Annotated in this window: 107 protein-coding genes, 17 tRNA genes, 3 rRNA genes, 1 pseudogene and 1 riboswitch (2 of these 129 cut by a window edge); of the genes and pseudogenes, 91 read left to right on the forward strand and 37 right to left on the reverse strand. The window is 44.6% G+C overall.

The features are described 5' to 3' along the window. Nucleotides 1–2,540 carry the 3' portion of a YfhO family protein gene (locus M1D98_RS04540; RefSeq protein ID WP_456280045.1) on the forward strand. Its footprint begins 46 nt before the window's first position, so 2,540 of the gene's 2,586 nt are visible here — the last part of the coding sequence; its start codon lies off the left edge, out of view; the stop codon is at nt 2,538–2,540. Here M1D98_RS04540 and M1D98_RS04545 read toward each other — a convergent pair. Beyond that, nucleotides 2,533–3,516: a metal-dependent hydrolase gene (locus tag M1D98_RS04545; RefSeq protein ID WP_010330860.1), complete on the reverse strand. Its 984-nt coding sequence runs from the start codon at nt 3,514–3,516 to the stop codon at nt 2,533–2,535. The two genes, M1D98_RS04540 and M1D98_RS04545, sit on opposite strands and share 8 nt — an antisense overlap. A gap of 216 nt (nt 3,517–3,732) precedes the next feature. On the opposite strand from M1D98_RS04545, the gene mutY reads away from it, so the two are divergent. Further along, nucleotides 3,733–4,842 carry an A/G-specific adenine glycosylase gene (gene mutY / locus M1D98_RS04550; protein ID WP_456280046.1) on the forward strand — a complete coding sequence of 370 codons (1,110 nt, stop codon included), beginning with the start codon at nt 3,733–3,735 and terminating at the stop codon, nt 4,840–4,842. Between the two features lie 6 nt (nt 4,843–4,848). Here mutY and M1D98_RS04555 read toward each other — a convergent pair whose 3' ends face one another. Then, nucleotides 4,849–5,073, reverse strand: coding sequence for a hypothetical protein (locus M1D98_RS04555; RefSeq protein ID WP_039076261.1), 225 nt, complete (start codon nt 5,071–5,073; stop codon nt 4,849–4,851). Nucleotides 5,074–5,153: 80 nt separating this feature from the next. Between M1D98_RS04555 and fabL the strand changes: the two genes are divergently transcribed. The 5 genes from fabL to M1D98_RS04580 all read left to right on the forward strand — a co-directional run bounded on the left by fabL (nt 5,154) and on the right by M1D98_RS04580 (nt 9,164). Next, nucleotides 5,154–5,906, forward strand: coding sequence for an enoyl-[acyl-carrier-protein] reductase FabL (gene fabL / locus M1D98_RS04560; protein WP_010330857.1), 753 nt, complete (start codon nt 5,154–5,156; stop codon nt 5,904–5,906). Between the two features lie 67 nt (nt 5,907–5,973). Further along, the gene (locus tag M1D98_RS04565) at nt 5,974–6,228 is read left to right on the forward strand and encodes a gamma-type small acid-soluble spore protein (RefSeq protein WP_121642184.1); all 255 of its coding nucleotides are present in this window, start codon (nt 5,974–5,976) and stop codon (nt 6,226–6,228) included. 173 nt (nt 6,229–6,401) lie between these two features. Next, entirely contained in the window at nt 6,402–6,662 is a 261-nt protein-coding gene (locus tag M1D98_RS04570; protein ID WP_010331499.1) for a YgaB family protein, read from the forward strand. A gap of 143 nt (nt 6,663–6,805) precedes the next feature. Next, complete coding sequence (gene ntdP / locus M1D98_RS04575; RefSeq protein WP_010331498.1) at nt 6,806–7,336, forward strand: nucleoside tri-diphosphate phosphatase; 531 nt, start codon at nt 6,806–6,808, stop codon at nt 7,334–7,336. Nucleotides 7,337–7,421: 85 nt separating this feature from the next. Beyond that, on the forward strand, nt 7,422–9,164 hold the full coding sequence (locus M1D98_RS04580) for an ABC transporter ATP-binding protein (RefSeq protein WP_010331497.1): 1,743 nt from the start codon (nt 7,422–7,424) through the stop codon (nt 9,162–9,164). A gap of 73 nt (nt 9,165–9,237) precedes the next feature. Here the strand turns inward: M1D98_RS04580 and M1D98_RS04585 are convergent, their stop codons facing one another. Both M1D98_RS04585 and M1D98_RS04590 read right to left on the reverse strand, forming a co-directional pair. Then, complete coding sequence (locus M1D98_RS04585) at nt 9,238–10,299, reverse strand: aromatic acid exporter family protein (protein ID WP_039076265.1); 1,062 nt, start codon at nt 10,297–10,299, stop codon at nt 9,238–9,240. Between the two features lie 217 nt (nt 10,300–10,516). Then, the gene (locus M1D98_RS04590; RefSeq protein WP_456280047.1) at nt 10,517–11,806 is read right to left on the reverse strand and encodes a glutamate-1-semialdehyde 2,1-aminomutase; all 1,290 of its coding nucleotides are present in this window, start codon (nt 11,804–11,806) and stop codon (nt 10,517–10,519) included. Nucleotides 11,807–11,960: 154 nt separating this feature from the next. Here M1D98_RS04590 and bcp point away from each other — a divergent pair, with 154 nt between their 5' ends. Continuing rightward, complete coding sequence (bcp, locus tag M1D98_RS04595; RefSeq protein WP_121642186.1) at nt 11,961–12,434, forward strand: thioredoxin-dependent thiol peroxidase; 474 nt, start codon at nt 11,961–11,963, stop codon at nt 12,432–12,434. Between the two features lie 132 nt (nt 12,435–12,566). Further along, nucleotides 12,567–13,004 (forward strand): peroxide-responsive transcriptional repressor PerR, encoded by a 438-nt coding sequence (gene perR, locus M1D98_RS04600; protein WP_003223285.1) that lies wholly within the window; start codon nt 12,567–12,569, stop codon nt 13,002–13,004. Nucleotides 13,005–13,038: 34 nt separating this feature from the next. Here perR and M1D98_RS04605 read toward each other — a convergent pair whose 3' ends face one another. Beyond that, nucleotides 13,039–13,392, reverse strand: coding sequence for a YgzB family protein (locus M1D98_RS04605; RefSeq protein ID WP_010331493.1), 354 nt, complete (start codon nt 13,390–13,392; stop codon nt 13,039–13,041). A 207-nt stretch (nt 13,393–13,599) separates the two neighbouring features. Between M1D98_RS04605 and M1D98_RS04610 the strand changes: the two genes are divergently transcribed. The 20 genes from M1D98_RS04610 (at nt 13,600) to M1D98_RS04705 (ending at nt 21,503) form a co-directional block, all read left to right on the forward strand. Beyond that, on the forward strand, nt 13,600–14,484 hold the full coding sequence (locus tag M1D98_RS04610) for a nucleotidyltransferase-like protein (RefSeq protein ID WP_121642187.1): 885 nt from the start codon (nt 13,600–13,602) through the stop codon (nt 14,482–14,484). A 286-nt stretch (nt 14,485–14,770) separates the two neighbouring features. Further along, nucleotides 14,771–16,320: ribosomal RNA gene (locus M1D98_RS04615) — 16S ribosomal RNA — on the forward strand. Between the two features lie 232 nt (nt 16,321–16,552). Continuing rightward, nucleotides 16,553–19,480, forward strand: a 23S ribosomal RNA gene (locus tag M1D98_RS04620). 111 nt (nt 19,481–19,591) lie between these two features. Next, nucleotides 19,592–19,707: ribosomal RNA gene (gene rrf, locus M1D98_RS04625) — 5S ribosomal RNA — on the forward strand. The 16S, 23S and 5S rRNA genes sit together here with 16 tRNA genes alongside, the layout of an rRNA operon. A 9-nt stretch (nt 19,708–19,716) precedes the next feature. Then, nucleotides 19,717–19,791: transfer RNA gene (locus M1D98_RS04630), tRNA-Asn, on the forward strand. 5 nt (nt 19,792–19,796) lie between these two features. Further along, nucleotides 19,797–19,888, forward strand: a tRNA-Ser gene (locus M1D98_RS04635). A gap of 34 nt (nt 19,889–19,922) precedes the next feature. Next, nucleotides 19,923–19,994: transfer RNA gene (locus M1D98_RS04640), tRNA-Glu, on the forward strand. A gap of 9 nt (nt 19,995–20,003) precedes the next feature. Further along, a tRNA-Val gene (locus M1D98_RS04645) sits at nt 20,004–20,079 on the forward strand. A 7-nt stretch (nt 20,080–20,086) separates the two neighbouring features. Further along, nucleotides 20,087–20,163: transfer RNA gene (locus tag M1D98_RS04650), tRNA-Met, on the forward strand. A 61-nt stretch (nt 20,164–20,224) separates the two neighbouring features. Beyond that, nucleotides 20,225–20,301, forward strand: a tRNA-Asp gene (locus M1D98_RS04655). A gap of 12 nt (nt 20,302–20,313) precedes the next feature. After that, nucleotides 20,314–20,389 (forward strand) — tRNA-Phe (locus M1D98_RS04660). A 5-nt stretch (nt 20,390–20,394) separates the two neighbouring features. Then, nucleotides 20,395–20,467 (forward strand) — tRNA-Thr (locus tag M1D98_RS04665). Between the two features lie 21 nt (nt 20,468–20,488). Beyond that, nucleotides 20,489–20,573: transfer RNA gene (locus tag M1D98_RS04670), tRNA-Tyr, on the forward strand. Between the two features lie 5 nt (nt 20,574–20,578). Next, nucleotides 20,579–20,652: transfer RNA gene (locus M1D98_RS04675), tRNA-Trp, on the forward strand. A 24-nt stretch (nt 20,653–20,676) separates the two neighbouring features. Next, nucleotides 20,677–20,752 (forward strand) — tRNA-His (locus M1D98_RS04680). 9 nt (nt 20,753–20,761) lie between these two features. Continuing rightward, nucleotides 20,762–20,833 (forward strand) — tRNA-Gln (locus M1D98_RS04685). A 49-nt stretch (nt 20,834–20,882) separates the two neighbouring features. Continuing rightward, a tRNA-Gly gene (locus tag M1D98_RS04690) sits at nt 20,883–20,957 on the forward strand. A 5-nt stretch (nt 20,958–20,962) separates the two neighbouring features. Next, a tRNA-Cys gene (locus M1D98_RS04695) sits at nt 20,963–21,033 on the forward strand. Nucleotides 21,034–21,040: 7 nt separating this feature from the next. After that, nucleotides 21,041–21,129, forward strand: a tRNA-Leu gene (locus M1D98_RS04700). Between the two features lie 292 nt (nt 21,130–21,421). Beyond that, nucleotides 21,422–21,503 (forward strand) — tRNA-Leu (locus tag M1D98_RS04705). A gap of 87 nt (nt 21,504–21,590) precedes the next feature. Here the strand turns inward: M1D98_RS04705 and M1D98_RS04710 are convergent. Next, nucleotides 21,591–22,367 carry a sporulation protein gene (locus M1D98_RS04710; protein ID WP_121642188.1) on the reverse strand — a complete coding sequence of 259 codons (777 nt, stop codon included), beginning with the start codon at nt 22,365–22,367 and terminating at the stop codon, nt 21,591–21,593. A gap of 139 nt (nt 22,368–22,506) precedes the next feature. Between M1D98_RS04710 and M1D98_RS04715 the strand changes: the two genes are divergently transcribed. The 3 genes from M1D98_RS04715 to thiC all read left to right on the forward strand — a co-directional run bounded on the left by M1D98_RS04715 (nt 22,507) and on the right by thiC (nt 25,758). Continuing rightward, entirely contained in the window at nt 22,507–22,710 is a 204-nt protein-coding gene (locus M1D98_RS04715) for a hypothetical protein (RefSeq protein ID WP_026014409.1), read from the forward strand. A gap of 274 nt (nt 22,711–22,984) precedes the next feature. Next, nucleotides 22,985–23,677 (forward strand): Type 1 glutamine amidotransferase-like domain-containing protein, encoded by a 693-nt coding sequence (locus M1D98_RS04720; RefSeq protein ID WP_268526085.1) that lies wholly within the window; start codon nt 22,985–22,987, stop codon nt 23,675–23,677. A 69-nt stretch (nt 23,678–23,746) separates the two neighbouring features. Then, nucleotides 23,747–23,854: riboswitch (TPP riboswitch) on the forward strand. Between the two features lie 131 nt (nt 23,855–23,985). Further along, nucleotides 23,986–25,758, forward strand: a complete 1,773-nt coding sequence (gene thiC / locus M1D98_RS04725; protein WP_456280219.1) for a phosphomethylpyrimidine synthase ThiC — start codon at nt 23,986–23,988, stop codon at nt 25,756–25,758. Between the two features lie 173 nt (nt 25,759–25,931). Here the strand turns inward: thiC and katA are convergent, their stop codons facing one another. Next, entirely contained in the window at nt 25,932–27,374 is a 1,443-nt protein-coding gene (gene katA, locus M1D98_RS04730; protein ID WP_010327729.1) for a catalase KatA, read from the reverse strand. 329 nt (nt 27,375–27,703) lie between these two features. On the opposite strand from katA, the gene M1D98_RS04735 reads away from it, so the two are divergent. Then, a complete protein-coding gene (locus M1D98_RS04735) occupies nt 27,704–28,240 on the forward strand; it encodes a hypothetical protein (RefSeq protein ID WP_456280220.1) in 537 nt (178 codons plus the stop codon). A gap of 117 nt (nt 28,241–28,357) precedes the next feature. Then, the gene (gene rpsN, locus M1D98_RS04740) at nt 28,358–28,627 is read left to right on the forward strand and encodes a 30S ribosomal protein S14 (RefSeq protein WP_456280048.1); all 270 of its coding nucleotides are present in this window, start codon (nt 28,358–28,360) and stop codon (nt 28,625–28,627) included. A 17-nt stretch (nt 28,628–28,644) separates the two neighbouring features. Here rpsN and M1D98_RS04745 read toward each other — a convergent pair whose 3' ends face one another. Continuing rightward, nucleotides 28,645–29,118 carry a hypothetical protein gene (locus tag M1D98_RS04745; RefSeq protein ID WP_010327732.1) on the reverse strand — a complete coding sequence of 158 codons (474 nt, stop codon included), beginning with the start codon at nt 29,116–29,118 and terminating at the stop codon, nt 28,645–28,647. Nucleotide 29,119: 1 nt separating this feature from the next. Further along, entirely contained in the window at nt 29,120–29,320 is a 201-nt protein-coding gene (locus M1D98_RS04750; RefSeq protein ID WP_010327733.1) for a helix-turn-helix transcriptional regulator, read from the reverse strand. Between the two features lie 193 nt (nt 29,321–29,513). On the opposite strand from M1D98_RS04750, the gene M1D98_RS04755 reads away from it, so the two are divergent. Next, a tRNA-Gly gene (locus M1D98_RS04755) sits at nt 29,514–29,587 on the forward strand. 90 nt (nt 29,588–29,677) lie between these two features. On the opposite strand, the gene M1D98_RS04760 is transcribed toward M1D98_RS04755, so the two are convergent. Then, a complete protein-coding gene (locus M1D98_RS04760) occupies nt 29,678–30,301 on the reverse strand; it encodes a B3/B4 domain-containing protein (protein WP_121642192.1) in 624 nt (207 codons plus the stop codon). A gap of 82 nt (nt 30,302–30,383) precedes the next feature. Between M1D98_RS04760 and queG the strand changes: the two genes are divergently transcribed. The 17 genes from queG (at nt 30,384) to M1D98_RS04845 (ending at nt 46,080) form a co-directional block, all read left to right on the forward strand. Next, the gene (gene queG, locus M1D98_RS04765; RefSeq protein WP_456280049.1) at nt 30,384–31,544 is read left to right on the forward strand and encodes a tRNA epoxyqueuosine(34) reductase QueG; all 1,161 of its coding nucleotides are present in this window, start codon (nt 30,384–30,386) and stop codon (nt 31,542–31,544) included. A 71-nt stretch (nt 31,545–31,615) separates the two neighbouring features. After that, nucleotides 31,616–32,545, forward strand: a complete 930-nt coding sequence (locus tag M1D98_RS04770) for an amidase domain-containing protein (protein WP_082246265.1) — start codon at nt 31,616–31,618, stop codon at nt 32,543–32,545. A gap of 37 nt (nt 32,546–32,582) precedes the next feature. Next, on the forward strand, nt 32,583–33,065 hold the full coding sequence (gene trmL / locus M1D98_RS04775; protein ID WP_082022477.1) for a tRNA (uridine(34)/cytosine(34)/5-carboxymethylaminomethyluridine(34)-2'-O)-methyltransferase TrmL: 483 nt from the start codon (nt 32,583–32,585) through the stop codon (nt 33,063–33,065). A 94-nt stretch (nt 33,066–33,159) separates the two neighbouring features. Then, the gene (locus tag M1D98_RS04780; RefSeq protein WP_205600465.1) at nt 33,160–33,801 is read left to right on the forward strand and encodes a YhbD family protein; all 642 of its coding nucleotides are present in this window, start codon (nt 33,160–33,162) and stop codon (nt 33,799–33,801) included. Beyond that, nucleotides 33,792–34,505, forward strand: a complete 714-nt coding sequence (locus M1D98_RS04785; RefSeq protein ID WP_456280050.1) for a polymer-forming cytoskeletal protein — start codon at nt 33,792–33,794, stop codon at nt 34,503–34,505. The genes M1D98_RS04780 and M1D98_RS04785 overlap by 10 nt, the downstream gene beginning before the upstream one ends. 551 nt (nt 34,506–35,056) lie before the next feature. Further along, nucleotides 35,057–36,952 (forward strand): serine/threonine protein kinase PrkA, encoded by a 1,896-nt coding sequence (gene prkA / locus M1D98_RS04790; protein WP_010327741.1) that lies wholly within the window; start codon nt 35,057–35,059, stop codon nt 36,950–36,952. 179 nt (nt 36,953–37,131) lie between these two features. Further along, nucleotides 37,132–38,310, forward strand: a complete 1,179-nt coding sequence (yhbH, locus tag M1D98_RS04795; protein WP_456280051.1) for a sporulation protein YhbH — start codon at nt 37,132–37,134, stop codon at nt 38,308–38,310. A gap of 159 nt (nt 38,311–38,469) precedes the next feature. Then, nucleotides 38,470–38,928, forward strand: coding sequence for a MarR family transcriptional regulator (locus M1D98_RS04800; protein WP_010327743.1), 459 nt, complete (start codon nt 38,470–38,472; stop codon nt 38,926–38,928). Between the two features lie 39 nt (nt 38,929–38,967). Next, on the forward strand, nt 38,968–39,633 hold the full coding sequence (locus M1D98_RS04805; RefSeq protein WP_082022490.1) for an HlyD family secretion protein: 666 nt from the start codon (nt 38,968–38,970) through the stop codon (nt 39,631–39,633). A 40-nt stretch (nt 39,634–39,673) separates the two neighbouring features. Continuing rightward, nucleotides 39,674–41,272, forward strand: coding sequence for an MFS transporter (locus tag M1D98_RS04810; protein WP_010327745.1), 1,599 nt, complete (start codon nt 39,674–39,676; stop codon nt 41,270–41,272). A gap of 22 nt (nt 41,273–41,294) precedes the next feature. Continuing rightward, complete coding sequence (locus M1D98_RS04815) at nt 41,295–41,825, forward strand: NAD(P)H-dependent oxidoreductase (protein WP_010327746.1); 531 nt, start codon at nt 41,295–41,297, stop codon at nt 41,823–41,825. A gap of 12 nt (nt 41,826–41,837) precedes the next feature. Next, the gene (locus M1D98_RS04820) at nt 41,838–42,212 is read left to right on the forward strand and encodes a hypothetical protein (protein WP_121642197.1); all 375 of its coding nucleotides are present in this window, start codon (nt 41,838–41,840) and stop codon (nt 42,210–42,212) included. Between the two features lie 165 nt (nt 42,213–42,377). Beyond that, nucleotides 42,378–43,139, forward strand: a complete 762-nt coding sequence (locus M1D98_RS04825; protein WP_121642198.1) for a hypothetical protein — start codon at nt 42,378–42,380, stop codon at nt 43,137–43,139. 2 nt (nt 43,140–43,141) lie between these two features. Further along, the gene (locus M1D98_RS04830; protein WP_010327749.1) at nt 43,142–43,507 is read left to right on the forward strand and encodes a GntR family transcriptional regulator; all 366 of its coding nucleotides are present in this window, start codon (nt 43,142–43,144) and stop codon (nt 43,505–43,507) included. Nucleotide 43,508: 1 nt separating this feature from the next. Then, nucleotides 43,509–44,207 (forward strand): ABC transporter ATP-binding protein, encoded by a 699-nt coding sequence (locus M1D98_RS04835; protein ID WP_268559567.1) that lies wholly within the window; start codon nt 43,509–43,511, stop codon nt 44,205–44,207. Nucleotides 44,208–44,228: 21 nt separating this feature from the next. After that, nucleotides 44,229–45,146 (forward strand): ATP-binding cassette domain-containing protein, encoded by a 918-nt coding sequence (locus M1D98_RS04840; protein WP_456280053.1) that lies wholly within the window; start codon nt 44,229–44,231, stop codon nt 45,144–45,146. Beyond that, nucleotides 45,139–46,080, forward strand: coding sequence for an ABC transporter permease (locus M1D98_RS04845; RefSeq protein ID WP_121642201.1), 942 nt, complete (start codon nt 45,139–45,141; stop codon nt 46,078–46,080). The genes M1D98_RS04840 and M1D98_RS04845 overlap by 8 nt, the downstream gene beginning before the upstream one ends. 91 nt (nt 46,081–46,171) lie before the next feature. On the opposite strand, the gene cspB is transcribed toward M1D98_RS04845, so the two are convergent. Then, nucleotides 46,172–46,375 (reverse strand): cold shock-like protein CspB, encoded by a 204-nt coding sequence (gene cspB / locus M1D98_RS04850; protein WP_003224086.1) that lies wholly within the window; start codon nt 46,373–46,375, stop codon nt 46,172–46,174. A 432-nt stretch (nt 46,376–46,807) separates the two neighbouring features. Here cspB and M1D98_RS04855 point away from each other — a divergent pair, with 432 nt between their 5' ends. After that, entirely contained in the window at nt 46,808–47,638 is an 831-nt protein-coding gene (locus M1D98_RS04855) for a MetQ/NlpA family ABC transporter substrate-binding protein (protein WP_010327753.1), read from the forward strand. Between the two features lie 2 nt (nt 47,639–47,640). Here the strand turns inward: M1D98_RS04855 and M1D98_RS04860 are convergent, their stop codons facing one another. Next, nucleotides 47,641–48,720 (reverse strand): GGDEF domain-containing protein, encoded by a 1,080-nt coding sequence (locus M1D98_RS04860; RefSeq protein WP_268535060.1) that lies wholly within the window; start codon nt 48,718–48,720, stop codon nt 47,641–47,643. Between the two features lie 172 nt (nt 48,721–48,892). Between M1D98_RS04860 and tcyP the strand changes: the two genes are divergently transcribed. Continuing rightward, nucleotides 48,893–50,284 (forward strand): L-cystine transporter TcyP, encoded by a 1,392-nt coding sequence (gene tcyP, locus M1D98_RS04865; RefSeq protein ID WP_010327755.1) that lies wholly within the window; start codon nt 48,893–48,895, stop codon nt 50,282–50,284. Between the two features lie 236 nt (nt 50,285–50,520). On the opposite strand, the gene M1D98_RS04870 is transcribed toward tcyP, so the two are convergent. From M1D98_RS04870 to M1D98_RS04880, 3 genes are all read right to left on the reverse strand, one after another. Beyond that, entirely contained in the window at nt 50,521–51,090 is a 570-nt protein-coding gene (locus tag M1D98_RS04870; protein ID WP_010327756.1) for a DUF2812 domain-containing protein, read from the reverse strand. Beyond that, nucleotides 51,065–51,394 carry a PadR family transcriptional regulator gene (locus tag M1D98_RS04875; RefSeq protein ID WP_010327757.1) on the reverse strand — a complete coding sequence of 110 codons (330 nt, stop codon included), beginning with the start codon at nt 51,392–51,394 and terminating at the stop codon, nt 51,065–51,067. Before M1D98_RS04875 ends, M1D98_RS04870 begins: the two co-directional genes overlap by 26 nt. Before the next feature lie 549 nt (nt 51,395–51,943). Next, complete coding sequence (locus M1D98_RS04880; protein ID WP_268535048.1) at nt 51,944–52,384, reverse strand: hypothetical protein; 441 nt, start codon at nt 52,382–52,384, stop codon at nt 51,944–51,946. Nucleotides 52,385–52,533: 149 nt separating this feature from the next. On the opposite strand from M1D98_RS04880, the gene M1D98_RS04885 reads away from it, so the two are divergent. Together M1D98_RS04885 and M1D98_RS04890 are read left to right on the forward strand one after the other, a co-directional pair. Beyond that, on the forward strand, nt 52,534–53,112 hold the full coding sequence (locus M1D98_RS04885; RefSeq protein WP_121642205.1) for a YhcN/YlaJ family sporulation lipoprotein: 579 nt from the start codon (nt 52,534–52,536) through the stop codon (nt 53,110–53,112). Between the two features lie 122 nt (nt 53,113–53,234). Beyond that, nucleotides 53,235–54,203 carry a gluzincin family metallopeptidase gene (locus M1D98_RS04890; RefSeq protein ID WP_010327760.1) on the forward strand — a complete coding sequence of 323 codons (969 nt, stop codon included), beginning with the start codon at nt 53,235–53,237 and terminating at the stop codon, nt 54,201–54,203. On the opposite strand, the gene M1D98_RS04895 is transcribed toward M1D98_RS04890, so the two are convergent. Next, a complete protein-coding gene (locus tag M1D98_RS04895) occupies nt 54,135–54,785 on the reverse strand; it encodes a spore coat protein (RefSeq protein ID WP_026014412.1) in 651 nt (216 codons plus the stop codon). The genes M1D98_RS04890 and M1D98_RS04895 overlap by 69 nt on opposite strands. Nucleotides 54,786–54,867: 82 nt before the next feature. Here M1D98_RS04895 and M1D98_RS04900 point away from each other — a divergent pair, with 82 nt between their 5' ends. Both M1D98_RS04900 and srtA read left to right on the forward strand, forming a co-directional pair. After that, a complete protein-coding gene (locus M1D98_RS04900; RefSeq protein ID WP_456280054.1) occupies nt 54,868–58,515 on the forward strand; it encodes a 5'-nucleotidase C-terminal domain-containing protein in 3,648 nt (1,215 codons plus the stop codon). Then, nucleotides 58,512–59,108, forward strand: coding sequence for a sortase SrtA (gene srtA, locus M1D98_RS04905; protein WP_010327763.1), 597 nt, complete (start codon nt 58,512–58,514; stop codon nt 59,106–59,108). The genes M1D98_RS04900 and srtA overlap by 4 nt, the downstream gene beginning before the upstream one ends. A gap of 29 nt (nt 59,109–59,137) precedes the next feature. Here the strand turns inward: srtA and M1D98_RS04910 are convergent, their stop codons facing one another. Beyond that, a complete protein-coding gene (locus M1D98_RS04910; protein WP_456280055.1) occupies nt 59,138–60,046 on the reverse strand; it encodes an RluA family pseudouridine synthase in 909 nt (302 codons plus the stop codon). A 109-nt stretch (nt 60,047–60,155) separates the two neighbouring features. Between M1D98_RS04910 and M1D98_RS04915 the strand changes: the two genes are divergently transcribed. The 4 genes from M1D98_RS04915 (at nt 60,156) to M1D98_RS04930 (ending at nt 63,457) form a co-directional block, all read left to right on the forward strand. Continuing rightward, a complete protein-coding gene (locus M1D98_RS04915) occupies nt 60,156–60,554 on the forward strand; it encodes a YhcU family protein (protein WP_010327765.1) in 399 nt (132 codons plus the stop codon). 136 nt (nt 60,555–60,690) lie between these two features. Further along, nucleotides 60,691–61,113 (forward strand): CBS domain-containing protein, encoded by a 423-nt coding sequence (locus M1D98_RS04920; RefSeq protein WP_010327766.1) that lies wholly within the window; start codon nt 60,691–60,693, stop codon nt 61,111–61,113. 125 nt (nt 61,114–61,238) lie between these two features. Beyond that, nucleotides 61,239–61,901, forward strand: coding sequence for an HAD family hydrolase (locus tag M1D98_RS04925; RefSeq protein WP_010327767.1), 663 nt, complete (start codon nt 61,239–61,241; stop codon nt 61,899–61,901). Nucleotides 61,902–61,915: 14 nt separating this feature from the next. Next, nucleotides 61,916–63,457 (forward strand): bifunctional GNAT family N-acetyltransferase/carbon-nitrogen hydrolase family protein, encoded by a 1,542-nt coding sequence (locus M1D98_RS04930; RefSeq protein WP_010327768.1) that lies wholly within the window; start codon nt 61,916–61,918, stop codon nt 63,455–63,457. A gap of 95 nt (nt 63,458–63,552) precedes the next feature. Here M1D98_RS04930 and M1D98_RS04935 read toward each other — a convergent pair. Further along, nucleotides 63,553–64,062: pseudogene (locus tag M1D98_RS04935) on the reverse strand (MepB family protein). A gap of 476 nt (nt 64,063–64,538) precedes the next feature. Here M1D98_RS04935 and M1D98_RS04940 point away from each other — a divergent pair. The 9 genes from M1D98_RS04940 (at nt 64,539) to M1D98_RS04980 (ending at nt 75,152) form a co-directional block, all read left to right on the forward strand. Further along, nucleotides 64,539–65,891, forward strand: coding sequence for an aspartate aminotransferase family protein (locus M1D98_RS04940; protein ID WP_082246267.1), 1,353 nt, complete (start codon nt 64,539–64,541; stop codon nt 65,889–65,891). A 30-nt stretch (nt 65,892–65,921) separates the two neighbouring features. Then, entirely contained in the window at nt 65,922–66,497 is a 576-nt protein-coding gene (glpP, locus tag M1D98_RS04945; protein WP_121642209.1) for a glycerol uptake operon antiterminator GlpP, read from the forward strand. Between the two features lie 177 nt (nt 66,498–66,674). Beyond that, nucleotides 66,675–67,499: a glycerol uptake facilitator protein GlpF gene (gene glpF / locus M1D98_RS04950; protein WP_435576764.1), complete on the forward strand. Its 825-nt coding sequence runs from the start codon at nt 66,675–66,677 to the stop codon at nt 67,497–67,499. Between the two features lie 18 nt (nt 67,500–67,517). After that, on the forward strand, nt 67,518–69,008 hold the full coding sequence (gene glpK, locus M1D98_RS04955; protein WP_121642211.1) for a glycerol kinase GlpK: 1,491 nt from the start codon (nt 67,518–67,520) through the stop codon (nt 69,006–69,008). Between the two features lie 141 nt (nt 69,009–69,149). Further along, nucleotides 69,150–70,817: a glycerol-3-phosphate dehydrogenase gene (glpD, locus tag M1D98_RS04960; protein WP_026014471.1), complete on the forward strand. Its 1,668-nt coding sequence runs from the start codon at nt 69,150–69,152 to the stop codon at nt 70,815–70,817. A gap of 132 nt (nt 70,818–70,949) precedes the next feature. After that, a complete protein-coding gene (locus tag M1D98_RS04965) occupies nt 70,950–72,695 on the forward strand; it encodes a phospho-sugar mutase (RefSeq protein ID WP_456280056.1) in 1,746 nt (581 codons plus the stop codon). A 152-nt stretch (nt 72,696–72,847) separates the two neighbouring features. Then, nucleotides 72,848–73,990 carry a GAF domain-containing sensor histidine kinase gene (locus M1D98_RS04970; RefSeq protein WP_456280057.1) on the forward strand — a complete coding sequence of 381 codons (1,143 nt, stop codon included), beginning with the start codon at nt 72,848–72,850 and terminating at the stop codon, nt 73,988–73,990. After that, nucleotides 73,987–74,634: a response regulator gene (locus M1D98_RS04975; RefSeq protein ID WP_435576767.1), complete on the forward strand. Its 648-nt coding sequence runs from the start codon at nt 73,987–73,989 to the stop codon at nt 74,632–74,634. Before M1D98_RS04970 ends, M1D98_RS04975 begins: the two co-directional genes overlap by 4 nt. After that, complete coding sequence (locus M1D98_RS04980; RefSeq protein WP_456280058.1) at nt 74,631–75,152, forward strand: NADPH-dependent FMN reductase; 522 nt, start codon at nt 74,631–74,633, stop codon at nt 75,150–75,152. The genes M1D98_RS04975 and M1D98_RS04980 overlap by 4 nt, the downstream gene beginning before the upstream one ends. A 14-nt stretch (nt 75,153–75,166) precedes the next feature. Here the strand turns inward: M1D98_RS04980 and M1D98_RS04985 are convergent, their stop codons facing one another. Further along, nucleotides 75,167–75,409: a YhdB family protein gene (locus M1D98_RS04985; protein ID WP_003224139.1), complete on the reverse strand. Its 243-nt coding sequence runs from the start codon at nt 75,407–75,409 to the stop codon at nt 75,167–75,169. Nucleotides 75,410–75,608: 199 nt separating this feature from the next. On the opposite strand from M1D98_RS04985, the gene M1D98_RS04990 reads away from it, so the two are divergent. Beyond that, nucleotides 75,609–75,932: a YqzG/YhdC family protein gene (locus tag M1D98_RS04990; protein ID WP_010329183.1), complete on the forward strand. Its 324-nt coding sequence runs from the start codon at nt 75,609–75,611 to the stop codon at nt 75,930–75,932. Nucleotides 75,933–75,973: 41 nt separating this feature from the next. Here M1D98_RS04990 and M1D98_RS04995 read toward each other — a convergent pair whose 3' ends face one another. From M1D98_RS04995 to M1D98_RS05005, 3 genes are all read right to left on the reverse strand, one after another. Further along, nucleotides 75,974–77,413: a LysM peptidoglycan-binding domain-containing protein gene (locus tag M1D98_RS04995; protein ID WP_435576769.1), complete on the reverse strand. Its 1,440-nt coding sequence runs from the start codon at nt 77,411–77,413 to the stop codon at nt 75,974–75,976. A gap of 150 nt (nt 77,414–77,563) precedes the next feature. Then, nucleotides 77,564–78,004 (reverse strand): nitric oxide-sensing transcriptional repressor NsrR, encoded by a 441-nt coding sequence (gene nsrR / locus M1D98_RS05000; RefSeq protein ID WP_010329185.1) that lies wholly within the window; start codon nt 78,002–78,004, stop codon nt 77,564–77,566. A 108-nt stretch (nt 78,005–78,112) separates the two neighbouring features. Beyond that, nucleotides 78,113–79,639, reverse strand: a complete 1,527-nt coding sequence (locus M1D98_RS05005; protein ID WP_435576770.1) for a mechanosensitive ion channel — start codon at nt 79,637–79,639, stop codon at nt 78,113–78,115. Between the two features lie 164 nt (nt 79,640–79,803). Here M1D98_RS05005 and spoVR point away from each other — a divergent pair, with 164 nt between their 5' ends. Beyond that, nucleotides 79,804–81,210, forward strand: a complete 1,407-nt coding sequence (spoVR, locus tag M1D98_RS05010; protein WP_456280059.1) for a stage V sporulation protein SpoVR — start codon at nt 79,804–79,806, stop codon at nt 81,208–81,210. 30 nt (nt 81,211–81,240) lie between these two features. On the opposite strand, the gene phoA is transcribed toward spoVR, so the two are convergent. Next, nucleotides 81,241–82,617, reverse strand: coding sequence for an alkaline phosphatase PhoA (phoA, locus tag M1D98_RS05015; protein WP_456280060.1), 1,377 nt, complete (start codon nt 82,615–82,617; stop codon nt 81,241–81,243). A 536-nt stretch (nt 82,618–83,153) separates the two neighbouring features. Here phoA and M1D98_RS05020 point away from each other — a divergent pair. Then, the gene (locus M1D98_RS05020; protein ID WP_010329190.1) at nt 83,154–84,164 is read left to right on the forward strand and encodes a C40 family peptidase; all 1,011 of its coding nucleotides are present in this window, start codon (nt 83,154–83,156) and stop codon (nt 84,162–84,164) included. 69 nt (nt 84,165–84,233) lie between these two features. Here M1D98_RS05020 and citR read toward each other — a convergent pair whose 3' ends face one another. Continuing rightward, entirely contained in the window at nt 84,234–85,109 is an 876-nt protein-coding gene (citR, locus tag M1D98_RS05025; RefSeq protein ID WP_121642219.1) for a transcriptional regulator CitR, read from the reverse strand. 108 nt (nt 85,110–85,217) lie between these two features. Here citR and citA point away from each other — a divergent pair, with 108 nt between their 5' ends. From citA to M1D98_RS05045, 4 genes are all read left to right on the forward strand, one after another. Next, nucleotides 85,218–86,318: a citrate synthase CitA gene (citA, locus tag M1D98_RS05030; protein ID WP_121642220.1), complete on the forward strand. Its 1,101-nt coding sequence runs from the start codon at nt 85,218–85,220 to the stop codon at nt 86,316–86,318. 73 nt (nt 86,319–86,391) lie between these two features. Continuing rightward, complete coding sequence (locus M1D98_RS05035) at nt 86,392–87,261, forward strand: SDR family oxidoreductase (RefSeq protein ID WP_010329196.1); 870 nt, start codon at nt 86,392–86,394, stop codon at nt 87,259–87,261. Between the two features lie 250 nt (nt 87,262–87,511). Continuing rightward, a complete protein-coding gene (bcaP, locus tag M1D98_RS05040; protein WP_010329197.1) occupies nt 87,512–88,909 on the forward strand; it encodes a branched-chain amino acid transporter BcaP in 1,398 nt (465 codons plus the stop codon). Between the two features lie 120 nt (nt 88,910–89,029). After that, the gene (locus M1D98_RS05045; protein WP_268551767.1) at nt 89,030–90,385 is read left to right on the forward strand and encodes a sodium-dependent transporter; all 1,356 of its coding nucleotides are present in this window, start codon (nt 89,030–89,032) and stop codon (nt 90,383–90,385) included. 33 nt (nt 90,386–90,418) lie between these two features. On the opposite strand, the gene pdxR is transcribed toward M1D98_RS05045, so the two are convergent. Beyond that, nucleotides 90,419–91,822: a MocR-like pyridoxine biosynthesis transcription factor PdxR gene (gene pdxR, locus M1D98_RS05050; RefSeq protein ID WP_268558639.1), complete on the reverse strand. Its 1,404-nt coding sequence runs from the start codon at nt 91,820–91,822 to the stop codon at nt 90,419–90,421. Nucleotides 91,823–91,931: 109 nt separating this feature from the next. Here pdxR and M1D98_RS05055 point away from each other — a divergent pair, with 109 nt between their 5' ends. Then, nucleotides 91,932–92,360, forward strand: coding sequence for a GNAT family N-acetyltransferase (locus tag M1D98_RS05055; protein ID WP_039073534.1), 429 nt, complete (start codon nt 91,932–91,934; stop codon nt 92,358–92,360). Between the two features lie 233 nt (nt 92,361–92,593). Here M1D98_RS05055 and M1D98_RS05060 read toward each other — a convergent pair whose 3' ends face one another. Genes M1D98_RS05060 through sigM form a run of 3 tightly spaced genes read right to left on the reverse strand, consistent with a single transcriptional unit; the run spans nt 92,594 to nt 94,429 of the window. Further along, nucleotides 92,594–92,884, reverse strand: coding sequence for an anti-sigma-M factor (locus tag M1D98_RS05060; protein WP_010329201.1), 291 nt, complete (start codon nt 92,882–92,884; stop codon nt 92,594–92,596). Continuing rightward, complete coding sequence (locus M1D98_RS05065) at nt 92,872–93,948, reverse strand: anti-sigma factor (RefSeq protein WP_082246323.1); 1,077 nt, start codon at nt 93,946–93,948, stop codon at nt 92,872–92,874. Before M1D98_RS05065 ends, M1D98_RS05060 begins: the two co-directional genes overlap by 13 nt. After that, the gene (sigM, locus tag M1D98_RS05070; protein WP_003224177.1) at nt 93,938–94,429 is read right to left on the reverse strand and encodes an RNA polymerase sigma factor SigM; all 492 of its coding nucleotides are present in this window, start codon (nt 94,427–94,429) and stop codon (nt 93,938–93,940) included. The genes M1D98_RS05065 and sigM overlap by 11 nt, the downstream gene beginning before the upstream one ends. Before the next feature lie 196 nt (nt 94,430–94,625). Here sigM and M1D98_RS05075 point away from each other — a divergent pair, with 196 nt between their 5' ends. The 3 genes from M1D98_RS05075 to M1D98_RS05085 all read left to right on the forward strand — a co-directional run bounded on the left by M1D98_RS05075 (nt 94,626) and on the right by M1D98_RS05085 (nt 97,576). Continuing rightward, nucleotides 94,626–95,621, forward strand: coding sequence for an aldo/keto reductase (locus tag M1D98_RS05075; RefSeq protein WP_268558638.1), 996 nt, complete (start codon nt 94,626–94,628; stop codon nt 95,619–95,621). 133 nt (nt 95,622–95,754) lie between these two features. After that, entirely contained in the window at nt 95,755–96,354 is a 600-nt protein-coding gene (locus M1D98_RS05080) for a 1-acylglycerol-3-phosphate O-acyltransferase (protein ID WP_010329204.1), read from the forward strand. A gap of 100 nt (nt 96,355–96,454) precedes the next feature. Continuing rightward, nucleotides 96,455–97,576: an NAD(P)/FAD-dependent oxidoreductase gene (locus M1D98_RS05085; protein WP_010329205.1), complete on the forward strand. Its 1,122-nt coding sequence runs from the start codon at nt 96,455–96,457 to the stop codon at nt 97,574–97,576. Between the two features lie 19 nt (nt 97,577–97,595). Here the strand turns inward: M1D98_RS05085 and M1D98_RS05090 are convergent, their stop codons facing one another. The 3 genes from M1D98_RS05090 to cueR form a co-directional block, all read right to left on the reverse strand. Then, the gene (locus M1D98_RS05090; RefSeq protein WP_010329206.1) at nt 97,596–98,495 is read right to left on the reverse strand and encodes an NAD-dependent epimerase/dehydratase family protein; all 900 of its coding nucleotides are present in this window, start codon (nt 98,493–98,495) and stop codon (nt 97,596–97,598) included. 159 nt (nt 98,496–98,654) lie between these two features. Continuing rightward, a complete protein-coding gene (locus M1D98_RS05095; RefSeq protein ID WP_010329207.1) occupies nt 98,655–99,989 on the reverse strand; it encodes a hemolysin family protein in 1,335 nt (444 codons plus the stop codon). A gap of 60 nt (nt 99,990–100,049) precedes the next feature. Further along, the gene (gene cueR, locus M1D98_RS05100) at nt 100,050–100,481 is read right to left on the reverse strand and encodes a Cu(I)-responsive transcriptional regulator (RefSeq protein ID WP_100741069.1); all 432 of its coding nucleotides are present in this window, start codon (nt 100,479–100,481) and stop codon (nt 100,050–100,052) included. 157 nt (nt 100,482–100,638) lie between these two features. Here cueR and M1D98_RS05105 point away from each other — a divergent pair, with 157 nt between their 5' ends. Together M1D98_RS05105 and M1D98_RS05110 are read left to right on the forward strand one after the other, a co-directional pair. Continuing rightward, a complete protein-coding gene (locus M1D98_RS05105) occupies nt 100,639–101,820 on the forward strand; it encodes a pyridoxal phosphate-dependent aminotransferase (protein ID WP_268558637.1) in 1,182 nt (393 codons plus the stop codon). Nucleotides 101,821–102,105: 285 nt separating this feature from the next. Next, nucleotides 102,106–103,491, forward strand: coding sequence for a hemolysin family protein (locus M1D98_RS05110; RefSeq protein WP_268558636.1), 1,386 nt, complete (start codon nt 102,106–102,108; stop codon nt 103,489–103,491). 13 nt (nt 103,492–103,504) lie between these two features. Here the strand turns inward: M1D98_RS05110 and crcB are convergent, their stop codons facing one another. The 3 genes from crcB to M1D98_RS05125 are packed head-to-tail and all read right to left on the reverse strand — an operon-like array spanning nt 103,505 to nt 104,971. Beyond that, nucleotides 103,505–103,861: a fluoride efflux transporter CrcB gene (gene crcB, locus M1D98_RS05115; RefSeq protein ID WP_121642225.1), complete on the reverse strand. Its 357-nt coding sequence runs from the start codon at nt 103,859–103,861 to the stop codon at nt 103,505–103,507. Further along, nucleotides 103,858–104,253, reverse strand: coding sequence for a fluoride efflux transporter FluC (locus tag M1D98_RS05120; RefSeq protein ID WP_010329212.1), 396 nt, complete (start codon nt 104,251–104,253; stop codon nt 103,858–103,860). The genes crcB and M1D98_RS05120 overlap by 4 nt, the downstream gene beginning before the upstream one ends. Further along, nucleotides 104,240–104,971, reverse strand: a complete 732-nt coding sequence (locus tag M1D98_RS05125) for a glycerophosphodiester phosphodiesterase (RefSeq protein WP_010329213.1) — start codon at nt 104,969–104,971, stop codon at nt 104,240–104,242. Before M1D98_RS05125 ends, M1D98_RS05120 begins: the two co-directional genes overlap by 14 nt. 234 nt (nt 104,972–105,205) lie before the next feature. On the opposite strand from M1D98_RS05125, the gene M1D98_RS05130 reads away from it, so the two are divergent. The 3 genes from M1D98_RS05130 (at nt 105,206) to M1D98_RS05140 (ending at nt 107,396) form a co-directional block, all read left to right on the forward strand. Further along, nucleotides 105,206–105,313, forward strand: a complete 108-nt coding sequence (locus tag M1D98_RS05130) for a YhdX family protein (RefSeq protein WP_003224203.1) — start codon at nt 105,206–105,208, stop codon at nt 105,311–105,313. Between the two features lie 151 nt (nt 105,314–105,464). Further along, on the forward strand, nt 105,465–106,580 hold the full coding sequence (locus M1D98_RS05135) for a mechanosensitive ion channel family protein (protein ID WP_456280061.1): 1,116 nt from the start codon (nt 105,465–105,467) through the stop codon (nt 106,578–106,580). Between the two features lie 72 nt (nt 106,581–106,652). Beyond that, nucleotides 106,653–107,396 carry an NAD-dependent protein deacylase gene (locus M1D98_RS05140; RefSeq protein WP_268558634.1) on the forward strand — a complete coding sequence of 248 codons (744 nt, stop codon included), beginning with the start codon at nt 106,653–106,655 and terminating at the stop codon, nt 107,394–107,396. A 25-nt stretch (nt 107,397–107,421) separates the two neighbouring features. Here M1D98_RS05140 and M1D98_RS05145 read toward each other — a convergent pair whose 3' ends face one another. Beyond that, entirely contained in the window at nt 107,422–108,270 is an 849-nt protein-coding gene (locus M1D98_RS05145) for a polysaccharide deacetylase family protein (protein ID WP_268533077.1), read from the reverse strand. A 284-nt stretch (nt 108,271–108,554) separates the two neighbouring features. Between M1D98_RS05145 and dat the strand changes: the two genes are divergently transcribed. After that, nucleotides 108,555–109,406, forward strand: a complete 852-nt coding sequence (gene dat, locus M1D98_RS05150; protein ID WP_268528592.1) for a D-amino-acid transaminase — start codon at nt 108,555–108,557, stop codon at nt 109,404–109,406. 40 nt (nt 109,407–109,446) lie between these two features. Here the strand turns inward: dat and nhaC are convergent, their stop codons facing one another. Together nhaC and M1D98_RS05160 are read right to left on the reverse strand one after the other, a co-directional pair. Next, nucleotides 109,447–110,808, reverse strand: coding sequence for a Na+/H+ antiporter NhaC (gene nhaC / locus M1D98_RS05155; protein ID WP_435576774.1), 1,362 nt, complete (start codon nt 110,806–110,808; stop codon nt 109,447–109,449). Between the two features lie 124 nt (nt 110,809–110,932). Next, nucleotides 110,933–111,433, reverse strand: coding sequence for a universal stress protein (locus M1D98_RS05160; RefSeq protein ID WP_435576775.1), 501 nt, complete (start codon nt 111,431–111,433; stop codon nt 110,933–110,935). A 158-nt stretch (nt 111,434–111,591) separates the two neighbouring features. Here M1D98_RS05160 and M1D98_RS05165 point away from each other — a divergent pair, with 158 nt between their 5' ends. The 3 genes from M1D98_RS05165 to bmrD form a co-directional block, all read left to right on the forward strand. Next, on the forward strand, nt 111,592–111,777 hold the full coding sequence (locus M1D98_RS05165; RefSeq protein ID WP_435576894.1) for a hypothetical protein: 186 nt from the start codon (nt 111,592–111,594) through the stop codon (nt 111,775–111,777). A gap of 100 nt (nt 111,778–111,877) precedes the next feature. Next, nucleotides 111,878–113,635 carry a multidrug ABC transporter ATP-binding protein BmrC gene (gene bmrC / locus M1D98_RS05170; RefSeq protein WP_121642232.1) on the forward strand — a complete coding sequence of 586 codons (1,758 nt, stop codon included), beginning with the start codon at nt 111,878–111,880 and terminating at the stop codon, nt 113,633–113,635. Continuing rightward, nucleotides 113,632–115,343 carry the 5' portion of a multidrug resistance ABC transporter ATP-binding protein/permease BmrD gene (bmrD, locus tag M1D98_RS05175; protein ID WP_456280062.1) on the forward strand. 310 nt of this gene lie beyond the right edge of the window, so the window shows 1,712 of its 2,022 coding nt (coding positions 1–1,712); the start codon lies at nt 113,632–113,634; the stop codon falls past the right edge of the window. The genes bmrC and bmrD overlap by 4 nt, the downstream gene beginning before the upstream one ends.

Genomic DNA, 115,343 nt, shown 5'->3' on the forward strand with positions numbered 1-115,343 from the left:
CCATTCTGGCTCACGCTTTTTTTGTGAAAGAATGGTCGGACGGCAGATACATGACAGGTCCGGGTGACGGGCTTGCGCAAATGGTCGTATTTAAAAAATTATTATTTGAACAATATACACACGGAAATTTTTTCTACAATTATACATTCGGACTCGGCGGCGGCACATTCAGTCAGCTCGGCTATTATTTTTCTGCTTCCTTTCTTTTTCTTGCATCAGCCGCCGTCGTCTGGCTTCTTCAAGGCGTGCAGCTGATCGGAGAAGCGGATGCGCTTTTTTGGGCTGAGTCAGCTGTTTTTATCAGTGTGATCAAACTGAGTCTGATCATCTTTACAGCCGCTTCTGTTTTTCACTATCTTCTCAAGCACAGAGCGGCGTCGTTTACGGGCGCCGTATTATATGGTGCCTCAATCATTTATTTCCGCCACGAAGCGTATTGGGAATTCTTTACCGATACCATGATCTGGCTTCCGCTGTTAGTGCTCGGAGCGGAGAAAATCATGAGAGAACGGCGTCCGGCATGGTTTATCATTGCGTGCTCGATGACCTTAATCAACAACTTTTACTTTGCATACATAAACCTTATATTTATCGCAATTTATGTGCTGTTTAGATGGCTGATCCGGCTTGAACAGCATGAAGAGAAAAGATGGATTCAATGCAGAATGTTTATCGTTTCAGGCCTTATTTCTTTCGGCATCAGTGCGGCGGCGTTTGTGCCGGTGGTATACGGTTATGTTAACAACCTGCGCCCTCCGTACAGAGAGAACATAGAGTGGCTTCATTTCGATGATAATATCTTATTTACAAGCCGGATCATCATTTTGCCGGTAGTTTTTTTGCTGTTTTTATTTATTTTGTCTTTTTACAAAAACCGCGTGTTTCGTCTCTTTGCCGGATTGAGTCTGCTGTTTATTCTTTTTCATTTCAGTCCGTATGCGGCAAGCGCGTTTAACGGCTTTTCCGCCCCGCAAAACCGGTTTGAGTATGTTCTTGCCTTTACGATCGCCGGTGCGGCAGCGGCAGGCTTGTCACAGCTGAACAAGCTGAAGCTCAAAGAACTGCTGCCGGCAACTGCCCTTGTCCTGCTTCTTTACTTGTACCATATCCAAAGGTATGAGCTGGACATAGGGAAGCCTGCGAATCAAAGCATTCTATTGCTCTTGTTTCTGACAATCGCAGCCTTGTTTGCTGCGGTTTTTGCGAAAAAATGGACAAAGTTTGCTGTGTACGGTGTGGTTATTCTTTCTACGCTGTTTGTCGCCAACACCTATCAAAAATACGCGCTCTCGGAAGGGGGCGGTCTGGACAGTGTGACAAAAGCATATCTCATGGGCGAGGAATACAAAGGGCAAGAATCATCTGAGCTCATCAGGCGTTTACAAAAGGAAGACGATGATCCGCTCATGAGAATCGACTGGATGAACGGGGTCCGCAATAATACGCCAATCATTTACGGGTTTAATGGATTCAGCGCTTACTCCAGCATTTTAAACAAACATCTGCTGACCTTCTATTGGCATGATCTGAGCATCGATATGGGGAGGGAAAGCGTCAGCCGTTATGCGTCCTTGGGAGACAGAGCGAATTTGTACAGCCTGCTTTACGGCAAGTATTATATGACGGAAAAAACAAACGAAGCCAGCGTTCCGTACGGCTTCAAAAAGAATTTGGAATCTGAGCATTATGCCGTTTATGAAAATCAATACATGTTGCCTTTCGTCAAGACAGCCGATGTCATATACAGCGAAAGCGAGCTGGACAAATCGCCCGTTCTAGCGAAAGAGCAGGCGATGCTGGTAGGTATTGTAGTAGCCGATCCATCGGGGGAGACAGAGCAGGCACCCAAACCGGCCGATCTAATCCCTGAGTCGGACATCACCACAAAGCATGCCCGCTATCAAAAAGGACTGCTTACTGTGACTGGAGAAAACGGAGGAGAGCTGAACATCACCCCGAAACAGGCGTCATCAGCTCCGGGAGACTACTATGTCAGCTTTTATTTGAAAAGCAAAGCAAAAGACAAAGGGTTTAGGTTAAGGGTCAATGATTATGCCACAACAAGGAAATCGAATCAATCGATTTATAAGACCGGGGTAAATGATATCACGATTAGAGTGCCTAAATCAGAACATATTTCAATCAAGCTCCCGGAAGGAACGTATGAGATCAAAAACATAGCGCTCTATGAAGAAAATTATGAAACGCTGAAAAGCGCTGTACAGCAAAATAAAACAGAAAAAGCAGACAAACTGAAATGGGACAAAAACCAATTGACGTTTGCCTATCATCTGTCAAAAGACAAGTACATCATGCTTCCAATTCCATATGAAAAAGGCTGGGAGTTGAAGATCAACGGGAAAAAACAGCCGATCAAAAAAGTGGACTATGCGTTCATCGGTTTTCAGGCGCAAAAGGGAGACAATCACATTGAACTGACCTACTACCCGCCATACTTTAAACAATCGGCGCTCCTATCGGCCGTCAGTTTGCTGCTTGCTGTTTTGTATATCAGACGAAAAAAGCCCGGCTCTAAATAGAGCCGAGCTTTAATTTTTTCTGGAGCTTTTCTTCGCTGAATATCCATCCCGTATAGGATGAGCGAATCTTGAGATCATGGTCGATATGAACGATGGCCACAAACGGATAATGGCCTTTGCTTCGGTAACGCAGGTCAATAAACCTTACCTCATAGTGATCTTTAAACGTATCGACTTCCCACCGGTAAACCGGAGAAAATGACAGAAACGCCCCAATGTTATCATCTTGCTTTGCCGCATGCATTACTTCAGTTTCAGGAACAGGCACACGGTTAAACGTATCCAGAATCACGACGTGCCCTTCCATGCTTCTTCCCACATAGAAAGCATGGGCTGTCGTAACTGCGATTCGCCATTGCCTGAATTTCATCGTCGGAGAAATAATGATGCTTTCGATTTCATCATGAATCATCTCATGAAGCTTCCGTTTAATTCTGAGCTGCATAATCAGGCGAACCATATAATAACCAGCCAATATGATATATAAGCTGAGAAACGTGATGCCGGGACTGCCGCCCGCATACCAAATCGCAATCGCAGCAAGATGACTGATAAATATAAACGGATCAAACGTATTAATCAGCCCGAGCGCAACCCATTTTTTTGAAAACGGACGTATGGCTTGTGTTCCGTACGCGTTAAAAATATCAACAAAAACATGCAGAACGACTGCCAGCAGCGTCCACAGCCACAGGTGCAGAAAATCGGCCTGCGGATAAAATAAATACAGTATGGCCGGGATGATCAAAGACCAAAACAAAACAGCGGGAATAGAATGGGTAAACCCTCTGTGATTTCTGATATAAACCGCATTATTTTTCAGCTTTAACACAGTATCAATATCCGGAGCCTGAGAGCCCGCGAGCGTTGCGATCATAACAGCGTGAGCCATTGCCGGATCTGATCCGACAACAGGATCAAGCGTCGCAATACCGCCAAGCGCGATGCCCATGACGACATGTGTGCCCGTATCCATAGGTGACCTCCTTGCAGGATTGTCCTGCCCACTCACTTTTATAAAATATTCCCCATTTTCATATACCCAATTTTTCAAAAGATTTAATCGTTCTCATATGTTTCCGCTTTTTCTTTACTTCTATTTAATGTAACATATTATCGTACTGTGCCCTTAGTGTACAACAAATAACAGTCTAAAGAAAAGCGGGGCGCGAAAGACTGGGGAGAAACACATATGAACGTACTTGAAGACAAATTAAAACAAAAAGACATACAGCAATTTCGCGATGATTTAATCTCATGGTTCGAACGAGAACAGCGCATTCTGCCGTGGAGAGAGGACCAAGATCCATATAAAGTGTGGGTATCTGAAGTGATGCTGCAGCAAACGAGAGTAGAGACGGTGATTCCTTACTTTCTGCGGTTTGTGGAACAATTCCCGACAGTGGAAGCGCTCGCTGATGCTGATGAAGAAAAAGTGCTGAAAGCATGGGAGGGACTCGGCTATTATTCGCGAGTCAGAAATCTGCAAAGCGCGGTAAAAGAAGTGAAACAGGAATACGGGGGCATTGTTCCTCCAGACGAGAAAGAATTTGGCGGCTTAAAAGGCGTAGGCCCTTATACAAAGGGGGCTGTGCTCAGCATCGCTTACAACAAACCCGTTCCTGCGGTTGACGGAAATGTGATGCGTGTCATGTCCAGAATTCTTTCCATTTGGGATGATATCGCTAAACCAAAAACGAGAACGATCTTTGAAGATGCAGTCCATGCATTTATTTCAAGTGAAAAACCATCTGAATTTAATCAAGGCTTGATGGAGCTCGGAGCCTTGATCTGTACGCCGAAATCACCTTCATGCCTGCTATGCCCGGTTCAACAGCATTGCTCAGCATTTGAAGAAGGTACTGAACGGGAACTTCCGGTAAAAAGCAAAAAGAAAAAGCCCGGGATTAAAACAATGGCCGCAATCGTTCTGACTGATGAAAATGGACAAGTGTATATTCACAAACGCCCATCAAAAGGTTTGCTCGCCAACCTGTGGGAATTCCCTAATCTTGAAACACAAAAAGGGATTAAAACCGAGCGTGAACAGCTCACTGCATTTTTAGAAAACGATTGTGGGATACAAGCTGACATCAGTGATCTGCAAGGTGTAGTCGAGCACGTTTTCACCCACCTGGTATGGAATATTTCTGTGTTTTTCGGTAAAGTAAAACAAGTGTCGGATACCGCTGAGTTGAAAAAAGTGACAACAGAAGAGCTCGAACAATTTGCGTTCCCGGTATCACATCAAAAAATCTGGAAGATGGCAGTGGAAGCAGCCGAATACACGGCTGCTCCGTAAACGTTCTTAATCATAAGTAACGCGCGTGCCGTGGGTGTAGTCCGCTTCATTGCGTTTCATTCCGCCGCGCGCTTCAATTTCCTGCGTTAATTCCCGGTATTTTGATTGGCCTTCTTCGTTCAAATAAGGCATAATTTGCTGAAAAGCATGATGAAAATAGGCGAGTTCACTGTTTTTCCAATCTTCTTTGGATACCATGTTTAATTCGCTCATATCACGTCCGACATACATAACAGAAGACCCCCTTTACGTTCTTGCCATTATTGTTTGTGGAAATAAGAGAACTATACGCTACAAGGAGATGAGGAAAAATGGAACAAAATAAATGCGCACTTGTAACAGGAAGCAGCCGCGGTGTCGGTAAAGCGGCAGCGATCAGACTGGCTGAAAACGGTTATAATATCGTTATTAACTATGCACGCAGCAAAAAAGCCGCTTTGGAAACAGCGGAAGAAATCGAAAAGCTTGGCGTCAAAGTGCTTGTCGTAAAAGCAAACGTAGGACAGCCGGCAAAAATCAAAGAAATGTTTCAGCAAATTGATGAAACGTTTGGCAGACTTGATGTTTTTGTAAATAATGCCGCTTCAGGCGTTCTGAGACCTGTTATGGAACTAGAAGAAACACACTGGGACTGGACGATGAACATTAATGCGAAGGCATTGCTTTTCTGCGCCCAGGAAGCGGCCAAGCTAATGGAAAAGAACGGAGGCGGGCATATCGTCAGCATCAGTTCATTAGGCTCAATCCGCTACCTTGAAAACTACACGACAGTTGGCGTGTCAAAAGCGGCGTTAGAAGCGTTAACCCGTTATCTTGCGGTTGAGCTTTCGCCAAAACACATTATCGTCAACGCCGTTTCAGGCGGAGCAATTGACACAGATGCGCTCAAACACTTCCCGAACAGAGAGGATCTGCTCGAGGATGCGCGTCAGAACACGCCGGCAGGACGCATGGTTGAAATTAAAGACATGATTGATACTGTCGAGTTTTTAGTGTCATCTAAGGCTGACATGATCCGCGGACAGACCATTATCATCGATGGCGGACGCTCGCTGCTCGTTTAAAAATTTTTAAAAAGAGGAATAGCCATACTGTCACCTGCACATTCTAATGATCGTGGAGGTGATAACAATGGCAAACCAAAATTTCAGCAAAACAAACGCACAACAAGTCAGAAAACAAAACCAACAATCAGCTGCTGGTCAAGGCCAATTCGGCACTGAATTTGCTAGCGAAACAAACGTTCAGCAAGTCAGAAAACAAAACCAGCAATCAGCTGCTGGCCAACAAGGTCAATTCGGCACTGAATTCGCTAGCGAAACAAACGTACAGCAGGTAAGACAGCAAAACCAATCTGCTGAACAAAACAAACAACAAAACAGCTAATCACTGAAACAGAAAAAAGCACTTCATCTTAGGATGAACGTGCTTTTTTTTTGTTTGTAAAACGACAAAACTTGTGGAAGGTCTACAGAATGAGTCAAAGGGTTTGCATACATAAGATCGAAATAATGATAGGAGGAAACGTTTAGACTTTTGCCAAGCTGAAGGAGGAACCGATGACGGAATTTGAAAAGCTCGTAATTGAACAGATGAAGACGATGGACAAGCTTCTCGATCTCCAATCAGAGCTCGACCGCTGCAAACAAATTGAAGCAGAACTCCGGCATTTGGAAAGGGGTGCAAGGCTGCGCGGTATTCGGAATGAAATTGCGGTAAAACGAAAACAACTTGCCGATATACAGGACATGTTTCAAAAGCAGACAGAGCAGGTGATTCGTTCATATCGCAGCTCAGAAAAGCCGTCTTCCTTTGTGTAGAGCAGGAATGTGCCATTCCCCGGCCGGAATGGCTCTTTTATTTTCATTTTTCAATTTGTAACGTTATAATAGGTAAAAGACGTTGTCGGTAAGCAAATTTGGACATACTAACTGCAGGGCTTTATAGAAAGTAGGGGAGAAATATGGGCTATCCCAAGGAAGGAGAAACCATTCAAATTCACAGCTACAAGCATAACGGGCTGATTCATAGAATTTGGAATGAGACGACAATCTTAAAAAGTACAGAAATGTGTGTCATTGGAGCCAATGACCGGACGATGGTTACCGAATCAGACGGACGGACATGGATAACCAGAGAGCCCGCAATCTGTTATTTTCACGCAAGACAATGGTTTAATGTCATCGGGATGCTGAGGGAAGACGGGGTTCATTACTATTGTAATATCAGTTCTCCTTTTGCCTATGATGGCGAAGCAATTAAATATATTGATTATGACTTAGATGTTAAGGTTTTTCCTGACATGACCTATAATATTCTCGATGAAGACGAATATGATGATCATCGGAAAGCCATGAATTATCCAAAAGAAATCGACAGTATTTTAAGAGACTACTTAAACACGCTGCTCCATTGGATTCACCAGCGCCAAGGACCGTTTGCGCCCGAGTTTGTCGATATGTGGTATGAACGGTTTTTGCGCTATACAAAATAAAGTTACGTAAAAACCTGTTGCGGGGTACAACAGGTTTTTCACATGGGCTCACACACATCATGATAAAGAGAGAGGGGGAATCAACGTGGGGGTTATGAAACGCTACATGCAATTCGTCAAACCTTATAAGAAGCAAATTTTCGTTACTGTGTTAATCGGGATTGTCAAATTCTCCATTCCGCTTGCTCTCCCATTGCTTCTGAAGTACGTAGTTGACGACATTATTCAAGGAGGCGGCACGGCCAGTGACAAAACAACGTCATTGTTCACCATTATGGCGATTATGTTCGCCTTATTTTTAATTTTGCGCCCGCCTGTTGAATACTATCGGCAATATTTTGCCCAGTGGACCGCCAGCAAGGTGCTCTACGATATAAGAGCCAAGCTGTTTGACCATATACAGAAACTGAGCCTTCGTTTTTATGCGAATACGAGAACAGGGGAAGTCATTTCCCGAGTGATCAATGATGTGGAACAAACAAAGGATTTTGTCATTACTGGCCTGATGAATATCTGGCTCGATATGCTGACGATTTTGATTGTAATCTCTATCATGCTCACACTAGACGTTAAATTAACATTGATCTCTATCGTTTTATTCCCATTATACGGCATATCAGTGAAGTATTTTTACGGCCGTTTAAGAAAGCTGACTAGGGAGCGCTCGCAGGCGCTCGCTCAAGTGCAGGGACATTTGCACGAACGCATTCAAGGCATGCCTGTTATCAGAAGCTTTGCAATCGAAGATCATGAACAGGATCATTTCAATGAGAAAAACAGCCATTTCTTAGATAAAGCCATCAGCCACACGAATTGGAATGCCAAAACCTTTGCAGTCGTCAATACCATTACAGATTTGGCGCCGCTCATCGTGATTGCGTGCGCTGGCTATTTTGTCATTAATGGACCGCTGACTGTCGGAACAATGGTCGCGTTTGTCGGATATATCGACAGAATGTACAATCCTGTTAGAAGGCTGATTAATTCCTCTACAACATTGACACAGTCAATCGCATCAATGGACAGGGTGTTTGAATTTATTGACGAGCCATATGAACTCACTGACAAACCAAATGCCATTAAGGCCGGCCAAATTCGCGGTGAAGTGGAATTTCAAAATGTTTCGTTTCAATATGAAAAGGAAAAAGAAAACATTCTTCATGACGTCTCTTTAAAAGTGAATAGAGGGGAAACTGTAGCTCTCGTTGGCATGAGCGGAGGAGGCAAGTCAACACTCGTCAGCCTGATTCCGAGATTTTATGACGTGACAAGCGGCAGGCTGCTGATTGACGGGACAGATATTCGCGATTATGAAGCGAGAAGCCTTCGCAATCAGGTTGGCATGGTGCTTCAGGATACCTTTTTATTCAGCGAAACGATTCGGGAAAATATTGCAATCGGCCAACCTGGTGCCACGCTTGAGGAGATTATCGAAGCCGCCAAAGCTGCCAATGCCCATGAATTTATTATGGGTTTTCCAGAAGGGTATGAGACCCGGGTGGGGGAAAGAGGCGTTAAGCTGTCAGGCGGGCAAAAACAGCGCATCTCAATCGCGCGGGTTTTTCTGAAGAATCCGCCGCTCCTCATTTTGGATGAAGCGACTTCAGCTCTTGATCTGGAAAGCGAGCATTACATTCAAGAAGCAATGGACAAACTGGCAAAGGACAGAACAACCTTTGTTGTCGCCCACCGCTTATCGACCATCACACATGCGGATAAGATTGTTGTTATGGAAAACGGCACAATCACCGAAACTGGAACCCATCATGAACTGATGGAATATGACAGCCAGTACAAGCACTTATTTACCATTCAAAATTTGAGCTGAACATCAATCTTATATCCTTTCTGCAAAGGATATAAGATTTTTTTTATGAAAAAAACCCGGCTGTTCAACCGGGTTACTCTTCTGTCTCTATTTCGCAGTCTTTCGGATGATACGTTTGAAAACTTGTGATCAGAGTTTCTAAATGTTCAAGCTGATCACGATATTCTACGGCGCTTGCCATAATACTGAGCATATTGTAATCGATTAGCTCATCATCTGTGTTCTGCTGATTTTTTAAAAATGACTTTGTTAAGAGCTGTTTATATTGAATGCCTTCTTCATCTGCGTCATCATGCTGCTTGATTTTTCCGACAAACCGCATCAAAATCAGTTCATGCCAGTATAGCAGGTAATCAAGTTCTTCAGTCAGTGTTTCTTGAAACTCTTCAGGCATATGGTAGATGTCGTTTTCCAGGCGATGCAGCTTTTTCAATGTATCAAGCGCCCTGTTTGCAGTGATAATTGCCTGCCTGAATAGGACAAGCTTTCTTGATTTCACATAAGTCGTTTTTTTAAAATAACTTCTTTCTTCTTTATATAGAAGATATGTCTGATCAAGCTTGATCATTTTTTCTTTCAGTTTTTCAATATCCTCTTTCAAAATCGAATGCTCTGTGGACTGCCTCATGCTCAGCCTGATCCATTTCATAATTTCCTCTGTGTTTTCCACTGTATTATGAATCAGCTTTGTTTCGTACTTAGGAGGCAAAAACACCAGATTGACGATAAAAGAAGAAAGCACCCCTAAGATGACTGTGCTTGTTCTGACCAGCGCGAACATTAAAAAGTCGTCACCGGCGGATTCTAAAATCGCGATAACTGTTACAAGTGCAATCGAAATGGTATGTTCAATTTTAAGCTTCAGCATAATTGTAATGACAATAACTGCTGTCAACCCGATCATAATCGGGCTGGGTCCAAAAATAAGGCCGAACACTGTAGCGATCACAGCTCCGATAATATTTGCCTGAACCTGATCAATAATAATAAGAAAAGAGCGGTAAATCGACGGCTGAATCGCAAATATCGCTGCAATCCCAGCGAAAATCGGCGCGGGAAGCCCGATCCACGAAGCCAGATAGAGGGCAAGTGTAATCGCAATCCCGGTTTTGAAAATGCGGGCACCAAGTTTCATTGGTTTGTGCGTGCATTCCTTTCTATAGTAAATTGTATGACATAGCAAATGCTAATCCTTAAAATTCCCGGTCAGTTGATTTGCTAAACAACTAAGTAATATACAGGGATCGATACAAATATTCAAGCTATTTTTCGAGAAATAGACCAAAATCTTACACGCTGTTCGAATGAATAAAAAAACAGGAGCTTTCTGCTCCTGTCAAAGGTGTCTGATACTAGTTTTTAAGATGTTTAAAAGCATCCTCTACCGCTGCAAGCGTGTCTTTAATATCTTGCTCTGTATGTGCTGTTGTAATAAACCAAGCTTCATATTTAGATGGTGCTAAATTAACGCCGCGTTCCAGCATCAGTTTGAAGAATCTGGCGAATGTTTCTCCGTCACTGCGTTCTGCCTGCTCGTAATTTTCGATCTTTTCATCAGAGAAATAAACCGTGAGTGCGCCTTTTAAGCGGTTGACAGTAATCGTGATGCCGTGTGTTTCTGCATGCTGTAAAATGCCTTCCTCCAGCATAGCGCCAAGGTGATCAAGCTTTTCATATACGCCTTCCTCCTTAAGCACCTCCAGACAAGCGATGCCAGATAGGATGGAAGCGGGATTGCCTGCCATTGTACCAGCCTGGTAAGCCGGCCCAAGCGGAGCCACCTGCTCCATGATTTCTTTTTTGCCGCCATAGGCACCGATCGGAAGACCGCCGCCGATAATTTTTCCGAGTGCTGTTAAATCCGGTTTCACCTGCAGGAGATCCTGCGCGCCGCCGTACATAAAGCGGAAAGCCGTAATGACTTCATCGTAAATTACAAGAGCGCCCGCATCGTGTGTCAGTTCATTTACTTTTTCCAAGAAGCCCTCTTTCGGTTCAACAATTCCGAAGTTGCCGACAATCGGCTCAACGAGAACCGCCGCGATTTCACTGCCCCATTTATCAAGAGCCGCTTTATAGCTTTCAATATCATTAAATGGAACGGTGATGACTTCGTTTGCGATGCTTTTCGGTACACCGGCCGAGTCGGGTGTGCCGAGAGTTGACGGACCAGAACCGGCTGCGACAAGAACAAGATCCGAATGTCCATGATAACAGCCTGCAAATTTAATGATTTTGGTCCGTCCTGTATATGCGCGAGCCACACGGATGGTCGTCATAACTGCTTCTGTCCCCGAATTGACGAATCTTACTTTGTCCATAGCAGGAATGGCTTCTTTAAGCATCTTTGCAAATGTAACCTCATGTTTCGTCGGTGTACCATATAAAACACCATTCTCTGCCGCTTTTTTAATCGCTTCTGTAATATGAGGGTGGGCATGTCCGGTAATAATCGGACCGTACGCCGCTAAATAATCGATGTATTTGTTGCCATCCACATCCCAAAAATAAGCGCCGTTTGCTTTTTCCATTGCGACGGGAGAACCGCCGCCGACCGCTTTATATGATCTAGACGGGCTGTTTACACCGCCGACAATGTGCGTTAATGCCTCATTGTGAAGTTCAATTGATTTTGTATGCAAGAATAAAAACCTCCTATATGTACATGCCTCCTTTCTATTGTAGCATGCTTCCGTACAAGAACAATGGATTCGGGCTCAAGACGCAAGGGGCGACGGTTGTAATCTGGACAAGAATTGGATACGCTTAATAAAAAGACATCCGGAGGTAAAGAAAATGACGATAGAAATCGGACAAAAAGCGCCTGATCTTGAGTTAAAAGGCGATCAGGGGGAAACAGTAACGTTAGCGGATTATAAAGGGAAGTACATTGTGCTTTACTTTTATCCAAAAGACATGACACCGGGATGCACAACCGAAGCATGCGATTTTCGGGACAGCCACGAAAGCTTCGAGGAATTGGATGCGGTCATTATCGGGGTCAGCCCGGATAGCCAGGAAAAACACGGAAAATTTAAAGAGAAGCATAACCTTCCATTTCTGCTTCTTGTTGATGATGAACACAAGCTGGCGGAAGCATTTGATGTTTGGAAGCTGAAGAAAAACTTCGGAAAAGAATATATGGGAATTGAGCGCTCTACATTTTTGATTGACAAGGAAGGCCGGCTCGTTAAAGAATGGAGAAAGGTAAAAGTAAAAGACCATGTAGCCGAAGCGCTTCAGACACTCAAAGAGATGTCGGAAAAGTAAATATGTCTATCAATTTCAAATGATGTGCTTACTTTTGCCCTGATATCAATTGACAAATTATCGTAAAAAGAGTTACACTAATTATAAACATTACAATGTAAGAATTTTTTTTAGAAGAGAGGTGCATGACGGATGGCTGCACATGAACTAAAAGAAGCCTTAGAAACGTTGAAGGAAACCGGAGTTCGCATTACTCCTCAACGTCATGCGATTCTGGAATATCTCGTTAACTCTATGGCTCACCCAACAGCGGACGATATATATAAAGCTCTGGAAGGGAAGTTCCCTAACATGAGCGTAGCGACGGTATATAACAATTTGCGTGTATTTCGGGAATCCGGTTTGGTAAAAGAGCTCACATACGGTGATGCTTCCAGCAGATTCGATTTTGTCACATCCGATCACTATCACGCAATCTGTGAAAACTGCGGCAAAATTGTGGACTTCCACTACCCGGGCCTTGACGAAGTGGAGCAGCTTGCTGCCCATGTGACGGGCTTTAAAGTAAGCCACCACCGTTTAGAAATTTACGGCGTCTGCCAAGAGTGTTCAAAAAAAGAAAACCATTAAAAATAAGCTGGCCGCACGAAACGGTCAGCTTATTTTATTTGGACATTTTCTTTTTATTATAAGACTCATCAAATTCTTTTCCTTCTAAGCCCTTATCTAAAGTCAGCGGCTCTCTGCAATGCATGCACATGTCTACTCTTCCCAAAACCTTTGTCTCTTTTTCACAGCCCGGACATATGACGCGGACCGCTTTGGTCGAAAGCATACCGATCCAAAAGTAAACAGCCGTGCTGAGCCCGATGGATAAAAGCCCAAGTATCATAAACAAACTAGATAGCAAAACTGAATCCTTGAAAAAGATCCCGATGTACATAATGACAAACCCAACGAAAACCAAACTTAACGCAAATGTTCTGATTTTATTAATTTTGCTGGAGTATTTCGCCATGTCCATCCCCCTCTGACTTTAACTATAGCACAAACCCAATGGGATTTTCTTCATCTTTTCGATTGAACTGGAATTTACATATGGAGACTTATAGTGAAATTGTTTATAATAGTTCAATGTGTTTAGAATAAAAGGAATTTCGTTATAACCATAGAATTGAATCAAGTAGAGATAAAAAAATTGAACAATTGCATTGGAGGAATAGTGATGGATAATCTTCTCCGTCCAATTTACCAAGAAAGAGCAAGTCATCCCAACACATTAGCTGTCATTATGATTGAGAGAAGAAACAGAACATCTTCCTTAACAGATAACTTTGATGCCGCTTTGCTGGTGATTGTAAAGGAGGCTGACGAGCCTGTTTTTATAAAGCATTATGAATTTGATCAAAAAACAGCTTCTTTGCATGTGGTAACGGATTCTCAGATTAAAGAATGGATTTTGCTCGGGACAAATAGAAGAATCATAGATTGGATTGTAAATGGAAAAGTCATGTTTGACCGTAATGAATACATTGCCGAGCTGATTGACAGGCTGAATACATTTCCGTTTGCTGAGCGCAAACTGAAGATCGGACTTGAATACGGCAAATTAATCAGAAGATATATTGAAGGAAAAGCTTTTTTTGAAGCCAATCAATTTTTAGATGCCTACAACGCGGTTGTTCATGCGCTCCATCATTTAGCGCGTATAGAAGTAATCGACAGGGGATTCCATCCGGAAACCACGGTATGGAGCCAAGTGCGCCAGATGGAGCCGCAAGTGTACAAATTATATTCCGAGCTGATTGAAAGTCACGAGAGCTTAGAGAAAAGACTCGAATTATTATTCTTAGCAAATGATTTTCTCATCCATTCTAAATCTGATATCGGGTCGGCACATCTTTTCGAGGTGATGAAAGAAAAAGACATTTGGCAATTCGGTGAGCTTCTTCAGCATCCTGACTTAAAGCACTTTACCCAAGACCTTGGCGTTATGCTTGATTACCTAACGGACAAGGGACTGATTAACGTCTGCCAGATAGAAACGAAAGGACAGGCTGTCTATCACCGAGGATATTTTTTCGAAAAAGATGTTGACTCTGATTCTTGACCGTGTTATATTATTAAACGTCGCTGATGCGCTACTGAAAAATAAGCTCACAGCGGCGGGGAAATAAAACAAAAAACATTTGACAAAAGAAAGTCGAAATGTTATATTAATAAAGTCGCTTGAACAAGAAGTGAAAATGATCTTTGAAAACTAAACAAGACAAAACGCACCTGTTAATTCATTTTTTTATAAATCGCACAGCGATGTGCGTAGTCAGGGGCCTGCACGATGCAGGTCATGCAGATGTTGTCACAGGATGTGACGAACTTAATCTGCGCTCCATTACTTTATGGAGAGTTTGATCCTGGCTCAGGACGAACGCTGGCGGCGTGCCTAATACATGCAAGTCGAGCGGACAGATGGGAGCTTGCTCCCTGATGTTAGCGGCGGACGGGTGAGTAACACGTGGGTAACCTGCCTGTAAGACTGGGATAACTCCGGGAAACCGGGGCTAATACCGGATGCTTGTTTGAACCGCATGGTTCAAACATAAAAGGTGGCTTCGGCTACCACTTACAGATGGACCCGCGGCGCATTAGCTAGTTGGTGAGGTAATGGCTCACCAAGGCAACGATGCGTAGCCGACCTGAGAGGGTGATCGGCCACACTGGGACTGAGACACGGCCCAGACTCCTACGGGAGGCAGCAGTAGGGAATCTTCCGCAATGGACGAAAGTCTGACGGAGCAACGCCGCGTGAGTGATGAAGGTTTTCGGATCGTAAAGCTCTGTTGTTAGGGAAGAACAAGTGCCGTTCGAATAGGGCGGCACCTTGACGGTACCTAACCAGAAAGCCACGGCTAACTACGTGCCAGCAGCCGCGGTAATACGTAGGTGGCAAGCGTTGTCCGGAATTATTGGGCGTAAAGGGCTCGCAGGCGGTTTTTTAAGTCTGATGTGAAAGCCCCCGGCTCAACCGGGGAGGGTCATTGGAAACTGGGGAACTTGAGTGCAGAAGAGGAGAGTGGAATTCCACGTGTAGCGGTGAAATGCGTAGAGATGTGGAGGAACACCAGTGGCGAAGGCGACTCTCTGGTCTGTAACTGACGCTGAGGAGCGAAAGCGTGGGGAGCGAACAGGATTAGATACCCTGGTAGTCCACGCCGTAAACGATGAGTGCTAAGTGTTAGGGGGTTTCCGCCCCTTAGTGCTGCAGCTAACGCATTAAGCACTCCGCCTGGGGAGTACGGTCGCAAGACTGAAACTCAAAGGAATTGACGGGGGCCCGCACAAGCGGTGGAGCATGTGGTTTAATTCGAAGCAACGCGAAGAACCTTACCAGGTCTTGACATCCTCTGACAACCCTAGAGATAGGACGTCCCCTTCGGGGGCAGAGTGACAGGTGGTGCATGGTTGTCGTCAGCTCGTGTCGTGAGATGTTGGGTTAAGTCCCGCAACGAGCGCAACCCTTGATCTTAGTTGCCAGCATTCAGTTGGGCACTCTAAGGTGACTGCCGGTGACAAACCGGAGGAAGGTGGGGATGACGTCAAATCATCATGCCCCTTATGACCTGGGCTACACACGTGCTACAATGGACAGAACAAAGGGCAGCGAAACCGCGAGGTTAAGCCAATCCCACAAATCTGTTCTCAGTTCGGATCGCAGTCTGCAACTCGACTGCGTGAAGCTGGAATCGCTAGTAATCGCGGATCAGCATGCCGCGGTGAATACGTTCCCGGGCCTTGTACACACCGCCCGTCACACCACGAGAGTTTGTAACACCCGAAGTCGGTGAGGTAACCTTTTAGGAGCCAGCCGCCGAAGGTGGGACAGATGATTGGGGTGAAGTCGTAACAAGGTAGCCGTATCGGAAGGTGCGGCTGGATCACCTCCTTTCTAAGGATATATTACGGAATATAAGACCTTGGGTCTTATAAACAGAACGTTCCCTGTCTTGTTTAGTTTTGAAGGATCATTCCTTCAGACATAGGAGCACCTGCTAAATGCGCCACATCGTGTGGCAACGCATGTGTTAGCATGTCCTATGCGTTGTTCTTTGAAAACTAGATAACAGTAGACATCACATTCAATTAGTAAGACAAGATATCACATAGTGATTCTTTTTAACGGTTAAGTTAGAAAGGGCGCACGGTGGATGCCTTGGCACTAGGAGCCGATGAAGGACGGGACGAACACCGATATGCTTCGGGGAGCTGTAAGCAAGCTTTGATCCGGAGATTTCCGAATGGGGAAACCCACCACTCGTAATGGAGTGGTATCCATATCTGAATTCATAGGATATGAGAAGGCAGACCCGGGGAACTGAAACATCTAAGTACCCGGAGGAAGAGAAAGCAAATGCGATTCCCTGAGTAGCGGCGAGCGAAACGGGATTAGCCCAAACCAAGAGGCTTGCCTCTTGGGGTTGTAGGACACTCTATACGGAGTTACAAAGGAACGAGGTAGATGAAGAGGTCTGGAAAGGCCCGCCATAGGAGGTAACAGCCCTGTAGTCAAAACTTCGTTCTCTCCTGAGTGGATCCTGAGTACGGCGGAACACGTGAAATTCCGTCGGAATCCGGGAGGACCATCTCCCAAGGCTAAATACTCCCTAGTGACCGATAGTGAACCAGTACCGTGAGGGAAAGGTGAAAAGCACCCCGGAAGGGGAGTGAAAGAGATCCTGAAACCGTGTGCCTACAAGTAGTCAGAGCCCGTTAACGGGTGATGGCGTGCCTTTTGTAGAATGAACCGGCGAGTTACGATCCCGTGCAAGGTTAAGCAGAAGATGCGGAGCCGCAGCGAAAGCGAGTCTGAATAGGGCGCATGAGTACGTGGTCGTAGACCCGAAACCAGGTGATCTACCCATGTCCAGGGTGAAGTTCAGGTAACACTGAATGGAGGCCCGAACCCACGCACGTTGAAAAGTGCGGGGATGAGGTGTGGGTAGGGGTGAAATGCCAATCGAACCTGGAGATAGCTGGTTCTCTCCGAAATAGCTTTAGGGCTAGCCTCAAGGTAAGAGTCTTGGAGGTAGAGCACTGATTGGACTAGGGGCCCCTACCGGGTTACCGAATTCAGTCAAACTCCGAATGCCAATGACTTATCCTTGGGAGTCAGACTGCGAGTGATAAGATCCGTAGTCGAAAGGGAAACAGCCCAGACCGCCAGCTAAGGTCCCAAAGTATACGTTAAGTGGAAAAGGATGTGGAGTTGCTTAGACAACCAGGATGTTGGCTTAGAAGCAGCCACCATTTAAAGAGTGCGTAATAGCTCACTGGTCGAGTGACTCTGCGCCGAAAATGTACCGGGGCTAAACGTATCACCGAAGCTGCGGACTGTTCTTCGAACAGTGGTAGGAGAGCGTTCTAAGGGCTGTGAAGCCAGACCGGAAGGACTGGTGGAGCGCTTAGAAGTGAGAATGCCGGTATGAGTAGCGAAAGAGGGGTGAGAATCCCCTCCACCGAATGCCTAAGGTTTCCTGAGGAAGGCTCGTCCGCTCAGGGTTAGTCGGGACCTAAGCCGAGGCCGAAAGGCGTAGGCGATGGACAACAGGTTGATATTCCTGTACCACCTCCTCACCATTTGAGCAATGGGGGGACGCAGGAGGATAGGGTAAGCGCGGTATTGGATATCCGCGTCCAAGCAGTTAGGCTGGGAAATAGGCAAATCCGTTTCCCATAAGGCTGAGCTGTGATGGCGAGCGAAATATAGTAGCGAAGTTCCTGATTCCACACTGCCAAGAAAAGCCTCTAGCGAGGTGAGAGGTGCCCGTACCGCAAACCGACACAGGTAGGCGAGGAGAGAATCCTAAGGTGATCGAGAGAACTCTCGTTAAGGAACTCGGCAAAATGACCCCGTAACTTCGGGAGAAGGGGTGCTCTGTTAGGGTGCAAGCCCGAGAGAGCCGCAGTGAATAGGCCCAGGCGACTGTTTAGCAAAAACACAGGTCTCTGCGAAGCCGTAAGGCGAAGTATAGGGGCTGACGCCTGCCCGGTGCTGGAAGGTTAAGAGGAGCGCTTAGCGTAAGCGAAGGTGCGAATTGAAGCCCCAGTAAACGGCGGCCGTAACTATAACGGTCCTAAGGTAGCGAAATTCCTTGTCGGGTAAGTTCCGACCCGCACGAAAGGCGCAACGATCTGGGCACTGTCTCAACGAGAGACTCGGTGAAATTATAGTACCTGTGAAGATGCAGGTTACCCGCGACAGGACGGAAAGACCCCGTGGAGCTTTACTGCAGCCTGATATTGAATGTTGGTACAGCTTGTACAGGATAGGTAGGAGCCTTGGAAACCGGAGCGCCAGCTTCGGTGGAGGCATCGGTGGGATACTACCCTGGCTGTATTGACCTTCTAACCCGCCGCCCTTATCGGGCGGGGAGACAGTGTCAGGTGGGCAGTTTGACTGGGGCGGTCGCCTCCTAAAAGGTAACGGAGGCGCCCAAAGGTTCCCTCAGAATGGTTGGAAATCATTCGCAGAGTGTAAAGGCACAAGGGAGCTTGACTGCGAGACCTACAAGTCGAGCAGGGACGAAAGTCGGGCTTAGTGATCCGGTGGTTCCGCATGGAAGGGCCATCGCTCAACGGATAAAAGCTACCCCGGGGATAACAGGCTTATCTCCCCCAAGAGTCCACATCGACGGGGAGGTTTGGCACCTCGATGTCGGCTCATCGCATCCTGGGGCTGTAGTCGGTCCCAAGGGTTGGGCTGTTCGCCCATTAAAGCGGTACGCGAGCTGGGTTCAGAACGTCGTGAGACAGTTCGGTCCCTATCCGTCGCGGGCGCAGGAAATTTGAGAGGAGCTGTCCTTAGTACGAGAGGACCGGGATGGACGCACCGCTGGTGTACCAGTTGTTCTGCCAAGGGCATCGCTGGGTAGCTATGTGCGGACGGGATAAGTGCTGAAAGCATCTAAGCATGAAGCCCCCCTCAAGATGAGATTTCCCATTCCGCAAGGAAGTAAGATCCCTGAAAGATGATCAGGTTGATAGGTCTGAGGTGGAAGTGTGGCGACACATGGAGCTGACAGATACTAATCGATCGAGGACTTAACTACATTTTGATTGATGTCACATCTGTTATCTAGTTTTGAGAGAATAAGTTTTTTCAAAAAAACACTTGATTTTCTCAAGGACACATAGTATAATGTTAAATGTCACTGAAATTGTCTGGTGATGATGGCGAAGAGGTCACACCCGTTCCCATGCCGAACACGGAAGTTAAGCTCTTCAGCGCCGATGGTAGTCGGGGGATTCCCCCTGTGAGAGTAGGACATCGCCAGGCAGACTTCATTCCGCAGTAGCTCAGTGGTAGAGCTATCGGCTGTTAACCGATCGGTCGTAGGTTCGAATCCTACCTGCGGAGCCATTATTGGAGAGCTGTCCGAGTGGTCGAAGGAGCACGATTGGAAATCGTGTAGGCGGTCAACTCCGTCTCAAGGGTTCGAATCCCTTGCTCTCCGCCACTGATATTTATACATAATTACATTTAAAAGTCTGGGCCCGTTGGTCAAGCGGTTAAGACACCGCCCTTTCACGGCGGTAACACGGGTTCGAATCCCGTACGGGTCATTATATGATGGAGGATTAGCTCAGCTGGGAGAGCATCTGCCTTACAAGCAGAGGGTCGGCGGTTCGAGCCCGTCATCCTCCACCATTATCATCGCGGGGTGGAGCAGTTCGGTAGCTCGTCGGGCTCATAACCCGAAGGTCGCAGGTTCAAATCCTGCCCCCGCAACCAAAATATATGAATAAAATAAGGCGTGCCCGAAGGGTACAACCAAAATAATTCATTTTAATATGGTCCGGTAGTTCAGTTGGTTAGAATGCCTGCCTGTCACGCAGGAGGTCGCGGGTTCGAGTCCCGTCCGGACCGCCATTTAAATAATAAGGCTCGGTAGCTCAGTTGGTAGAGCAACGGACTGAAAATCCGTGTGTCGGCGGTTCGATTCCGTCCCGAGCCACCACCTATGCCGGTGTAGCTCAATTGGTAGAGCAACTGACTTGTAATCAGTAGGTTGGGGGTTCAAGTCCTCTTGCCGGCACTGTTTTTCAAAACTTAATGTGGAGGGGTAGCGAAGTGGCTAAACGCGGCGGACTGTAAATCCGCTCCCTCAGGGTTCGGCAGTTCGAATCTGCCCCCCTCCACCATTTATAGGGGCATAGTTTAACGGTAGAACAGAGGTCTCCAAAACCTCCGGTGTGGGTTCGATTCCTACTGCCCCTGCCAAATTTATGACATCTTGAGATTATGGCGGTTGTGGCGAAGTGGTTAACGCACCAGATTGTGGCTCTGGCACTCGTGGGTTCGATTCCCATCAATCGCCCCATATTATCATTGGGCTATAGCCAAGCGGTAAGGCAACGGACTTTGACTCCGTCATGCGTTGGTTCGAATCCAGCTAGCCCAGTCTCACTTTTTTATATCTATTGCATATCATGTATTAAGTCCCTTAAGATGCGGAAGTAGTTCAGTGGTAGAACACCACCTTGCCAAGGTGGGGGTCGCGGGTTCGAATCCCGTCTTCCGCTCCAATTATGGCGGCATAGCCAAGTGGTAAGGCAGAGGTCTGCAAAACCTTTATCCCCGGTTCGAATCCGGGTGTCGCCTTTCTTTTGCCGGGGTGGTGGAATTGGCAGACACACAGGACTTAAAATCCTGCGGTAGGTGACTACCGTGCCGGTTCAAGTCCGGCCCTCGGCACCAATTTTACTTACATGATAAGTTGAATTGGTGTTTGTGTTCTATATTGATAACTAATCATATTAATGATCTACACAAGTAGATCATTTTTTTATTGCTTTGATTTCATTTATCATTAGCAGCTAAGTTCCGGTAAATGATCATAAAGCTGCTTGGGTCTTTGAACCTTTATATTTAGCTAAGCCCTAAATACTTTTTTATTTTATATTTCCAAAAAAACTTTTTTGAAATACGTTGACACTTTATATAATCCATGATATATTTATATTCGTCGGTTGGATACGACGTAAAACTTGCCGGTGTGGCGGAATTGGCAGACGCGCACGACTCAAAATCGTGTTCCTTCTGGAGTGTCGGTTCGACCCCGACCACCGGTATACTGAAAACCCGTTTCTTAAATAGAAACGGGTTTTTTTATTTGATCTAAGAAAGGAGCCAAGCTTATTTGAGCTCCTTTTTCTAATTTACTCAGCGTATTGGTCTATGATCTCTTTTAACACCTCTTCAAGACCTTCTACATCTTCAAGCTCTGATTGGCTGAAGCGGACACGTACGAGCTGTTCTCCGTCATTGTACATCTCTTCCAGCCACCCTCGCAGTCCTCTTGCTCTGCGGTCGACTTCGAAAATAATGTCTAAACCGTTTTCGTCTAAAAGGAAAATAAGCTCTAACTCATCAAGCATCTGACGATAGTAACCTGATGTTGGAACGAACTCAAATTCTTGAACAAATGGAAGTCTGCGCTGGAAGTAAGGCGCTTGTTCGCAGTCTGCTTCATGAAGGCGGAAGCCAAGGTTTTCGATTGCTTCCAGTACATTTTCAATCCAAGGGTGTGCCTCAACGAAAATGCGGTCATGGTCGGATTTATCGATACCACCTTCGATATCAAGGTCTGTCACCATGGCGACTTCTACTTTTCCTACAGTAATCGGGGTATCAAGTGGAAGAATGAATGAGAACGGAAATTGATGCTCTTCTCCAGGCTGAATGGTGAATGAACCAGTGACCCGGAAAGAATGAATTGTAGCGTATTTTCGATGCTCTTCATCATCTTTTACAATGACGTACCGTGTATTAAGCTGTACGTCAATAAAGCGGATGTCCTGAGCGATTTTTCCGCCTTTGACATGAACAGTTCCCCGTACTTTTTCTCCTGGATAATAGGCGTCTTGCTCTAAAATTGTATCTACTTTTGCAGCACCGATTCCGGCACTTGCTGCAAGCTTCTTGAAAAATGACATGTTAGATCTTCCCCTTTTTCTTTTTCTCAACAGATATACGTAAGAAGAAGGAAAAAAGATTCGTTTGATTCATACTTTTTTCCTATTATTTGTCCTGCCTAGGGACAGACTAAGAATAATATTGAAAGCAAAGGAGCGGATTGGAATGAACAAAGAAAGTATGGTTGCTGATGAATTACACAGAATGTTTTTGGCCGGTGAGCTGCAAATCACGGTAGAAGAGGATATAAACCATATTTCCGAAAGGCTGAGAAACGGCGATCTCAGTTTAGATCGATTAAGCGGTGAAGATGTGTTTATCAAAGAAACGGTAAACGAGGCTTTACGAAGAGTGGAGCAATAAAAGGGAGAGGCGGGATCTGAAAGATGAGGTCCCGTCTTTTTTGTGATACAGATATATTTTTATCTAGAACTGTAACGAATTGATCGTGCAGCGCTGTTCTGAGGCTAGGGATTGCGTTTTCTAAATGTGACTGAAATTAAAAATTGGGCTGAGACCTCGTTCAAAGGCTTATCTCCCCGTTCTTCAGAAGATTTATTTTCTAGGTCGTCCTGTTAAGAAAATATGTAGCCTTGTCATGCTATAATGAATAACAAGTTTTGTCGGGGGTGGGATGATGAAACAGATTATTGCGATGGGCGGCGGGGGTTTTTCGATGGAACCGGACAATTTGTCTCTCGATCAATATATCATCAATCAAACGAAACGGAAGTCACCTCGCATTTGTTTTTTGCCGACGGCGAGCGGTGATTCACAAAACTATGTCCAGCGGTTTTATCATGCATTTCAAACAATGGACTGTGTACCGTCTCATCTATCCTTATTTAAGCCGCCATCAACAGATATACTTTCTTTTGTTATGGAACAGGACGTGATCTATGTTGGCGGGGGAAATACGCGGAATATGCTTGTGCTATGGAAGGAGTGGGGGCTGGATCTTATTCTCAGAGAGGCGTGGAAGAGCGGTGTGGTTTTAGCTGGATTAAGTGCCGGTGCGATGTGCTGGTTTGAAGAAGGGGTGACGGATTCAGCCGGGCCGCTGACAAGTATGAAAAGTTTAGGCTTTTTGCATGGAAGCTTTTGTCCTCATTATGACAGTGAGAAGGAGCGGCGGCCGATATTCCATCAGCTGATATGTAATGGTTTCTTGGGTGATGGTTATGCGGCGGATGATGGAGCGGCTCTCCATTTTATAAATGATCAGCTGTTTCAGACAGTGAGCTCAAGGCCGGGTGCAAAGGCATATCGGGTGACGGTGGTTGAACATGAAATCTTTGAAACCCCGCTGCCGGTAAAATATCTGGGGTGAATTAGCTGAATATGATCTATATTTCTCTTTTTTTTCGGGTTGGTTTTATGTTAAGATGAGTGCGAAATTAATAGTTACTGGGGGTGCCCGTTTTCGGGCTGAGAGAGAAGGTAAGCTTCTTAACCCTTTGGACCTGATCTGGTTCGTACCAGCGTGGGGAAGTAGAGAAATTGTTTTTATTATTGCCGTCCTGGGCGATAATATGTTTCTTTCTGACTGTAACCGGGTTCATTCTTTGAATCCGGTTTTTTGTGCTGGTAATGAGCTTGATTTTGTCCTTTCAAACGAAGAGAGGGGAAGGATCAGTGATGCAAAACGATTCAGTGCAGCAAGCCAACATTTCGATTATGTCGAGTTTTTCAGGGAGCAAGAAAGTATACGTGGAGGGTTCCTCTACGGACATCCAAGTGCCAATGAGGGAAATTGCCTTAAGTCCGACGACAGGAGCGTTCGGCGAAGAAGAAAACGCGCCTGTTCGTGTCTATGATACAAGCGGACCGTATACGGACCCTGAGGTGGCCATTCATATTCAAGAAGGATTAAGGCCGCTTCGCCAAAAATGGATCACGGAGCGCGGCGATGTTGAAGAATATGAAGGACGGGATGTCAAACCAGAAGATAACGGTTATAAAAAAGCAAATCCAAACGTAAGTTATCCGGGACTAAAGCGGAAACCGCTGCGGGCGAAAGCGGGCCAAAACGTCACGCAAATGCACTATGCCAAAAAAGGAATCATTACACCTGAGATGGAGTTTATCGCAATCCGCGAGCATGTGTCTCCCGAATTTGTCAGAGATGAGGTAGCAAGCGGCCGGGCGATCATTCCTTCAAATATTAATCATCCCGAGAGTGAACCGATGATTATCGGCCGGAATTTTCATGTGAAGATTAATGCGAATATTGGGAATTCGGCGGTTACGTCATCCATTGAAGAAGAAGTGGAAAAAATGACGTGGGCTATCCGCTGGGGAGCGGATACGATGATGGATCTATCTACCGGAAAAGATATTCATACGACGCGTGAATGGATTATCCGCAATTGCCCTGTGCCTGTAGGGACGGTTCCAATTTATCAGGCGCTTGAAAAAGTAAACGGCGTAGCGGAGGATCTAACGTGGGAGATTTATCGTGACACGCTGATCGAGCAGGCTGAACAGGGAGTGGATTATTTTACGATCCACGCGGGTGTTTTGCTGCGGTATGTGCCGTTAACAGCCAAACGGACGACGGGAATCGTATCACGCGGGGGAGCGATTATGGCACAATGGTGTCTGGCTCATCATCAGGAAAGCTTTCTCTATACCCATTTTGAAGAGATCTGTGAGATTATGAAAACGTATGACATTGCTTTTTCTCTGGGAGACGGGCTTCGACCCGGATCAATCGCTGACGCCAATGATGAAGCGCAGTTTGCTGAATTAGAGACACTTGGGGAGCTGACGCAAATTGCCTGGAAGCATGATGTTCAGGTGATGATTGAGGGACCTGGGCATGTGCCGATGCATAAAATCAAAGAGAACGTCGATAAACAAATGGACATCTGCAAAGAAGCGCCTTTTTACACCTTGGGGCCGCTGACAACAGATATAGCGCCGGGCTATGACCATATTACTTCAGCGATCGGAGCGGCAATGATCGGCTGGTATGGGACAGCAATGCTTTGTTATGTAACGCCGAAGGAGCATTTGGGGCTGCCAAACCGTGATGATGTTCGTGAAGGAGTCATTACATATAAAATTGCTGCGCACGCCGCAGACCTTGCAAAAGGGCATCCCGGAGCGCAAATACGTGATGACGCTTTATCGAAAGCTCGCTTTGAATTTCGCTGGCGAGATCAGTTTCATCTATCTCTTGATCCGGAAAGAGCGCTTGAATACCATGATGAGACCTTGCCGGCAGAAGGAGCGAAAACAGCTCATTTCTGTTCAATGTGCGGACCGAAGTTTTGCAGCATGAGAATTTCTCAGGATATCCGTGACTATGCGAAGGACAAAGAGCTGAGCGAATGGGATGCTATTGAAGAGGGGATGAAAGAAAAAGCCGAAGAATTTGTAAATCAAGGCAGCCAGCTTTACAAATAAAAGATTGACTGCGAACGTATTCTCTTTGGGCACCGAAGGCTCTTATCTTTTAGATAAGGGCTTTTTTGTTTGAAAGCAAACGATAGAGTGTGATGCTCATATGGAGGACATACGAAGTGCGCAAATAAAAAACCCGCTATGTACAGCGGGTTTTTGCAATTCTATTAATAATTTTATTTGATTTTTAATCCAAGACCTTCAGCTACGCGTGTTCCGTATTCAGGATCCGCTTTGTAGAAATGCTCGATTTGGCGAAGTTTGATTTCTTCAATTTCTACCGGCTTCATGGCGTTAACGATATTTTCAACAAGGCGGGCACGCTCATCCTCGCTCATTAAACGGTAGAGGTCACCGGCTTGTGTGTAGTGATCGTTGTGATCATAGCTTACGCTGTCAGCGATTCCTTCTACCGGATATGCTGCTTGTTTATCCTCCGGTGACTCTTTCGGACCGCCGAAGCTGTTTGGCTCGTAATATACAGATCCGCCGCCGTTATTGTCAAAGCGCATTTGTCCGTCACGCTGATAATTGTTCACTTCGTTGCGTGCGCGGTTAATTGGCAGTGCTTGATGGTTTGCACCGACACGGTAGCGGTGTGCATCATGATAAGCAAACAGCCGGCCTTGAAGCATTTTATCAGGAGAAACATCAATGCCAGGCACGAGTGTTCCGGGCGAGAATGTCGCTTGTTCTACTTCTGCAAAGTAGTTTTCAGGATTTCTGTCGAGAACCATACGTCCGACCTCGATTAATGGATAGTCTTTTTGAGACCAAACTTTTGTAACATCAAACGGGTCAAAGCGATACGTATTGGCATCTTCTAAAGGCATGATTTGCACATATAGTTTCCATGCAGGGAAATCTCCGTTTTCGATCGCATTGAAAAGATCTTCTGTATGGTAATCAGGGTTTTCACCGGCAATTTTTGCCGCAGTATTGACGTCAAGGTTTTTCACGCCTTGTTCTGTTTTAAAGTGATATTTAATCCACACGCCTTCGCCTTCGGCATTTGTCCATTTGAATGTATGGCTTCCGAAGCCATGCATGTGGCGAAGTGTCGCAGGAATCCCGCGGTCAGACATCAGGATTGTCACTTGATGCAGTGATTCTGGTGAAAGTGACCAGAAATCCCAAACCGCTGTAGGGTTTTTTAAGTGTGTTTTTGGATCTCTTTTTTGTGTATGGATGAAATCAGGGAACTTAATCGCATCGCGGATGAAGAATACAGGTGTATTGTTCCCGACGATGTCGTAGTTTCCTTCTTCAGTATAAAATTTAACCGCAAATCCGCGCGGGTCGCGAACTGTATCAGCCGAGCCAAGTTCACCGGCAACGGTTGAGAAACGAATGAAGAGCGGTGTGCGTTTGCCGACCTCAGAAAGGAAAGCGGCTTTCGTGTATTTTGTGACATCATTTGTCACTTCAAAATATCCGTGAGCGCCTGCTCCTTTGGCATGTACAACACGTTCAGGAACACGTTCTCTGTTGAAATGGGCCAATTTTTCAAGTAAATGTACATCTTGAATTAAAGTTGGTCCGCGAGAACCGGCAGTCATTGAATTTTGGTTATCTCCAACCGGAGCGCCCCAGCTAGTTGTCAGTTTGTTTGAGCTCATATGATCACCTCTTAGAATTTATAAAAACATAATATCATCTCCAATAAAAAAGTCAATATTATTTTATAATTATTATAAAATAAATATCTCTATTAAGCGATATCTAGTATTGAAAATGCCGTTAAACCATTGTCATATCAACCTTTAAGGAAGGATGAAAAAAATTATGGGTTTGTTTTTTTCTTCTCTATTTGCGAAACAAGCAGAGTAAGTGATAAATAGGTTGCGGTTTTAGGAAAACACAGCCTCTAAACATGGTATGCTATGTAAAGAAGGGAGCGGTTTTTCTGAAAACATTGATTAGCGCAACAATCATTTGCCTGCTCGCTATGCTGTCGGCATGCGAAGATACAAAACAAATGGAAATCAAAGAGGCGGATATGTCAGATCTCGAAAAAAACAGAATGGATGTTGCAGCCTCACAAACATTTACTGCCGAGGTTGCAAATATCAGCAATAGCATTTCTGGAGCCGAAATGTATATAGAGCATTATCAAAACGGAAAGCTTGCTGAGACCATTGGACCGGTAAGTGAAGACTACTCTGAGGAAAAACCCGATTCATTACAATTTGTTTACTTTGAGAATGAGGAGGGAGAAGGAAAGAATAAATTGACCACCGTTCATTTTGGGATTGTGGATAAACAAGGGAATATTGCGGCTGCTTCGTCGTTTCGGCGTGATGGCAGCACGGTACAGGAGATGACTCAGAATATTTCATCGGCTCAGCCGATTTCTTTTGAAAAACCTGTATTGATCGGCAGCAGTATAAAAAATTCCAAAGAAACCATGAGTACCTCTGACCATAAAAAAGACTTAATTAAATATCAAGATGCCTTGCTTTATTATGTCAAATTGCACGATTAAACACGGACGGCTTTTGGCCGTCTGTTTTGTAAAACAGTGTGCTTGCTTTTTTTGAATCATGCATGGTATATTTTAAATCGTAACGATTTCGATTTGCTTAATGGAGGAGGCTATATCTTGGCAAAAAAATCTAAAGTGGCAAAAGAGTTAAAACGCCAGCAGCTTGTTGAACAATACGCGGCTATAAGACGCGAGCTGAAAGAAAAAGGAGATTACGAGGCACTCAGCAAGCTGCCGAGAGATTCAGCACCGGGGAGGCTCCACAATCGCTGCATGGTAACGGGGCGCCCGAGAGGATATATGAGAAAGTTTAAAATATCCAGAATCTCTTTCAGGAATCTGGCCCATAAAGGCCAGATTCCCGGTGTGAAAAAATCGAGCTGGTAAGAAGAAGCTCCGGCCCATTACAGCGAGCCGGAGTTTTTTTCGTTTTTCTTGAAAGAGATGACATAGGATAGGTGCTGGATAATCATGATGATGAACACAATTATAATAGGGAAAAACGGAATACGTGATTGAAAAAGCGGATAAAAAATGAGAAGAACTGCTGCGGCAGGAAGCGAGAAGTAGACGGCGATATAGGATGCGCGGCATGCTTTTGCCGTCATCATCTGTTCTCTTTCATCCTGCTCTTCAAATTCATCAGGCAGAAGAAGCTGCTTTCTGGCAGGGCGGCTTTTCTTATGCAAGTACAAATAAACCGAAGCCGCCGCAACAAACAGAATAAAGGGAGTGAGGTTTAATTCAAACACCATTTCACCGCTCTTTGTACGGGAAAAGGCTGCTATGCCTTCCGAGGCTTTAAAGTATGATATCAACGTCCAGCATGCAAGGGCAAATAATACAAGTTGAAAAGCTGCTTTTGTTTTCATGCTCATCTTAGTTTTCCTCCTCTAACCAAAAGATATCCTCCATTTTCATGGAGAAGGCTTTACAGATTTTCAGTGCTAACAGCAGTGAGGGGACATAGTCGCCTTTTTCGATAGCCGCCACCGTTTGTCTTGTCACGCCGACTGTTTCTCCGAGTTTTTCCTGAGAATATCCCAACCGTGCCCTCAGCTCTTTTACTTTATTTTTCATCATGACGTCTGTCCCCTTCACAATCTCATTTGGTTATATTGTATAGTATACTTAACATTTTGTAAATGTGACTTAACATCTTTACAAAAAGAAGACATTTTTTCGACAAAATTTTTATATTCCCTTGACGAAAAAACAATAAACATGTAATATAAAATAAGTCAGAGCGATACTGTTGCTGACAATCAAAAATGCGGGTGTAGTTTAGTGGTAAAACCTCAGCCTTCCAAGCTGATGTCGTGAGTTCGATTCTCATCACCCGCTCCATACATACGTTATTAACGCAGTGTTTCGTTTCTTAGATAAACGAGGTATTGCGTTTTTTTATGTAAAAAAGAACACTTTCACTGTGTTCTTTTACGTAAGCCAATGTACTGTATGGGTGCCGCCGTGAATTTGTTCAAACATTTTTGTTAATGATGATAAGAGTTTAACAGCGCTGCTTTTTTCAATGGAAGGCGGGAAAAAGATGATTTGCAGCATGTTCTTGGTCTCGTTAGTAACGGGAAAGCGATTGACGCTGTTTTTAAAATCGCCGAATATGCCGTTTTCATCAGAGAAATGCAGGATGTTTTCTTTTTCTCCCAATGAGATTCGGACTTGCTCATGAAGCTTGCCGGCATCATAAATCATAATGGGCAGAGAATATTTTAATGCGAAAAAATCGGTGGTGTCATGGGCTGAATCCTTGCTTTCTTTGAATTGTTCTTTAGATATTGGGATCAGCATGTCCTCCATTGGTGTTGTTTCTCCCTCAAATGCAGGGGTCAGCTTTTTAAAGAGTTCCTGCCATTCCTTGACGAAGGGGGCATCAGATATTCCGCCGTCCGCATAATCGAAAAACAGGGATTCTTGAAATAGGCGAAGCCTGCCTTTCAGCATTTGCGGTGAGGAGCCGACCTCGATATTCTCATAAATTACAGCTGCCGCATGTAAGCCGGCCGCACGTTCAGTAATAACAGAATCTAGTTTAATATTCACAAGCATTCACTCCAGATACGGGATATCAACCTATTATAAACGCTGTATCGTTTTATCACAAAGAAAGGAGGCTGTGCAAAACATGAACGTTTATCAGCTCAAAGAAGAATTAATTGAATATGCGAAAAGCATTGGCGTGGACAAGATTGGTTTTACGACCGCTGATACATTTGACAGTTTAAAAGACCGTTTGATTCTTCAAGAATCACTAGGCTATCTCTCCGGCTTTGAAGAGCCAGATATCGAGAAAAGGGTGACGCCCACGCTGCTTTTGCCGAAAGCGAAATCAATTGTGGCGATTGCCCTCGCATATCCTTCCAGAATGAAGGATGCGCCGAGAAGCACGAGAACGGAGCGCAGGGGCATTTTTTGCAGAGCTTCCTGGGGCAAAGACTATCACGATGTGCTGAGGGAAAAACTTGATCAGCTCGAGGAATTCTTGAGAAGCAAGCATGAGGATATCAGAACGAAGTCAATGGTCGATACTGGCGAATTATCTGATCGGGCCGTTGCAGAGCGGGCCGGCATCGGATTCAGTGCGAAAAACTGTATGATCACAACGCCTGAGTATGGCTCTTATGTATATTTGGCAGAAATGATTACCAATATACCTTTTGAGCCTGATGTGCCGATTGAAGATATGTGCGGATCCTGCACGAAATGTCTGGACGCCTGTCCGACGGGGGCACTGGTAAATCCGGGACAGCTGAATGCGCAGCGCTGCATCTCGTTTCTGACCCAGACGAAAGGATTCTTGCCTGATGAATTCCGGACAAAGATTGGAAATCGTCTGTACGGGTGCGATACGTGCCAAACGGTGTGTCCTCTTAATAAAGGGAAGGATTTTCATCTTCATCCGGAAATGGAGCCTGACCCTGAGATTGCCAAGCCGTTATTGAAGCCGCTTTTAACCATCAGCAACCGGGAATTTAAAGAGAAATTCGGGCATGTCTCGGGTTCTTGGCGAGGGAAGAAACCGATACAGCGAAACGCCATCCTCGCTCTTGCCCATTTTAAAGATGAGTCCGCGCTGCCTGAATTGACGGATTTGATGCATAAGGACCCGCGTCCTGTGATCAGAGGAACAGCTGCATGGGCGATCGGGAAAATCGGAGACCGCGCATACGTGGAAGAGCTTGAAAAAGCGCTGGAAAAAGAGAAGGATGAAGAGGCGAAGCTGGAAATTGAAAAAGGAATTGGATTGCTAAACGCTTCGGGCATGACTAAACAAGGCTTGTCCTGACATACGTATAGAACAGAAGGAAAAAACACTTGAGATGAGATGCATCCAAGTGTTTTTTCTCTACAAAAAGTATGGCGGGTGGGGTGAGCTTGAAGCACATTTTAGAACAATTGGCAGAGGAGCGGCTGAGCTATCTGGTTAACGGGTATGCGATGAGACAGGAGTCTGAAGTCGGGGACCTTGAAGTCATGGAGCGGAAGAAGAAGCTTCTGGAAAAACGTAAAGTTGACATCGTAAAAGCGAAAGCGAAGGCCGTCATTGGCAATACGCGGGTTGAGGATGACGGAACGACCTGCCTTACGTATACCATCCATTATGAATACGTGTATAAGGAGCAGGACGACAGCTTGTATATGGAAGAGCACATAGAGGAGCGGATGGCTTTCCTTTATGATCATATTTTGATTCGTGATCAGGAAATTGCGAAAAAGCCGGCTGGATTTCATGAAGGGACCAGTATTATTGACTATTCTCAAGAGGAAAGGGAAGCGTTTGGCAGGGCCTTTCAATACGATCGTCTCGGCGCTGTGCAATATGCCGAGAAACATTGGAACAAGCGCAACCCGGCTTATAAAAATTTCAGCGATAACTGTACGAATTTTATTTCTCAATGTCTTCATGCGGGAGGCGCGCCGATGCGCGGCCATCCGAACAGAGGATCAGGCTGGTGGATGAAACAAAGCTCCTGGAGCTACAGCTGGACGGTAGCTCATTCTATGAAAATGTATTTGTCGAATTCAAAGGCCGGCCTGCGTGCGGTGCGGGTGAAATCAGCGGAAGAACTGATGCCGGGTGATGTGATTTGCTATGACTTTGAAGGAGACGGCCGGTTTAATCATACAACGATTGTCGTGGCGAAGGACAAAGGCAATATGCCGCTTGTTAACGCCCAGTCCTATGACAGCAGAATGAGGTATTGGTCATACGAGGATTCTACGGCATACACGCCATCCATCCGATATACATTTTTTCATATCATTGATGATACGACAAAAGAGTAATTAATGATATAATGGTGGGCGGATAAGAAAAACAGAGGTGAACATTGTGGCATTACATGTCGTTTTATATCAACCAGAAATTCCCGCCAATACAGGGAATATTGCACGTACTTGTGCAGCAACCAATACAACGCTCCACCTGATTCGTCCGCTCGGCTTTTCAACGGATGATAAAATGCTGAAGCGTGCCGGGCTCGATTATTGGGAGTTTGTTAACGTTGTGTATCATGATTCGTTAGAGGAATTGTTTGAGGCATATCAAAAAGGCCAGTTTTTCTTTATTACGAAATTTGGCGAGCAGCCTCATACATCGTTTGATTACACTGATCTTGACGAGGATTATTTTTTCGTGTTCGGAAGAGAAACAAGCGGTTTGCCAAAGGAGTTAATCCAAAATAACATGGACCGCTGCCTGCGTCTTCCGATGACAGAGCACGTGAGATCGTTAAACCTGTCCAACACCGCGGCCATTCTTGTTTATGAAGCGCTGCGCCAGCAAAATTACCGTGACTTGAAGTAGTAGTAAATCCGCTCATGATGATGGGCGGATTTTTTTTGGGCTTAACAACGTAACATTGTTATGTTACAATGTGTACACAAAAGGAGCTGGACTTATGGAAGAACAATTAATCTCTAAAAAAGAATTACTTGAAATAACATCGATTTCCTACGGCCAGCTGTATCGGTGGAAGCGCAAAAACTTAATTCCTGAGGATTGGTTTATTCGCAAATCCACATTTACAGGGCAAGAGACGTTTTTTCCGAGGGAGGATATTTTACAGCGTATTTCAATGATTCAAAAGATGAAGGGAAATTTGTCACTGGATGAAATGAGGGAAATGCTGTCGCCAAAAATAAACGATATCAGCATGACCGCTGATGAATTGCTGCATAAAGGTTTGATTTCAAAGCCTGTTCTTGAAGTCTTTTCTGAAAGCAGAGAAGGTATGGTTTTTTCTTCCCGCGAACTGCTTTCGTTGTATGTGCTTGAAGGGCTGCTGCAGTCCGGGAATGTCAGCCTGGCAGAAGCCAAAATGGCGGCAGAGGTGTTAAAGCAGCATGATACTGAAGAGATCAAGAAACAGACAGAGCTGATTGTGCTGAGGAAGCTTGGTGTCACAACTTGTTTTATAGCGGCTGCGGCCGACAGCATTCTGTTTGAGTCATCTGTCAAGGTTGTGGAACGGGTAGATTTAGCTAAGGCGTCAGAGGAATTAAAAACAACATATATGCAGGAGGGCCATCAATGGATGTAATGGAAAAGCTCGTGATAAACGGATCAGGAAGTTCAAAGGGAGGAACGTTTCAATCAGTTGAGATTAACGGCAGCGGCACCGTGGCCGGGGACGTGGAGTGTGAGACTTTTTCTTTTCATGGAACCGGAAAAGCTGACGGCAGCGTCAAGGCAAAAGTGATAACCATCAACGGCTCAGGAAAGATACAGGGAGATGTTGACACAGAATCTATTCGAATAAACGGAACAGGTTTTATTGAAGGAGAGGTATCCGCAAAACAATTGAAAATCGCTGGATCATCAACATTCGGAGGCACAGTCAAGGCTGACGGTATTGTCATTAGCGGAAAAGCGGTCATGGAAGCGGATTGTGAAACGGAAACCTTTCTATCGGAAGGGAAATGCAACATCAGCGGGCTCTTAAATGCTGACCAAGTGAAGATTAAGCTTTCTGCCGGGGAAAGTGATGTGCGTGAAATTGGCTGCCGCCATCTTCAAGTGACTGGCAGAAAAGGTATGCTTAGCTTGCTCAGACTGTTGCCGCAGCCTATTTTAACGGCTGAACTGATTGAAGGTGACGTCATTGAGCTGGCAAATACAAAGGCGAAAACCGTGCGGGGAAATAAAGTGATAATTGGTCCGGATTGCCAGATTGAAACAGTCGAATACAGCGGGGACTATTCTTGTGATCCGAGCGCATCGGTAAAAACATGCACGAAGATATGAGGAGGACCGTTAAGGGGAAACAAAACAGGGGCATTTAAAATGGCATGGCGCCGAACACGATGCAGGCGCGGCTTATACCGCCATGTCAAAATCAAAGGTGAAGGGCTGTCTGCTGCGGGATGCACCATCGAAACAATCGAGTGCCATTAACACATGCAAACGTGATGATTAGTCCAAGGTTGCAGAAAACACTCAAGTGTAAAACATTGTTATGTTACGCAAAAAGGGTGCCCTTGTCAGGAGCACCCTTTTTTATTCTTTCCCCGGCTTGCTTTCGTATCCTGCGGTAAAAATTGATACTAAAAAAGTGACAATGACACCCATCATGATGATTGTTTTCACCGTCTCTCCCCCTCTACAATTTTTCCGTGATGCCCGAGTCTGGATGATTCTGTTATTTTCTTTATTATGAACGGTCACAGTCTGCCTTGTCAACGCCCGTGTAAGGATCTTTATTTAAGAAACCAAAGCATGTATCACGGGATGGCGGCATAGATTGTATCAAAGTACCTTATTTGCATAGTGCAACAAACATGATGGAGGAGGTCCTTATGGATATATTAAAGAAAATTGAACAGTACAGAGAGGAAGAGCAGCGGCTGAAATGGGAAGGAACATTCGCCGATTATTTGCAGATTATAAAAGAAAATCCAATGGTCGCGCAATCTGCTCATTCTCGTGTTTTTAATATGATAAAAGACAGCGGGATAGAGGAGGTTGACGGACGGAAGAAGTACAGCTTTTTTGACCGCGAGCTGTTTGGGCTTGAGGAATCACTTGAGCGTCTTGTGGAAGAGTATTTTCATCCGGCCGCGAAACGGCTTGATGTCAGAAAGCGGATCCTATTGCTGATGGGACCTGTGAGCGGCGGTAAATCAACGCTGGTCACGATGCTTAAAAAAGGTCTCGAAGCGTACACCCTGACGGATAATGGGGCTGTCTATGCGATTAAAGGCTGCCCGATGCACGAGGATCCTTTGCATTTAATCCCCCATCATTTGCGTGATGACTTTTACAGAGAATACGGCATTAGAATAGAAGGAAGTCTATCTCCATTAAATGTCATGAGACTGGAGGAAGAATACGGAGGAAGAATTGAGGATGTGAAGGTTGAGCGCATCTTTTTTTCAGAAGATAAACGTACGGGAATTGGAACATTCAGCCCGTCTGATCCGAAATCTCAGGATATTGCCGATTTGACGGGAAGTATAGATTTCTCAACCATTGCCGAGTATGGTTCAGAATCGGATCCGCGCGCTTACCGGTTTGACGGAGAGCTGAATAAAGCGAACCGCGGGATGATGGAGTTTCAGGAAATGCTGAAATGTGATGAGAAATTTCTTTGGCATTTGCTTTCATTGACACAGGAAGGGAATTTTAAAGCCGGGCGATTTGCGTTAATTTCTGCTGATGAGCTGATCGTAGCTCACACGAATGAAACGGAATATCGCTCATTTATTTCTAATAAGAAGAATGAAGCTCTGCACTCAAGAATCATTGTGATGCCGGTTCCTTATAATTTGAAAGTGTCTGAGGAAGAGAGAATTTATGAAAAAATGATCGCGGAAAGCGATGTGTCGGATGTTCATATTGCCCCGCATACGCTGAAGGTCGCTGCGATGTTCTCGATTCTCACCCGATTAAAAGAACCGAAACGATCAGATATTGATCTGGTCAAGAAAATGAGACTGTATGATGGAGAAAGTGTAGAAGGCTATAATTCTGTCGACGTTGAGGATATGAAAAAAGAATATCATGATGAAGGCATGAGCGGCATTGATCCGCGGTACGTGATCAACCGGATTTCTTCAACCATTATCAGAAAAAATATGGAATCGATTAATTCACTTGATGTTCTCCGTTCCTTAAAAGAAGGTCTTGATCAGCATCCTTCCATTTCGAGTGAGGACAGGGAGAGGTTTTTGAATTTTATTTCTGCCGCCCGCAAGGAATATGACGACATTGCGAAAAAGGAAGTTCAAAAAGCGTTTGTATATTCATATGAAGAATCAGCAAAAACGCTTATGGACAATTACCTTGATAACGTAGAGGCCTACTGCAATAAAAACAAGCTGCGCGATCCTTTGACGGGAGAAGAAATGAACCCTGACGAAAAGCTGATGAGATCTATCGAAGAGCAGATCGGCATTTCGGAAAACGCCAAAAAAGCGTTTCGCGAAGAAATCTTAATCCGCATCTCGGCCTATGCGAGAAAAGGAAAGCGGTTTGATTACAATTCTCATGAAAGACTGCGTGAAGCCATTCAGAAAAAGTTGTTTGCTGATCTGAAGGATGTTGTTAAAATTACGACTTCAACCAAAACGCCGGATGAGCAGCAGCTGAAAAAGGTAAATGAAGTCGTGGCCCGTTTAATTGATGAGCACGGCTACAACTCGACGAGCGCCAATGAACTGCTGAAATATGTCGGCAGCCTGCTGAACCGATAAGCAACGTGACCCGTCCGAATAGGGCGGGTTATTTTGTCCCATTTTCTAAATAGTTTGTCAATGAACTGTGTTTGAGTGCATATGATGAATATAAATCTTTTCGAAAGACTTGTTTCATAATCTGAAACAAGCAGGAATACGTATGTATCACGACCACAAATGGGTAAGGAGGAGGATTCATGTCCCAAAATGACAGCGGCCATTTTTTGATTTCTGAGGAAAACTGGTCCCTCCATCGCAAAGGTTTTGACGACCAGCAGCGCCACCAGAAAAAAGTGCAGGAAGCGATTAAAAACAATCTTCCTGACCTCGTGACTGAAGAAAGCATTATTATGTCTAATGGAAAAGATGTAGTGAAGATCCCAATCCGTTCACTGGATGAGTATAAAATCCGTTATAACTATGATAAAAATAAACATGTGGGGCAAGGAGAAGGCGACAGCCAGGTTGGGGATGTTGTGGCCCGGGATGGGTCAGACAAAAAACAGGGACCCGGAAAAGGGCAGGGGGCCGGTGACCAGGCAGGCGAGGATTATTATGAAGCAGAAGTTTCATTAATGGATTTAGAAGAAGCGCTTTTTAAGCAACTGGAGCTTCCGAATCTCCAGCAAAAAGAGCGGGACAATATCATTCATACAGATATTGAATTTAATGATATCCGTAAAACAGGGCTAACCGGTAATATTGATAAGAAAAGAACGATGATGTCAGCTTTTAAACGAAACGCGATGTCAGGGAAGCCATCGTTCTATCCGATTTACCCGGAGGATCTGAAGTATAAGACGTGGAATGACATAACAAAGCCCGAGTCAAAAGCTGTCGTCTTAGCGATGATGGATACAAGCGGCAGTATGGGTGTTTGGGAAAAATACATGGCCAGAAGCTTCTTTTTCTGGATGACCCGTTTTTTGCGGACGAAGTATGAGACTGTAGAAATTGAATTTATTGCCCATCATACAGAAGCAAAAGTCGTGTCGGAGGAGGACTTCTTCTCAAAGGGAGAAAGCGGCGGCACAATCTGTTCTTCCGTATACCGAAAATCGCTTGAGCTGATTAATGAAAAGTACGATCCCGCCCGCTATAATATTTACCCGTTTCATTTTTCTGACGGTGACAACCTCACATCTGATAACGCGCGCTGTGTGAAATTGGTCAATGATATTATGAAGAAAGCGAATCTTTTCTGCTACGGAGAGGTCAATCAGTACAACAGGCATTCAACGTTAATGTCTGCATACAAAAATGTGAAAGACGATAAATTTAAGTACTATATTTTAAAACAGAAGTCTGATGTGTTTCAGGCATTGAAGAATTTTTTCAAAAATGAAGAGTCTGGCGTAAGCCGCCAATTTTCGTAATGAAAAGCCCATTCCAGGGCTTTTTTTAATTTAATAAAAGTAAGAAAACGGTTGCGAAAAAAATACGAGAAGAAAAGAAATTTTTCCTTTGACAAATCTCCTTTCATTTATTAATATTTTATCTTGTGAACTATTATTGAGGAATGAGGTGAAAACGAGTTGACTGAATCAGAACGTGCTTTGCTCACTTTTGAACAGCTCTTCGATACGTCTCGGGCGATTTATAAGAAACAGAAGAAGATATTGGAGATTGTGCTTGAGCCTTTTGATATTACAGTCCTTCAATACTTGCTGATGTTTAAAATTCATCAAAGCGGAAGCACCCCACTAAGCAAGCTGGCGGTGTCGCTTGATCTTAAACCTGCTTCAGTGACGCGGATGACAGATATTTTATATAAGCGCCGATTGATGAATCGATTTGACAGTCCGGATGACCGTCGTATCGTCATGATTCAGTTAACCGAAGAGGGGGAAGAACTGATAGAAAAAGCCGCTGTACAATATGCAAAAATGGGCGCGGGTTTGTACCAAAAGCTTGATACATCCCAGCTTCAATATTTGCGTAAGCTTGCCGGAAGCTTAACGATGCTTGCTGAAGGCTGTTCAGAAAAGCGGTAATGAAAAACTTCTCACATAATTTCACCAGCGTTCCGCAAAATGATAGAGGATGAAACGAAAGGAGAAAACAAAATGAACAGAGGACGTTTAATTCTGACCAACATTATCGGTTTGATTGTTGTTCTTGCAATTATAGGCGGAGGTGCTTATTACTATTATCAAAGCACAAACTTTATCAAAACAGACGAAGCGAAAGTAGCCGGCGATATGGCTGCCATTACAGCACCAGCAGCAGGCAAAGTATCTGACTGGGACCTTGAAGAAGGAAAAACAGTCAAAAAAGGCGACACAGTCGCAAAAATTAAAGGTGAACAATCTGTTGACGTAAAATCCATCATGGATGGAACAATTGTGAAAAACGAAGTGAAAAACGGACAAACAGTACAAGCTGGCACAACAATTGCCCAAACAATTGACATGGACCACCTCTACATCACTGCGAATATTAAAGAAACAGATATTGCAGATGTTGAAGTAGGTAATAGTGTAGACGTAGTCGTTGATGGAGATCCTAATACAACATTTGACGGGACTGTGGAAGAGATCGGTTATGCGACAAATTCAACTTTTGATATGCTTCCATCTACAAATTCAAGCGGTAACTATACAAAAGTCACACAAAAGGTTCCAGTGAAAATCTCAATCAAAAACCCATCTGATAAGGTGCTTCCTGGTATGAATGCATCTGTTAAGATTTCTGAGTAAAACAGATCAGTCATCAAACCATGAAAGGAGGTTGTCTTAGATGGCTACAGGCAAAGAAAATAAAGCAAAAAGCCCAAAGTCATTGCTGATTGTGCTAATGGCAGGGTTGTTTTTGGCAATACTCAACCAAACGCTGCTTAACGTCGCAATGCCGCACTTAATGACTGAATTTGGTGTAAGTGCAACGACGATTCAGTGGCTCACAACAGGTTACATGCTTGTTAACGGCGTTTTAATTCCGTTATCTGCTTTCTTGATTACAAGATTTGGCCAACGGAGTCTCTTTCTCGTCGCCATGTTTTGTTTTACACTCGGAACATTAGTCTGCGGTATCGCACCTAACTTTTCCACAATGCTGGTCGGCCGTTTGATTCAGGCCGTGGGCGGAGGTATCTTGCAGCCGCTCGTTATGACAACCATTCTGTTTATCTTCCCTCCTGAAAGCAGGGGGAAAGGAATGGGGATCTTCGGACTTGCGATGATGTTTGCTCCTGCGGTCGGCCCGACTCTTTCTGGGTGGATCATTGAGAATTATACATGGCGCATTATGTTTTACGGCCTTGTGCCGATCGGTGCCATTATTATTATCGTGGCTTTCTTCATCTTTAAAAACATGGTGGAGCCGCAAAAAATCAAGCTCGATACGCTTGGAGCGATTCTTTCCATTGTCGGATTCGCCTCCTTGCTATACGGAGTCAGTGAAGCTGGTTCTGACGGCTGGACAGATCCGATCGTCCTGTCTACAGTTATTATTGGTGTCATAGCCATTGTTGCTTTTGTTGTTCAGCAATTGCGCCATGACGATCCGATGCTTGATTTCAGAGTGTTTAAATATGATATTTTCTCACTATCAAGTGTCATTAATATCATCATTACAGTAGCGCTGTACACTGGTATGTTCCTGCTGCCAATTTACCTGCAAAATCTTGTCGGCTTTACGGCGCTGCAATCCGGGCTGCTTCTGCTTCCGGGTGCGATTGTCATGCTGATCATGTCACCGATCTCAGGTATTTTGTTTGATAAATTCGGTCCGAGACCGCTCGCGATTATCGGCCTTCTCGTGACAGTGGTTACAACATATCAATATACGCAATTAACGATTGATACACCGTATACACACATCATGCTGATTTACTCAATCCGTGCCTTCGGTATGTCACTCTTGATGATGCCCGTTATGACAGCGGGGATGAACCAGCTTCCTGCCCGCCTGAACAGCCACGGTACGGCGATGAGCAACACGCTTCGCCAAATCAGCGGATCAATCGGTACAAGCTTAATCACGACGATTTATACAAACCGTACGACATTCCATTACTCACAAATTGCAGATAAAACAAGCACGGCGGACCCGAACTTCCTCCATGCTTTCCAAAATGCAGTTTCGAATATAATGGTGAATATGAATGTTTCCTACGAGACAGCGAAAACGTATGTCTACTCTCATATTTATAAACACGCGACACTCGATTCAAACGTCATGGGGATTAATGACGCTTTTATGTGGGCAACATTATTCTGCGTAGCAGGATTAATTTTAAGTATCTTCCTGCGTGACGTCAGAAAAGATAAATTGCGTAAAAAGAAAAAAGAGGAGCTTTCATTGCTTCCGGCTCCTAAAGAAGTGAAGGAATCTTAATCTGTACAAGGAGGTTTCCTGAATGAAAATTTATGTAGTGTATGACAGTGAAGGTGAACACACAAAGGCTCTTGCAGAAGCCATTGCTGAAGGCGCGAAAGAAAACGAGGCGGCTGAGGTGCTGATCGACCATGTCGATCAGGCTGATATCCGCAAGCTGAAAGATATGGATGCAATTATTTGGGGATGCCCTGGTCATTTCGGAACAATCAGCTCCGGTCTGAAAGCTTGGATCGACAGACTTGGCTACTTATGGGCTGAAGGCGAGCTGATCAACAAAGTCGGCGCTGTTTTCTGCACAACGGCAACAACACACGGCGGCTTGGAAATGACAATGCACAACTTGATGACACCGATGTTCCACCAAGGCATGATCGTTGTCGGCTTGCCTGGAAACGTGCCAGAAAACGCGCTGTACGGCTCTTATTACGGAGCAGGCGTCACTTGTCCGGTTGACAGTGATGAGTTAATGTCTGAGGAAGGTATTCAGCTTGGACGCGCCTTAGGAAGACGCGTCAGCCAAGTCACAGGAAACCTAACAGCAGGACAGTAAGGAGAGGTTAAAATGGCCATTATTCTAGCAATTATTGCTGCTGTCATAGTCATTGCGGCTCTTATTACATTTAACGTCCGCAACGCCTCACCTGGACCCGAGAAGCAAGAAAAAGCCGAAAGAATCGCCCCTCCAGAAGAGGGAAATAGCGAAGCGCAATACCCTGCTGAAGCAAGAGCGGCCGAGCATACACCAGCCGTTGTGGAAAACGATTCTCCAAAAGAGAAACGGGACGCAATGGGTGATGATATTTACAGGCAGGCGCTGCAAAAGTTTAAGCATTCTGATGAAGATCAGGCAGAAGAAGAGGTCACTGAGACAAGTGACAAAATGCAGGACAGCAGCTATCGAAATGTGCTGCTTTCCATGAAAAACAAGAATAAGTGATAAAAAAGGCAAATCCGTTTATTCATGGCGGATTTGCCTTTTTTGCTGTTAGCATGTATGGATTATGTTTTTTTATCAAATAAATCCATGGAATAAGTTGTATTTTGAATTGATCTAGTGTACTATTTTACTCATACACTGAAGAGGTTTCCGGGAGGGAAAGACATGGGTTCTTTTATAGGCCTGCTAAAGAAAGATATAAAACTTTCTAGAATATGGCTGCTAGTATGGAGTTGCGGAATCATATTCTGTTTGGGGACAGGTCATATCATAGCTTCTCGCACGAAAGAACCGCTTGTCATTTTAGGTTTCTTTGCTGCAGTTGCTTTTTTTCTGCTTTTCTTATCCCCTGTTTTTGTGTATATGCACCTCCACAAAGAAGGGAAATCACAGCTATGGCTGTACAATCCAAATGGCGGTTTCCGGCTGCTTTCTTCCAAATTGGCTGCATCTTTGCTCTATCAATTTCTGATTCAATTGGCATTAACCGCTTATGGCATATGGATTTATCATATGCTCTCTGTGAAAAACCTGCTGGTGCATCAAGCTGATTTAACAAGTACACCGATTTTGCTGAATATATATGGTCTTATTTCCTCGCTATATATGTCAGTGACAGTGATTGTGTTCTGGAGTGTTTTTCACTCGCTTAGGAATTGGCGCGGATTGCGTTGGGCTGCGATGGGACTGCTGGCCGGGGTGTGGTACTTCTTCGATGAATACATCATAAGCCCTCTAGTGGTATCTCAAAAGCATTTCTGGCCTGTAACCGTTTATTGTGATTTTGATTTCCAATTACGCGACGTTTGGAGTGTGGAATTAAAACCGATACATCTATCCGTGCTTGGGTTTCCTATCGCCATCGTTATCACAATCCTGCTGCTTATCGCGGCTTCTAAACTGCTTGATCGTAAAATTGAGGTGTGAATATGGACAATCATTTCCAGTCTTCAAAACCGATTTATTTGCAGATTGCTGACCAGATTTTTTATCGGCTGGTCAGGAAGGAGCTGCTTCCAGGAGACAAGCTTCCTTCTGTAAGAGAAATGGCGATTCAAACCAAGGTAAATCCCAATACAATTCAAAGAACATACAGTGAGATGGAAAGGCTGGGTATTGTGGAGACAAGAAGAGGTCAAGGGACGTTTATTGCGGAGAAAGCAGACATCGTAGATGAGCTGAAGGACAGGCTGACACGAGAAGTGCTGGAAGGCTTTGTGAAGCAAATGACAGAGCTGGGGCTAACGAAAGAAGATATGGTGGAAAGGATTAAAACATTCACTGAGGGAGATTGAGATGGAAATCACTTTAGAACATGTATCAAAAAAATACGGCCGCCACACCGCTGTTCAAGATGTATCGATCTCTTTATCATCCGGACGGATTTATGGTTTGATTGGTCCAAACGGCAGCGGAAAGTCAACGACCTTAAAAATGATGGCTGGCCTTCTCTTTCCGACTTCAGGATTCGTGAAAGCGGATGAAGAGCCGATTACGAGAGATATGGTGCGTCAAACGGCATATCTTACAGAGCTTGATATGTTTTATCCGCACTTTACTGTAAAGGATATGGTGAATTTTTATCAGTCACAATTTCCTGATTTTCAAACAGAACAAGCGTATAAGCTGTTGAATGAGATGCAGCTGGATCCGGAAAAAAAGATCAAAAAGTTATCAAAAGGAAATCGGGGAAGGCTGAAAATCGTCCTTGCTTTAGCAAGAAGGGCATCCGTCATCTTGCTTGATGAACCCTTTTCCGGGCTTGATCCGATGGTCAGGGACTCTATCGTAAACAGTCTGGTTTCGTACATTGATTTTGAGCAGCAGATTGTCGTCATCGCCACACATGAGATTGATGAAATAGAAACCTTGCTTGACGAAGTCATCGTGCTTGCCAATGGAGAGAAAGTTGCGCAGCGTGATGTGGAGGAGATTCGTGAGCAGGAAGGCATGTCTGTTTTGCAGTGGTTTAAATCAAAAATGGAAGTTTACTAGAAAAGAATGAGGAGGAACATGATGAAGACAGTGTTGGAGTTAAAAAATGTAACAAAAAACATCAGAGGCCGAACGATTATTGATCATCTGAGTTTTTCGATTCGTGAAGGCGAAGTATTCGGTTTTTTGGGGCCGAACGGAGCAGGGAAAACGACGACCATCCGGATGATGGTGGGATTAATGAAACTATCAAAAGGTGATGTGCTTATTTGCGGCCAATCCATTACGAAAGAGTACGCCAAGGCGATTAAGCATATTGGGGCGATCGTAGAAAACCCAGAGCTGTATAAATTCTTAAGTGGATATAAAAATCTCCAGCAATACGCAAGGATGGTCAAGGGCGTTACGAAGGAGAAAATTGATCAAGTCATTGAACTAGTCGGTTTAACGGACAGAATCCATGACAAGGTGAAAACATATTCACTTGGGATGAGACAGCGTCTTGGCTTGGCGCAATGTCTTCTTCATGATCCGAAAGTGCTCATTTTGGATGAACCGACAAACGGCCTTGATCCGGCTGGTATCAGGGAAATCAGAGATCATTTAAAAAAACTGACGCGAGAAAGAGGAATGGCTGTCATCGTTTCAAGCCACCTGCTTTCAGAAATGGAATTGATGTGTGACCGAATTGCGATTTTGCAAAAAGGGAAGCTTATCGATATTCAAAATGTAAAAGATGATCTCACTGATGAAAAAGATACATATTTCATCACCGTTGAGCAGCCGAATGAAGCCGCTTCTGTTCTAAAGGAGTATGAGTTGGTTGGCAAGACAAACGGTATAGAAGTCAAATTGTCTAAAGACGAAGTTCCTGCGGCCATTGAATTGCTGGTGATGCAGCAAATCCGGATTTATGAAGTAAAAGTAAAGGCTAAATCATTAGAGGACCGTTTCTTAGAAGTAACAGGTGAAGCAAAAGAGGAGGTTCAACATGCTTAATTTGATTTATAATGAATGGGTCAAAATTTTCAGCCGTGCCGGAACATGGGTGATGATCGGGATTCTGGCTTTAACAATGATTGGCTGGGCGTTTTTAACAAACCACTTTACATCCGATGAAGCAAATCCGAAATGGAAACAAACGCTTCAAGCGGAAAATGCCGCATTGAAGAAAGAAATCAAAGAAGATCCTTCACTGAAAGATGGCTATGAAGAACCAATTACAGTCAACAACTATCGTATTGAACATAACATCCCTGATGACGCAGGGTATACTGTTTGGTCTTATGTAACGGATTCAGCGGGTTTTACGATCCTCACCGGTCTATTCACCATTATTATCGCAGCCGGAATTGTCGCGAACGAATTTAATTGGGGAACGATTAAGCTGTTAATGATCCGGCCGCTCAGCCGTTTTCAGATTTTGCTCTCTAAATATATTACAGTTCTCCTGTTTGGGTTTTTATTGCTGTTTATTTTATTTATGGGGTCCGCTTTATTAGGGCTGATCTTCTTCGGGACAGGCGGGGACACTGCTGCGAATGTTCATTTAATCTACAAGGACGGCCATGTCATTGAGCAAAACATGATGGGATATTTGGCGAAAACGTATCTTTCAGAATCCGTTGCAGCTTTAATGATCGCAACGATGGCGTTTATGCTGTCGGCTGTCTTTAGAAACAGCTCTCTAGCAGTAGGCTTTTCCATCTTTTTGTTGGTAACGGGTACGACAGCCACTGCATTTATTGCGTTGAAATTTGACTGGGCGAAGTATATTTTATTTGCCAATGTTAGTTTAATGCAATATGTAGAGGGCTCACCGTTGGTAGAAGGGATGACAATGACTTTCTCCATTGTGATGCTGGCAGTTTACTTTGTTGTCTTTTTGCTGCTTGCTTTTGGAATCTTCATGAAACGAGATATTGCGAACTAATGAAAAAAGCTGTTTTGCATAAGCAAAACAGCTTTTTTATCGAAATAAAAACTGCAGGCTTGCACCTGCAGTTTTTCATATCAATTTATGCTTACGCTTCTTTAGTAACGTTAGCAGCTTGTGGTCCGCGGTTTCCTTCAACGATTTCAAAAGAAACAGCTTGGCCTTCTTCTAAAGTTTTGAAGCCTTCGCCTTGAATAGCAGAGAAATGAACGAATACATCGTCTTGACCTTCTACTTCGATGAATCCGAAACCTTTTTCAGAGTTGAACCATTTTACTTTACCTTCTAACATGAAATTTCCTCCTAAAGCGATCATAACGCTTAAATTCACTATTCTTGCTCTTAACAAACTTTCAAGACGAAAACTCTTACAAAACTTTCTTCTTAAAGATAGTTCGAACAAAAATAATTACCTTTACTCTACCAGTAATCTTCAGAAAAAACAACTGCAAAATGAAACTTTTTCGGAAAATAACATATTTATTTTTCAATTTGATATTTATTCACGGAGATTCATCTGCTTTTTCGATACGTGATCATATGTTTGTATTGGGTATGCTCTCTTTACGGGAAGAGAATATAATAGGAATTGACAACCCTACTGGATATGCGTAAGGTAAAAGTTATCAATATGACAAATGACAATGCTTATCAACTAAAGAGAGCGATTTTTATGTCTGATATTGATTGCATGCTCTAATACATAGATAGGGGTATGGTCACAATGAAAAAGTGGCTTATATGCAGTTTTGTTTTTATTCTGCTCGTTTCATTCACTGCATGCTCACCGTCGGCAGAACATGAATCGATAAAAATCGGTATTGCTGAGTCTGACGAGGCAATATGGAATTATATTGCCGAGAAGGCAGAAGAGGCGGGACTGGATATTGAACTGATCTTTTTTTCTGATTATGCGGAGTCTGATATCGCGCTTGCCAACAAAGAAATTGATGCCAATGCCTTGCAAACCATTTCATATTTTCGGTCGTTCACTGAAAAATACAAACATAAGCTGGCGCCGCTTGGCACAACATACATAACGCCTATGGGCATTTATTCAAAGCGGTTTGGCTCAATTCAAGATATACCGCGCGGAGCTGTGGTGTCTGTTCCGGATAAAGCGTTTGATTTTGGCAGGGCGCTTACGGTGCTTCAGGGGGCGGGATTGCTAACGCTGAAAAACGGATTTAACGGAACAGGTTCAGCCGATATGATCAAAAACAATCCGAGACACCTGAAATTGAAGGCAGTCCGGCATCAGGATGCTGTGAGAAGCGCCGACGTGTTTGTCATGAAACCTTCTGAAGCCAAAAAAGCGGGGCTGCAGACGGGAAAACATGCCATAAAGAGCGGCGGGTTCATGTCTGAGGAAGAGATGAATTTGATTGTCGTCAGAACGGAGGATCAGGATCGGGAAGCACTGCAAACCATTCTCGAGCTCTATCAAGCTGATGATACAGCGGTATTGATAGAAAAAGAATATCAGGGGGACCTTGTCCCGGCTTTTCTGCCTTTGAAACGTCTTTCAGATTGGAAGAATGAATTCGTACATTGAATTCATTCTTTTTTTTCTGAGAAACATACTTTGTTCCGCCCTGTTTCTTTCGCTTTGTAAAGCATTTGATCGGCAAGAATCGGCAGAGATTCAGGACGCTTCGTATTATTGGGGTAATGAGCGGTTCCCAGTGATATCGTAACTGACAGTTCTTCGCCATTTGTTAATGCAATCGGTGTATCACTGACATTGCGCCTGATCCGTTTCGCGATTCTGACTGCTTTATCAAGCGTACAGTTTGGCAGGAGCACGGCAAATTCTTCGCCGCCAATCCGTGCGGCAGGATCAGTGTTTCGGATGCTCAGCTTCAGACGAGACCCCAGCTCTTTCAGCACCTGATCTCCTTCGTGATGTCCGTACTGGTCATTGATGGTTTTAAAGTGGTCGATATCTATATAAATCAGCGCAAATTGAAAATGCGGGGTATTGGCCGCCTGTTCATGCAGGGATTGTGTGATGTCTTCAAATTTTCTTCGGTTATATATGCCCGTCAAAAAGTCAAAGTGCGCTTGAAATTTATATTGCTTAAAAAGCAGATGTGCATTTGTTTCATGCTCAATAATGTATAAACTGAGCATGCCGCCCGCTAATGAGGTGACCCAAAAATATAAGTGAAGTTCATATGAATGCAGATCTATAAGAAAATAAAAGAAAAAGGAGATCATACTGTTTGTGATCATTAAAAGATAGAAAGCATGTTTTAATTGAACTTTTTTTCTTCTAGAAACAATGAGTGGCGGGATGGCAGCGATACAAATGATAATCATAGAAAATATAGCAGAAGTATTCATCGTAATCAGCATACGGCCTGCGGCAATCACAACCAAAGCCGTTGCCGTTGAAACCCAGCCTCCATAAAGAGCGGCAATCATAATAGGGATATGTCGAAGATCAATGATTGAATGCTGGTATTCCAATCCGAAAAACATCAGAATAACCCCGAGCAAACCGCAGGCCAGTCCTTTAACAGCTTGGAAGAATATGCTGTCTTTTTTATGCACTAACCTTTCTTTAAACAGGTGGGTGAAGAGATAATTAAATGTGATTAAAATGGTCAAGTTTACAAACAGTTCTTTCAGCAAATGTCATCACCTTTATATAAGGTACTAAAGATGGAAGGGAAAGAAAAGAACAAAAAAGGATTATATAAGGTTTTTTTTTCCTTGGGGCATAAGCTAAAACAATTCGTACTTGACCTATCGGAATTAGTGTAATATAGTAAAAAAGAAAATTTGAAGGGAGAGTTTACCTGCTTTGGAGACTTTACTAGTCGTATTACATGTATTTATTTTATTGTTACTTATCTTAGGGCTTTTTGCTATGCAGAAAAAACATGTTTCCTTCTCTAAACGTGTATTTACTGCGTTGGGGCTGGGGATTGTATTCGGATTTGCGCTTCAGCTGATTTACGGCCCGACTTCAAATATAGTCATTCAAACAGCCGACTGGTTTAATATTGCCGGGGGCGGATATGTCAAATTGCTTCAAATGGTTGTTATGCCGCTCGTCTTTATTTCAATTCTCGGTGCATTTACAAAGCTGAAACTGACAAAAAATCTTGGGAAAATCAGTGGTTTAATTATCGGGATTTTAGTGGCAACAACAGCTGTAGCAGCAGCTGTCGGTATTGCGTCCGCGCTTTCTTTTGATTTGCAGGCGATCCAGGTTGACCAAGGAGATACCGAGCTTTCGCGGGGACAGGAGCTTGAGCAGAAATCAGAGGATATGGCAGCAAAAACGCTGCCGCAGCAGATTGTGGAACTGCTGCCGGGAAACCCGTTTTTAGATTTTACAGGAGCTAGACCGACTTCAACGATCGCTGTCGTTATTTTTGCGGCTTTTCTTGGAATGGCATTCCTCGGCGTAAAACGTAAACAGCCGGAACAGGCGGAAACGTTTAAAAAGCTGGTTGATGCCGTTTATGCCATTGTCATGCGTGTCGTCACCCTTATTTTGCGCCTGACGCCTTATGGAGTGCTGGCGATTATGACCAAAACGATCGCAACGAGTGATATTGACAGTATTTTGAAATTAGGTATGTTTGTGGTTGCTTCGTATGCCGCGTTAATCGCAATGTTTATCATACATTTGCTGTTGCTGACGTTCAGCGGCTTGAACCCGATTGTTTATTTGAAAAAAGCGCTGCCTGTACTTGTATTTGCATTTACATCACGCTCAAGCGCGGGTGCTTTGCCGTTGAATATTAAAACACAGAGAAGCATGGGCGTCTCGGAAGGAATCGCCAACTTTGCCGGTTCGTTTGGCCTTTCGATCGGGCAAAATGGATGCGCCGGCATTTATCCTGCGATGCTGGCGATGATGATTGCCCCGACGATCGGCCAGAATCCGTTTGATCCGGTGTTTCTCATCACAGTTATCGCAGTCGTGGCCATCAGCTCCTTCGGTGTTGCCGGAGTTGGCGGCGGAGCGACATTCGCAGCGCTTCTTGTTTTATCATCATTAAATATGCCTGTGGCGCTCGCTGGTTTATTAATCTCAATCGAACCTTTAATCGACATGGGGCGTACTGCTCTGAATGTCAGCGGAAGCATGACATCAGGCCTTATTACCAGTAAGATCACAAAGGAAATTGATACAGATGTATTCAATGATCAATCCAGAGTGATTGAAGCTGAAGAAGCGTAACAGCGTGTAACCCGCTTCGTTTTGATGTTCATTTCAATAAAAGAACCCATGAACCCTGTCATGTAAAGGGTTCATGGGTTCTTTTTTCATGCTTTTATTCCACTGTCCAGAAGTAACTGGGTTCAGAAGGAGTGCCTAGATCATGATCAAGACATTCTTGAAGAGGCTTTCGGCGATATGTTGTGATTTCTGAATTTCAGCCACGAATGAAAGAAGCGCGCCTGACTGTGTTCTCATTATTGTTCTTTTAACATTGAATGCTTTCGATACGCTTTGTAGTAACTGCTGGCAAAGAAAGCAAACATAAGGGCGGGAAGCAACCTCAAAAGAGCAAATGGAGTTTCAAATAAAAATGCTTTCCAAAACCATGCACCTTTCATACTCCAAAGACCTTCAGTTAAATATAAACCTGAATCCTTATAAATCATGTAAGAAAAAAACAAACACAGTAAACCTAAACCAGAAGAATAATTCATCAATCTTTTATAATAATGACACTTTGATTGGCGATCCGAGAAGATTTCATTTTGACCATCATCCTCTTTTTGCCAATATCGTATTCCGCTAAGCCAGGATCCATTTATATACATCCAACCGAAGTCTTCATATATCCCTTTGTATTCGACCAACTTTTTCTTAGGCAAATAATCCTGATAATCCAGTCGCATCACATATCTCTTGTCAGTTTTTTTGAAAGAATATATCCCTAATCCGCTAATATTGGTACAACGATAACCCTTTTGTAATTGCTCGTTCAGCCATTGCTCCTCTTTTTCAATATCAAAAAACATCTTCATTTTCTTCATTTGATTCACTTCCTTCGTACAGGGATAAAATATGCAATAACCTGTTTTGTTCCATTTTCAAAATGGTGCTTCCTTCCGCAGTTATCATATAAACTTTTCTCCGGCCTGACTCTCCAACAGGTTCAATCCAACCATGCTTATTCAAGTTTTCAATCGCACCGTATAGTGTACCGGCAGCTAACATAACAGTACCGTTACTTATCTTTTCTATTTTCTGCATGACGGCATAGCCATGGAGTGGTTCACGCAGAGCTAATAAAATATAATGCATCGTTTCAGACAACGGTAATAATTTATGTTTCATACCCTCACCCTCTCTTCAGTTCAACTATATAGTTCAACTTAATAAAAACATAATACAGTTCAACTGAATAGTCAACAATATTTTCAAAAGTAAAAGCTTGATAAAAAGGGGGAATCAACCTGAAAAGCCGCTTTCCTTATGTAAGGGAAAGCGACTTTTTGTATGAATTATTTAATGGACATATGTATATTTTGATTCAATGAAAATGAATGAACGTTTAGAATGCGATTGAAGTAGCGCAGTTTTTCATCAGAAACAGGACTTCCTACGTAAAGTGAATATAAATAATGAAACCCAGGCGGGTTATATTAGCAGTAACAGTGTTATCTAGTGTTCTTGCTTCAACTTTTTAATGTTGGGGTAACATGAATCGATAAAGATTGCTTTGGATTCAGTGGCAGCATAAATAAAAAAATCCTTCAAACGTTTATTTCACGCAAGAAGGATTTTTTTTAATGCTACCCATTGTACTCTAAAACAGGCAGGAAAATAAAAAGCAAAATTAACGATTTGAACCATTATGCAATCTATCTTGAATGACACGTTTTTTTAACGGCCGGGTTCTAAATCCTCGAGTATTCCCATCATGGTGTTATCATCCATAACGTTCATTGCGCTTTGGTCGAAATGAACGGGCTCGGCGTAGTGAGGCTGTCTTTTTTTCGCAGCTGTCTCAGTTTGCCTAGTTTGTGACTGTGTGTGCTGATGCTGTGTTTTCTGCTGTTCGGCATGCTGATGCTGCCGGCCATTTTGCCGCTGGCTTTGAAGTTGCGAACGTTCCTGTTGATTGCCGCCGCCCAATACTTGTTTGACCATGTTTCCTACATTAGCAGCATCAAACATCTTATTATCAGAATTCCGTCTGTTCATTTGTCCTGTGATAAACCCGCTGAATCTTTTGCGGATCTGAGGTGATAAAGCAGCAATAAGCATAGTTGAGCCTATCACCAATGCTGCGGGACTGATTCCTTTTCGCTGATTGAACAACATAATCCCTCCTTCTTGGTGTATTCATATGTTCCCCTTCATTAGACAAATTAACCGTTTTATTTCCCGGGAAAGCATTTCCTTCAGATTTACATGCATAATTAAAGCTGTTTAGAAAAACCTATAGGTAAAGTGATAAAGGAGGAATTCACATGCTTGGAAAAAAACAAGCCCTTGCGTCCTTGCTTCTTATCCCTTTGCTTATGACTGGCTGCGGTATGGCCAATCAGGGTGAGGGCAGACGTGATCAAGCAAATCCAGAAAACGTTAACTACCGCAATCCAGTGAACGATAATGGCAGAGGAAACATTAACGATGTCAATAACAATCGTGACAATGTCGATAATAATGTAACCGATAATGTTAACGATAACGGCAATAACAATGGTAATGATAATCGGCAATTAGAAGTTGCTGATGATGCTGCTGATAAAATTTCTGATATGAAAGAAGTAGAGCGAGCAAATGTCATCGTTGCAGGAAATCAAGCGTATGTTGCAGTTGTATTGAAAAATGGAAAAGAAGAAGTTGGACAGGATCTGAAAAAGAAAATTTCCGAAAAAGTAAAAGACACTGATAAAAACATGGATAATGTCTATGTTTCAGCCAATCCAGACTTTGTAGACCGAATGCAGGGATATGGCGAGCGGATACAAAATGGCGATCCAGTTGCAGGGTTTTTCGATGAATTCAGTGAAACTGTACAGCGTATATTCCCGCAACCTGAATAAGGATGAACAAAGCAGCCGCACAATTTGTGCGGCTTTTTTGGCGTGAATGGCACACCGCAAACTCTTGCTGCATAGAGTGAAAATAAAAGGTACAAGACGGACCGGCTCAGGGAGGGAGACGTTTGCGGGATGGCATAGGAAAGCGTGCGGCATCCGCTCTATTCCTGTGCGGAGTCCTTGTGATGCTGGCTGTAAGCTCGGCCATCGTATCAAGCACGTTGTATATACTGTCTTTGCCAGGGCAGGCATCTGGTATAACGAAAGAACAAGTGACGAAGCACATGAAAAAAGAGTCATTCAAACAGGCCGATATTTATTATACTTCCAAAGAAAAGTCCTTATTGCCGTTGACGAAAGAAACGCTTGAATATGCGGTCAGTATTAATCAGATTATGATTGGATATTCGAATCAAAAGCCTATTGATATTATTTTTTTTCCTAATGAAAAACTGATGGAGGATTACTCCGGTTTATTGGATGTCGTCGGTTTTTATTCTGAGCGGGAGCAGCTGATCGGATTGTTGCCTGAAGAGGAAAAGAAGCTTTTAGAAGGTGACGAGGTAGCGGTTTATTTGTATCAAAGATTGTTGATCCATGAATATACGCATCATGCGTTTCATCAGAAATTGAAGGAGCTTGAGGCAAATCCTGAAGCGTTTCCGTTATGGTTTCATGAAGGGTTAAGCGAGTGGATTGCGAACTATGAATTGCTCATAGACCCGGTCACGTTTTCTGTCGTGCCCTTTGACCGTTTGCAGACAGACCAAGACTGGCAGGAAGCCCGAGTCGAGTATGACACTGATGTCTATTTGCAAAGCTTTTATATGGTCAATGAGCTGACGGACAAATACGGGAAAGACATTATTTCTGAAATGATAAAGGAAACGGCAAAAAAAGGGGATTTTACAAAAGGGTTTAAATCGGCAACAAATGAAAGTCTTGATCAATTTGAAAAAGATTTCAAGAAAAGATTTGATGAAAACAGTGAGGCATTGGATAGATCCTATCCAATGCCTTTGTTATTAATGAAGTCCTTGTTGGCCCATGCCGCCTTGAGTTGGAGGCATTTGTCCTTGTGCAGGCGCAAATGAGTTTTTCATTTGTTCCATGTCTTGCGCATCTAGCTGAGGAACTTGGTAATAGCCGTGTTTGTTTTGGTATAGGAAAATTTCGAAAGCCATTTCAACATACTGTTGAATCTGAGCGGACAATACGCGTCTTACGGCTGGATTCGTCATTTCCAGAGAAGCCATTGTCAGCATAGAAGCCTGTGCTTTAACAGTGCAAAGCATTTGTCGGCTGATAATGCTGTCATCAATATCATTCATGGATTGAACAGGTTTTTTAGGCTTTGACGGCTGCATGCCGTAAACAGTCTGATTGTCTTCCTTCATCATATAAGTTGCTGTTTTTTGTGAAGGCTCGTTTCCTGTTTTAAAGCATTCTGCAGTTAAGTTATATTGAGACGCAATGAATTGATGTTGACGATCAAGGATGTTTACTAATTCCTGATCCTTACAAAATTGTTTCAGCATCGTAAACTGGTCAAGGACATTAAGTGTTCCTGAAAGCACCTCATGCATATCAAACATTTCATGTCCGCCGTGATTTTTATGAGGTTTGCCAGGGATACCTTTGTTCATTTGGGGTTGCTGCTGATTTAACTGATCCAAACCGAATTCCTCCTTTTTTTTCAGATCGACTATATTTTGTGACAGTCTGCCTCGTTTTATGCAGAAGCCTGAAAGGAATTATATGGAGTCTGTCGAAATGATAAGCAGACAAAGTCATTGTCATAAGGTGTATATTAAGGGAGGAAAAATGATGAGGCGTATTCTGCATATGATGTTGATCACTGCATTGATGTTCTTGAATGTGATGTATACGTGCGAAGCTGTAAAAGCAGCTGAGCCACAACAGCCGATATCGGTTGATAAGGCGATACAGCAAAAAGATGGACAGGCGCTTGTTGAAGGATATGCTGTCGGTCAGGCTGTCTCAGCGCAGCGGTATAAACTGACAAGCCCTTTTTCTAATGATTATCATGTTGCGCTGGCAGATAGTAAAAACGAGACATCGCCGGATCACATCCTTCCTGTGCAAATCCCATCCGCTTTTAGAAGCCAATTTGGGCTGCAAACCAACCCGCTTCTTCTTGGAAAAAAGATAACTGTTCAAGGACAGCTTGACGGCTATTTTAACACGACAGGACTTAAAAACGTTCAGTCAATGGTGTTAACTGATGGCATGAAAACTCCGCCGCCTGAACAGCCAGTGACAATAAATGAAGCGCGGGGACGGCTGAATGAATCAGTGACGATAAAAGGGATTGTCACAGCTGATCAAAGCGCGGTCGGAGGCGGGAAGCTGTCGACCTTTATGCAGGATGGAACCGGAGGCATTAACATATATTCGCCTTCACCTGAACTGTTTCCTGAATTAAAAGAAGGCATGGAAATCACGGTTGAAGGAAAAATCACGGCGTACCAAGGGCTGATAGAAATTGTTCCAAAATCATCAGGCATCAAAATCAACCAGACAAAACAACCCCTCCCGGCTCCGAAACAATCAACAATCAATGAACTGGTTAACAGCAATGTGGGTGACCAGTTGGAAGGCAGGCTTGTGACACTAAAAGCGTTTGTTTCCTCAATTCCACATTCTCCTGCCGGCGGCGGCTTTAATGTAACGATGATTGGTGGAGATCACCATGCTATGACACTTCGAGTAATGAATGAAACAGGGGTCATAGACGAACTTGATGAGGGCAAATGGTATGAATTTACCGGTGTGTTAAGCAGATACCAAACCCTTCAGCTTCTTCCGCGAAAAACGTCTGACTTGAAGCTGCTTGAAGAACAGCCCGCTCCTCCATCTGCGGAGGGTGAATATGAAGGTATTGTTGACAGGGTTGTTGATGGTGATACCATTCATCTCAAATCTCCCGTACTTGGAACGACAAAAATCCGGTTTGTACATGTAGATACACCTGAAACGTATCACACACCCAAAAATGAAGCAGACGAAAATCAATTAAGGTTTGGCAAAAAAGCATCTGATTATCTAAAAACAATATTGTCTCCAGGAGAGAGGATTACTGTCAAGGTCGGGAGAGAAGCGAAGGACAGCTATGGCAGACTTCTTGGGCAGGTCATAACGGAATCGGGTTCAAATGTGAACCTAGAGCTTGTGAAAAATGGCTATGCTCCGACGTATTTTATTTGGCCGGTTGACAATGAAGAGGATTATCAGCAGTTTCAGGCTGCTGCAGCTGCTGCGAAACAAGAGCAAAAAGGAATTTGGAATGAAGACGATCCCCTTTTGGAAATGCCGTTTGAATTTAGAGCCAGAGAGCAAGGAAAAGGCCTGACAAGATATGTGGGGGATTCGTCAAATAAAACGTATGTGGAGCCGGCTGACTGGAAACAGGTAGCTGTGGAAAATAGAATTTTCTTCGCCTCTGCAAGTGAAGCGGAAAACGCAGGATATAAAAAAAGGCAAACGGCACCGCAAGAACGTGTACCGCTTAGAATACTCAGTATGAACGATCTGCATGGCAAGATTGATCAGCAATATGAGCTAGATCTTGATGGAAACGGAACTGCAGACGGCGTCTTTGGGCGTATGGACTATGCTGCCGCATATTTGAAAGAAAAAAAGGCTGAAAAGAAAAACACGCTGATTGTTCATGCTGGTGATATGATCGGAGGCAGCTCACCAGTTTCATCTCTTCTTCAAGATGAACCAACTGTGGAACTGATGGAGGATATCGGTTTTGATGTCGGAACGGTCGGCAATCACGAGTTCGATGAAGGTACGGATGAACTGCTGAGGATCTTAAACGGAGGAGATCACCCGAATGGCACGAGCGGATATGATGGGCAGAACTTTCCCCTTGTGTGCGCCAATTGTAAGATGAAATCTACTGGTGAGCCCTTTTTGCCGGCATATGACATCATAGAGGTTGAGGGTATACCGGTTGCTTTTATCGGGGTTGTCACGCAGTCGGCAGCGGGTATGGTCATGCCTGACGGAATAAAAAACATCGAGTTTACAGATGAGGTCACAGCGGTGAATGAGGCGGCTGAAGAGCTGAAGAAAAAAGGCGTGAAGGCCATGGCAGTTCTCGCGCATATGTCAGCCGATCAAAATGGCACCGCAATTACCGGTGAATCTGCTGACCTTGCAAAAAAAACAGATTCCGAAATTGACGTGATTTTTGCAGCGCATAATCATAAGGTTGTTAACGGTGAAGTGAATGGAAAACTGATTGTTCAGGCGTTTGAGTATGGAAAAGCGATAGGGGTTGTAGATCTAGAGATCGATAAAACGACAAAAGACATCGTGAAAAAGTCGGCGGACATCGTATATGTCGATCAAAGTAAAATAGACCCGGATCCAAGCGCTTCAGCCATTTTAAAGAAATATCAAACACTCGTTGAGCCGATTATCAGCGAGGTTGTCGGTGAAGCGGCTGTTGATATGGAAGGCGGATATTCGAATGATGGGGACACGCCTCTAGGAAATCTGATTGCGGATGGCATGAGAGCGGCCATGAAAACGGATTTTGCCCTTATGAATGGCGGCGGAATACGCGAAGCGCTGAAGAAAGGACCCATAACATGGGGAGATCTGTACAATATCCAGCCGTTTGGAAATGTGTTAACAAAGCTTGAGATTAAAGGAAAAGATTTAAGAGAGATTATCAATGCGCAAATCTCGCCGGTTTTTGGGCCTGACTACAGCATCAGCGGGTTTACGTATACATGGGATAAAAAAACCGGAAAAGCTGTCGAGATAAAAATGGCAGATGGCACCGAGATTCAGCCCGATGCCACATATACACTGACTGTTAACAATTTTATGGCGACGGCGACAGGTACCAAATATCAGCCAATCGGATTGCTTGGGAAACATCCTGTGACAGGGCCTGAGGATTTGGACGCGACAGTTGAGTACGTAAAAAGCTTTGATGAACCTATCTCGTATACAAAAGAGGGAAGAATTAAGCTTGCTGAAGCCAGTGGCATTGAAGACCCTGTAACAGAAGCTCCAGTTACAGAAAAGCCGGGGGATGGACCAGGGACGGATCAGCCGGTAAATGAAATCCCAGAACCTGGGGAGGATCAGACTGATATCAAAGAGACTCCGGGTACTGTGCCAGTTCATCAGTTTCCGCCTTCTGCCATTTCGAGAATCGGAGAAATACCGAAAAAACCCGCTGTTACTGATGGCAATATCAGTACATTGCCAGTACAAAACGGGATTGCCGAAAGCGGGTCTGATCATCAGCTTCCGGATACATCTGCGGGCTACTATAACTTTATCGTGATCGGGGCGGCGATGACACTGTCCGGAACGTATCTTTATGTCAGAAGAAAAAGGAGCGTCTCCAGAACGTGAAAAAAGTAATTCCACTCGTCATCATTGCGGCCGGTCTGATGATCGCAGGCTATGGAGGCCTTAAACTGATCGATACGAATATGAAGACCGAACAGACATTAAAAGAAGCAAAACTCGCGGCTGATAAGCCGCAAGAAGCTTCAAGCGCGAAAAAAAGCGCGAATCAAGCAGAGAATCAAGCATCATTTAAGCCTGAGACCGGACATGCGAGCGGCATTTTAGAAATACCAAAAATCAATGCGGAGCTCCCGATCGTGGAGGGCACCGATCCAGATGATTTAGAAAAAGGGGTCGGGCACTACAAGGAAAGCTATTATCCTGATGAGAACGGACAAATTGTACTGTCGGGACATCGGGATACCGTGTTTCGCCGAACGGGAGAGCTTGAAAAGGGAGATAGGCTTCGCATTCTCCTTTCATATGGAGATTTTACGTATGAAATCATCAAAACAAAAATTGTCGATAAGGATGATACATCCATTATTACGCTCCAGCATGAAAAGGAAGAGCTCATTCTGACGACCTGCTACCCATTTTCATATGTGGGCAATGCCCCGAAGCGCTATATTATTTATGGAAAACGGGTTGTTTAAAAGCCGCGGGCGCTGCCTGCGGCTTTTCTTCATGAAAAATATGAGTGGCAAAGGTTTTCTATATCAGCTGGGAAAGGCGCTTCTGCAACAATCAGTTCGCTGGTTATTGGGTGAATCGCTTGTACCTTTCTGGCATGCAAAGCCTGTCTGCTTAATAGCATGCTTCCGCCCCCGTAAAGCGTATCTCCTGCCAGCGGATGGCCAATGCTCGCCATATGAACACGAATTTGGTGTGTCCTGCCTGTTTCAAGCTCTAATTCAACGAGCGACAATTGCTCTTTCGAATTGCGGGCAATGACCTTAAAATGGGTGACGGCCGCTTGCCCGCCCGGTGAAACCCGGCGTCTAGTCGGATGTGATCGGTCTCTGCCGATCGGTGAATCAATTGTTCCTTTTTTCATCTTTAGCTTTCCGTGAGCGATGGCGGTATACGTGCGTTTCAGCGTCTTTTTTTCTAACTGTTGATCCAGGATGGCGTGTGCTAAACGATGCTTGGCAAACACGATGGCGCCCGATGTATCCTGATCAAGGCGGTGGACATGCCGCACCTTGCATGTTTCGCCATTCACCTGATAATGATACGCGATGACATTAGCCAGTGTGCCGGTTTGGCCCTCCTCATTTGGATGTGTCGCTATGCCCGCAGGTTTATTGACGATGAGCATGTGATTGTCCTCGAATAAAATATCAAGCTCTCCATACTCAGGTATAACGGAGGACTCTTCACTTTCCTGAAGATCGATGAACACGCGGTCTCCTTTTTTTACGATCACATTGTTGATGACGGAATCGTGATTGACTTTTATTCGATGATGGGTCACCCAGTCTTGAATCACGGATTTAGAGGCGTTAAGCTCTTGTTTCAGGACAGCAAACAGCCATTGGCCATCGTGTTTGTCATTGATGAGGAGCTCAAGCCCTCTGTTTTTTTGTTTCATATTAATAACTCCTTTTCAAAGCGGAAGGCCGCTGTTTCTCATAGGAAACACTTACCTTAGCTTTCGGGTTTTTTTCTGTGCTATTCTTGAGTAAGAGTTAGGATATTCGATGGCAAGAAAGGTGATTGACGTGAGAATTGTGAACGCAGCAACTGCAGAACAGGAGAGCTTTATCAAGGAGCTGTCAATGAAACTTTTTCATGATGTATTTCCTCTTTATTTCTCCGAACTGGACATTCAGCGCTTTAAAAAGAAAGGCGTTCTGTCTTTAAATAATAACCATGATTACCAAGGAACATTAAAAGAAGCATTTCAAATTATGGCTTGTCTGCAAATGATACATATTATTCTGACAAAGCCTTCCCCGCATACTGATGTAAACAATCAGGCGATTTTTGAGAAAAACAGCAAAATGCTGAATGATTTTGGAATTTATTTTCCGTTTGCTTTTTCTGACTTTGAATTGAAGGCAAATCAAGCCTTTTCCGGTTACAGAAGGTTGGTATAATCCGCCGGCAGGAGCTTTTCGTTTTCAGAAAAGCTCCTTTTGGCATCAAAGAAATCATATCATAAAACCTTTCCTCTAACTCCCTTTTTAATCAGCACGTGTCTGAACATACTAATGGTTGAAAGGGGTGCTGACTATGAGTTCAGTTCAAAATACAATGACAACGCAGGTGGCGACCGTTTCTCCGAATCAAACGATTCAGGAAGCGGCTTCTCTCATGAACCAATATAATGTCGGGGCGATTCCCGTTGTAGAGCAAGGTGCTTTAAAAGGAATGCTGACTGACCGCGACATTGCATTAAGAACCACAGCAGAGGGCCGAGATGGCCAGACACCCGTTTCAGAAGTGATGTCAACAGACCTCATATCAGGAAATCCTAATATGAGCTTGCAAGACGCGTCGCAGCTGATGGCCCAGCACCAAATCCGCCGCCTTCCTATTGTAGATCAAAACAATCTAGTCGGGATCGTTGCGCTTGGAGACCTGGCAGTCAATCAGATGTCGAACGAATCTGCGGGAGCAGCGTTGACAAACATTTCTCATCAAAACATTCATTAATCAGAAAGAGCTTGCGGTGTGCAGGCTCTTTCTTCACATAAACCTTACTTTTTGAATGCAGGCATGTTTCGGGGTATAGTGAGTGTATACATATGTCTCAATTTGGGCTAAAGGAGTTGTACGCAGTGATTAAAGCGTTAATTTTTGATTTTGACGGACTGATTCTTGATACTGAAACACACGAATATGAAGTCCTTCAGGAAATATTTGAGGAACATGGCTCAGTCCTGCCGCTATCCGTTTGGGGAAAGGTCATCGGAACAGCCGCGGGATTTCAGCCTTTTGAATATTTAGAAGAGCAGATCGGCCAAAAGCTGAACCATGAAGAGCTGACAACTTTGAGAAGAGAGCGGTTTACGAAACGCATGGAAACAGAAAAAGCGAGACCTGGTGTCGAAGCGTATTTGAATGCGGCAAAGGATTTAGGCTTAAAAGTAGGGCTTGCCTCCAGTTCTGATTATAAGTGGGTGTCGGGCCATTTGAAGCAAATCGGCCTGTTTGATGAATTTGAGGTCATTCAAACGGCGGATGATGTGGAAGAGGTGAAGCCGAATCCAGAGCTGTATATATTGGCGGCTAAAAATCTTGGGGTATCGCCATCTGAATGTCTCGCGTTTGAGGATTCTGTTAATGGTTCGATTGCTGCGAAAAGGGCGGGGATGAAGTGTGTCATCGTCCCGAATAAAGTGACGGGCACCTTATTGTTTGAAGACTATGATCACCGGCTTGAATCAATGGCGGAAATGGAGCTCGCCCTATTGCTTGACCACCTGAACGCACAACACTAGAAAGGAGCGAGAAGATGTCTGAGAAATTAGATTTGACCCGTTTTGAAAAGAAAATGATTATTCGCAATATCGAAGAGAAAGATCTCGACAAGATTATTGATCTTCAAAAGGACTGTTTTCCGGGGATGGAGCCTTGGAAGCGGGAGCATTTAATCAGCCATTTGGAGCATTTTCCCGACGGGCAGTTTTGTGCAGAATTCGAAGGCGAAATTATCGGTTCGTGCTCAAGCCTCCTGATTAATTTTGATGAATACGATGACCGCCATACGTGGCAGGACATTACAGATGACGGTTATATCACCAATCATAATCCGGATGGCTTGAATATGTACGGCATTGAGGTCATGGTGCATCCGAAATACAGACGGATGAAGATCGGCCACCGTTTGTATGAGGCGAGAAAGGATTTGGCCAGACGTTTAAATCTGAAAAGCATCATTATAGGCGGACGGATTCCAAACTTTCACAAATATGCGGATGAAATGACGGCGAGAGAGTATGTGGAACAGGTGACACGCCACCAAATTTACGATCCGGTCCTTTCTTTTCAGCTGATGAACGGCTTTACCCTTATGCGGATTAACCCGAATTATCTCCCGGATGATACGGCTTCGATCAAGTATGCGACGCTGATGGAATGGAATAATGTCGATTACCTTCCGCAACAGACAAAACGCTATTATAAATCGGCTTTCCCTGTAAGAATTTGTGTCATCCAATACGAAATGAAGAAAATTTATTCCTTTGAGGAATTTGCCAATCAAGTAGAATACTATGTCGATGTCGCTTCCGACGCGCGCTCAGATTTCGCGGTGTTCCCGGAGATTTTCACAACCCAGCTGATGTCTTTCCTCGAGGAACGGTCACCGAGCTTGGCGGTTCAGAGAATTACCGAGTATACAGAAGATTACATCAGCCTGTTTACTGATTTGGCCGTAAAGTACAACGTCAACATAATCGGCGGGTCTCATTTTGTCGAAGAGGAAGACAAGATCTATAATATCGCTTACTTGTTCAGACGGGATGGGACGATCGAAAAGCAATATAAACTCCATATTACGCCGAATGAGCGCAAATGGTGGGGAATCAGCGCCGGAGACCAGGTGCGCGTGTTTGATACGGACTGCGGAAAAATCGCGATTCAAATCTGTTATGACATCGAATTTCCTGAGCTTGCCCGGATTGCGGCGGATAAAGGCGCAAAAATCATTTTTACGCCGTTTTGCACAGAAGACCGCCAAGGCTACTTGCGTGTTAGATACTGTTCGCAGGCAAGAGCGGTTGAAAATCAAATTTATACGGTCATCTCCGGGACGGTTGGAAACCTTCCGCAAACGGAAAACATGGATATCCAATACGCTCAGTCAGGCATTTTCGCACCATCTGATTTTGAATTCGCCAGAGACGGCATTGTCGGCGAAACAAATCCAAATATCGAGATGGTCGTCATCGGTGATGTTGATCTGGAAATTCTCAGAAGGCAGCGCCAAAACGGTACAGTACGCCAGCTAAAAGACAGACGCCGTGATATTTATCATATTCAATATAAAAAATAATTCTGAAACCCGCCTGAATTGGCGGGTTTTTTATCATAAGCGGAATTGAAAAATTTGTTACATTTTGAGGTTCCCAGCTACTCGGTTATCCGATTTTAATTAGAATATAGCTTTAATAATTCTCGCACTGAAAAACGGTTTGTATTGTTCACCTCGACAAAATACGCTAACTGCCATTTTTGTGTTTCGATAGCTTGTTTGCTAGTGGGGGTTTCCCATCTAGGGGTAAACTCTAATTCCCATTTTTCCTTTTGTAGTGGCTGTTTTTAAGATATTTTGTTTGACAAGAACTTCTTTTGGAAAAACGAATTGTCCAAACTTGTTATGATTGGTAAACGTATTGATAACCAATAAATCAGTAGCTTTTTCATATGAAAAGGCTTGGTTTTTATCATTCCCATCTTTTTCCCAAAAAGCAACAAACTGCCCGATCTTGTTAGGTGTTATTTTGCGACTCTAAATCTTATCGATTTTGAGTGAAACTGAAATATACCCGCTCCGTAATCTGAATTTTGAGCTTCTTCTCGAATTGCATTTATAGTGAAGTGATTTGGTTCATAAAACAATTTATTTACATATGTTAATGCCTTATAAAATTCATTCACTGCTTTGTACTCCTTATTTTTAATACTTCGTCTTCCAAAGCCTTCTTGAATAGAATAGGCTTGTGATAAAATATCGTCAAAGATGTTCTCGTTTTATCATGTTTCTTATCGTTATTCTGCTCCGTTAGTTAAAGAAGAGCTAAATATGTAGTTTCACACCTTTAAAACGGTTGATCCAATGTGTTAGACGTGTGGGCAGTCCAGTAACATTTGAATAGGTATAAAACTTTCACAATGTCTTTCCAAAATACGATAATGTTCTATTCCTTTTTCCTTTGCATCGTTTGATAGGCTCTCCATGCACCTGTAACAAGAACAATGTGCCTGTTCTGCTGCGGATGTTTTATTCTTTCCGTGGTTTATTGACTCTAACCCCGTCTGGCTTTATATTGAAGGCAGGGAAATCATCACCAAGAAACGAAACATAAGAGAAGGTCTGTTTCAATTGAATTGGCACTTTAGTGAATGCTAATGAAATGGAGATGATGGGGATGGAAAACATTCAGCAACATCAGGGATTAAAGCAAAAAGATGAGCAATTTGTGTGGCATGCCATGAAGGGAGCGCATCAAGCGGACAGCCTGATTGCCCAAAAGGCCGAGGGGGCCTGGGTGACCGACATAGACGGACGCCGCTATTTGGATGCGATGTCCGGTTTGTGGTGCGTCAATATAGGTTATGGCAGAAAGGAGCTTGCTGAGGCTGCCTATGAACAACTAAAGGAGCTGCCTTATTACCCGTTAACACAAAGTCATGCGCCGGCAATTCAACTGGCGGAAAAGCTGAATGAATGGCTTGGCGGCGATTATGTCATCTTTTTCTCCAACAGCGGATCTGAAGCAAACGAAACTGCTTTTAAAATCGCCCGCCAGTACCATCTGCAAAACGGCGACCACAGCCGTTATAAATTCATCTCAAGATACAGGGCATACCACGGCAACACATTGGGAGCGCTCTCAGCTACCGGACAGGCGCAGCGGAAATATAAATATGAGCCATTAAGCCAAGGGTTCCTGCATGCAGCTCCGCCAGATGTATACCGGAACCCGGAGGATGCCGACACGCTTGAAAGCGCAAATGAAATTGACCGCATCATGACATGGGAGTTAAGCGAAACGATTGCCGGGGTCATCATGGAGCCCATCATTACAGGAGGAGGCATCTTAATGCCGCCGGATGGTTATATGAAAAAGGTGGAGGACATTTGCCGCCGCCACGGAGCTCTTTTGATTTGCGATGAAGTCATCTGCGGGTTTGGACGGACAGGCGAGCCGTTCGGATTTATGCATTACGGCGTGAAGCCTGATATCATTACGATGGCAAAGGGAATCACCAGTGCGTATTTGCCTTTGTCAGCGACTGCTGTTAAACGGGACATTTTCGAAGCGTATCAGGGGGAAGCACCTTACGACCGTTTTCGCCATGTGAACACGTTCGGCGGAAGCCCGGCTGCCTGTGCGTTGGCGTTGAAAAACATGCAAATCATGGAGGACGAACAGCTGATTCAGCGATCCCGCGATCTTGGAGCAACGCTTTTGGGTGAACTTCAAGCCTTAAGAGAACACCCGGCAGTCGGAGATGTGAGAGGAAAAGGGCTGCTGATCGGAATTGAGCTTGTCAAAGATCAATTGACAAAAGAACCGGCTGATGCAGATAAAGTAAACCAAGTGGTTACGGCGTGTAAAGAAAAAGGGCTGATTATCGGCAAAAACGGCGATACAGTCGCCGGCTACAACAACGTCATCCAGATCGCGCCGCCATTTTGCCTGACAGAAGAGGACCTTTCCTTTATCGTGAAAACGGTGAAAGATAGCTTTCAGACGATTTAACATAAAAGTGAATGATTAAAGGAGCACACGATGAGTTTTCACAACCAGCCGATTTTACCGGCTATTCGCAATATGAAGCAATTTGATGAGTTTTTGAACAGTTCATTTTCCTATGGTGTTATTCTTGATATTCATCTCGGCCAGCTGAAGGGCGTGATCAGAGAGGCACAAAAGCACGGAAAGAACATGATGGTGCACGTCGATCTTATTCAAGGAATTAAGCATGACGAATACGGAGCGGAGTTCATTTGCCAGGACATTAAGCCCGCCGGGATTATTTCCACAAGATCGAACGTGATTGCCAAAGCGAAGCAAAAGAAGATTTATGCGATTCAGCGTTTATTTCTGCTTGATACAAGCGCGATGCAGAAAAGCATGGAATTTGTCGGCAAGCATAAACCTGACTTCATTGAAGTGCTGCCAGGCATCGTTCCGTCACTCATCCAAGAAATAAAAGAGAAAACGGGGATTCCTATTTTTGCCGGCGGTTTCATCCGCACGGAAGAGGATGTGGAACGAGCCTTGAAAGCGGGGGCTGTGGCCGTCACAACATCAAACACCAAATTATGGAAGAAATATGAAAACTTTTTGACAGAAAGTGATTGACACCGCTTACATCCACTGATACAATTGCACTAGGTTAATACATTGTGATGGAGAACTCGGAGACCACAGCAGCTCTTTACGGTACATGTCTATGCACCAGTAAAGCGGTTTGTTGTGGTTTTTTTATTCTCTTCTTCTCTATCATACTGTTAATCGTGACTTTAGGAGGAATGTGCTATGACAGCATTTTGGGGAGAAGTCATCGGTACGATGCTGCTGATCATTTTTGGTGCAGGTGTTTGTGCGGGTGTCAATTTAAAGAAATCGCTTTCATACCAGTCTGGCTGGATTGTTATTGTATTCGGATGGGGATTGGGTGTTGCCATGGGGGCTTATGCGGTTGGCGGCATCAGCGGAGCTCACCTGAATCCAGCGCTAACGATAGCGCTTGCATTTGTCGGGGATTTTCCGTGGAAAGAGGTTCCGGTTTATATTATGGCGCAAATGATCGGAGCGATCATCGGTGCAGTGATTATCTATCTGCATTACCTTCCGCATTGGAAGGCAACGGATGATCCCGCTGCCAAGCTGGGTGTTTTCTCAACCGGACCCAGCATTCCGCACACATTTTCAAACGTTTTAAGTGAAGTGATCGGGACATTTGTCCTTGTGCTTGGCATCTTGTCCATTGGGGCAAATCAATTTACAGAAGGGCTTAACCCTTTAATCGTTGGTTTTCTCATTGTGGCGATCGGTATTTCTCTGGGGGGCACCACCGGCTATGCGATTAATCCGGCCCGCGACTTAGGTCCGCGGATCGCCCACGCTTTTCTTCCGATACCGGGGAAGGGATCATCAAACTGGAAATACGCCTGGATACCGGTAGTTGGCCCGATCTTAGGCGGTTCGTTTGGGGGCGTATTTTACAACGCCGCATTTAAAGGGCATATCACAAGCAGTTTCTGGATTGTAAGCGTTATATTGGTTGTGGTATTGTTAGGGCTCTATGGCTATACGAAAACACATTCAGCTAAAACATTATCAAATTCAAAATATATTTAATCAAAGGGGAGACATCTTATGGAAACTTACATTTTATCCTTAGATCAAGGGACGACAAGTTCAAGAGCGATCCTGTTTAATAAAGAAGGAAAAATCGTTCACTCCGCTCAAAAGGAATTTACACAATACTTCCCGCACCCAGGCTGGGTTGAGCATAACGCGAATGAAATTTGGGGCTCTGTTCTCGCTGTTATCGCATCAGTGATTTCTGAATCAGGAATCAGCGCTTCTCAAATTGCCGGCATCGGTATCACAAACCAGCGCGAAACGGCGGTTGTGTGGGATAAGGATACAGGAAAGCCTATCTATCATGCGATCGTTTGGCAGTCCAGACAGACGTCCGGCATTTGTGAGGAGCTTCGTGAAAAAGGATATCAAGATGTGTTCAGAGAAAAAACGGGGCTTTTAATCGATCCGTATTTCTCCGGCACGAAGGTAAAATGGATTTTAGACAATGTGGAAGGCGCGAGAGAAAAAGCGGAAAAAGGCGAGCTGCTGTTTGGAACGATTGATACATGGCTCATTTGGAAAATGTCCGGCGGAAAAGCGCATGTGACCGATTACTCCAATGCGTCCAGAACGCTGATGTTTAATATTTACGACTTGAAATGGGATGATGAGCTGCTAGATATTCTCGATATACCGAAGTCCATGCTTCCTGAAGTGAAGCCGTCCTCCCATGTGTATGCGGAAACTGTTGATTATCATTTCTTCGGAAAAAACATCCCGATTGCGGGAGCGGCAGGCGACCAGCAATCCGCACTGTTCGGCCAGGCGTGCTTTGAAGAAGGCATGGGGAAAAACACGTACGGCACAGGATGTTTCATGCTGATGAATACAGGGGAAAAAGCAATTAAGTCCGAACACGGGCTTTTGACGACAATTGCATGGGGCATTGACGGAAAAGTTGAATATGCTTTAGAAGGAAGTATTTTTGTCGCAGGCTCCGCCATCCAATGGCTCAGAGACGGATTGAGAATGTTCCAGGATTCCTCATTAAGTGAATCTTACGCGGAAAAAGTGGATTCAACCGACGGCGTATACGTTGTACCCGCATTTGTCGGCTTGGGAACACCTTACTGGGACAGCGATGTGCGCGGTTCGGTTTTCGGCCTGACAAGAGGCACAACAAAAGAACATTTTATCCGTGCGACTTTGGAGGCGTTGGCTTATCAGACAAAAGATGTGCTTGACGCAATGGAAGCTGATTCAAACATTTCATTAAAGACGCTTCGTGTAGATGGAGGCGCTGTAAAAAATAATTTCCTGATGCAGTTCCAAGGAGATATTCTGAATGTTCCTGTGGAACGACCGGAAATTAATGAAACAACTGCACTTGGCGCAGCTTATTTGGCAGGTATTGCTGTGGGATTCTGGAAGGACCGTTCTGAAATCGCGAACCAGTGGAATCTGGATAAACGGTTTGAACCTGACTGTGAAGAAGAAAAACGAAATGAGCTGTATAAAGGCTGGCAAAAAGCCGTAAAAGCAGCTATGGCTTTTAAATAGAATGAGAGTATGATATACTGATGACAAGTTAATAAGAACGGTCCTGAGATGAGGAGAGACCACAGCACCAAAGTGTACGTATGCACTTTGGCTGTTGTGGTCTCTTTTTCTATTTACACACCGTGACAACAAGGAGGAGCAATAATGAAACATCAATTTTCTAGTCTTGAAAGAGATCGCATGCTGACAGACATGACGAAAAAAACATACGATTTATTTATTATCGGCGGAGGAATTACAGGAGCGGGAACGGCTCTTGACGCGGCATCAAGGGGAATGAAGGTCGCGCTCAGCGAAATGCAGGATTTCGCGGCGGGAACATCAAGCCGGTCAACGAAGCTTGTTCATGGCGGCTTGCGCTATTTAAAACAATTTGAAGTGAAAATGGTGGCCGAGGTCGGGAAAGAACGGGCGATTGTTTATGAAAACGGCCCGCACGTCACGACACCGGAATGGATGCTGCTTCCGTTTCATAAAGGCGGCACATTCGGCTCATTCACAACTTCTATCGGTTTAAGAGTGTATGACTTCTTAGCAGGTGTGAAAAAGTCAGAACGAAGAAGCATGCTTTCTGCAAAGGAAACGCTGCAAAAAGAGCCATTGGTGAAAAAAGACGGCTTAAAAGGCGGCGGGTATTATGTGGAATACCGTACGGACGATGCGAGACTGACAATCGAAGTCATGAAGGAAGCGGTAAAATTCGGGGCAGAGCCTGTGAATTATTCCAAGGTGAAGGAGCTTCTTTACGAAAAAGGCAAAGCGGTCGGTGTATTAATTGAAGATGTGCTGACAGAGAAAGAATATAAAGTGTACGCAAAAAAAATTGTTAATGCGACAGGCCCTTGGGTCGATCAGCTCAGAGAAAAAGACCATTCGAATAACGGAAAGCATTTGCAGCATACAAAAGGCATTCACCTTGTATTTGACCAGTCTGTCTTTCCGCTGAAACAGGCGGTATACTTCGATACGCCTGACGGCCGTATGGTATTTGCGATCCCTCGTGAAGGCAAAACATACGTGGGAACGACAGACACCGTTTACAAAGAGGCGCTGGAGCATCCGCGAATGACAACGGAGGATCGAGATTACGTCATCAGTTCAATCAATTACATGTTCCCGGAGCTGAATATCACTGCGAATGACATTGAATCCAGCTGGGCGGGGCTGCGTCCACTCATTCATGAAGAAGGCAAAGACCCTTCTGAAATTTCACGGAAAGACGAGATTTGGACATCTGACTCAGGTTTAATCACCATTGCCGGCGGGAAACTGACCGGATACAGAAAAATGGCGGAGCATATCGTCGATCTTGTGAATGATCGTTTGAAAGAAGAAGGCGAAACGGACTTTGGTCCATGTAAAACAAAAAACATGCCAATTTCAGGCGGACACGTCGGCGGTTCAAAAAATCTCCTGTCCTTTGTGACGACGAAAACAAAAGAAGGAATCGCAGCCGGCTTATCAGAAAAAGACGCAAAACAGCTGGCGATCAGATACGGCTCCAACGTAGAACGAGTCTTTAACCGAGTGGAAGCACTGAAAGATGAGGCGGCGAAACGCCACATTCCGGTTCATATTCTTGCTGAGGCAGAATACAGTATAGAAGAAGAGTTGGCTGCAACACCTGCTGACTTCTTTGTCCGCAGAACGGGACGTTTATTTTTTGATATCAATTGGGTAAAAACATATAAAGATGCCGTTATTGATTTTATGAGCGAGCGATTCCAATGGGATGAGCAGACGAAAAACAAACATACAGAAAACCTCAACAAGCTTTTACACGATGCGGTTGTGCCGCTCGAACGATAAATCATAACGGGCTGTCTCTCAGCCCGTTATTTCTATTTAAGGCCGAAAGCGCCGAATCCAAGGATTTCAAGTGACAGAGGCACTCGCTTCATATTAAAATAACGGCATAAGCTAATACATAGGAGGACGAATATGACTTGGAGAAAGAGCTATGAACGCTGGAAACAGACAGAACATTTAGATCCGGAGCTAAAGGAGCGCCTCACTGAATTAGAAGGGAATGAACAGGCTCTTGAAGACTGTTTCTATAAAAACCTTGAATTCGGCACTGGCGGGATGCGCGGAGAAATTGGGGCCGGAACAAATCGGATGAATATTTACACTGTGCGCAAAGCATCAGCCGGTTTTGCGGCATACATCTCCCAGCAAGGTGAGGAAGCGAAAAAACGGGGCGTTGTCATTGCTTATGATTCCCGCCATAAATCGCCGGAGTTTGCGATGGAAGCGGCAAAAACACTTGCGACACAAGGCATCCAAACATATGTCTTTGATGAGCTTCGCCCGACGCCGGAGCTGTCATTCGCTGTCAGACAGCTGAATGCCTGCGGAGGGATTGTGGTGACGGCAAGCCATAACCCGCCTGAATATAACGGCTACAAAGTATACGGAGATGATGGCGGCCAGCTGCCTCCAAAGGAAGCGGACATCGTCATTGAGCAGGTAAACGCGATTGAAAATGAGCTGACAATCACAGTCGACGATGAAAATACGTTAAAAGAAAAAGGCTTAATCAAGATCATCGGTGAAGACATTGACAAAGTCTATACAGAAAAACTGGCTTCTATATCCGTCCATCCTGAATTATCCGGAGAAGTTGATGTAAACGTTGTTTTCACACCGCTGCATGGAACAGCCAATAAGCCTGTCAGACGAGGTCTTGATGCACTCGGCTACAACAATGTAGCGGTTGTCAAAGAGCAGGAGCTGCCCGATGCAGACTTCTCTACTGTTACCTCTCCAAACCCGGAAGAGCATGCGGCTTTCAAATATGCCATTACACTCGGGGAGAAGCGGAACGCAGATATTCTCATCGCGACAGACCCTGACGCTGACCGCCTCGGCATCGCGGTGAAAAACGATCAAGGCAAATATACAGTGCTGACAGGCAACCAAACCGGAGCGCTGCTGCTTCATTACCTGCTTTCTGAAAAGAAAAAACAAGGCACCCTGCCTTCAAACGGCGTTGTCCTCAAAACAATTGTCACAAGTGAAATCGGGCGCGCGGTCGCTTCTTCATTCGGTCTTGATACGATTGATACGCTCACAGGCTTCAAGTTTATCGGTGAAAAGATTAAGGAATACGAGTCATCAGGCCAGTACACGTTCCAATTCGGTTATGAAGAGAGCTATGGTTACTTAATCGGGGATTTTGCCCGTGACAAGGACGCCATTCAAGCTGCGCTTTTGGCAGTTGAGGTTTGCGCATTCTATAAAAAACAAGGGACGTCGTTATATGAAGCGCTCATCAATCTCTTTAACGAATACGGTTTTTATCGTGAAGGGCTGAAATCCTTGACGCTGAAAGGAAAACAGGGAGCAGAGCAAATTGAAGCGATCCTTGCATCCTTCAGGCAAAACCCGCCGAAAACGATGGCCGGCAAACAGGTTGTGACAGCCGAAGATTACGCTGTAAGCAAACGGATGCTTCTGGCGGAAAACAAAGAAGAAGCGATTGACTTGCCAACATCGAACGTACTGAAATACTTCCTGGAAGATGGGTCTTGGTTCTGTCTTCGTCCTTCCGGAACCGAGCCGAAGGTCAAATTCTATTTTGCCGTAAAAGGAACATCTTTAGAAGACAGTGAAAACCGTCTTGCCGAGCTTTCTGACGATGTCATGAAGACGGTAGACGACATTGTAGAGGCTACAGCTAAATAGTATAAGGAAAGTAAGGAAAGCTGGATCATTGTATATGATCCGGCTTTTTTTCATCCAAAAGTCTGAAAGAAAATCATCCCCCAGGCGAAGTAACGAATGACATAAACTGGTATAATCTTAAATAACAAGAGATGAATGCCGGAGTGAGAAACGTGAGCAAAACGAGGATGGAAAAATTAAAAACGCTGAAAACGATTGCGGAAACCTTAAATCAAGGACACGATGTCAAAGCGACATTGGATGAGGTAGTAAGAGAATTGTTGAGTGTAACGAACCTTCAAGCGGGCTGGATTTTTCTAATTGAAGAAGACGGTTCATATACGTTAGCGGCTGACGCCTATCTGCCCCCGGCTTTAAGCCGCAAGGAAAAAGTGCTGATGTGCGAAGGCGAGTGCTACTGCCTGACGAAATTCAATACAGGCGGGCTCAGAAGGGCGGCGAATATCATGAACTGCAAACGCATAGAGTCAGCCAAAGTGCTGCACTGTTTTGACACAGAAGGGATTACGCATCATGCAACGGTGCCTTTAGAAGACGGAGACAGGAGATTCGGATTGCTAAATGTAGCGGCGGCCGGAAAAACCATGTTTGATGAAGGAGAGCTGCATTTGCTCGAGTCTGTCGCCTTTCAGATCGGAACGGCGATTCAACGCATGAAGCTTTCTGAATATAAACAAAAAAATGCTCTATTAATGGAGCGCAACCGCCTCGCTCAGGAACTGCACGATTCTGTCAATCAAATGCTGTTTTCCGTCAGTTTAACAGCCAAAGCGGCAAAGACGCTAACAAAAGATGAAGATTTGCAGCAGATGATTGATTTTATTCAAAACCTATCACAGGACGCGCTAGCAGAAATGAAAGCGTTAATTTGGCAGCTCCGCCCCGGAGGATTGGAAAAAGGGCTGTCTGAAGCCATTAAAAGCTATGGCGCGCTCATCGGATTGAATGTCATGTTTACACAAAAAGGCTGTCCGGTTCTTACTGATGAGCAGGAGCATATGCTGTGGCGCGTCGTACAGGAAGCTTTAAATAACTGTAAAAAGCACGCCGGAACTGATACGGCGTATGTCAGCCTGACTGCTTCTTCGTGCCAGACAGAGCTGGATATAACCGATCACGGGGCAGGGTTTCGCTATGAAGCGCATGTCGGTCTTCCTTCATTTGGCATTAAGGGAATGAAAGAACGGGCGGAACAAGCGGGCGCGGCGTTTTTGATTCAGTCAGACCTTCAAGCGGGGACAAAGGTGTCCGTCAGGCTTCCGCTAACCGATCAGAAAGGAAGGGCTAAGCAATGAAAATTGTAATTGCAGATGATCACCATGTTGTCAGAAAGGGGCTTCGTTTTTTCTTTGCCACCCAGAACGATATTGAAGTTGCCGGAGAGGCTGCAACCGGAACAGAAGCACTTCGTATCATTGAGGAAACAAAGCCCGACCTTGTGCTGATGGATCTGTCCATGCCCGAAATGGATGGGATACAAGCCATAAAAAAAGCAGTGCAGCAATTTCCGGGGATCAATATCATTGTGCTGACGAGCTACTCCGACCAGGATCACGTCATCCCCGCGCTTCAGGCGGGAGCGAAGGCATATCAATTAAAGGATACAGAGCCCGAGGAATTGTTGAAAACACTAAGACAAGTGCATGCCGGCCAATACAAGCTTTCTCCAGCTATTATGCCCCATGTGCTGACACATATGAGAAAGCAGCATGATCCGGCAAAAGAAAAATTTTATCAACTGACACGCAGGGAAAAGGACGTACTGAATGAGATAACAAACGGGAAAAGCAATAAAGAAATCGCGGCAGCCTTGTTTATTTCAGAAAAAACAGTGAAAACCCATGTGTCGAATCTTTTAGCAAAACTTGAAGTGGCCGACCGCACGCAAGCAGCGCTTTTCGCAGTGAAATATAACCTGAATGGAGAGATCGCGACATGAACATGTTAGTGATAAATGGCTCACCCAGAAAACATGGCAGAACAAGAGTAACAGCATCTTGTATTACTAAGCTGTATCAGACAGACCTGATTGATCTAAGCGGGTTTATATTGCCGATTTTTAATGGTGAGGTGGAGCAATTAGAACATTTACAGGTACAGGAGCTAAAGCGGCGGGTTGCCCAAGCGGACGCGATTGTCTTATTATCGCCTGAATATCACAGCGGAATGAGCGGTTCTTTAAAAAATGCGTTGGATTTTCTAAGCAGCGAACAATTCAAATATAAGCCTGTTGCTTTATTGGCAGTGGCGGGAGGCGGAAAAGGCGGCATTAACGCCCTGAACAATATGCGAACTGTGATGCGGGGTGTTTACGCCAATGTGATTCCGAAGCAGCTTGTGGTTGATCCGGTGGACATCGATATTGAAAAGGCTGCATTGACGGAACCTATAACAAACAGCATAAAAGAGCTCATCCAAGAACTTTGCATGTTTGCAAAAGGAAATCCCGGCGTTTAAACGCCGGGATTTGTTTATGTGAGCAAGGCTAATTGGTCTTCGTATGTCAGCTCTGTGGCATGATCAATATAACGGAGAAGGGAATACAGCATCTTTTCCAGGACGGCGTAATCCTGTTCAAAATGATAAGCGTGCAGAAAATGCTCGATTCGTTTTGATAACAAATCATCCTCTGTACGCACCATTAAAATTAATAAATTATCCCATTGGGAACGGTGGGTGTAATATAGCGCTTTATCGTAATCGGCATAATCCATGAATCGCTTCTCCTTTCTTGTGTGAGAAGTTCATGATTAGTTTATGCCGCATCCCATGTTATTGACGTTGCAAAACTTGGCGTCTGCGGCAGTACAGGGTAGCAATAAGAGGGAGACATAAAATCAAAATGCCTGAATGAAGCCATTGCTTTTGGAAAACCTATGAGAGAACTTAATCTAGGCACAGGAGACTGAAAATATGAAATCTCTGCCGTATTCCATTGCGCTGCTTTTTTGCGGATTGATCATTGTATCAATGGCTGCAAAAGGGCATTCAGCGGACACAAACGAATCTGTTCAAAAGTGGGAACAGCTCGCCTGGAGCAGAATTCAGGATGAATATAAGCACGCTTCATTTTCTGATTACGCTTATATGGGGCGGACTGAGGTGAATGATCAGCAAACAAAAGATGTCTTTCGGGTGACGGTCAGACAGAATGACGACACCTTTTCTGTTCGGGCCGAAGTCTATTTTCATCCGGTGACAAAACATATGATCAGCATTAACGTTTTCCGGCTCTAATCAAAAAACTGTACAGCCGCTAAGGCCATACAGTTTCTGCTTTAGAAATATCGTTTTGCACCGAGATAGCGCTGTTTCCAGTAAGAGTTGTTCATACTGGAAATGACAACTCCAGAATCATTGGCGTTAATGAATTCCCCGTTACCGAGATAAATTCCGATATGAGAAGGGCCGGCTTTATATGTTGAAAAGAACACGAAGTCTCCGACAGCAGGCTGGCTGACAGGTTTCATTGTATTCCAATATCCGGCTGCCGTTAATCTTGATACGGATGTGACTTTGTTCAGGGCATAGTAAATGAAACCGCTGCAGTCGAATCCGGCCGGTGTCGTGCCTCCCCAGCGATACGGAACGCCAAGCTGTTCTTTAGCGGCGGCAATCATTGTATTAATCTTCGCGCTTGTTGAGCTGGACGTGTTTGAAGAACCGGATGAGGAAGAGTGGGAAGCTTTCCCGTTAATGACCAGCTTTTGGCCAACCTGCAAGACATCCGTTTTTAGATTGTTCTTTTCTCGGATTTGCTGCGCTGTTACGTTAAACTTTTGGGCAATCACCCATAAGGAGTCGCCGCTTTTCACCGTGTATGTAGTTGTCGCCGTGCCAGAGCTTGCATTTGACGAAGAAGACGATGACGGTGTGGAAGCGCCTGAAGATGCTTTACCTGTCAGCTTCAGCACTTGCCCGACGTATAGCGTATCAGATTTTAGGCTGTTGCTGTTTCTGATTTGCTGTACAGTCAGGTTATAGTTGTTTGCAATTTTCCAAAGTGAATCTCCGCTTTTTACAGTATAAGTCTTTGTAGCTGAAGGTTGGCTCGAATGAGATGAAGTGTCTTTGGAAGACGTATCAGAGCCGCTTGATTTTGTTTTCAACACTTGATTCACATAAATGGTATCTGATTTTAAGTGATTCAAGACCTTTAGTTCGGCGACGGACATGTTGACTTTGTTTGCGATTTTCCAAAGCGAATCGCCAAGCTGCACCTTGTATGTTCCGGCAGAAGATGAAGAGCTAGAGCTCTTTGTGGAACTGCTCTTAGTACTGGAACTAGAACTGGAGCTTGAAGAAACCGTGCCGGACACCTTTAATTTCTGCCCTGCACGAATCATATCGCTGCTGAGTCCGTTTAATTTTTTTAGTTCCTGCACCGTCATTTTATACTCATTTGCGATCAGCCAAAGTGAATCACCGCTTTTCACTGTGTAAACAGAACTTCCGCTCTTTTTGGTTGTTGAGCTTGAAGTAGATGAAGTTCCGGAATGGCTGTCTGGAATGGTAAGCGTCTGGCCGATCGACAGAACGGTAGTCGAAAGATGGTTGGCGGATGTGATGGCCGCCACGCTTGTATTGTAGTTTTGGGCCAGTTTCCATAAAGAATCTCCGCTTTTGACCTTAATCGTTGCTGCTTCAGCTGGTGTGACTGCTAAGGTTGTGCTGACAATCGCAGAAGCTGTCAGCCCTGCTGCTAATTTCTTTTTCATCTGAGCTCTCCTTTTTCCCCCACTGATTTGAATTTGCTATTTCTTTTTTATATCGGCAGCTTCGTCTCATCGTTTTGCCTTTTTTTTAAAACAGCCCAATTTTCTTAACAAAAAGGGGGAAAAAGGACATAAAAAAAGAAGGAATCTATATTATTCCTTCATTCTTAAAAGCATCATGATATCTTCCTTGTTTTTGACAAGGTCGCGCAGTGTATAGTTGTCTAAAACCGCAAGATAGGCCATAAGCGCTTCGTTTAACACATGCTTCAAGCCGCACACCGGAGAAATGACGCAGAGATTCTTGTTCGCATCAAAACACTCAACAATATTAAAATCGTCTTCCGTGTTTCTGACAACCTCACCAATATTGATGTCTTCAGGGGCCATGCCTAATCGTATGCCGCCGCCTCGTCCGCGTATCGTTTCTACGTAGCCGAGCTGGCCGAGCCTGTAGATGACTTTCATGAGGTGATTTTTTGAAATAGAATACGTTTCGGCAATCTGTTTTATGTTTGAAAGTTCTCCCGGACGTTCTGCCGCCAGAAAAATTAGCACTCTTAATGAATAATCTGTATAATTCGTTAATTTCATAATAAGACCTCGGAATAAGACATTTTCTATATCTTATCATAATCGATTGAAAAATGAAAAAAAAGGAATTTAAACAAACGTGCACCCAGTTTGGGCGCACGTTTTTGGTTACATGTTATGCGGCGGATTTTGGTTTTTGCCGTTTTTATCGATTTCAGTGTTTTGCATTTTGCGTTCAAATGCAGACAGATAACGTGATGCAAAATCCTTTCCGCCAAGGCCGAAGGATAAACCGAAAGCGAGGGCGAAGCCGCTAAGCACGATGATGAACGCGGAATTGACGATCGTGTCAGCGACACCAAGCTGATCCAAGGCCATAAAGAAAGCAAGTGCGATAATTGTATATTTGGCAATCGCCGCCAGAGACTTGAATTCTTGGCCTTTAATGATGCTCGAAAGCACTTTTCGCACCAATTCTCCAGCGTAGAGGCCGATTCCGAGAATCAATACGGCGACAAGGACATTTGGCAGATATGCGACAATGCCAGTTGCAATCTCTACGAGGAAATGGAGCTGAACAATTTGCAGCGCCTCGGCTGTGAACAGCAGGATGACAATGATTTGCGCAATCATCCCGACAATTTGAGACAGGGACAGCTTTGCAGATGTTTCCGTTCCCATGCCCATTTTTCCTAACATAGAATCAAAGCCTGCGCGATGGAGCAGTCGGGACACCATGCTGTTCACCCATTTTCCTGCCCATATACCCGCTAAAACAAGCACAATGGCAATGATGATGTTCGGAAGCATGTTCAAAATGCTATTGAGCATAGAGACAGCCGGTTTCGAAATGCCGGCGACATCCAGCTGATCAAGCGCTGAAATGACAACCGGTATTAAAATCAGCACATAAGCGATTGTTCCGATGACCGCTGAAAGGCTTGTATCTTTTAAGTAAACCGATAAACCCATGCGTGCGGCGAATCGTTCCGTTCCGATGCTTGCAAGGAAATTTGTAATGATGTCACGCACAAGACGGGCTACAAGCCAGCCAATTAAAACGATAAGCGCGGCTGCGAATAATTTCGGCAGAAAAGCGAGCACGCTTTCCATCATATTTGTAAACGGACCTGAAATGCCGCTGATTTTTAAAGAAGATAAGACCCCCGGCAGGAAAACAAGCAGCACGAGATAAAAGACAACTTGTGAAGCGGCATTGACTGCCTGATGAATATCTTTTCCTTCAGAGACCACATTCCACTTGCGCAGCTTGTCACTCGTGTTCAGCTTCATCCCCATTTTTTTGACGAGGAAGCTCAAAACAGAGGCTGCAGCCCATCCTAACAGCAGAATGAGTCCGGCTTTCAGCACGCTTGGGATAGCCGCGGTAATGGCGGAAAGCATGCTGACAAACGGTGATGCCACTGTTGTCAGGTGCAAAATGTTAAAGAATAAAATAAAGACGATAATCAATGCGATAAAATAGACGACCTTGCTTATGACTTTTTCAGAGGAATAGCGTGATGGCTTTTTCCCAGCAAAAAGCTTATCGTCAATTCTTGTTTTTCTGAGCCCTTTGTATACCGCTTTTTCAATGATTTTAGCGATAGCCCATCCGATTAATAAAACGAGTAGTGCAATGATTAAGTTTGGCAGCTTACTGAGATAAGAAGAAAGCATGTCTGCTACATTCAATTGGTATCGCTCCTTTTTTTCGTAATATGGTGTGTTATTACCCATTGGCAAAATCGGCAAACAGCTGAATGTGCCGTGTGAATTTTGTCTTGCACAAGTGCGGCTATCATCTTTTGCCAGGCGGGCTCATACATTATAGATAAGTCCAAGTAGGGGGGATTCGGTTGAACGCGGAGGAGAAGAAGGAATTACAGCGGGCAATTGAGGAAATTACCGAAATCGCAAAAGGATTCGGCCTTGATTTCTACCCGATGAGATATGAAATCTGCCCGGCTGAAATTATTTATACATTCGGCGCGTACGGGATGCCGACAAGATTCAGCCACTGGAGCTTCGGCAAGCAGTTTCATAAAATGAAGCTGCATTATGATCTTGGATTAAGCAAGATTTATGAGCTGGTCATTAACTCAGATCCGTGCTACGCTTTTTTGCTGGACAGCAACTCACTGATCCAAAATAAATTGATTGTCGCTCACGTTCTCGCCCACTGTGATTTCTTCAAAAACAACTGCCGTTTTCAAAACACGAAGCGCGATATGGTGGAAAGCATGGCGGCCACGGCCGAGCGGATTAAGCATTATGAACAGGTTCACGGGATAAAGGAAGTAGAGGCTTTTTTAGACGCGATCCTATCGATTCAGGAGCATATCGACCCTTCATTGGTCCGTCCGAAGCTCCTATGGAGTGTGGATGATGATGAAGATGAAATGGAAGAGGCAGTAACGCCGTACGATGATTTATGGTCTTTGGATGAAAAGAAACCGAAAAAACAGATGAAAAAATCGAAAAAACCTTTCCCGCCGCGGCCGGAAAAGGATATTCTGCTTTTTATCGAGGAGCATTCCCGGGAGCTGGAGCCGTGGCAGCGTGATATTTTAACGATGATGAGGGAGGAAATGCTTTATTTCTGGCCTCAGCTGGAGACAAAGATTATGAATGAAGGCTGGGCTTCCTATTGGCACCAGCGAATTATACGGGAGCTTGATTTAACCTCTGATGAAGCGATCGAGTTCGCCAAGCTGAATGCCGGGGTTGTTCAGCCATCCAAAACAGGCATCAATCCTTATTATTTAGGGCTGAAAATTTTTGAAGACATCGAGGAGCGGTACAATAACCCGACGGATGAAATGAAGAAAATAGGCGTTCAGTCTGACTCGGGCCGGGAGAAGATGTTTGAGGTCAGGGAAATTGAATCCGATATTTCTTTCATCCGCAATTATTTAACAAAAGAGTTAGTCATGCGCGAGGATCTTTATTTGTTTCAAAAACAGGGCAGAGATTATAAAATCGTCGATAAAGAGTGGAGGTCGGTGCGCGACCAGCTCGTGAGCATGCGGGTAAACGGCGGGTTTCCGTATTTGACAGTAAACGACGGCGACTATATGAAAAATAACGAGCTCTATATTAAGCATTGGTATGAGGGCATAGAGCTGGATTTGAAATATGTAGAGAAGGTGCTCCCTTACTTATTCCAGCTATGGGGCAGAAGTGTGCACATCGAGTCTGTGCTTGAGGATAAGGAAGTCATGTTTTCGTACGACGGAAAAGGTGTTCACCGCAGGTATTTATAAAAAAAGAGGATGCAGCGTTCTGCATCCTCTTTATTTTCCTGTTTTCAAAATCTTAAATATGATGTTTGCCTGATCGGTGTTGTTCATCAGTCCTCGGAATTTTTCTTTTCCGGGGCCGTACGCGTAAACTGGCACTTCTTCACCGGTATGATCGGTACTCGTCCAGCCGCTGTTAGATCGTGTGTTAAATATCTTGATGATGGCTTTGTAGGCGCCTTTGCTTTTGTCAGCCTGCGCAGCGGCCTCAACGTTTTTGATTTCTTCTGGTGTGAATTCTAGATTTGTATAGCGGGCGAGCACATCTTTGACCGGTTTGCCTTCACTGATTTTTTTTGCCATAAATTCAGGTGTTTTTTTCGCGGCGAGAATCGGTTCTGCGTGCCAATTCTTTTCCCCGTTTGCGCCAATCGCAAATCCGCCGGTTGTATGGTCAGCGGTTGCGATGACAAGTGTATGTTTATCTTTTTTCGCAAAATCAATCGCGGCTTTATAGGCTTTTTCAAAGTCTTTAACCTCGCTCATGGCTCCTACTGTATCATTATCATGGGCCGCCCAGTCGATTTGGCTGCCTTCGACCATCAAGAAAAATCCCTTTTTATTTTGGTTTAGGCGGTCAATTGCTGAAACCGTCATATCTTTGAGAGACGGTGTTTTGCTGTCACGATCCAGCGCTTTGGCAAGCCCTCCGTCTGCGAAAAGCCCGAGCACCTGCTGATCTTTATTTTTCTTCAGGGCCTGTTTTGTTGTCACATAGCTATAGCCGGCTTGTTTAAATTCCTTCGTCAAATTCCTGTCCTTGCGATTAAAATAGGATTTTCCCCCGCCAAGCAATACGTCTATTTTTTGTTTGCCTTTTATTTTGTCATCCATATAGCTGTTGGCGATTTGGTCCATGTTTTTCCGTGATTCATTGTGGGCGCCGTATGCGGCTGGTGTAGCGTGGTTGATTTCAGACGTTGCGACGAGCCCGGTCGATTTTCCTTGCTGTTTGGCTTCTTCAAGCACAGATTTCACTTTTTTTCCGTTTTTATCGACGCCAATGGCATTGTTATATGTCTTTACGCCTGTCGCTAATGCTGTTCCGGCGGCTGCTGAATCTGTGATGTTATGGTCCGGATCATCCGGATGCGTCATCATCATGCCTGTCAGGTTACGGTCAAATTCGGTCAGCTTCGGGTTATTTGGTGTTTCCCCATTATTTTTCATGGATCTGTAGGCGTTTAAGTAAGGTGTTCCCATGCCGTCACCGATCATCACAATGACATTTCTGATCTCATCGTTGTCTTGTTTTTTGGCACTTGCTTTTTCGGTCTGCTGCAGTTCTGCACCGGCGAATATGCCGGCTGTAAGCACGGAAACAGCTGCGATTGGCAGCAGTTTAGATTTCATACTCTGAAACAAACTCATTCTTCACATGCCTCCCTTTTATGTATTCTATTTGTCATGTTAGAGGAATCTTGTTAAATGCGGTTATTCATCGTGTAAACATGAAGTAAAGCATTGTAAGGAAATGAAAACTGCTGTTTCGTTATCTTTCCTTTTTTCAATTAAAGCATTCGTTTTTCTGAAAAAACTTTACCTCTTTGTTCTTGCGTGATATGTTTATTTAAATAAAAAAACTGCGAACAACCGCAGCTTTCCTCGAATCTTCTTTATATCTCACTCTTCCGCATGTGAGTTTCTCCTAGTTTATTGCCATCTATTTCCTCAGTCGTGAACAATAGCCTTATGAACATGACAAAAGAGCGCGTTTTTTGTCACCTTTGAAATGAAAATGAAATATTTTATACCCTTAAAAACTTTTTTTAAAAACGAATAATTAAGTAATTTGTCATATGAAGTCAAGACTATTTCTGTTGGGAATCTATCCTTATAATAGAAAGCAATAAGTTTAATTTAAAAAAGAGATACATATATAGATATAATTATTTGGGGAGGAAAATATGAAAAAGCAAATCGTTACAGCTACGACAGCAGTGGTTCTAGGATCGACATTATTTGCAGGAGCGGCATCTGCACAAAGCATCCAGGTGAAAAAAGGCGACACGTTATGGGGAATTTCTAGAAAATACGATACAACCATCAGTAAGATTAAATCAGAGAACAGCCTGCGTTCAGACACGATTTATGTGGGGCAGACTTTATCGATTAACGGTAAAACGTCAAGTTCAAAAAGCAGCAGTTCTTCCAGTTCTTCATCTTCTACATACAAAGTAAAGAGCGGGGACAGCCTTTGGAAAATTTCGAAAACATATGGCATGACAGTCAGTGAACTGAAAAAAATGAATGGATTAAAGTCAGACTTGCTTCGTATCGGACAAGTCCTGAAACTGAAAGGTTCAACAAGCTCAAGCAGCTCTAGTCCATCGAAGGTATCAACGTCTTCTACTTCCACTTATAAAGTGAAACGCGGGGATAGTCTGTCTAAAATCGCAAAGCAATACGGCACGACAGTTAGTCATTTAAAAAGCTTGAATGGCTTAAAATCAGATATGATCTATGTCAACCAAGTGTTGAAAGTGAAAGGGACAAGTACAAGCTCAAAAACTGTTTCTTCCGGCTCATCATCGTCAAGCAGCAAAGCCTCATCTACTACATCACTTAATGTGAGCAAGCTGGTTTCTGATGCAAAGGCGTTAATCGGAACGCCATACAAATGGGGCGGAACAACGACTTCCGGCTTTGACTGCAGCGGATTTATCTGGTACGTGCTGAATAAACAAACAAGTGTGAGCAGAACAAGCACTGCGGGATACTGGAGTTCTATGAAGAGCATTTCCAGCCCGTCTGTCGGTGATTTTGTCTTCTTCACAACATATAAATCAGGCCCTTCTCACATGGGGATTTATGTCGGTAACAACAATTTCGTTCATGCAGGATCGAACGGTGTTCAAATCAGCAGCCTGGACAACAGCTACTGGAATCCTCGTTACCTTGGAGCGAAAAGATTCTAATGTGAAAGGAAACCCGTTCATAGGAACGGGTTTTTTTCATTAGACGGAGCACATCCGCTTTGGTTGCTTCTAAAAATGAAAATGTGATAAAAAATCCAAGAATTTTTTTTCTTTCTTATTTTCATAGAGGGCGATTGCATAAGCGCCGGCATAGGGCAGAGAAACAGATTGATAAGGGATTTTGATCATCTGTTTTTCTGCCAATTCACGATTTACTGTAGATAAGGGCAGAAATGAAACTCCGAGTCCTTCCTTGATAAACCGTTTCGTTATATGTGTTTGAGTGACTTTCATTGTTCTCACAAATGGAAATGTCACTCTAACTTGACGGAGCAAGTCGTCCCAGTAATCAGGATGATTGTGGGTCAAAAGCAGGTATTGCTCAAGCAGCTCTTTGGCATCAATTTCTTTGTCTGCCATAAAACGCTGATCAGGCGGAGCGACAAGGACAACAGGATCTTGATATAAGCAGTGGCAGGTTAAAGAGGAGGACTGTACCTTCAAACAGCTCAGTCCAATATCTGCTTCCCCGGCTTTAATCAGCGACGCGATTTCCGCCGACTCAAAAATCGTAACTGCGATTTCTGTTTCTGTATTCATTGCTGTGTACCGCTTCATGACAGAAGGAAGCACAGTATCTGCGATAAGGGGAGAAACCGCGAGCCGCAAGGTTTGAGAGTAGCCTTGTCTCACTCTGTGAAGCTCTGCCATGCTGTTTTCGTAATCATCAAGCAGCCTGAGCGCATACGGCAAATAAGCCCTGCCTTCATCAGTCAGCTGGATCTGCCTGCCCTTTCGTTCGAACAGTTTGCAGCTGATTTCTTTTTCTAATTGCTTGATATGTACGGTTACAGTGGGCTGAGATAAAAAAAGCGTTTCCGCCGTTTTCCGGAAGTTTTCATATTTCGCAGCAGTTACAAAGGTGTGAAGCCATTTGAAATCCATTTCTATTCTCCCTCTGATTAATATTTTTAATTAATTTCCTTTAAAATATTCAATATTTTTTAAATATTATATTTACTATAATAACAGAAAAGGATAGGGGGAATACAAATGGTACATTACGGATTAAAGGGAATTACATGTGTGGAAACAGCGATCAGCCATATTGACGGTGAAAAAGGCCGCCTGATTTACAGAGGCCATCATGCCAAAGACATCGCACTGAATCACAGCTTTGAAGAAGCCGCTTATTTGATCTTATTTGGAAAGCTTCCTGTATCGGAAGAATTACAGACATTTGAAGATCAGCTGGCTGCTGTGCGGCATCTGCCGGAACACATCGAGCGTTTGATTCAGTCACTGCCAAACAACATGGACGACATGTCGGTGCTGCGGACGGTTGTTTCAGCACTGGGGGAAAATACGTACACGTTCTATCCTAGAATAGAAGAAGCTATCCGGCTGATTGCCATCACGCCTTCCATCATTGCATATAGAAAACGATGGGCGCGCGGTGAACAAGCCATTGCGCCATCTTCCGAGTACGGACATGTCGAAAACTACTATTATATGCTCACAGGTGAACAGCCTTCAAAGGCAAAAAAGAAAGCGCTTGAAACATATATGATTCTGGCCATGGAGCACGGCATGAACGCATCCACTTTTTCGGCACGTGTCACATTATCTACAGAGAGTGATTTAGTGTCAGCCGTTACTGCCGCTCTTGGCACGATGAAAGGCCCGCTCCACGGAGGCGCCCCTTCTGCGGTGACAAAAATGCTTGAAGACATTGGAGAAAAAGAACATGCTGAAGCATATCTGAAGGAAAAACTCGAAAATGGAGAGCGCCTGATGGGATTCGGCCACAGGGTGTACAAGACGAAGGACCCGCGGGCAGAAGCTTTGAGACAAAAAGCAGAAGAGGTGGCCGGCCATGACCGCGATCTTGATCTTGCGCTGCATGTGGAAGCAGAAGCAATTCGTTTGCTTGACATCTACAAACCGGGACGCAAGCTGTACACAAATGTTGAGTTTTATGCGGCGGCTGTGATGAAGGCGATCGATTTTGATGATGAATTGTTTACACCAACCTTTTCAGCAAGCCGAATGGTAGGGTGGTGCGCCCATGTGCTGGAACAGGCAGAAAACAACATGATTTTCCGCCCATCGGCGAAATATACAGGCGCCATTCCTGAAGAAGTTCTTTCATAACACCTTTTGCCGTTTATTTGCTTCTATGACGTGGTAACGTTCAGTATCAAACACATGTCTAGGAGTGATGAATATGAACCCAATGGATAGACAAACAGAAGGACAAGAACCGCAGCATCAGGACAGACAGCCGGGCATAGAGTCAGAAATGAATCCGTTGCCTTTGTCAGAAGACGAAGACTATCAAGGTAGCGGAAAACTGAAAGGGAAAGTCGCCATCATCACTGGAGGCGACAGCGGAATAGGGAGAGCAGCAGCTATTGCGTTTGCTAAAGAAGGGGCCGATGTCTCGATTCTTTACTTAGATGAGCATTCGGACGCAGAGGAAACGCGTAAACGGATCGAAAAGGAAAATGTCCGCTGCCTGCTGATCCCGGGAGATGTCGGGGATGAGAAACATTGTGAACAAGCTGTGCAGCAAACCGTAGACCATTTTGGCAAACTTGATATCTTGGTGAACAACGCTGCTGAACAGCATCCGCAGGACAGCATTCTCAATATTTCAACAGAACAGTTGGAAAAGACATTTCGCACAAACATCTTTTCTATGTTTCATATGACGAAGAAAGCTTTGCCTCACCTGAAAGAGGGGAGTGCCGTCATTAATACAACATCAATTACCGCTTATGAAGGGGATACGGCGTTAATTGACTATTCCAGCACAAAGGGTGCGATTGTCTCCTTTACGCGGTCCATGGCGATGTCGCTTGTGGATAAAGGCATCAGAGTGAATGCGGTGGCTCCCGGCCCGATTTGGACACCTCTTATTCCGGCGACATTCCCTGAGGAAAAAGTGAAACAGCACGGCTTGGATACCCCAATGGGAAGACCTGGTCAGCCGGTTGAGCATGCGGGCGCCTATGTCCTGCTGGCGTCTGACGAATCTTCCTATATGACAGGGCAGACCATTCATGTGAATGGCGGGCGTTTTATTTCATCATGATTAACGAAAAACCAGCATAATAGCTGGTTTTTTTATGTGAGGAGATATTTCAAGATAAAAAAATGTCTATTTTTCTGACAATTATGTTTTCGTTTTTGTGATTTTATATATAATATATTGTAGGAGAAAGGAATGATTCGCTCACCGGTACAAATAGGGTGAAAAAAAAGAAAATAGGTCATTGTCACTCATTAATTCAGAAAATTCAAATAAATATATAAATAGATCATCAGTCTAGGGGTGAAGGGGAATGAAAGGGAGCGTATTTCGAAAGAAAAGCATTCAAGATTTAATCGCTGCGACGGGCGGTGAAAAATCTTTAAAAAGAGAATTAGGGGCATTCGATTTAACATTGCTTGGGATCGGCGCCATTATTGGCACAGGGATTTTTGTGCTGACGGGAACAGGAGCAGTAACGGCGGGTCCCGGGCTGACCATTTCATTTGTTGTGGCGGCGCTTGCCTGTTTATTCGCTGCCCTGTCTTACGCAGAATTTGCTTCAAGTGTGCCTGTTTCAGGTTCGGTTTATACATTCACGTATGCGACATTGGGAGAGCTTATGGCCTTTATTATCGGATGGGATTTAATTTTAGAGTACATGCTGGCGGTTAGCGCGGTGTCAGTCGGCTGGTCCGGTTATTTCCAATCATTTTTGTCAGGGATCGGCATTCATCTACCGGTTGCTTTAACAGCGGCACCGGGGGCGGTGGAGGGCACATTCACCATCTTTAATCTGCCTGCATTCGTGATTGTGATGGCGATAACGTTTTTGCTTTATTTAGGCATCAAAGAATCAAAAAGAGTCAACAACATCATGGTCATCTTGAAAGTGCTGGTCGTTCTGCTGTTTATCGCGGTGGCAGCCGTTTACGTGAAGCCGCATAACTGGCAGCCGTTTATGCCAATGGGCTTTGGCGGCGTATTCAGTGCGGCGGCGCTCGTATTTTTTGCTTTTATCGGATTTGACGCTGTCTCCTCTGCTGCGGAAGAGACAAAAAATCCTGCGAAGGATCTGCCTAAAGGCATTATTTTCTCTTTGTTGGTTTGCACAATTTTATATGTCACCGTATCAGCGATCATGACAGGGGTTATCCCGTTTGCCCAGTTTGCGGGCGTGGATCATCCGGTTTCTCTGGTTCTTCAAAGCGCCGGGCAAAACTGGGTGGCAGGCATCATTGATATTGGCGCCGTTTTGGGCATGACAACGGTCATGCTTGTCATGCTTTACGGACAGACACGTGTCATGTTTGCCATGTCGCGTGACGGACTGGTGCCGGGCTCGCTCTCTAAGGTGCACCCAAAGCACAAAACACCTTATGTCGCCACTTGGTTTTTCGGAACGCTGTCGGCGCTCCTCGGCTCACTTGTTCCGCTTGATGAACTTGCAAAACTGGTAAACATCGGGACGCTGTCAGCATTTGTGCTCATTTCTGTGGCGGTGATCGTATTAAGAAAGAAACAGCCTGATCTTCCGAGAGCCTTTACATGTCCGGGGGTTCCGGTGATTCCAGGCCTGGCGATTGTGTTCTGCATGTTCTTAATCTTAAATCTTGGATGGGTGACGATTGTCCGCTTTCTAGTGTGGCTGTTAATCGGCTTGGCAATCTATTTCTTGTATTCAAGAAAGCATTCAAAATTAAACCAATAAGAAAGTAATCAAGAGAGCGGTCAAACAGGATGCGCTCTCTTTTCTGTTATTGGCAAATGAATCTATAGAAATGAAAACAAAAATAAGAGATAATATAGGCTGGAAAGGAAGTGACGTTTATTGTCTGAGCAAAAACCAGTCCAATGGGCTTCGAAAATCGGTTTCGTCATGGCTGCCGCCGGCTCGGCCATCGGCTTGGGCGCGATTTGGAAGTTCCCTTATGTAGCAGGGACCAATGGAGGAGGCGCCTTTTTTCTTATCTTTGTGTTATTTACCATCCTCTTAGGCTATCCGCTTTTAGTGGGAGAGTTTATATTTGGAAGACGGAACCAGACGAATGCCATTGATGCATATAAAAAAGAAGCGCCGCGAACAGCTTGGTTTCTCACGGGGTGGATCGGCGTAGCCGCCTGTTTCTTAGTGCTGTCGTTTTACAGTGTAATCGGAGGTTGGATTTTGCTGTATATCGTGAAAACAGCATCTGGTTCACTTACCGGACTATCTCAAGCGCAGTTTGGAACCCTGTTTGCCTCTATTATCCAAAATCCGGTACAGACGCTCGCGGCTCAGTTTGTCTTTATGGTGCTGACTGTTATGGTAGTCGCCAGAGGGGTTCAAAAAGGGATTGAGCGGGTCAGTGCGGTGATCATGCCGATTTTGTTTTTATTATTTATTCTGCTCGTTCTTCGATCTCTCACGCTCAATGGTGCGATGGAGGGCGTGAAATTTTTGCTTGTGCCGCATTTCGGCAATTTGACTCCGGAATCTATATTATTCGCGCTGGGACAGGCCTTCTTTACGTTAACACTGGGGGTTTCGGTGATGGTGACTTACAGCTCCTACTTACCGAAAACGCAAAACATCCCGCGTTCGGCAGCCTCCATTGTCGTGATGAATATCATTGTGACACTCTTGGCGGGCTTGGCCATTTTTCCGGCGGTTTTCTCATTCGGTTTTCAGCCAAATGAAGGGCCGACATTGCTGTTTACAGTGCTTCCAGCCGTTTTTGAACAGCTTCCGTTCGGCACGTTGTTTTTTATCGGCTTTCTCGTTGCGTTTTTATTTGCAGCCTTGACCTCAGCGTTTTCGATGGTTGAAATTATTGTCGCCACAATCGGAAAAGGGGACGAGAAGAAGAGAAAAAAACTGTCGTGGACGAGCGGGCTATTGATCTTCTTGGTCGGAATCCCTTGCTGCTTATCTTATGGGGTCTTGAGCGATGTAAGCCTATTCGGTAAAACGTTTTTTGATATTGCCGATTTTACTGTCAGCAATGTTTTGATGCCATTAGGCGCTCTGTTCATTTCGCTTTTTATTCCGCTCAAAATTTCGAAGCGCGAGCTCTTGGCAGAAATGAGAAACGGATCGAATGCAGGTAAAGCATTCTTTTACACATGGTTTTATTTGCTTCGTTTTATCGTGCCGTTGGCCATTATTATTGTATTCTTAAATTTAATCGGTATTTTATCATTTTAACAAAACAGGCTCCGTTCCCGGGGCCTGTTTTGCTTAACAAGCTGAGATCAGCGGTGTCCACGCCGTTTTCAGCTTTTGGATACCAAGCCAGATGTCCTCTTCTGACAATCCGCCATAACCGATTAAAACAGAAACATTTGGAGGACGCCCTATATAAGAGGGCGATACGGGATAGACGGACACGCCGTTATCGACAGCAGCCTTAATCGCTTCTTCTTCACTTGCCGGAAACAAAAGCCGCAGCAGGATATGAAGCCCGGAATTTTTTCCGAGAACCTCAACGCTGTTCCCTAGTTCAGACCGTATGGCCTCTAATAGGACAGCGTGTTTTTTTCGGTAGAGAGCTCTCATTCTGTTTATATGCTTTTGCCATTCTCCGCTCTCGATGAAGTCTGCCAGTGCCATTTGAGAGTGGGAAGAGACCGTTTGCTTCATTAAGTGAGCGTTTTTTCTGACCGATTCCATGAGTAGAGGAGGCAAAATCATGTAGCTGAGCCGCAAGGAAGGAAGCAGTGACTTTGAAAAAGTGCCGAGATAGATGACTCTGCTATTCGGATCAAGACCCTGCAAAGACGGAATAGGCTGGCCGCTGTAGCGAAATTCTCCATCGTAATCATCCTCAATAATGAACGAATTTGCTTCCTTTGCCCAAGTGAGCAGTTCCTGTCTTCGGGTTATCGTCATAATGCCCCCGAGCGGAAACTGATGCGAGGGGGTTGTATACACGAGATAGGGATGTTTCGCTTTAAGCTCATCTGGCAGGACGCCTTCTTCATCAGAATAAATCGGAATGACATTCATGCGATTTGCTTCAAACATTCTTCTTGACCGGTGAAAGCCCGGTTCCTCAAAACCGATTTTTGTTCCGGGCTTTAGCGTAAGGCACAGAATCTGCAGAAGCACAGTTGTTCCCGCGCCAATCATGATCTGGCCGGGATCGCAATTAACGCCCCGTGACAGCCTGACGAAACGGGCAATCATGCGCCTGAGTTCGGGCTCTCCTTGAGGGTCTCCGGAGGTGTGGCCGGCATAGCGGTCCAGACTTTTTACTATGCTTTTTCTCCATGCGTTAAAGGGGAAGTGGGCCGGATCAACATTGCCTTGATGAAAGTCAATGGCAGGGGCGTTCTTTACATGTAAGACATGTTGCACAGACTGCTGAACATGGTCAGGAGCTGCTGGAAAGTCTGCTTCTACGCCCGCCGCGAACCAACCGATTTTCGGTTTGCTTTTGACATAGCCCTCAGCAGTTAATTGCTCATAAGCACGTTCGATTGTTGCTGTACTGACACCGAGCAAGCCGGAGAGCATGCGTTTTGACGGAAGCTTTGTTCCCTTCGTTATCCGCGCATGTGAAATTTCTTGTTTGAAAAAGGTATAAAGCTGCTCATACAGTGGTGTTTTGCTTTTTTTATCAAGAAACGGCGTGATATCCATCTCGAGTCTCCTTTATATCTGGCATGGTCATTTTTTCTGATATTGGCTATTTGGGAAGTGCCATTTATTCGCTATGATCATTGTAACGAAAGGAAAGGGGATTGAGAAGATGATTCATATGAAACAATTAACCACAAAAGAAGAATGGGCCGAGGCATATTCAGTCATGAGTGAATTGAGAACAGATCTTGATAAAGAGACGTATTTACAAAGGCTTGAAGCCTGTGTGCAGAAAGAATCGTATATGCTGTTTGCCTTATATGAAGGGACAGCAATCAGGGCGCTGTGCGGAGCGGTGCCGAGGGTTTCCATTCATAAAGGGGAGTATTTATGGATTGCAGATCTAGTAACTACCGCGCCTTGCCGGTCAAAGGGATACGGCAAATTGCTTTTAGATTATGCCGCAGACTGGGCGAGAAAAGCCGGACTTGGCTTTGTCAGCCTTTCATCTGGCCTTCAGCGTAAAGACGCACACCGGTTTTATACAGGCAAAATGGGTTTTACGATAGAAAGCTACCTGTTTCGAAAGACGGTGTAATCCAAAAAAGACGCCCCTTCAGGCGTCTTTCAGCGTGTCGACAAACCCTCGCATTCGTTGTCAGTCCTGTGCGTTGGTGCTCACGAATTGCTACATTCGCTGTGCTCCAATGCTCGTCCTTCCTAGACTTCAAGGGTTTTCAATCACGCTGAAAAGATGACAAAGTCATAAAACGAAAACCGTTTTATGACTTTGTCAACAATCTGAAAGACGCCCCTTCAGGCGTCTTTCTTTTAAAAGCCAAACTGTAAATTGGTATCTACAGATACAATGGTATACACACAAATGATCACAAAAAGATTGAGGATGACGCCAAGCAGGCCGGGGCCTGTGCGCCCCCTCTTGATGAAGAGTTCGATCACGCCAAACGGAACGGCGGCCATAGCGAACGGAAGCATTTGATAGGAATAAAATGTGACGTTGCTGATAATCGCCAAATTCAGCAAGAGCAGGGACAGAATCGCTGTCCCGACAGAGATCCAGCCGAATACATTGTGTTCTTTAAAAATTCTTACCAGTTCCATAATTCCACCTCGCCGACATTCGCTGATTTTACAGACTTGTTTTTCAGCATGCGCTGGATTTCCTTCGTTGGCCCTGTTACGACCGAACCGTATACATGAACACCGTTTTTCTCGACATAATCCAATCGGTTATCCACATTCAGGTCTTTTCGTTTTGATATAACCTGCGCCCATTTTTCGTGCTTGGACATAAATTTCAAGGCGCTGATAAACTGATCGCCATTGGAACTGCCTTTTGTATTAAGGGCAGCCAAAAACTTTGAGTCCTTCCCAGGATAGCCAAGCGGCTCTGCGTATACGGTCTCATTTGTGTTTTTCTCAGTTTCGATTGCGTTCCATAAAAAGCTCACATCATAGCCTTTGAATTTGTTATACACTTCTTTTGTCGGGTATGCACGGTCATAGGAAAGGTAGACCTCGGATACCGTTCCTTCGGGTAATATCTTTAACGTTTGGTCTGCTTTTGCGGTTGATTGTTCAGACGCGTTTGATGGGTGTGTAAAGTAATGGCCGGTTGAATGCACTTCTAGGTCGTAGTAATTAACGGCCGGCGCTTTCACTTTATTATAAAACATTTCAACCCGTTCATTCCCCACTGCGACCGTGTTCGTGCCGATTTGCTTTTGCAGCGGGAATTCGGTGTTCATGCCAAACAGCTTCACTTGGCTTTTCAGCCCGGATGTATCGACTAGAACATTCGGCATGGTCAGGGCTACAGTGACTGCGGCGGTTTCCATAAACTCATTGCCGGTGCTTTGTTTTCCTCCCATTCCGTAATAGAGGTAGCTTCCTAGCGTGCAAAGCGGCAAAATCATCAAGGTCGAAATAACGGCAAGCACAGAAATTCGTAAATAAGACTTGCGTTTCCCATAGGCTAAAATCGCTTTTTGTTTTTCTGGACTGATGCTGACATCCCAATCGTTATCGTCCTTTAGCTCGCTGTCAATCAGTTCCTGATATACTTCGAGCTTCTCTAATTCTTCCTCAAATGCGGTCATTTCCTGGTCGCTCATTTCCCCATTTTTATATTGATCAAAACGCTTTTTAAATTCTTCATTCATCATTAACACCTCTATTATAAAGTGCTTTCAGCCGCTGTCTGGCACGAAATAAAACACTTTTAAAATTCGCCTCTGAAATATTCATAATATGGGATGCTTCTTTGTAATTTAACTCTTTTAAATAATATAGCGTTAAGGCCTCCCGATAATTATCGGGGAGCTCGGACATATAACCAGTCAGCACTTCTTTTATCTCTACCTGATGGGCAGGGCTCTGGACAGCATTTTGAAAGAGGCTTCCGATTAGGTCATCAGAAATGGTTACTTCCTTCTTATGCTTTCTGACGTAATCAATGAAGGCGTTTCGCGCCACTTGAAAAAGCCAGGGCTTTACTTTGCTGTGATCATAGGAGTGAATGTGTATGTATGCCCGCATAAAGGTTTCCTGCAGCAAGTCCTCGGCAAGATGCTTGTCTTTCGTCATGGAGAGCAGGAACCTGTAAACATCATTCATGTACATTTGGTAAATTTCATCGATCGTCACTGCCTTTTCTCCCCTCTATGTTATACACGCATAAGAAAGGTTTAAAGTTGCACATTACATGCAAACGGCTTTTTTATACCTCATCAAACACCATTCCTATATAGTACCTAAAAATGGCCGCAAATGATAGTGCCGAGAAATGTTTAACATGTTTGCCAGCGGGGAAAAGAGAGTGAAAAAGTGAAGGAGTGGCACAATGGAATATACCAGTATAGCAGACACCGGCATAAAAGCCTCCAGAATCGGCCTAGGCACATGGGCGATTGGCGGAACAATGTGGGGAGGCACTGACGAAAAACAATCAATCAAAACCATCCGCGCCGCTCTTGATCAGGGGATCACACTGATTGACACCGCTCCGGCCTATGGCTTCGGGCAGTCCGAGGAAATTGTAGGGAAGGCAATCAAGGAGCAAGGCAAAAGAGATCAGGTGATTGTCGCAACGAAAACGGCTCTCGACTGGAAAAACAACCAGCTCTTCCGCCATGCGAACAGAGCGAGAATCATTGAGGAAGTCGAGGCTTCTTTGAAGCGGCTTCAAACAGATTATATTGATCTTTATCAGGTGCATTGGCCAGACCCGCTTGTGCCAATTGAAGAAACGGCGGAAGTCATGAAGGAACTATATGACGCCGGCAAAATCCGGGCCATTGGTGTCAGTAACTTTTCAATTGAACAAATGGATACATTTCGCGCCATTGCGCCGCTTCATGCCATTCAGCCTCCATATAATCTGTTTGAAAGAGAAATTGAAGAAAATGTTCTGCCATATGTGAAAGATAAACAAATCACAACGTTATTATACGGCAGTTTATGCAGAGGGCTGCTCACAGGTAAAATGACAAAAGATTACACGTTTGAGGGCGATGATCTCCGAAATCATGATCCGAAATTCCAGCATCCCCGTTTTAAAGAATATCTTTCTGCTGTTCATCAATTGGATGAGCTAGCCAAGGCGCGTTATGGAAAATCAGTGATTCACTTAGCCGTTAGATGGATCTTAGATCAGCCGGGAGCGGATATCACTCTTTGGGGGGCAAGAAAGCCTGAGCAGCTTGAAGCGGTATCAGAGATGACAGACTGGACGCTGACAAGTGAAGATCATAAAGACATCAATGCCATATTGAAACATACGATATCAGACCCGGTCGGGCCGGAGTTTATGGCACCGCCGGCCAGGGAGGAAATATAACAAAAGCTGAGGGTGAATCCTCAGCTTTTTGGCGTTTACAAGGAGGAAATCTTAAAAATTAGTACCAGGTAATAAAAAATGTTGTTATAATAGATAGCAGAAAGAATCATGAATACGACAAAGGAAGTGCGATATGTATAAGTTTTGTGCAAATGCTTTAAAAGTTATTCTTTCTCTTCGCGGAGGAGTGAAGGTGTATAACAAAGAAAACCTTCCGGCCGATTCAGGTTTTGTCATCGCGTGTACACACTCCGGCTGGGTTGATGTGATCACACTCGGAGTCGGGATTCTTCCTTATCAAATACACTACATGGCGAAAAAAGAGCTTTTTCAACATAAATGGATCGGGTCGTTTTTGAAGAAAATTCATGCTTTTCCGGTAGATCGTGAAAATCCCGGGCCAAGCAGCATTAAAACACCGATTAAGCTGCTGAAAGAAGGGGAGATCGTCGGTATTTTCCCGAGCGGAACACGAACTTCTGAGGACGTGCCTTTAAAAAGAGGCGCGGTGACAATTGCGCAAATGGGGAAAGCGCCGCTTGTTCCCGCTGCATATAAAGGGCCTTCAAGCGGAAAGGAATTATTCAAAAAAGGCAAAATGAAGCTCATTATCGGTGAACCCCTACAGCAGGCTGATTTTGCCCATCTGCCCTCAAAGGAAAGACTTGCAGCCATGACAGAGGCTTTAAATAATAGTATTAAAGAGCTTGAAAACAAGCTGGAGCAGCTATAATCCATCAGTGCTAAATTCGCGACTTCCCCATTGTTTATAAGTTCCTTGGCTTAGCTATACTACATAAGGAATTGATTATTGGGAAAGGTTACGGAAAAAGATGAAAATGATCGTAGTAGGCGCTGGAATTCTAGGAGCGTCAACAGCATATCAATTAGCCAAAATGGGGGCCGAGGTGCTTGTGATAGACCGAAAGGATAAGGGACGGGCCACCCATGCAGCGAAAGGCATTATTTGTCCATGGCTGTCACCGAGGCAAAATCCGGCGTGGTACAAGCTGGCAAAGGCAGGAGCGCACTTTTACCCCGGTTTCATAGAGGGGCTTAGAAAAGAAGGCGAGATAGAAACAGGTTATGCTCCTGTTGGTGCTCTTAGTATTCATCACGAGAAAGAAAAGATTGAAAAGATTGAAAAACGGGTGCAAGAGCGGAAACAATACGCCCCGGAAATCGGAGACATTTCTTTTCTTTCTGAAATCCAGACCGCCGGCATGTTTCCCTTGCTGGCTAAACGGTACCATTCCATTCATATAAGCGGAGCCGCCCGAGTGGATGGCGAGATGCTGAGAGATGCATTATTGCGTGCTGCTCAAAGAATGGGAGCCGTTGTTTTAACAGGTGATGCCAAGCTTCAATATCATGCGAAACGAGTGACAGGCGTAACCGTTGGCGATGAAAGTTATGCTGCTGACGAGGTGATTGTTTGTGCCGGCGTATGGGCAGACCAATTACTGGCGCCTTTAGGCATTCGCTTTAAAGTGAGTGTGCAAAAAGCGCAGATCATATACGTTCAGATTCCGGACGCAAACCATATGGACAGCTGGCCTGCTATTATGCCGCCTTCTAAGGAATATCTGTTAGCTTATGCTGACAAGAGAATGGCCATCGGAGCGACTCGGGAAGATATAGAAGGGCATGATGTACGGATCACGGCCGGCGGGCTGCAGGAATTGTTGAACAAAGGATTGGAAATGGCTCCTGGTTTAGCAAACAGCACCTTTCAAGAGGCAAGAGTCGGTTTGCGCCCTTTTACACCGGGGGACGTGCCTGTGATCGGACCTCTTCCCGGCTGGGACGGGATCATAGCCGCAAATGGGCTTGGATCGTCTGGTTTGACAATGGGGCCTTACATGGGGCAGCAGTTGGCGAAGCTGGCTCTCAGAATGGATGTAGACATTGATGTAGAAGATTATGATATACAAAAAGCAGCAGAAGTTCATTGACTATCTGCTGCTTTTTGTTTTAGATTTTGGATAATGAAAGCTGATCCTCTGGCAGCGCTTTAAGTGAGCCGTCATTGTTTAATACAGACCGCCATGTATAACGGGGTTCATATCCTAGGATCTTTTTCGCTTTATCGATTGCCATTAGTGTTTCATATCCTTTTACATCCCGCTTTAAAGAGACTTCCGGGAAAAACCGTTTTACCAAGTCTTCACTCGGTTCTTTCATGATGGTATCCGGCGCCGTAATGTGGAAGACCTCATTGCCGATATTGTTTTTTTCGATTGCAAGCAAGCAAGCGTGCGCCGCATCTCTCACATCGCAATATGCCCATGCATTTTTCTTTTGAATATCCTTTTGCTTTTCGTTCCAATGCATGCCAGGAATTTTTTCATACTCATCAGGTTCATATATATTTGCAAAGCGGAGGGTGACAATTTGTGTATTCATCAGCTTTGAAAACATATCTGAAAGGATCTCGGTCAGGCGCTTTGCCATTGCATAAGACGACTTGACAATGGTTGGATGCTCTTCGTCTACAGGAAGGTAACTGAGCTCTTTCGGCACAAACGGATATCCCAGCACCGTCTCGCTCGAAGCCCATACAAGCTTACGCACTTTAAAATCTTTGCAAGCCTCCAGAATATTGAAGTTGACAAGCATATTATTTTCAAATATCGCCTGGGAGGGATTTCTGACATCGGTCGGAATATTCCCGAGGTGGACTACAGCGTCACAGCCCATAATAAGCTGGCATACTTGGCCGTAATCCCGCAAATCGGCCTGGATAAATGTTTTTGATGCTGATTCCTCTGCTAATACTCTATCTGATGCTGTCACATCGTGGCCGGCCTCCAATAATGTTCTGACGGCCCACCGCCCTATTTTCCCTGCTGCTCCAGTTACCACTACTTTCATGTTTTCACTCCTTTTTCTTGTTGTAAATAAGATCGAGCCCCTTGATTAGACTTCCCGAGGATTACCGTTTTATTAGCAGCAGTTTTTGTTGATGAAGAATGGGAAGGGGAAAACAAAGCATAATAAAAAAGACACCTCCATAAAAGGTGTCTTTACAAATTAAGCCTCTTTCGATTCTCCAGCTTCAACCAGCTCTTCTGCCGCAAGCTTTTTGACTTCAATATAAGCGACGTGGTGGCCGTCAATTTCATTAATAATGAATTCGCAGCCTTCTTCGATGATAGAATCATCTTTTTCAACATCGTATTTTTGGGTAAGGAACCAGCCGCCGATCGTATCGACTTCTTCGTTCTCTAAATGAATGCCGAGCAGGTCGTTTACTTGGTCGATTAACACTTTTCCGTCAAGAATATAATGGCCTTCGCCGATTTTACGGATTTCGTTAATTTCATCAATATCAAATTCGTCGCGGATTTCGCCGACGATCTCTTCGATGATGTCTTCAACCGTCACGAGTCCGGCAGTCCCGCCGTATTCATCGGACAGGATGGCCATGTGGACCCTGTCTTTTTGCATTTTGACAAGCAGATCTTGGATCGGCGCGGATTCAATGACATGAATGATCGGGTTGACGAATTGAGAAATGGTGGAATCAACAGATACCTCGCCGCTGATGCAGGCGGTCAGCACTTCCTTAATATTAATGACCCCGATAATGTTATCCTTATCGCCCTCTTCTACAGGGTAGCGGGTATATTTTTCAATCTGAATGATGTCCATCATTTCAGAAATCTTGATATCATGCGGAAGACTGACAATTTCAGTCCGCGGAATCATAATTTCTTTCGCGAGCCTGTCGTCAAATTCAAAGATTTTATTCACATATTTAAACTCTGACTGGTTAATTTCACCGCTTTTATAGCTTTCAGACAGTATGATTCGCAACTCTTCTTCAGAGTGAGCCAGTTCATTTTCTGAAACAGTTTCCAGGCCAAATGCTTTTGTCAATAACCGTGCGGAATTGTTCAAAAGCCAAATGAACGGGAACATAATGCGGTAAAACCAAATCAGCGGTTTCGCAAACAGCATAGACACTGCTTCCGCCTTTTGGATGGCGACTGTCTTAGGCGCGAGTTCTCCGACAACAACGTGCAGGAACGTGATAATGGCATACGCAAAAATAAACGATATGACATGTGAAAGGGAACCTGGCACATTCAATTGTACGAAAAGCGGGTGAAGCAGCCTTTCAATTGTGGACTCGCCTAAAACCCCTAATCCAATGGAAGTCAATGTAATTCCGAGTTGACACGCAGATAAATATTCATCAAGATGCGTGGTCACTTTTTTTGCGGCTATTGCTGCTTTATTTCCTTCCGCGATCAGCTGATCGATTCGTGAGCCTCTGATTCTGATAATGGCAAACTCAGATGCCACGAAAAATGCCGTCAGGGCGATTAAAACAGCAACTAAAATCAAATTCACTATGTCCAATTAGAACCTTCACTCTAGCATTGAGAATGAAGGTAACACCTCCTGTTAGATAAAATGGTTTTAACGTAACAGCAGCATAAATGATTGGAACACGGCGAGCTTTTCGGGTGGGAGCTTGTTCTTCAGCTTGTCACGATCCTCGGGCTTCAGCCGTTCAAACCGATGCAAGATTCCGGAGATATTTTGATTCATATGATCAATTTCCAATGCCAGTTTACCAATTTCATCATCAAGTTTAGCTGAAGAGGGAAACTGGTTCTCCAGTCGATCTTTAATATCGGACAGGGCCAATCGCTGCTTCTTGCAATCTACAATAAATATGAGTCGTTTGAGTGCGTTTTCATCGTAGTAACGGTAATTTGAACAGGATCTGGCCGGCGTAAGCAGACCGATATTTGTATAATAATCAACTGTTCGTTTCGTTACTCCCGCAAGTTTTGCTAGTTCACTGATGCGATAAGTCTCAGCCCCATCTATATCCCTCCCAACCATCACGTTATAGTTATGAGAATAGTTTAATATATGAACGGTGTTTTGCACAAGTTTATTGTTTTTCCCTAGATTAGCACTGGAAGTTGTGGAATTCTTCATTTTATTGAAGTAACATGTAAAGAAAGAATTTTCAAAACTTTTCACGTGGAAGGGACAGATGAAATTGGCTGGGTTATCCCGGGAAATTGAAGAAAACTTACATAAAGGGTCATGGATTCGCAAGCTGTTTGATGAAGGTGCAAGACTGAAGAAAGAGTTCGGGGATGATCAGGTCTTTGATTTTTCGCTTGGCAACCCGATTGTGGAACCGCCTGAAGCTTTTAAGAGAGCGTTGCGAGAAGAAGTTGAAAAAGGCAATCATGGATACATACAAAACCAAGGGCTTCCGGCAGCGAGAGAGAAAGTCGCGCAATTTCTGGGGTCCCGTTTTGAAGCGGAGTTCGCGGCGGAACGCGTCGTCATGACGGTGGGCGCGGGCGGCGCCTTGAATGTCGCGTTAAAAAGCATTGTAAATCCGGGGGAAGAGGTTATTATTCTCGCGCCTTATTTTGCCGAGTATAAATTGTATATTGAGAACTATGGGGGAAAGGCTGTCAGCTGCCCATTAACGCCCAGGTTTGAGATTGATATTGAAGCGGTCAGGCAATCCATCACCCCAAAGACGAAAGGGCTAATCCTCAATACACCTCATAACCCGACAGGAACTGTACTCAGCCAGAAAAATATAGATGATTTAGGTGCTTTATTAAAAGAAATAGAAGGGAAGAACGGCCAAACGATTTATGTGCTGTTTGATGAACCATATAGTCAATTAATCTATGATGCAGAGCTTGCAAATCCGTTTCAATCGTACCACCGTGTGATTTTGGCGAGCTCATTCAGTAAGGATCTCGGCATAGCGGGTGAGCGGCTCGGGTATATTGGTTTGGACAGCAAGATGCCTGATTCTGGCCTTTTGATCAACGCTTTTGTGTATTGTAATCGCACACTTGGGTTTGTGAATGCGCCAGTCATGATGCAGCGGGCTGTGGCAAGAATGGATGATGTAAGGGTAGACGCTAGCGCTTATAAAGCGCGCAGGGATTTAATGGTTGGCATTTTGAAGGAAGCCGGTTTTGAATTCGAAATGCCGAAGGGCGGTTTCTTCGTTTTTCCTAAATCGCCAATAGAAGACGAAGTTGCATTTTGTGTGCATGCCGCTCAAAAATACAAATTACTAATCGTGCCCAGCAGCGGGTTTGGAATGAAAGGGCACTTCCGTTTATCTTTCAGTGTGCCGATCGAGCAGATCAAAAACTCACGGGACATTTTCGTTTCCTTATATAAAGATTTTGCTTAAACGAAAACGGTTTTGAATGCTGTTTTCTGTTTTCATATTCACAACATGATGCCAGGCTGTGCCTGCGATGAAAGCCCGCCCTGCAGTAAAAGTCTAAAAATTAAAAATCATTTTTGGAATGAGTTGTGTTACAATAAAATATACAATTTATAATCAAACTTTGACTTGGAGGTGGTATGATGGGGCCCTCTGCTTAGGCAACAATACACCGCGTACCTCAATGTTAAGGAAAAATGATTATATCAGGAGGTGACTCCTTATCCTTTTATGAGAGGATAAGGTTAAATGGACGATATTGACAGTCTGATTTTAATTGGTGTGCTCATTGCTTTAACCGCGTTTTTCGTTGCAAGCGAGTTTGCGATTGTTAGAGTAAGGAGATCCAGAATTGATCAGCTTATCACGGAAGGAAACAAACGGGCGATACTCGCAAAGCGTGTCATTACAGATTTGGATGAATATTTATCCGCATCCCAGCTGGGCATTACCTTGACATCAATCGGACTCGGCGTGCTGGGGGAGCCGGCATTTGAACGGCTGCTGCATCCATTGTTTGAACCGCTCGGTCTGCCGGAATCGATTTCTCATGCGGCCTCTTTTGCGGTTGCGTACGGCATGATCACGTTCTTGCACGTTGTTGTGGGCGAACTGGCCCCGAAAACGGTCGCGATTCAAAAGGCAGAGCAGCTGACCTTGCTGATAGCGGGTCCATTGCGTTTATTTTATTTGCTCCTGTTTCCGTTTATTTGGATCCTCAATGGGTCTGCGCGGCTTTTATGCGGCATGTTCGGTTTAAAGCCTGCGTCAGAGCATGATGGTTCCCATTCTGAGGAAGAACTCAGAATGCTGTTGTCTGAGAGTTTGAGAAACGGAGAGATTAATCCGTCTGAATATAAATATGTAAATAAGATTTTTGAATTTGATAATCGGATCGCCAAAGAAATTATGATACCGCGGAAGGAAATAGCCGCTGTGTCAACAGAGATGACGATGGCAGAGATGCTTGAAGTCATGCTGAAGGAAAAATACACGCGCTGGCCTGTTACAGATGGGGACAAAGACAGTGTCATCGGTTTGGTCAATACGAAGCATTTGTTTTCTGATTTGCTGTTTATGACAGAAGAGGAACGAATGAAGATGACGATCCATCCGTATGTACGGCCTGTAATCGAAGTGATTGAAACCATCCCGGTTCATGACTTGCTGATTAAAATGCAGCGTGAACGCATTCATATGGCCATATTGTCGGATGAATACGGAGGAACCTCGGGGCTTGTGACCACAGAGGATATTCTTGAAGAAATTGTCGGCGAGATCCGAGATGAATTTGATGAGGATGAACAGCCGCTGATCCAAAACCTTGGCGAGTGCCATTATGTCATGGACGGTAAGGTTCGGATTGATGAGGTGAACAGCCTTCTCGGCGCATCGATTCAAGAAGACGTCGATACGATCGGCGGGCTGATATTGAAAGAAAACATCGATATTGAGACCGGTGAATCCATCCGCATCGGTTCCTATACAATAAGAGTGCTGAAGATGGACGGCCGATTAATCAAACAAATCGAGATAAAAGAAGAAGCCGGCAGCACAACCGGGGTTACGGCGCACCACACGCTGCCGCTGCCCGAGCCTGTGATGCTGAACAGTGCGACCTTGAGCGAGAAATAAGCTCAAGGTTTTTTTACGTTGCAATTGTCCAGCCGCACCAAAACGCCAACATTGACCCGCAAAGCGTTAGGGTGATGTACAGGATGCTTTCCATAACGCGTTTGGCCAGCAGGAGCTGCACACTTTCAACGCTGAAAGTGGAAAAGGTTGTAAAGGCGCCGAAAAATCCCGTGCCCATGATGAGGGAGGCCGAATCATTGGCGATGTGAAGCCCTGTAAACATTCCCAGCCCAAGAGCTCCCAGAATATTAATTGTTAGTATGCCAATGGGCAGGCTAAGACCTTTGGTTTTGGCGGTGACGACATTGCCAAGCCAAAAGCGCAGCATCGCGCCAAGGCCGCCCGCTATCAAAATACCCGCCAGTGTCAATTTTCCCGCATCTCCTTTCTTTGCTGGTTGCCGGCTATGCGCCGTCCCGCCAGTACGCCGATCAGCGCAAGAACGATTCCTGCTGTCAATGATACCGCCGCATACAAAATAGCCAGTGAGGATTGTGCTTGTAAAAGCATCACCGTTTCTTTAGAAAATGTGGACATTGTTGTAAAGCCGCCGCAAAAGCCAGTGCCTATAAAAGCCGACAGCAGAGGCCGTTTTGCCCTGATCATAAAAAAACCGGTCAGAATGCCTAATAGAAGGCTGCCTGCCGCGTTTTCGAGCCAGGTTGCTGCCGGGAACTGATCGGTCTGTATCCACATGTTTATTCCGTACCGGAGAAGGGCGCCAAGCGCGCCTCCGATAAAAACCGCGCTATACATTTTCATATTTGCCATCCTTTTTGATGAAATCCGGGTAGTCTGTTACGATACCGTCCACGCCCATGGCTTGTAATTTCGCTGCTGTTTTTTGGTTTTTAACAGTCCATGCAAATACTTTTAAGCCATGTTTATGGGCAGAAGCGATCATCAGACGATTGAGTCTTGTGTATTTAATATTGACATAGTTTGCGATAGATTGGCAGGCCTTCAGCTGATTTCTGGGCAGCATGCCAAAGTTGGGCCTTGTAATAACTGCTGTCGGAAATGATGGATAAAGCTCACGGAACCTCTGGACGGAGCGGAACTGAAAGGATTGAACAATATTATCGACAGAAAAAGAAAATTGCCGTAACAGCTGTCCCGCTTCTTTTTCAATTCCGATTTGAGATGGATGGCCTTTTAATTCAATTAGTAGGCCGATTTTTTTGTGATAGCGCTTGAGGACCTCTTCCAAGGTTGGAATGCGCTCTCCCTGAAAAGCGGGGCCGTACCAGCTCCCTGCATCTAGCTTTCTCAATTCCTCCAATGTAAAATCCTTAACAAAACCCGATCCGTTTGTTGTTCGGTCAACCCTGTCATCGTGTATCACAACAATCTGCCTGTCTTTTGTAAGCTGGACATCCAGTTCGATCATATCTGCATTCATTTCCGCCGCGAGGTCAAATGCGGCAAACGTATTTTCCGGAGCGTAACCTGATGCTCCGCGGTGGGCAATGGTGTACACGCTAAGTCAGCTCCTCATATGGGCATTTCTGTTATTGTATCAAATCCATATATGCGCGGCGATACAAACTGGTGAATTTTTTCTGCCATATCGGAATGGTCCGGGCTGGAAATCGCGTATAACTAAAAAAAAGACACTCAGCGTATCAGAACCTTTTTCGTCAAGAATTTGGGGCTTTCGACATCTTCACAAAACACTCTGTTACTTTATAATAGCAAAAAAGGAGGCGAGATCATGGGAAAAGGGAGAATCAGAGTGGAGGAAAGAATTAAAGCCGAAACGGACGCTGAAATGCAAAAAGCAACTCTCCTTGATCAGACACAAACGAAAAAAAGTAAGTGACTGTCCCTATTGAATCTGGCTGAATAGATCATTTGAGAAATGACCCCGGCGGAATGCCGGGGTTTTGTGCTGAAAAATAGACATTTAGATGAGCATCTTTACGAATCTTTTAGTATAATAAACATTTGATTTAAATAGAAGGGAGACTCTTATGCTAGATGATCTGCAGCAATACTTCACACTCGATAAAATGATACAAATCGGCATCAGCTTAGCGATTTTGCTGGTGTTTCTTATACTTAGAAAACTGTTTACAAGATATTTTTTTCAGTTGCTTTTTAATCTCACGAATCGGCGGAAAACAGAAATTTTCAAACAGGTGGTTGTGGCATTTGAAAAGCCGGCCAGATGGTTTTTTGTGGCATTAGGGCTGTTTTTAGCGATCCGGTATTCACCGTTTTTAGACGAACAAATGCCTCTCATCAGCAACATATACCGCTCACTGATTGTGGCGCTTTTGTGCTGGGGGCTTTGTAATTTGACCGCAGCGTCGTCGTTTATCTTCCATAAGGTGAATCAGCGCTTCGAGCTGGACATGGATGACATTCTGGCGCCGTTTTTGTCCAAATTGCTTCGTTTTGTCATCGTTGCGCTCAGTGTCAGTGTGATCGCTCAGGAATTCAATTATGATGTCAATGGATTTGTGGCAGGCCTCGGACTTGGCGGACTTGCTTTTGCGCTTGCAGCGAAGGATACCATCAGCAACTTCTTCGGCGGAATCATTATTATTACCGAAAAGCCGTTTACCATCGGTGACTGGGTGGAGACGTCGACGGTAACGGGCTCAGTAGAGGATATTACCTTCAGAAGCACGAGATTCAGAACCGCACAGGGGGCGCTTGTAACGGTGCCGAACTCTACGCTGTCGATGGAAGCGATCACGAACTGGACAAGAATGACCAAACGCCAGATCACGTTTTCCATCCATGTGTCTTACGCAACGCCGATTGAGAACCTCGATCGCTCCATTCGTTCTCTCAGAACCATGCTTTTAGAACATGAGGGCGTTGATAATGAAACGATCATGGTCAACTTTGATACGTTTGCCGACAGCTACTACAATTTATTTTTCAACTTCTATACAAAAACAGCGGTTTGGGCTGAAAACCTCGATGTTAGAGAGGATATTAACTATAAAATCATTGAAATCCTCGCCGCAGAAGGCGTCGAGTTCGCATATCCCGGCCAAATGGTTTTTGTAAAGCAAAAACATCAAAATGATCCGTTCCAAGTGAATGGTAGTAAAGAAGAAAAGGAACGGGCTTAAAAAGGGAAAGACTTCGTCTGACAGAGGCGGAGTTTTTTTCGTGGTAAAATAAGAGAAAAAGGCGGTGTTGAGTTGGAAGCATTCAAACATATTCTAAATGAAGGACAGCGAATTGTCGTGCTGACCGGAGCTGGAATGAGCACTGAATCAGGAATTCCCGACTTTCGTTCAGCAGGGGGGATTTGGACGGAGGATGCCTCAAGAATGGAAGCGATGAGCCTTGAATATTTTTTGAGCCACCCGCGTCTGTTTTGGCCCAAATTTAAAGAATTGTTCCAGATGAAAATGAGCGGCAGCTTTGAACCGAATGAAGGGCACTTGCTTTTAGCTGAGCTGGAGAAGCAAGGGAAGCAGGTCGATATCTTTACGCAAAACATTGATGGACTTCATAAAAAAGCCGGAAGCAGACATGTGTACGAATTGCATGGTTCTATTCAGACAGGAGCCTGCCCGGCATGCGGCGCACAGTATGAGTTGCCTCATTTGCTGGAGCGGGAGGTGCCGGAGTGTACGGCGGCCGGAAAAGATGGTGGGATTTGCGGAACGGTATTAAAAACCGATGTGGTTCTCTTTGGCGATGCCGTCTTGCACTTTGAGACCCTTTATGAAAAGCTGGATCAAGCAGATCTTTTATTGGTCATCGGCACGTCTCTCGAAGTCGCTCCGGCAAGGTTTGTGCCTGAGGACGCAAGCCGGATTCCCGGCATAAAGAAAGTCATCATTAACCTAGAGCCGACGTATTGCGACAGCTTGTTTGACATGGTCATTCATCAAAAAATTGGAGAGTTTGCCCGAAGTTTGGGAATAAAAAAGTGAGGCCGCATAATCGCGCCTCACTTTTTTATTCGTGAACAGGAACCATTGTGTCCTCTAACACTCCAAAGGAATAGCCTTTTTCTTTTAGCTTATGGATTAATGCCGGCAGCGCGTTCACAGTAGCCGGAAGATCATGCATGAGAATGACATATGGCCTGCTTGAATGGCTATGTTCCATATTCTCCAGCTGCTGTAGTACGGCCGTCACATATTCTGAATTCCGGTATTTCCAGTCCATGCTGTCAATGGTCCAATCCCAGTACACAAAACCGCCTTTCTCAAGATTGCGGACTTGTGAGGCGGTCAGTGACGGCTTGCTGCCGTATGGCGTTCTGACAAGATCGGTTTTATATCCTGTAATGTCTTGCAGCGTATCACGCGCCGCCTGCATTTCCTTTAACGGAGATGTCGGTGTTTGATAGAATAATTTGTTATTATGGGTGACGCCGTGTAAACCGAGTGCATGGCCTTCCTTTTCCGACCTTTTCACAGCTTGTTTGAATTCAATCATCCGCGGTGACAGCATAAAAAATGTCGCTTTGACATCAGCTTGTTTCAGTACGTCGAGCAAGCGGTTTGTATAGGCTGACGGGCCGTCATCGAAGGTTAGGTAAACCGTTTTGTCTCCCATGTTCTGTTTCGTCTGCAGATGTTTGATCAGCAGATCGGGGGAGTCGCTTTTCAGCTTCAAGCTTTCCTTCTCATTGCGAAGCTGGCCGTTTGTTGTGACAGTGACTTCCTTTGCTTTCGTTGAGCTGTTGGAATAACCCAACATCACCATCATCAAAAGCAGTACACATAAAACTGCTAAACTTGCAAATTTAAAAGCAAGCGAAACTGCAGATGGAGAAGTGTCTCCTCTCGTTTGTCGCATAACAATCTCTCCGTTGGCATAAAATCTCTACATATCGCTGTACAACAGGCAGTTTAGAAAGATGCCATATGTTTACAACCTATGTATTACCAATCAAGTATACAGGAACAAAAATGGAAAGAACATAGAAAAATTGTCGAAATGTCAGATTTTAAGAAAAAATTAAACGCCTTCCCGCTATAGATCTCTTGATCTTTCTGTTTTTCAGCTCATCCAATATGGTAGAATAAGTGACAATGGCAGCTTGAAAAACACCAGGGAAATCTCGCAAAGGGAGTGCTTTTATGAAGGTTTTAGTCAATGGCCAGCTGGTTGGGCGCAGCGAAGCTTCGATCGATTTGGAAGATCGCGGTTATCAGTTTGGCGATGGGATCTATGAGGTTATCAGGGTGTACAAAGGAGTTTTGTTCGGCTTGCGTGAGCATGCTGAGCGTTTTTTCAGAAGTGCGGCTGAAATTGGAATATCATTGCCGTTTAGTAGAGAAGACCTCGAGTGGGACCTGCAAAAGCTTGTACAGGAGAATGCGGTCAGTGAGGGAGCGGTATACATTCAGACGACAAGAGGTGTGGCGCCGCGAAAGCATCAGTATGAAGCTGGACTTGAGCCGCAGACGACTGCTTACACATTTTCTGTGAAAAAACCCCAGCAAGAACAGGCATACGGAGTGGCAGCCATTACAGATGAGGATCTTCGCTGGCTGAGATGTGACATTAAAAGTCTGAATTTACTGTACAATGTCATGACGAAGCAAAAGGCCTATGAAGCGGGAGCATTTGAGGCCATTTTAATAAGAGACGGTGTTGTTACGGAAGGTACATCCTCTAACGTTTACGCCGTTATCAACGGGACGGTGCGAACGCATCCGGCTAACAGGCTCATTCTTAATGGCATTACACGGATGAATATTTTAGGGCTGATTGAAAAGAACGGCATCAAGTTTGATGAGACGCCTGTCAGTGAGGAAGAACTGAAACAGGCGGAAGAGATCTTTATTTCATCTACGACGGCAGAGATCATTCCGGTTGTGACGCTCGATGGAGAATCGGTCGGAAGCGGCATACCCGGACCGGTGACAAAACAGCTTCAGGCTGCTTTTCAAGAAAGCATTCAGCAGGCAGAGATCATTCCGGAATGAAGCATAAAAAAGAGCCCGCTTTTTGCAAGCGGGGCTCTTTTTATTTTTTAATAAATCCAACCAGAATTGAGAGCATCGGAGATATATAAAGGAAGAATGCAAACGGGATATAGTCTATGACGGGAACGCCAAGCGCGCTTGCCATAAAGGCTCCGCATACGCCCCAAGGGATCAACGGATTCATTAATGTCCCGCCGTCCTCTAAGGATCTGGAAAGAAATTTTCGCTGGATGTTTTGTTTGTCGTATAAGGTTTTAAATGATTGTCCCGGTATTAGTATCGATAAATATTGTTCACCAGTTGCCAAATTGACGCCGATGCTTGAACAGACAGTTGCCGCAATCAGCTGGCCTTTTGAGCGGATGCCTTTCATGACACCCTCCAACAGCGCGGAAATCAATCCGATTTTCTCCATCAATCCGCCGAGTGCAAAAGCGATGATAATGAGCGAAACTGAGCCCATCATGGATTGCAGTCCGCCTCTGTTGATGATTTTAGCGGCAGGCTCATTGTCAGTTTCGAACGCCGTGCCATGTTGCAAAGCTGTCATAAACCCTTGTATGCTGCTGTCAGGGACAAATATAGCCGTTAACATTCCCGAGGAAATAATTCCGGCAGTCAGAACGGGAATGACGGGGACACGCTTAACCGCCAGCAAAACGACTAAGAGCGGTGAAAGAAGCGCCCATGGCGTCACATTCGCAGCATCCTTGATTCCGGTTATGACATGTTGAATATCATCGGTAGAAGCAGTGTCCGCGGATACTGATAAACCGAGAAAGTAAAACAGCACGACGGTGATAAGCAAAGCCGGAATAGTAGTGCCCATCATATGGCGAATGTGCTCAAAAATCGGTATTTCGCCTATACCGGCGGCAAAATTGGTTGTATCCGACATCGGCGACATTTTATCACCAAAGCATGCGCCGCATATGACCGCACCTGCCACCCATTCAAGCGGAACACCGGCCGCGCTCGCCACGCCGATCAGTGCGACTCCAATCGTGCTCACAGTTGTCAGGCTTGAGCCGACAAGCGTGCTGATGATCATGCAGGAAAACAAAGCAGTCAAAAGAAGGTGGCTGGGTTCAATAAAGGACAGGACATAAACTGTCACGGACGGTATGGCGCCGCTGTACATCCAAGCGCCGATTAAGATGCCGATCAGCGCCAGAACGATAATCGGCTGTACGCCGTTCTTGATCCCATCGGCCATTCCTTTTTCTAGGGTCTTCCAAGGGAACCCGCACCATAAACCGGCTGCTGAAAGGGTAATAACACATAGAAACAGCGGGATATGCGGTTCTATATGAAGCAAAAACAAGCAAGAAATAATAATGCCTAACATCAATATAAATAAACCGACGGCTAACGGAAACGTCAGCTTTTTTTGAGAATCCAAAATAACACCCCATATGATCTTTAATGCTTTTGTGCTTTTGGGCACGAAAGCATTATAACAGAAAAAAACGAAAATCTATGTTTTTTCACAATTTTGAATTTAAAAAAGTGAGCACAGGGCGTGCTCACTTTACAATCAGGACGGGTATATCTGATTTCGCTGAAAGTTTTTCGCTCACACTTCCAAATAATAACTTTTTCAGCTTGTTTTGATCTCTGCTTCCGGTTACGATCAAATCGGCGGAAATGCGGGTTGCGTGCTCAATAATCGACTCTGCCGCATCGCCTTCTACTATATCGATATCTCCATCGGCCTGCTGGTCATTGAGCATCATTCTGGCTTCGGCGATGACTTCTTCCGTACGGTCTTCGTAGATGACTGGCTGAGTTGGTGCGACATCTGATATAAGAGGATCAGGAACATTCGTCATGCCACCGCCAATATAGCTTGCTCCCGCTTCGGGCCTTGGCGGGTCGATGATGGTCTGAGTGTCCTTCACATCATGTGAATGGGCGATGGTAATGGCGGCATTTACGGTTTTAGCAAGATCAATGGCTGTCTGAAGCGCTCTCTTACTGTTTTCACTTCCGTCAAACGCAACGATAATACGTTCAGCATGAAACATCATTCTCACCCTTTCAAAAACGTCTTACAAGACAATACCCGGATCCTAGTACAATTAACCATTTCCTTATGAAGAAAATATTGACAAAAAAGGTTTTGTTTATATGATGAAAAAAAGACGAAAAATGGAAGGAGGGTTTGCTATGCCAAGGAATTTGCGTGTTTACAAAACAGCTTCATATTGGCGCGGCAAACCCCATGTTCTGTTTGATTGAACGGTTTTTTAAGTCTAGCCGCGCGCTGAAAAGCGCTATGCATATCATATTGGTTAAAAAAGGCATGGAGCTGACGCTTCATGCCTTTTTTATATACAAAATCAAGGAAGGACAGGTGTATGGGATGTGAAGAAAAATACAGAGACAAGACCAACTTGTACCAAACTGAACGAAAAAGGAAGCAAGGAAAAAATAGAAGGCGGCTGATGAGATAAAGGAGATGAGGATTGATGTTCTCAGTATTGAAAAAGCTTGGCTGGTTTTTTAAAGCATACTGGCTGCGCTATACAATTGCGATTGTGCTCTTATTAGGAGTCAATGTCATTGAAATGTTTCCGCCGAAGCTCTTGGGAAACGCCATAGATGATATGAAATCTGGGGCGTTTACTGCGGATGGGCTGCTGTTTTATATCGGTATCTTTATTGTGCTGACGGCGGTCGTGTATATCATGTCTTATTTTTGGATGCACCAGCTGTTTGGCGGAGCGAATCTGATGGAGAGAATTCTTCGTACGAAGCTGATGGGGCATCTGCTGGCCATGTCTCCGCCGTTTTATGAAAAGAACCGGACAGGCGATTTGATGGCGCGGGGGACAAATGACCTTCAGGCTGTCAGTTTAACGACGGGGTTTGGCATCTTGACATTAGTCGATTCTACGATGTTTATGATGACGATCTTTTTGACGATGGGATTTCTGATCAGCTGGAAGCTGACCTTTGCCGCCATTCTCCCGCTTCCTATTATGGCGATTGCCATCAGTCTATACGGAAGTAAAATTCATGAGCGGTTTACGGAGGCCCAAAATGCGTTCGGGGCGCTGAATGACAAGGTACTTGAATCTGTTTCAGGCGTGCGGGTGATTCGCGCGTATGTGCAGGAAACAAACGATGTCCGCCGGTTTCATGAAATGACCGCTGATGTTTACCAGAAAAATATGAAAGTGGCATTTATAGATTCGCTATTTGAGCCGACAGTGAAGCTGCTTGTCGGCGCCAGCTATCTGATCGGGCTCGGTTATGGAGCGTTTCTTGTGTTTCGGAATGAACTGACGCTTGGCGAGCTTGTTTCCTTTAACGTTTATCTCGGCATGATGATTTGGCCGATGTTTGCAATCGGTGAACTCATTAATGTGATGCAACGCGGCAATGCGTCATTAGACAGGGTGAATGAAACTCTTTCTTATGAGCCGGACGTGACAGATCCAAAGCAGCCCGCTGAACTGAAAGAGCCTGGAGATATTGTTTTCAGCCATGTCAGCTTTACATATCCAAGCTCAACAAGCAGCAATATTCAAGATGTTTCGTTTGCGGTGCAAAAAGGGCAGACTGTCGGGATTGCCGGGAAAACCGGGAGCGGAAAAACGACGATTATTAAGCAGCTTTTGCGCCAGTATCCCGCAGGCAAAGGGAGCATCACGTTCTCAGGCATACCAATTCAGCAGATCCCTCTTGACCGGCTACGCGGGTGGATCGGATATGTGCCGCAGGATCATTTGCTGTTCTCGCGGACGGTAAAAGAAAATATTCTATACGGAAAACAGGATGCGAGTGATGAAGAGGTTCGGCAAGCCATTGCCGAAGCACATTTTGAAAAGGATGTGCACATGCTTCCGTCCGGCTTGGAGACAATGGTCGGCGAAAAAGGCGTGGCGCTGTCCGGCGGGCAGAAACAAAGAATTTCGATTGCGAGAGCCCTTATGGCGAATCCGGAGATTTTGATCCTGGATGATTCGCTTTCTGCTGTGGATGCCAAAACAGAGGCGGCGATTATCAGCAATATCAAAGAAAACCGCAAAGGAAAAACGACATTTATTTTGACGCACCGTTTATCCGCGGTAGAGCATGCTGACTTGATCCTTGTGATAGACGGCGGCGTGATTGCTGAGAGAGGCACCCATCAAGAGCTGATGGCCAATAATGGGTGGTACCGGGAACAATATGAAAGACAGCAGCTGTTCACTGCGGAAGAAGGGGGAGCAGGGGCATGAAAACAGGAAAAACGTTATGGAGATACGCACTCCTTTATCGGAAATTGCTGATCATAGCCGTCGTTTTGCTAGCTGTCGCCGTAGGAGCAGAACTGACTGGGCCGTTTATCGGCAAAAAAATGATTGACGATCATATCCTCGGTATTGAGAAAACTTGGTATGAAGCTGCGGAAAAAGATAAAAACGCCGTTCAGTTTCACGGCACCTCTTATGTAAGAGAGGACCGTATGCAGGAACCTGTTTCTCAAGAAAAAGAAGCGCATATTTATCAAGTGGGGATGGCGTTCTATTTTGTTGATCAGGCTGTCAGCTTTGACGGGAACAGAACGGTTTCTGAAGGAAAGCTGACAATCACAAACGGAGACAAGAGCCGGACATATGCTGCCGAAAAGCTGACAAAAGAGGAAGTTTTCCAGTTCTATCAGCCGGAAATAAGAGGAATGATGTTTCTGATCTGTCTTTATGGAGGCTTGCTCGTCTTTTCTGTATTTTTTCAATACGGACAGCATTATTTGCTGCAGATGAGCGCCAATCGGATTATTCAGAGGATGAGGCAGGACGTGTTTTCGCATATACAGAAAATGCCAATACGCTATTTTGATAACCTTCCCGCAGGCAAAGTGGTTGCGCGGATTACCAATGATACGGAAGCCGTCAGGGATTTATATGTCACAGTGCTGTCAACATTTGTGACAAGCGGAATCTATATGGTCGGCATATTCGCAGCTTTGTTTCTGCTTGATGTGAAGCTCGCGTTAGTGTGCCTGGCCATTGTGCCGATCATCTGTCTGTGGTCAGTTATCTACCGAAAATACGCGTCTTATTACAATCGAAAAATCCGCTCGATCAACAGTGACATTAACGCAAAGATGAATGAGTCCATTCAAGGCATGACCATTATTCAGGCTTTCCGCCACCAGAAGGAAACGATGAGAGAATTTGAGAAATTAAATGAATCTCATTTTTATTTTCAAAACAGGATGCTGAATTTAAACTCCTTAATGTCCCATAACCTTGTCAATGTGATCCGAAACCTTGCGTTTGTCAGTCTGATCTGGCACTTTGGCGGTGCGAGCCTGAATGCGGCTGGAATTGTTTCTGTCGGCGTGCTGTACGCGTTTGTTGATTATTTAAACCGGTTATTTCAGCCGATCACAGGCATTGTCAACCAGTTTTCAAAGCTGGAGCTGGCACGGGTTTCCGCCGGGCGTGTTTTCGAACTGCTTGAAGAAAAGAATACGGAAGAAGCAGGTGAGCCTGCAAAGGAGCGTGCGCTGGGACGGGTTGAATTTCGTAATGTGTCATTTGCATATCAAAACGGTGAAGAGGTATTAAAACATATTTCCTTTACCGCACAAAAAGGCGAAACTGTAGCGCTCGTTGGCCATACAGGATCAGGAAAAAGCTCGATTTTGAATCTTTTGTTTCGTTTTTATGATGCGCAAAAAGGAGATGTTCTGATTGATGGAAAAAGCATTTACAACATGTCAAGACAGGAACTCAGATCCCACATGGGCATTGTCCTTCAGGACCCTTACCTATTCTCGGGCACGATCGGTTCTAACGTAAGCCTTGATGATGAAAACATGACCGATGAAAAGATCAAAAAAGCGCTGCGGCAAGTCGGGGCCGAGAGCCTTTTGGAAAAGCTGCCCCAAGGCATCAATGAACCGGTGATTGAAAAAGGGAGCACGCTATCTTCTGGAGA

The sequence above is a fragment of the Bacillus sp. K7 genome (assembly GCF_053903245.1).

Coding starts and splice junctions, on each gene's coding strand:
- M1D98_RS04910 (WP_456280055.1), bottom strand. CDS start 60,046: ATGAAACAAAAAAACAGAGGGCTTGAGCTCCTCATCAATGACAAACAC.
- M1D98_RS04975 (WP_435576767.1), top strand. CDS start 73,987: ATGAAAATTGTAATTGCAGATGATCACCATGTTGTCAGAAAGGGGCTT.
- M1D98_RS04930 (WP_010327768.1), top strand. CDS start 61,916: ATGTCTGAGAAATTAGATTTGACCCGTTTTGAAAAGAAAATGATTATT.
- M1D98_RS04880 (WP_268535048.1), bottom strand. CDS start 52,384: ATGTTGTTCAATCAGCGAAAAGGAATCAGTCCCGCAGCATTGGTGATA.
- M1D98_RS04830 (WP_010327749.1), top strand. CDS start 43,142: ATGGACAATCATTTCCAGTCTTCAAAACCGATTTATTTGCAGATTGCT.
- M1D98_RS04805 (WP_082022490.1), top strand. CDS start 38,968: ATGATAGAGGATGAAACGAAAGGAGAAAACAAAATGAACAGAGGACGT.
- M1D98_RS04815 (WP_010327746.1), top strand. CDS start 41,295: ATGAAAATTTATGTAGTGTATGACAGTGAAGGTGAACACACAAAGGCT.
- M1D98_RS04750 (WP_010327733.1), bottom strand. CDS start 29,320: ATGAAAAATAAAGTAAAAGAGCTGAGGGCACGGTTGGGATATTCTCAG.
- M1D98_RS05020 (WP_010329190.1), top strand. CDS start 83,154: ATGAAAAAGCAAATCGTTACAGCTACGACAGCAGTGGTTCTAGGATCG.
- M1D98_RS04870 (WP_010327756.1), bottom strand. CDS start 51,090: ATGAAGAAAATGAAGATGTTTTTTGATATTGAAAAAGAGGAGCAATGG.
- cspB (WP_003224086.1), bottom strand. CDS start 46,375: ATGTTAGAAGGTAAAGTAAAATGGTTCAACTCTGAAAAAGGTTTCGGA.
- ntdP (WP_010331498.1), top strand. CDS start 6,806: ATGGGCTATCCCAAGGAAGGAGAAACCATTCAAATTCACAGCTACAAG.
- M1D98_RS04565 (WP_121642184.1), top strand. CDS start 5,974: ATGGCAAACCAAAATTTCAGCAAAACAAACGCACAACAAGTCAGAAAA.
- M1D98_RS04965 (WP_456280056.1), top strand. CDS start 70,950: ATGACTTGGAGAAAGAGCTATGAACGCTGGAAACAGACAGAACATTTA.
- M1D98_RS04710 (WP_121642188.1), bottom strand. CDS start 22,367: ATGTCATTTTTCAAGAAGCTTGCAGCAAGTGCCGGAATCGGTGCTGCA.
- M1D98_RS04810 (WP_010327745.1), top strand. CDS start 39,674: ATGGCTACAGGCAAAGAAAATAAAGCAAAAAGCCCAAAGTCATTGCTG.
- M1D98_RS05110 (WP_268558636.1), top strand. CDS start 102,106: ATGGACGATATTGACAGTCTGATTTTAATTGGTGTGCTCATTGCTTTA.
- citA (WP_121642220.1), top strand. CDS start 85,218: ATGGTACATTACGGATTAAAGGGAATTACATGTGTGGAAACAGCGATC.
- glpF (WP_435576764.1), top strand. CDS start 66,675: ATGACAGCATTTTGGGGAGAAGTCATCGGTACGATGCTGCTGATCATT.
- M1D98_RS04845 (WP_121642201.1), top strand. CDS start 45,139: ATGCTTAATTTGATTTATAATGAATGGGTCAAAATTTTCAGCCGTGCC.
- bmrC (WP_121642232.1), top strand. CDS start 111,878: ATGTTCTCAGTATTGAAAAAGCTTGGCTGGTTTTTTAAAGCATACTGG.
- M1D98_RS05075 (WP_268558638.1), top strand. CDS start 94,626: ATGGAATATACCAGTATAGCAGACACCGGCATAAAAGCCTCCAGAATC.
- M1D98_RS04785 (WP_456280050.1), top strand. CDS start 33,792: ATGGATGTAATGGAAAAGCTCGTGATAAACGGATCAGGAAGTTCAAAG.
- M1D98_RS04720 (WP_268526085.1), top strand. CDS start 22,985: ATGAAACAGATTATTGCGATGGGCGGCGGGGGTTTTTCGATGGAACCG.
- M1D98_RS04820 (WP_121642197.1), top strand. CDS start 41,838: ATGGCCATTATTCTAGCAATTATTGCTGCTGTCATAGTCATTGCGGCT.
- M1D98_RS04840 (WP_456280053.1), top strand. CDS start 44,229: ATGAAGACAGTGTTGGAGTTAAAAAATGTAACAAAAAACATCAGAGGC.
- M1D98_RS04915 (WP_010327765.1), top strand. CDS start 60,156: ATGGCAAGAAAGGTGATTGACGTGAGAATTGTGAACGCAGCAACTGCA.
- M1D98_RS04940 (WP_082246267.1), top strand. CDS start 64,539: ATGGAGATGATGGGGATGGAAAACATTCAGCAACATCAGGGATTAAAG.
- M1D98_RS04545 (WP_010330860.1), bottom strand. CDS start 3,516: ATGGATACGGGCACACATGTCGTCATGGGCATCGCGCTTGGCGGTATT.
- M1D98_RS04770 (WP_082246265.1), top strand. CDS start 31,616: ATGGCGGGTGGGGTGAGCTTGAAGCACATTTTAGAACAATTGGCAGAG.
- M1D98_RS04990 (WP_010329183.1), top strand. CDS start 75,609: ATGAAATCTCTGCCGTATTCCATTGCGCTGCTTTTTTGCGGATTGATC.
- glpP (WP_121642209.1), top strand. CDS start 65,922: ATGAGTTTTCACAACCAGCCGATTTTACCGGCTATTCGCAATATGAAG.
- M1D98_RS04570 (WP_010331499.1), top strand. CDS start 6,402: ATGACGGAATTTGAAAAGCTCGTAATTGAACAGATGAAGACGATGGAC.
- M1D98_RS05060 (WP_010329201.1), bottom strand. CDS start 92,884: ATGGAACTGGTAAGAATTTTTAAAGAACACAATGTATTCGGCTGGATC.
- citR (WP_121642219.1), bottom strand. CDS start 85,109: ATGGATTTCAAATGGCTTCACACCTTTGTAACTGCTGCGAAATATGAA.
- M1D98_RS04900 (WP_456280054.1), top strand. CDS start 54,868: ATGGAGTCTGTCGAAATGATAAGCAGACAAAGTCATTGTCATAAGGTG.
- M1D98_RS05055 (WP_039073534.1), top strand. CDS start 91,932: ATGATTCATATGAAACAATTAACCACAAAAGAAGAATGGGCCGAGGCA.
- M1D98_RS05130 (WP_003224203.1), top strand. CDS start 105,206: ATGGGAAAAGGGAGAATCAGAGTGGAGGAAAGAATTAAAGCCGAAACG.
- M1D98_RS04980 (WP_456280058.1), top strand. CDS start 74,631: ATGAACATGTTAGTGATAAATGGCTCACCCAGAAAACATGGCAGAACA.
- bcaP (WP_010329197.1), top strand. CDS start 87,512: ATGAAAGGGAGCGTATTTCGAAAGAAAAGCATTCAAGATTTAATCGCT.
- M1D98_RS05035 (WP_010329196.1), top strand. CDS start 86,392: ATGAACCCAATGGATAGACAAACAGAAGGACAAGAACCGCAGCATCAG.
- M1D98_RS04555 (WP_039076261.1), bottom strand. CDS start 5,073: ATGTATGTCGGACGTGATATGAGCGAATTAAACATGGTATCCAAAGAA.
- glpK (WP_121642211.1), top strand. CDS start 67,518: ATGGAAACTTACATTTTATCCTTAGATCAAGGGACGACAAGTTCAAGA.
- M1D98_RS05085 (WP_010329205.1), top strand. CDS start 96,455: ATGAAAATGATCGTAGTAGGCGCTGGAATTCTAGGAGCGTCAACAGCA.
- M1D98_RS04995 (WP_435576769.1), bottom strand. CDS start 77,413: ATGAAAAAGAAATTAGCAGCAGGGCTGACAGCTTCTGCGATTGTCAGC.
- perR (WP_003223285.1), top strand. CDS start 12,567: ATGGCTGCACATGAACTAAAAGAAGCCTTAGAAACGTTGAAGGAAACC.
- cueR (WP_100741069.1), bottom strand. CDS start 100,481: ATGGTTGGGAGGGATATAGATGGGGCTGAGACTTATCGCATCAGTGAA.
- M1D98_RS04610 (WP_121642187.1), top strand. CDS start 13,600: ATGGATAATCTTCTCCGTCCAATTTACCAAGAAAGAGCAAGTCATCCC.
- pdxR (WP_268558639.1), bottom strand. CDS start 91,822: ATGGATATCACGCCGTTTCTTGATAAAAAAAGCAAAACACCACTGTAT.
- phoA (WP_456280060.1), bottom strand. CDS start 82,617: ATGAGTTTGTTTCAGAGTATGAAATCTAAACTGCTGCCAATCGCAGCT.
- M1D98_RS05065 (WP_082246323.1), bottom strand. CDS start 93,948: ATGATGAATGAAGAATTTAAAAAGCGTTTTGATCAATATAAAAATGGG.
- M1D98_RS04825 (WP_121642198.1), top strand. CDS start 42,378: ATGGGTTCTTTTATAGGCCTGCTAAAGAAAGATATAAAACTTTCTAGA.
- katA (WP_010327729.1), bottom strand. CDS start 27,374: ATGAGCTCAAACAAACTGACAACTAGCTGGGGCGCTCCGGTTGGAGAT.
- M1D98_RS05120 (WP_010329212.1), bottom strand. CDS start 104,253: ATGAAAATGTATAGCGCGGTTTTTATCGGAGGCGCGCTTGGCGCCCTT.
- M1D98_RS04875 (WP_010327757.1), bottom strand. CDS start 51,394: ATGAAACATAAATTATTACCGTTGTCTGAAACGATGCATTATATTTTA.
- M1D98_RS05160 (WP_435576775.1), bottom strand. CDS start 111,433: ATGTTTCATGCTGAACGTATTATCGTTGCGTTTGACGGAAGTGAAAAC.
- yhbH (WP_456280051.1), top strand. CDS start 37,132: ATGTCCCAAAATGACAGCGGCCATTTTTTGATTTCTGAGGAAAACTGG.
- M1D98_RS04735 (WP_456280220.1), top strand. CDS start 27,704: ATGCTGTCGGCATGCGAAGATACAAAACAAATGGAAATCAAAGAGGCG.
- nsrR (WP_010329185.1), bottom strand. CDS start 78,004: ATGAAATTAACGAATTATACAGATTATTCATTAAGAGTGCTAATTTTT.
- M1D98_RS05135 (WP_456280061.1), top strand. CDS start 105,465: ATGCTAGATGATCTGCAGCAATACTTCACACTCGATAAAATGATACAA.
- M1D98_RS05090 (WP_010329206.1), bottom strand. CDS start 98,495: ATGAAAGTAGTGGTAACTGGAGCAGCAGGGAAAATAGGGCGGTGGGCC.
- M1D98_RS04835 (WP_268559567.1), top strand. CDS start 43,509: ATGGAAATCACTTTAGAACATGTATCAAAAAAATACGGCCGCCACACC.
- M1D98_RS05105 (WP_268558637.1), top strand. CDS start 100,639: ATGAAATTGGCTGGGTTATCCCGGGAAATTGAAGAAAACTTACATAAA.
- prkA (WP_010327741.1), top strand. CDS start 35,057: ATGGATATATTAAAGAAAATTGAACAGTACAGAGAGGAAGAGCAGCGG.
- M1D98_RS04985 (WP_003224139.1), bottom strand. CDS start 75,409: ATGGATTATGCCGATTACGATAAAGCGCTATATTACACCCACCGTTCC.
- M1D98_RS05080 (WP_010329204.1), top strand. CDS start 95,755: ATGTATAAGTTTTGTGCAAATGCTTTAAAAGTTATTCTTTCTCTTCGC.
- thiC (WP_456280219.1), top strand. CDS start 23,986: ATGCAAAACGATTCAGTGCAGCAAGCCAACATTTCGATTATGTCGAGT.
- M1D98_RS05145 (WP_268533077.1), bottom strand. CDS start 108,270: ATGCGACAAACGAGAGGAGACACTTCTCCATCTGCAGTTTCGCTTGCT.
- queG (WP_456280049.1), top strand. CDS start 30,384: ATGAACGTTTATCAGCTCAAAGAAGAATTAATTGAATATGCGAAAAGC.
- fabL (WP_010330857.1), top strand. CDS start 5,154: ATGGAACAAAATAAATGCGCACTTGTAACAGGAAGCAGCCGCGGTGTC.
- M1D98_RS04855 (WP_010327753.1), top strand. CDS start 46,808: ATGAAAAAGTGGCTTATATGCAGTTTTGTTTTTATTCTGCTCGTTTCA.
- M1D98_RS04885 (WP_121642205.1), top strand. CDS start 52,534: ATGCTTGGAAAAAAACAAGCCCTTGCGTCCTTGCTTCTTATCCCTTTG.
- M1D98_RS04745 (WP_010327732.1), bottom strand. CDS start 29,118: ATGAGCATGAAAACAAAAGCAGCTTTTCAACTTGTATTATTTGCCCTT.
- M1D98_RS04780 (WP_205600465.1), top strand. CDS start 33,160: ATGGAAGAACAATTAATCTCTAAAAAAGAATTACTTGAAATAACATCG.
- mutY (WP_456280046.1), top strand. CDS start 3,733: ATGAACGTACTTGAAGACAAATTAAAACAAAAAGACATACAGCAATTT.
- M1D98_RS04585 (WP_039076265.1), bottom strand. CDS start 10,299: ATGAAACTTGGTGCCCGCATTTTCAAAACCGGGATTGCGATTACACTT.
- bcp (WP_121642186.1), top strand. CDS start 11,961: ATGACGATAGAAATCGGACAAAAAGCGCCTGATCTTGAGTTAAAAGGC.
- M1D98_RS04605 (WP_010331493.1), bottom strand. CDS start 13,392: ATGGCGAAATACTCCAGCAAAATTAATAAAATCAGAACATTTGCGTTA.
- dat (WP_268528592.1), top strand. CDS start 108,555: ATGAAGGTTTTAGTCAATGGCCAGCTGGTTGGGCGCAGCGAAGCTTCG.
- M1D98_RS04920 (WP_010327766.1), top strand. CDS start 60,691: ATGAGTTCAGTTCAAAATACAATGACAACGCAGGTGGCGACCGTTTCT.